The organism is Metabacillus crassostreae (genome assembly GCF_016908395.1).
GTDB lineage: Bacteria > Bacillota > Bacilli > Bacillales > Bacillaceae > Metabacillus > Metabacillus crassostreae.
Window position 1 is genome coordinate 1 of sequence record NZ_JAFBDU010000006.1, and the last position, 115,343, is coordinate 115,343.

At 33.7% G+C, this 115,343-nt stretch carries 116 protein-coding genes, 2 pseudogenes and 1 riboswitch (1 of these 119 running past the window's edge); of the genes and pseudogenes, 78 read left to right on the forward strand and 40 right to left on the reverse strand.

What is annotated here, in order from left to right:
- From JOC75_RS16505 to JOC75_RS16545, 9 genes are all read left to right on the forward strand, one after another.
- Positions 1 to 312, forward strand: a 312-nt coding sequence (locus tag JOC75_RS16505; protein ID WP_204955107.1) for a transposase, incomplete at its 5' end; no start/stop codon positions are given.
- Positions 313 to 639: 327 nt separating this feature from the next.
- A complete protein-coding gene (locus tag JOC75_RS16510; protein ID WP_239589534.1) occupies positions 640 to 1,509 on the forward strand; it encodes a DUF72 domain-containing protein in 870 nt (289 codons plus the stop codon).
- Positions 1,510 to 1,515: 6 nt separating this feature from the next.
- A complete protein-coding gene (locus JOC75_RS16515) occupies positions 1,516 to 2,340 on the forward strand; it encodes a TSUP family transporter (RefSeq protein ID WP_204955109.1) in 825 nt (274 codons plus the stop codon).
- A 223-nt stretch (positions 2,341 to 2,563) separates the two neighbouring features.
- Positions 2,564 to 3,967: a bifunctional metallophosphatase/5'-nucleotidase gene (locus tag JOC75_RS16520; protein ID WP_204955110.1), complete on the forward strand. Its 1,404-nt coding sequence runs from the start codon at positions 2,564 to 2,566 to the stop codon at positions 3,965 to 3,967.
- A gap of 66 nt (positions 3,968 to 4,033) precedes the next feature.
- Positions 4,034 to 4,336, forward strand: a complete 303-nt coding sequence (locus tag JOC75_RS16525) for a YunC family protein (protein ID WP_146948031.1) — start codon at positions 4,034 to 4,036, stop codon at positions 4,334 to 4,336.
- A gap of 120 nt (positions 4,337 to 4,456) precedes the next feature.
- Entirely contained in the window at positions 4,457 to 5,200 is a 744-nt protein-coding gene (yunB, locus tag JOC75_RS16530; protein ID WP_204955111.1) for a sporulation protein YunB, read from the forward strand.
- A 72-nt stretch (positions 5,201 to 5,272) separates the two neighbouring features.
- A riboswitch (Lysine riboswitch) is annotated at positions 5,273 to 5,452 on the forward strand.
- A gap of 191 nt (positions 5,453 to 5,643) precedes the next feature.
- Positions 5,644 to 7,194, forward strand: coding sequence for a Na+/H+ antiporter NhaC family protein (locus tag JOC75_RS16535; protein ID WP_204955112.1), 1,551 nt, complete (start codon positions 5,644 to 5,646; stop codon positions 7,192 to 7,194).
- An 880-nt stretch (positions 7,195 to 8,074) separates the two neighbouring features.
- Positions 8,075 to 9,595, forward strand: a complete 1,521-nt coding sequence (locus tag JOC75_RS16540; RefSeq protein ID WP_204955113.1) for a sodium-dependent transporter — start codon at positions 8,075 to 8,077, stop codon at positions 9,593 to 9,595.
- Positions 9,595 to 9,699: a methionine/alanine import family NSS transporter small subunit gene (locus JOC75_RS16545; protein ID WP_146948038.1), complete on the forward strand. Its 105-nt coding sequence runs from the start codon at positions 9,595 to 9,597 to the stop codon at positions 9,697 to 9,699. Before JOC75_RS16540 ends, JOC75_RS16545 begins: the two co-directional genes overlap by 1 nt.
- A 281-nt stretch (positions 9,700 to 9,980) precedes the next feature.
- On the opposite strand, the pseudogene JOC75_RS16550 reads toward JOC75_RS16545, so the two are convergent.
- Positions 9,981 to 10,871 (reverse strand): annotated as a pseudogene (locus JOC75_RS16550) (M23 family metallopeptidase); the annotation flags it as partial.
- A gap of 478 nt (positions 10,872 to 11,349) precedes the next feature.
- On the opposite strand from JOC75_RS16550, the gene lipA reads away from it, so the two are divergent.
- Positions 11,350 to 12,261, forward strand: a complete 912-nt coding sequence (gene lipA, locus JOC75_RS16555; RefSeq protein WP_275580339.1) for a lipoyl synthase — start codon at positions 11,350 to 11,352, stop codon at positions 12,259 to 12,261.
- A gap of 78 nt (positions 12,262 to 12,339) precedes the next feature.
- On the opposite strand, the gene JOC75_RS16560 is transcribed toward lipA, so the two are convergent.
- Positions 12,340 to 13,026: a YhcN/YlaJ family sporulation lipoprotein gene (locus JOC75_RS16560; RefSeq protein ID WP_204955114.1), complete on the reverse strand. Its 687-nt coding sequence runs from the start codon at positions 13,024 to 13,026 to the stop codon at positions 12,340 to 12,342.
- A gap of 125 nt (positions 13,027 to 13,151) precedes the next feature.
- On the opposite strand from JOC75_RS16560, the gene JOC75_RS16565 reads away from it, so the two are divergent.
- The gene (locus tag JOC75_RS16565; protein WP_204955115.1) at positions 13,152 to 13,427 is read left to right on the forward strand and encodes a YutD family protein; all 276 of its coding nucleotides are present in this window, start codon (positions 13,152 to 13,154) and stop codon (positions 13,425 to 13,427) included.
- 233 nt (positions 13,428 to 13,660) lie between these two features.
- Here JOC75_RS16565 and JOC75_RS16570 read toward each other — a convergent pair whose 3' ends face one another.
- Both JOC75_RS16570 and JOC75_RS16575 read right to left on the reverse strand, forming a co-directional pair.
- Positions 13,661 to 13,948: a cytosolic protein gene (locus tag JOC75_RS16570; protein WP_204955116.1), complete on the reverse strand. Its 288-nt coding sequence runs from the start codon at positions 13,946 to 13,948 to the stop codon at positions 13,661 to 13,663.
- A 53-nt stretch (positions 13,949 to 14,001) separates the two neighbouring features.
- Complete coding sequence (locus JOC75_RS16575) at positions 14,002 to 14,268, reverse strand: DUF3055 domain-containing protein (protein WP_204955117.1); 267 nt, start codon at positions 14,266 to 14,268, stop codon at positions 14,002 to 14,004.
- Between the two features lie 344 nt (positions 14,269 to 14,612).
- On the opposite strand from JOC75_RS16575, the gene JOC75_RS16580 reads away from it, so the two are divergent.
- The 3 genes from JOC75_RS16580 (at position 14,613) to JOC75_RS16590 (ending at position 17,136) form a co-directional block, all read left to right on the forward strand.
- Entirely contained in the window at positions 14,613 to 15,782 is a 1,170-nt protein-coding gene (locus tag JOC75_RS16580; RefSeq protein WP_239589535.1) for an EAL domain-containing protein, read from the forward strand.
- Positions 15,783 to 15,801: 19 nt separating this feature from the next.
- Positions 15,802 to 16,245 carry a HepT-like ribonuclease domain-containing protein gene (locus JOC75_RS16585; protein WP_204955329.1) on the forward strand — a complete coding sequence of 148 codons (444 nt, stop codon included), beginning with the start codon at positions 15,802 to 15,804 and terminating at the stop codon, positions 16,243 to 16,245.
- 120 nt (positions 16,246 to 16,365) lie between these two features.
- Complete coding sequence (locus tag JOC75_RS16590; protein WP_204955119.1) at positions 16,366 to 17,136, forward strand: TIGR01457 family HAD-type hydrolase; 771 nt, start codon at positions 16,366 to 16,368, stop codon at positions 17,134 to 17,136.
- A gap of 140 nt (positions 17,137 to 17,276) precedes the next feature.
- Here the strand turns inward: JOC75_RS16590 and JOC75_RS16595 are convergent, their stop codons facing one another.
- Complete coding sequence (locus JOC75_RS16595; protein ID WP_204955120.1) at positions 17,277 to 17,777, reverse strand: phosphatidylglycerophosphatase A family protein; 501 nt, start codon at positions 17,775 to 17,777, stop codon at positions 17,277 to 17,279.
- A 347-nt stretch (positions 17,778 to 18,124) separates the two neighbouring features.
- On the opposite strand from JOC75_RS16595, the gene yutH reads away from it, so the two are divergent.
- The 5 genes from yutH (at position 18,125) to thrB (ending at position 24,087) form a co-directional block, all read left to right on the forward strand.
- On the forward strand, positions 18,125 to 19,135 hold the full coding sequence (gene yutH / locus JOC75_RS16600; protein WP_204955121.1) for a spore coat putative kinase YutH: 1,011 nt from the start codon (positions 18,125 to 18,127) through the stop codon (positions 19,133 to 19,135).
- Positions 19,136 to 19,377: 242 nt separating this feature from the next.
- Entirely contained in the window at positions 19,378 to 20,349 is a 972-nt protein-coding gene (locus JOC75_RS16605) for a 2-hydroxyacid dehydrogenase (protein ID WP_204955122.1), read from the forward strand.
- A 464-nt stretch (positions 20,350 to 20,813) separates the two neighbouring features.
- Positions 20,814 to 22,112, forward strand: coding sequence for a homoserine dehydrogenase (locus tag JOC75_RS16610; RefSeq protein ID WP_204955123.1), 1,299 nt, complete (start codon positions 20,814 to 20,816; stop codon positions 22,110 to 22,112).
- Positions 22,112 to 23,170, forward strand: coding sequence for a threonine synthase (gene thrC, locus JOC75_RS16615; RefSeq protein WP_146948062.1), 1,059 nt, complete (start codon positions 22,112 to 22,114; stop codon positions 23,168 to 23,170). Before JOC75_RS16610 ends, thrC begins: the two co-directional genes overlap by 1 nt.
- Positions 23,167 to 24,087 (forward strand): homoserine kinase, encoded by a 921-nt coding sequence (thrB, locus tag JOC75_RS16620; RefSeq protein ID WP_204955124.1) that lies wholly within the window; start codon positions 23,167 to 23,169, stop codon positions 24,085 to 24,087. The genes thrC and thrB overlap by 4 nt, the downstream gene beginning before the upstream one ends.
- 85 nt (positions 24,088 to 24,172) lie before the next feature.
- Here the strand turns inward: thrB and JOC75_RS16625 are convergent, their stop codons facing one another.
- Complete coding sequence (locus JOC75_RS16625; protein WP_146948066.1) at positions 24,173 to 24,406, reverse strand: NifU family protein; 234 nt, start codon at positions 24,404 to 24,406, stop codon at positions 24,173 to 24,175.
- Between the two features lie 433 nt (positions 24,407 to 24,839).
- Between JOC75_RS16625 and JOC75_RS16630 the strand changes: the two genes are divergently transcribed.
- Entirely contained in the window at positions 24,840 to 25,166 is a 327-nt protein-coding gene (locus JOC75_RS16630; RefSeq protein ID WP_204955125.1) for a YuzD family protein, read from the forward strand.
- Positions 25,167 to 25,248: 82 nt separating this feature from the next.
- Here the strand turns inward: JOC75_RS16630 and JOC75_RS16635 are convergent, their stop codons facing one another.
- The gene (locus JOC75_RS16635; RefSeq protein ID WP_204955126.1) at positions 25,249 to 26,316 is read right to left on the reverse strand and encodes an NAD(P)/FAD-dependent oxidoreductase; all 1,068 of its coding nucleotides are present in this window, start codon (positions 26,314 to 26,316) and stop codon (positions 25,249 to 25,251) included.
- A gap of 490 nt (positions 26,317 to 26,806) precedes the next feature.
- Here JOC75_RS16635 and JOC75_RS16640 point away from each other — a divergent pair, with 490 nt between their 5' ends.
- The gene (locus JOC75_RS16640; protein WP_204955127.1) at positions 26,807 to 27,043 is read left to right on the forward strand and encodes a YuzB family protein; all 237 of its coding nucleotides are present in this window, start codon (positions 26,807 to 26,809) and stop codon (positions 27,041 to 27,043) included.
- A 76-nt stretch (positions 27,044 to 27,119) separates the two neighbouring features.
- On the opposite strand, the gene JOC75_RS16645 is transcribed toward JOC75_RS16640, so the two are convergent.
- Positions 27,120 to 27,812, reverse strand: coding sequence for a DUF2225 domain-containing protein (locus JOC75_RS16645; protein ID WP_204955128.1), 693 nt, complete (start codon positions 27,810 to 27,812; stop codon positions 27,120 to 27,122).
- Positions 27,813 to 28,047: 235 nt separating this feature from the next.
- On the opposite strand from JOC75_RS16645, the gene dapF reads away from it, so the two are divergent.
- Both dapF and JOC75_RS16655 read left to right on the forward strand, forming a co-directional pair.
- Positions 28,048 to 28,902, forward strand: a complete 855-nt coding sequence (gene dapF, locus JOC75_RS16650; RefSeq protein WP_204955129.1) for a diaminopimelate epimerase — start codon at positions 28,048 to 28,050, stop codon at positions 28,900 to 28,902.
- 98 nt (positions 28,903 to 29,000) lie between these two features.
- The gene (locus JOC75_RS16655; protein ID WP_204955130.1) at positions 29,001 to 29,363 is read left to right on the forward strand and encodes a HesB/IscA family protein; all 363 of its coding nucleotides are present in this window, start codon (positions 29,001 to 29,003) and stop codon (positions 29,361 to 29,363) included.
- Positions 29,364 to 29,417: 54 nt separating this feature from the next.
- On the opposite strand, the gene yumC is transcribed toward JOC75_RS16655, so the two are convergent.
- A complete protein-coding gene (gene yumC / locus JOC75_RS16660) occupies positions 29,418 to 30,410 on the reverse strand; it encodes a ferredoxin--NADP reductase 2 (RefSeq protein WP_204955131.1) in 993 nt (330 codons plus the stop codon).
- Between the two features lie 482 nt (positions 30,411 to 30,892).
- Here yumC and JOC75_RS16665 point away from each other — a divergent pair, with 482 nt between their 5' ends.
- From JOC75_RS16665 to JOC75_RS16680, 4 genes are all read left to right on the forward strand, one after another.
- Positions 30,893 to 32,107, forward strand: coding sequence for an NAD(P)/FAD-dependent oxidoreductase (locus JOC75_RS16665; protein ID WP_146948082.1), 1,215 nt, complete (start codon positions 30,893 to 30,895; stop codon positions 32,105 to 32,107).
- A gap of 270 nt (positions 32,108 to 32,377) precedes the next feature.
- Complete coding sequence (locus JOC75_RS16670; protein ID WP_204955132.1) at positions 32,378 to 32,500, forward strand: YuiA family protein; 123 nt, start codon at positions 32,378 to 32,380, stop codon at positions 32,498 to 32,500.
- A gap of 75 nt (positions 32,501 to 32,575) precedes the next feature.
- Positions 32,576 to 32,896, forward strand: a complete 321-nt coding sequence (locus tag JOC75_RS16675) for a YuiB family protein (protein ID WP_204955133.1) — start codon at positions 32,576 to 32,578, stop codon at positions 32,894 to 32,896.
- A 231-nt stretch (positions 32,897 to 33,127) separates the two neighbouring features.
- Positions 33,128 to 33,853 carry a 3D domain-containing protein gene (locus JOC75_RS16680; protein WP_204955134.1) on the forward strand — a complete coding sequence of 242 codons (726 nt, stop codon included), beginning with the start codon at positions 33,128 to 33,130 and terminating at the stop codon, positions 33,851 to 33,853.
- A gap of 36 nt (positions 33,854 to 33,889) precedes the next feature.
- On the opposite strand, the gene JOC75_RS16685 is transcribed toward JOC75_RS16680, so the two are convergent.
- Positions 33,890 to 34,696, reverse strand: coding sequence for a cobalamin-binding protein (locus tag JOC75_RS16685; RefSeq protein WP_204955135.1), 807 nt, complete (start codon positions 34,694 to 34,696; stop codon positions 33,890 to 33,892).
- Positions 34,697 to 34,709: 13 nt separating this feature from the next.
- Entirely contained in the window at positions 34,710 to 35,189 is a 480-nt protein-coding gene (locus tag JOC75_RS16690) for a divergent PAP2 family protein (RefSeq protein ID WP_146948090.1), read from the reverse strand.
- 303 nt (positions 35,190 to 35,492) lie between these two features.
- Between JOC75_RS16690 and JOC75_RS16695 the strand changes: the two genes are divergently transcribed.
- Together JOC75_RS16695 and JOC75_RS16700 are read left to right on the forward strand one after the other, a co-directional pair.
- Entirely contained in the window at positions 35,493 to 36,995 is a 1,503-nt protein-coding gene (locus JOC75_RS16695) for a leucyl aminopeptidase (RefSeq protein ID WP_204955136.1), read from the forward strand.
- Positions 36,996 to 37,852: 857 nt separating this feature from the next.
- The gene (locus JOC75_RS16700; RefSeq protein WP_204955137.1) at positions 37,853 to 39,187 is read left to right on the forward strand and encodes a Na+/H+ antiporter family protein; all 1,335 of its coding nucleotides are present in this window, start codon (positions 37,853 to 37,855) and stop codon (positions 39,185 to 39,187) included.
- A 349-nt stretch (positions 39,188 to 39,536) separates the two neighbouring features.
- Here the strand turns inward: JOC75_RS16700 and JOC75_RS16705 are convergent, their stop codons facing one another.
- Positions 39,537 to 39,680 carry a hypothetical protein gene (locus JOC75_RS16705; protein WP_204955138.1) on the reverse strand — a complete coding sequence of 48 codons (144 nt, stop codon included), beginning with the start codon at positions 39,678 to 39,680 and terminating at the stop codon, positions 39,537 to 39,539.
- Positions 39,681 to 39,949: 269 nt separating this feature from the next.
- Here JOC75_RS16705 and JOC75_RS16710 point away from each other — a divergent pair, with 269 nt between their 5' ends.
- Positions 39,950 to 40,399, forward strand: coding sequence for a DUF6241 domain-containing protein (locus JOC75_RS16710; RefSeq protein WP_239589538.1), 450 nt, complete (start codon positions 39,950 to 39,952; stop codon positions 40,397 to 40,399).
- 361 nt (positions 40,400 to 40,760) lie between these two features.
- On the opposite strand, the gene JOC75_RS16715 is transcribed toward JOC75_RS16710, so the two are convergent.
- A complete protein-coding gene (locus JOC75_RS16715) occupies positions 40,761 to 41,345 on the reverse strand; it encodes a biotin transporter BioY (protein ID WP_239589539.1) in 585 nt (194 codons plus the stop codon).
- A gap of 112 nt (positions 41,346 to 41,457) precedes the next feature.
- On the opposite strand from JOC75_RS16715, the gene JOC75_RS16720 reads away from it, so the two are divergent.
- Positions 41,458 to 42,057: a sulfite oxidase-like oxidoreductase gene (locus JOC75_RS16720; protein WP_204955139.1), complete on the forward strand. Its 600-nt coding sequence runs from the start codon at positions 41,458 to 41,460 to the stop codon at positions 42,055 to 42,057.
- Between the two features lie 320 nt (positions 42,058 to 42,377).
- On the opposite strand, the gene JOC75_RS16725 is transcribed toward JOC75_RS16720, so the two are convergent.
- The 4 genes from JOC75_RS16725 to JOC75_RS16740 form a co-directional block, all read right to left on the reverse strand.
- Positions 42,378 to 42,551: a YjfB family protein gene (locus tag JOC75_RS16725; protein ID WP_146948100.1), complete on the reverse strand. Its 174-nt coding sequence runs from the start codon at positions 42,549 to 42,551 to the stop codon at positions 42,378 to 42,380.
- Positions 42,552 to 42,722: 171 nt separating this feature from the next.
- The gene (locus JOC75_RS16730; RefSeq protein ID WP_146948102.1) at positions 42,723 to 42,914 is read right to left on the reverse strand and encodes a hypothetical protein; all 192 of its coding nucleotides are present in this window, start codon (positions 42,912 to 42,914) and stop codon (positions 42,723 to 42,725) included.
- 94 nt (positions 42,915 to 43,008) lie between these two features.
- Entirely contained in the window at positions 43,009 to 43,248 is a 240-nt protein-coding gene (locus JOC75_RS16735) for a DUF2164 domain-containing protein (protein ID WP_204955140.1), read from the reverse strand.
- A 79-nt stretch (positions 43,249 to 43,327) separates the two neighbouring features.
- Positions 43,328 to 43,750, reverse strand: coding sequence for an organic hydroperoxide resistance protein (locus JOC75_RS16740; protein WP_204955141.1), 423 nt, complete (start codon positions 43,748 to 43,750; stop codon positions 43,328 to 43,330).
- Between the two features lie 166 nt (positions 43,751 to 43,916).
- On the opposite strand from JOC75_RS16740, the gene JOC75_RS16745 reads away from it, so the two are divergent.
- A complete protein-coding gene (locus JOC75_RS16745) occupies positions 43,917 to 44,345 on the forward strand; it encodes a MarR family winged helix-turn-helix transcriptional regulator (RefSeq protein ID WP_204955142.1) in 429 nt (142 codons plus the stop codon).
- Between the two features lie 115 nt (positions 44,346 to 44,460).
- Here JOC75_RS16745 and ald read toward each other — a convergent pair whose 3' ends face one another.
- Both ald and JOC75_RS16755 read right to left on the reverse strand, forming a co-directional pair.
- Positions 44,461 to 45,594 (reverse strand): alanine dehydrogenase, encoded by a 1,134-nt coding sequence (ald, locus tag JOC75_RS16750; RefSeq protein ID WP_204955143.1) that lies wholly within the window; start codon positions 45,592 to 45,594, stop codon positions 44,461 to 44,463.
- A 125-nt stretch (positions 45,595 to 45,719) separates the two neighbouring features.
- Positions 45,720 to 46,952: a PucR family transcriptional regulator gene (locus JOC75_RS16755; RefSeq protein WP_204955144.1), complete on the reverse strand. Its 1,233-nt coding sequence runs from the start codon at positions 46,950 to 46,952 to the stop codon at positions 45,720 to 45,722.
- A gap of 249 nt (positions 46,953 to 47,201) precedes the next feature.
- On the opposite strand from JOC75_RS16755, the gene JOC75_RS16760 reads away from it, so the two are divergent.
- The 10 genes from JOC75_RS16760 to JOC75_RS16805 all read left to right on the forward strand — a co-directional run bounded on the left by JOC75_RS16760 (position 47,202) and on the right by JOC75_RS16805 (position 55,883).
- Positions 47,202 to 47,954: a (S)-benzoin forming benzil reductase gene (locus tag JOC75_RS16760; protein WP_204955145.1), complete on the forward strand. Its 753-nt coding sequence runs from the start codon at positions 47,202 to 47,204 to the stop codon at positions 47,952 to 47,954.
- A 253-nt stretch (positions 47,955 to 48,207) separates the two neighbouring features.
- Positions 48,208 to 49,533 carry a sensor histidine kinase gene (locus tag JOC75_RS16765; protein ID WP_204955146.1) on the forward strand — a complete coding sequence of 442 codons (1,326 nt, stop codon included), beginning with the start codon at positions 48,208 to 48,210 and terminating at the stop codon, positions 49,531 to 49,533.
- A 216-nt stretch (positions 49,534 to 49,749) separates the two neighbouring features.
- Positions 49,750 to 50,283: an HD domain-containing protein gene (locus JOC75_RS16770; RefSeq protein ID WP_204955147.1), complete on the forward strand. Its 534-nt coding sequence runs from the start codon at positions 49,750 to 49,752 to the stop codon at positions 50,281 to 50,283.
- A gap of 74 nt (positions 50,284 to 50,357) precedes the next feature.
- Positions 50,358 to 50,588: a YuzF family protein gene (locus JOC75_RS16775; RefSeq protein ID WP_204955148.1), complete on the forward strand. Its 231-nt coding sequence runs from the start codon at positions 50,358 to 50,360 to the stop codon at positions 50,586 to 50,588.
- 194 nt (positions 50,589 to 50,782) lie between these two features.
- Complete coding sequence (locus tag JOC75_RS16780) at positions 50,783 to 51,205, forward strand: MerR family transcriptional regulator (RefSeq protein ID WP_204955149.1); 423 nt, start codon at positions 50,783 to 50,785, stop codon at positions 51,203 to 51,205.
- A 63-nt stretch (positions 51,206 to 51,268) separates the two neighbouring features.
- Positions 51,269 to 51,955, forward strand: coding sequence for a zinc metallopeptidase (locus JOC75_RS16785; protein WP_204955150.1), 687 nt, complete (start codon positions 51,269 to 51,271; stop codon positions 51,953 to 51,955).
- 130 nt (positions 51,956 to 52,085) lie between these two features.
- The gene (locus JOC75_RS16790; RefSeq protein ID WP_204955151.1) at positions 52,086 to 53,429 is read left to right on the forward strand and encodes a hemolysin family protein; all 1,344 of its coding nucleotides are present in this window, start codon (positions 52,086 to 52,088) and stop codon (positions 53,427 to 53,429) included.
- A gap of 724 nt (positions 53,430 to 54,153) precedes the next feature.
- Positions 54,154 to 55,269, forward strand: coding sequence for an AI-2E family transporter (locus tag JOC75_RS16795; RefSeq protein WP_204955152.1), 1,116 nt, complete (start codon positions 54,154 to 54,156; stop codon positions 55,267 to 55,269).
- Between the two features lie 66 nt (positions 55,270 to 55,335).
- Entirely contained in the window at positions 55,336 to 55,557 is a 222-nt protein-coding gene (locus JOC75_RS16800) for a spore germination protein (RefSeq protein ID WP_204955153.1), read from the forward strand.
- A 77-nt stretch (positions 55,558 to 55,634) separates the two neighbouring features.
- Positions 55,635 to 55,883, forward strand: coding sequence for a YueH family protein (locus tag JOC75_RS16805; protein ID WP_204955154.1), 249 nt, complete (start codon positions 55,635 to 55,637; stop codon positions 55,881 to 55,883).
- A 103-nt stretch (positions 55,884 to 55,986) separates the two neighbouring features.
- On the opposite strand, the gene hpaB is transcribed toward JOC75_RS16805, so the two are convergent.
- On the reverse strand, positions 55,987 to 57,432 hold the full coding sequence (hpaB, locus tag JOC75_RS16810) for a 4-hydroxyphenylacetate 3-monooxygenase, oxygenase component (protein ID WP_204955155.1): 1,446 nt from the start codon (positions 57,430 to 57,432) through the stop codon (positions 55,987 to 55,989).
- Between the two features lie 551 nt (positions 57,433 to 57,983).
- Here hpaB and JOC75_RS16815 point away from each other — a divergent pair.
- From JOC75_RS16815 to JOC75_RS16850, 8 genes are all read left to right on the forward strand, one after another.
- On the forward strand, positions 57,984 to 59,204 hold the full coding sequence (locus tag JOC75_RS16815) for an EAL and HDOD domain-containing protein (protein WP_204955156.1): 1,221 nt from the start codon (positions 57,984 to 57,986) through the stop codon (positions 59,202 to 59,204).
- A 120-nt stretch (positions 59,205 to 59,324) separates the two neighbouring features.
- The gene (locus JOC75_RS16820) at positions 59,325 to 59,549 is read left to right on the forward strand and encodes a hypothetical protein (protein ID WP_146948134.1); all 225 of its coding nucleotides are present in this window, start codon (positions 59,325 to 59,327) and stop codon (positions 59,547 to 59,549) included.
- 332 nt (positions 59,550 to 59,881) lie between these two features.
- Entirely contained in the window at positions 59,882 to 60,022 is a 141-nt protein-coding gene (locus JOC75_RS24280; protein WP_146948135.1) for a DegQ family regulator, read from the forward strand.
- A 222-nt stretch (positions 60,023 to 60,244) separates the two neighbouring features.
- Complete coding sequence (locus tag JOC75_RS16830; protein WP_204955157.1) at positions 60,245 to 61,201, forward strand: polyprenyl synthetase family protein; 957 nt, start codon at positions 60,245 to 60,247, stop codon at positions 61,199 to 61,201.
- Complete coding sequence (gene comX, locus JOC75_RS16835; RefSeq protein WP_204955158.1) at positions 61,186 to 61,344, forward strand: competence pheromone ComX; 159 nt, start codon at positions 61,186 to 61,188, stop codon at positions 61,342 to 61,344. Before JOC75_RS16830 ends, comX begins: the two co-directional genes overlap by 16 nt.
- 21 nt (positions 61,345 to 61,365) lie before the next feature.
- Positions 61,366 to 63,663, forward strand: coding sequence for a sensor histidine kinase (locus tag JOC75_RS16840; RefSeq protein WP_204955159.1), 2,298 nt, complete (start codon positions 61,366 to 61,368; stop codon positions 63,661 to 63,663).
- A 112-nt stretch (positions 63,664 to 63,775) separates the two neighbouring features.
- Positions 63,776 to 64,417 (forward strand): response regulator transcription factor, encoded by a 642-nt coding sequence (locus tag JOC75_RS16845; RefSeq protein WP_204955160.1) that lies wholly within the window; start codon positions 63,776 to 63,778, stop codon positions 64,415 to 64,417.
- Positions 64,418 to 64,741: 324 nt separating this feature from the next.
- Positions 64,742 to 65,104, forward strand: a complete 363-nt coding sequence (locus tag JOC75_RS16850; protein WP_239589553.1) for a hotdog fold thioesterase — start codon at positions 64,742 to 64,744, stop codon at positions 65,102 to 65,104.
- Positions 65,105 to 65,177: 73 nt separating this feature from the next.
- Here the strand turns inward: JOC75_RS16850 and mnhG are convergent, their stop codons facing one another.
- Genes mnhG through JOC75_RS16885 form a run of 7 tightly spaced genes read right to left on the reverse strand, consistent with a single transcriptional unit; the run spans position 65,178 to position 70,941 of the window.
- The gene (gene mnhG / locus JOC75_RS16855; protein WP_204955162.1) at positions 65,178 to 65,537 is read right to left on the reverse strand and encodes a monovalent cation/H(+) antiporter subunit G; all 360 of its coding nucleotides are present in this window, start codon (positions 65,535 to 65,537) and stop codon (positions 65,178 to 65,180) included.
- Complete coding sequence (locus JOC75_RS16860; RefSeq protein ID WP_146948149.1) at positions 65,521 to 65,805, reverse strand: Na(+)/H(+) antiporter subunit F1; 285 nt, start codon at positions 65,803 to 65,805, stop codon at positions 65,521 to 65,523. Before JOC75_RS16860 ends, mnhG begins: the two co-directional genes overlap by 17 nt.
- Positions 65,805 to 66,281, reverse strand: coding sequence for a Na+/H+ antiporter subunit E (locus JOC75_RS16865; protein ID WP_204955163.1), 477 nt, complete (start codon positions 66,279 to 66,281; stop codon positions 65,805 to 65,807). Before JOC75_RS16865 ends, JOC75_RS16860 begins: the two co-directional genes overlap by 1 nt.
- A gap of 5 nt (positions 66,282 to 66,286) precedes the next feature.
- Positions 66,287 to 67,768: a Na+/H+ antiporter subunit D gene (locus JOC75_RS16870; protein WP_204955164.1), complete on the reverse strand. Its 1,482-nt coding sequence runs from the start codon at positions 67,766 to 67,768 to the stop codon at positions 66,287 to 66,289.
- Positions 67,761 to 68,102 (reverse strand): Na(+)/H(+) antiporter subunit C, encoded by a 342-nt coding sequence (locus tag JOC75_RS16875; protein ID WP_204955165.1) that lies wholly within the window; start codon positions 68,100 to 68,102, stop codon positions 67,761 to 67,763. The genes JOC75_RS16870 and JOC75_RS16875 overlap by 8 nt, the downstream gene beginning before the upstream one ends.
- The gene (locus JOC75_RS16880; protein WP_204955166.1) at positions 68,102 to 68,539 is read right to left on the reverse strand and encodes a Na(+)/H(+) antiporter subunit B; all 438 of its coding nucleotides are present in this window, start codon (positions 68,537 to 68,539) and stop codon (positions 68,102 to 68,104) included. Before JOC75_RS16880 ends, JOC75_RS16875 begins: the two co-directional genes overlap by 1 nt.
- Positions 68,536 to 70,941: a Na+/H+ antiporter subunit A gene (locus JOC75_RS16885; RefSeq protein ID WP_204955167.1), complete on the reverse strand. Its 2,406-nt coding sequence runs from the start codon at positions 70,939 to 70,941 to the stop codon at positions 68,536 to 68,538. Before JOC75_RS16885 ends, JOC75_RS16880 begins: the two co-directional genes overlap by 4 nt.
- A gap of 247 nt (positions 70,942 to 71,188) precedes the next feature.
- Between JOC75_RS16885 and JOC75_RS16890 the strand changes: the two genes are divergently transcribed.
- Positions 71,189 to 71,404 carry a hypothetical protein gene (locus tag JOC75_RS16890; RefSeq protein WP_204955168.1) on the forward strand — a complete coding sequence of 72 codons (216 nt, stop codon included), beginning with the start codon at positions 71,189 to 71,191 and terminating at the stop codon, positions 71,402 to 71,404.
- Between the two features lie 698 nt (positions 71,405 to 72,102).
- Positions 72,103 to 72,660 carry a DUF5366 family protein gene (locus tag JOC75_RS16895; protein WP_204955169.1) on the forward strand — a complete coding sequence of 186 codons (558 nt, stop codon included), beginning with the start codon at positions 72,103 to 72,105 and terminating at the stop codon, positions 72,658 to 72,660.
- Positions 72,661 to 72,779: 119 nt separating this feature from the next.
- Here JOC75_RS16895 and JOC75_RS16900 read toward each other — a convergent pair whose 3' ends face one another.
- Together JOC75_RS16900 and JOC75_RS16905 are read right to left on the reverse strand one after the other, a co-directional pair.
- Entirely contained in the window at positions 72,780 to 73,190 is a 411-nt protein-coding gene (locus JOC75_RS16900; RefSeq protein WP_420828039.1) for a thiol-disulfide oxidoreductase DCC family protein, read from the reverse strand.
- Positions 73,191 to 73,217: 27 nt separating this feature from the next.
- Positions 73,218 to 75,068: a transglycosylase domain-containing protein gene (locus JOC75_RS16905; protein ID WP_204955171.1), complete on the reverse strand. Its 1,851-nt coding sequence runs from the start codon at positions 75,066 to 75,068 to the stop codon at positions 73,218 to 73,220.
- Positions 75,069 to 75,458: 390 nt separating this feature from the next.
- Between JOC75_RS16905 and kapD the strand changes: the two genes are divergently transcribed.
- Positions 75,459 to 76,037, forward strand: a complete 579-nt coding sequence (gene kapD / locus JOC75_RS16910; RefSeq protein WP_204955334.1) for a 3'-5' exonuclease KapD — start codon at positions 75,459 to 75,461, stop codon at positions 76,035 to 76,037.
- 162 nt (positions 76,038 to 76,199) lie between these two features.
- Here kapD and kapB read toward each other — a convergent pair whose 3' ends face one another.
- Positions 76,200 to 76,586, reverse strand: a complete 387-nt coding sequence (gene kapB, locus JOC75_RS16915; RefSeq protein WP_204955172.1) for a kinase-associated lipoprotein KapB — start codon at positions 76,584 to 76,586, stop codon at positions 76,200 to 76,202.
- 254 nt (positions 76,587 to 76,840) lie between these two features.
- Between kapB and JOC75_RS16920 the strand changes: the two genes are divergently transcribed.
- Together JOC75_RS16920 and JOC75_RS16925 are read left to right on the forward strand one after the other, a co-directional pair.
- Positions 76,841 to 77,044: a hypothetical protein gene (locus JOC75_RS16920; RefSeq protein WP_239589540.1), complete on the forward strand. Its 204-nt coding sequence runs from the start codon at positions 76,841 to 76,843 to the stop codon at positions 77,042 to 77,044.
- A gap of 134 nt (positions 77,045 to 77,178) precedes the next feature.
- The gene (locus JOC75_RS16925; protein ID WP_204955173.1) at positions 77,179 to 77,745 is read left to right on the forward strand and encodes a superoxide dismutase family protein; all 567 of its coding nucleotides are present in this window, start codon (positions 77,179 to 77,181) and stop codon (positions 77,743 to 77,745) included.
- A 26-nt stretch (positions 77,746 to 77,771) separates the two neighbouring features.
- On the opposite strand, the gene JOC75_RS16930 is transcribed toward JOC75_RS16925, so the two are convergent.
- Positions 77,772 to 79,109, reverse strand: a complete 1,338-nt coding sequence (locus JOC75_RS16930) for a sensor histidine kinase (protein WP_204955174.1) — start codon at positions 79,107 to 79,109, stop codon at positions 77,772 to 77,774.
- Positions 79,110 to 79,662: 553 nt separating this feature from the next.
- Positions 79,663 to 80,838 (reverse strand): MalY/PatB family protein, encoded by a 1,176-nt coding sequence (locus JOC75_RS16935; protein WP_338036601.1) that lies wholly within the window; start codon positions 80,836 to 80,838, stop codon positions 79,663 to 79,665.
- Between the two features lie 107 nt (positions 80,839 to 80,945).
- Between JOC75_RS16935 and JOC75_RS16940 the strand changes: the two genes are divergently transcribed.
- Positions 80,946 to 81,206 (forward strand): DUF1871 family protein, encoded by a 261-nt coding sequence (locus JOC75_RS16940; RefSeq protein WP_204955175.1) that lies wholly within the window; start codon positions 80,946 to 80,948, stop codon positions 81,204 to 81,206.
- Positions 81,207 to 81,265: 59 nt separating this feature from the next.
- On the opposite strand, the gene JOC75_RS16945 is transcribed toward JOC75_RS16940, so the two are convergent.
- Positions 81,266 to 82,102, reverse strand: a complete 837-nt coding sequence (locus JOC75_RS16945) for an alpha/beta fold hydrolase (protein WP_204955176.1) — start codon at positions 82,100 to 82,102, stop codon at positions 81,266 to 81,268.
- Between the two features lie 346 nt (positions 82,103 to 82,448).
- Between JOC75_RS16945 and JOC75_RS16950 the strand changes: the two genes are divergently transcribed.
- The 5 genes from JOC75_RS16950 (at position 82,449) to yugI (ending at position 87,274) form a co-directional block, all read left to right on the forward strand.
- Positions 82,449 to 82,949, forward strand: a complete 501-nt coding sequence (locus JOC75_RS16950; RefSeq protein ID WP_204955177.1) for an Lrp/AsnC family transcriptional regulator — start codon at positions 82,449 to 82,451, stop codon at positions 82,947 to 82,949.
- Positions 82,946 to 84,115 (forward strand): aminotransferase, encoded by a 1,170-nt coding sequence (locus JOC75_RS16955; protein ID WP_204955178.1) that lies wholly within the window; start codon positions 82,946 to 82,948, stop codon positions 84,113 to 84,115. The genes JOC75_RS16950 and JOC75_RS16955 overlap by 4 nt, the downstream gene beginning before the upstream one ends.
- A 443-nt stretch (positions 84,116 to 84,558) precedes the next feature.
- Positions 84,559 to 85,119, forward strand: a complete 561-nt coding sequence (locus JOC75_RS16960) for an RNA polymerase sigma factor (RefSeq protein WP_204955179.1) — start codon at positions 84,559 to 84,561, stop codon at positions 85,117 to 85,119.
- Positions 85,112 to 86,737 (forward strand): hypothetical protein, encoded by a 1,626-nt coding sequence (locus JOC75_RS16965; protein ID WP_204955180.1) that lies wholly within the window; start codon positions 85,112 to 85,114, stop codon positions 86,735 to 86,737. The genes JOC75_RS16960 and JOC75_RS16965 overlap by 8 nt, the downstream gene beginning before the upstream one ends.
- Before the next feature lie 135 nt (positions 86,738 to 86,872).
- On the forward strand, positions 86,873 to 87,274 hold the full coding sequence (gene yugI / locus JOC75_RS16970; RefSeq protein WP_146948197.1) for a S1 domain-containing post-transcriptional regulator GSP13: 402 nt from the start codon (positions 86,873 to 86,875) through the stop codon (positions 87,272 to 87,274).
- A 476-nt stretch (positions 87,275 to 87,750) separates the two neighbouring features.
- On the opposite strand, the gene JOC75_RS16975 is transcribed toward yugI, so the two are convergent.
- Positions 87,751 to 87,981, reverse strand: a complete 231-nt coding sequence (locus JOC75_RS16975; protein WP_204955181.1) for a DUF378 domain-containing protein — start codon at positions 87,979 to 87,981, stop codon at positions 87,751 to 87,753.
- 142 nt (positions 87,982 to 88,123) lie between these two features.
- Between JOC75_RS16975 and JOC75_RS16980 the strand changes: the two genes are divergently transcribed.
- The 3 genes from JOC75_RS16980 (at position 88,124) to JOC75_RS16990 (ending at position 91,681) form a co-directional block, all read left to right on the forward strand.
- Positions 88,124 to 89,287 carry an iron-containing alcohol dehydrogenase gene (locus JOC75_RS16980; RefSeq protein ID WP_204955182.1) on the forward strand — a complete coding sequence of 388 codons (1,164 nt, stop codon included), beginning with the start codon at positions 88,124 to 88,126 and terminating at the stop codon, positions 89,285 to 89,287.
- A gap of 513 nt (positions 89,288 to 89,800) precedes the next feature.
- The gene (locus tag JOC75_RS16985; RefSeq protein WP_204955183.1) at positions 89,801 to 91,153 is read left to right on the forward strand and encodes a glucose-6-phosphate isomerase; all 1,353 of its coding nucleotides are present in this window, start codon (positions 89,801 to 89,803) and stop codon (positions 91,151 to 91,153) included.
- Between the two features lie 123 nt (positions 91,154 to 91,276).
- Positions 91,277 to 91,681: a YugN-like family protein gene (locus JOC75_RS16990; protein WP_204955184.1), complete on the forward strand. Its 405-nt coding sequence runs from the start codon at positions 91,277 to 91,279 to the stop codon at positions 91,679 to 91,681.
- Here the strand turns inward: JOC75_RS16990 and JOC75_RS16995 are convergent.
- The gene (locus JOC75_RS16995; RefSeq protein ID WP_204955185.1) at positions 91,678 to 92,673 is read right to left on the reverse strand and encodes an ion channel; all 996 of its coding nucleotides are present in this window, start codon (positions 92,671 to 92,673) and stop codon (positions 91,678 to 91,680) included. The genes JOC75_RS16990 and JOC75_RS16995 overlap by 4 nt on opposite strands.
- Positions 92,657 to 92,923, reverse strand: coding sequence for an atypical membrane-integrating protein (Mistic protein) (locus tag JOC75_RS17000; RefSeq protein WP_204955186.1), 267 nt, complete (start codon positions 92,921 to 92,923; stop codon positions 92,657 to 92,659). Before JOC75_RS17000 ends, JOC75_RS16995 begins: the two co-directional genes overlap by 17 nt.
- Before the next feature lie 176 nt (positions 92,924 to 93,099).
- Between JOC75_RS17000 and JOC75_RS17005 the strand changes: the two genes are divergently transcribed.
- The 9 genes from JOC75_RS17005 to JOC75_RS24505 all read left to right on the forward strand — a co-directional run bounded on the left by JOC75_RS17005 (position 93,100) and on the right by JOC75_RS24505 (position 105,959).
- Complete coding sequence (locus tag JOC75_RS17005) at positions 93,100 to 93,783, forward strand: zinc metallopeptidase (protein ID WP_204955187.1); 684 nt, start codon at positions 93,100 to 93,102, stop codon at positions 93,781 to 93,783.
- A 214-nt stretch (positions 93,784 to 93,997) separates the two neighbouring features.
- Positions 93,998 to 95,614 carry a diguanylate cyclase gene (locus tag JOC75_RS17010; RefSeq protein ID WP_204955188.1) on the forward strand — a complete coding sequence of 539 codons (1,617 nt, stop codon included), beginning with the start codon at positions 93,998 to 94,000 and terminating at the stop codon, positions 95,612 to 95,614.
- 2 nt (positions 95,615 to 95,616) lie between these two features.
- The gene (locus JOC75_RS17015; RefSeq protein WP_204955189.1) at positions 95,617 to 96,666 is read left to right on the forward strand and encodes a HEAT repeat domain-containing protein; all 1,050 of its coding nucleotides are present in this window, start codon (positions 95,617 to 95,619) and stop codon (positions 96,664 to 96,666) included.
- Positions 96,638 to 98,065 carry a glycosyltransferase family 2 protein gene (locus JOC75_RS17020; RefSeq protein ID WP_204955190.1) on the forward strand — a complete coding sequence of 476 codons (1,428 nt, stop codon included), beginning with the start codon at positions 96,638 to 96,640 and terminating at the stop codon, positions 98,063 to 98,065. The genes JOC75_RS17015 and JOC75_RS17020 overlap by 29 nt, the downstream gene beginning before the upstream one ends.
- Complete coding sequence (locus JOC75_RS17025; RefSeq protein ID WP_204955191.1) at positions 98,058 to 101,321, forward strand: hypothetical protein; 3,264 nt, start codon at positions 98,058 to 98,060, stop codon at positions 101,319 to 101,321. Before JOC75_RS17020 ends, JOC75_RS17025 begins: the two co-directional genes overlap by 8 nt.
- A gap of 84 nt (positions 101,322 to 101,405) precedes the next feature.
- A complete protein-coding gene (locus tag JOC75_RS17030) occupies positions 101,406 to 101,771 on the forward strand; it encodes a response regulator transcription factor (RefSeq protein ID WP_204955192.1) in 366 nt (121 codons plus the stop codon).
- Entirely contained in the window at positions 101,758 to 104,637 is a 2,880-nt protein-coding gene (locus tag JOC75_RS17035) for an ATP-binding protein (protein WP_204955193.1), read from the forward strand. Before JOC75_RS17030 ends, JOC75_RS17035 begins: the two co-directional genes overlap by 14 nt.
- A 590-nt stretch (positions 104,638 to 105,227) precedes the next feature.
- Positions 105,228 to 105,626 (forward strand): secondary thiamine-phosphate synthase enzyme YjbQ, encoded by a 399-nt coding sequence (locus tag JOC75_RS17040; protein ID WP_204955194.1) that lies wholly within the window; start codon positions 105,228 to 105,230, stop codon positions 105,624 to 105,626.
- Positions 105,627 to 105,713: 87 nt separating this feature from the next.
- Positions 105,714 to 105,959 carry a DUF2651 family protein gene (locus tag JOC75_RS24505; RefSeq protein WP_204955195.1) on the forward strand — a complete coding sequence of 82 codons (246 nt, stop codon included), beginning with the start codon at positions 105,714 to 105,716 and terminating at the stop codon, positions 105,957 to 105,959.
- A 71-nt stretch (positions 105,960 to 106,030) separates the two neighbouring features.
- Here JOC75_RS24505 and JOC75_RS17050 read toward each other — a convergent pair whose 3' ends face one another.
- Both JOC75_RS17050 and JOC75_RS17055 read right to left on the reverse strand, forming a co-directional pair.
- Positions 106,031 to 106,852 carry a protein-glutamine gamma-glutamyltransferase gene (locus JOC75_RS17050; protein WP_204955196.1) on the reverse strand — a complete coding sequence of 274 codons (822 nt, stop codon included), beginning with the start codon at positions 106,850 to 106,852 and terminating at the stop codon, positions 106,031 to 106,033.
- Positions 106,853 to 106,991: 139 nt separating this feature from the next.
- Positions 106,992 to 107,798, reverse strand: a complete 807-nt coding sequence (locus JOC75_RS17055) for an MBL fold metallo-hydrolase (RefSeq protein ID WP_204955197.1) — start codon at positions 107,796 to 107,798, stop codon at positions 106,992 to 106,994.
- A 471-nt stretch (positions 107,799 to 108,269) separates the two neighbouring features.
- On the opposite strand from JOC75_RS17055, the gene JOC75_RS17060 reads away from it, so the two are divergent.
- Complete coding sequence (locus JOC75_RS17060; protein WP_204955198.1) at positions 108,270 to 108,638, forward strand: hypothetical protein; 369 nt, start codon at positions 108,270 to 108,272, stop codon at positions 108,636 to 108,638.
- A 391-nt stretch (positions 108,639 to 109,029) separates the two neighbouring features.
- Here the strand turns inward: JOC75_RS17060 and JOC75_RS17065 are convergent, their stop codons facing one another.
- Together JOC75_RS17065 and JOC75_RS17070 are read right to left on the reverse strand one after the other, a co-directional pair.
- Positions 109,030 to 109,314 (reverse strand): hypothetical protein, encoded by a 285-nt coding sequence (locus JOC75_RS17065; RefSeq protein WP_146948237.1) that lies wholly within the window; start codon positions 109,312 to 109,314, stop codon positions 109,030 to 109,032.
- A complete protein-coding gene (locus tag JOC75_RS17070; protein WP_146948239.1) occupies positions 109,315 to 109,614 on the reverse strand; it encodes a DUF2089 family protein in 300 nt (99 codons plus the stop codon).
- 118 nt (positions 109,615 to 109,732) lie between these two features.
- Here JOC75_RS17070 and JOC75_RS17075 point away from each other — a divergent pair.
- The 4 genes and pseudogenes from JOC75_RS17075 to JOC75_RS17090 all read left to right on the forward strand — a co-directional run.
- A pseudogene (locus JOC75_RS17075) lies at positions 109,733 to 110,023 on the forward strand (transposase); the annotation flags it as partial.
- Between the two features lie 177 nt (positions 110,024 to 110,200).
- Entirely contained in the window at positions 110,201 to 110,662 is a 462-nt protein-coding gene (locus tag JOC75_RS17080) for a MarR family winged helix-turn-helix transcriptional regulator (RefSeq protein ID WP_204955199.1), read from the forward strand.
- 2 nt (positions 110,663 to 110,664) lie between these two features.
- Entirely contained in the window at positions 110,665 to 113,784 is a 3,120-nt protein-coding gene (locus JOC75_RS17085; protein ID WP_204955200.1) for an MMPL family transporter, read from the forward strand.
- A 166-nt stretch (positions 113,785 to 113,950) separates the two neighbouring features.
- On the forward strand, positions 113,951 to 115,343 hold the 5' portion of the coding sequence (locus JOC75_RS17090) for a diguanylate cyclase domain-containing protein (protein ID WP_204955201.1). Its footprint extends 245 nt past the window's final position; 1,393 of the gene's 1,638 nt are visible here — the first part of the coding sequence; its start codon is at positions 113,951 to 113,953; the stop codon falls past the right edge of the window.

A 115,343-nucleotide genomic window follows, 5' to 3' on the forward strand; every position in this document is an offset into this window, starting at 1 on the left:
TGTGCGACTTGCCCATTTTTATCGCAATGTACAGAAAGTAAAGATCATCAAAAAGTGGTGACACGTCATATTTGGCAAGAGTACGTAGAGGAAGCCGATCATTTGCGTCATCATAAAGAGGTAAAGCCAATCTACGCGAAACGTAAAGAAACGATTGAGCGTGTATTCGCAGATGCAAAAGAAAAGCATGGCATGCGTTGGACAACTTTGAGGGGACTTAAAAAATTGTCAATGCAAGCGATGCTTACTTTCGCTGCCATGAATTTGAAGAAGATGGCCAACTGGACTTGGCTAGGTCCCAAAATGGCCTAATAAAGTGGACAGAGAGAGATCTGTCCACGCTCATTTTAGATAATTTATAAAGAAAATCGCAAAAGGGGTTCGGAATGAAACCATTCCGAACCCCTTTTGTCGACGATCTGAAGGGACTGACAAAAATGTCAGTCCCTTTTTTCTATTTTAAACCTATAAATCCTGTCATGTGTGATATCCCTTTTAATCATGTTATAGTAGATTTATTATATTCTATGTGAAGAAATCTTATTGGGGTAAGAATATTGCTTTATTCACCTTGAATGAGGAAATAGCCTATTTATGATAGAAGACGATTGTTTCATACTAGTATAGAGGATGATTTTTTTGTCAACAATTCAAATCGGGTTAACGGGCTGGGGTGATCATGATTCTCTCTACTCAGCTACAACAAATACATCAAAAAAATTACAAGAATACGCTGCGCATTTTCCTACTGTTGAAATAGATGCCAGCTTTTATGCGATTCAGCCAGAACGCAATATTAGAAAATGGCTAAAAGAAACTCCTGAAACTTTCCAATTTATACCAAAAGCATATCAAGGAATGACTGGGCATCTTCATGGAGAGCTTCCTTTTACCACTAAGGAGGAGATGTTCAGTGCATTTATTAAATCTGTAGAGCCTTTAAAAGCTGAGAATAAACTTGCAATGGTATTATTTCAATTTCCACCATGGTTTGACTGTACAAAGGACAATGTTGAATATTTGAAATGGTGTCGAGAACAATTAGGAGACTTAGACGTAGCTCTTGAATTTCGTAACCGATCATGGTTTTCACCTACCTATTACGAAAAAACACTTCAGTTTATGGAAACAGAGGAATGGATACATAGTATTGTCGATGAGCCACAGGCTGGAATGAGATCAATACCAACAGTTCTACACCCTACTGATCCTAATAAAACGCTTGTTAGGCTACATGGGAGAAATGTTCACGGATGGAATAAACCCGCTTCAGGTGAGGATTGGAGAGATGTTAGATATTTGTATCGTTATAATCAAGAAGAGCTTGAGAAGTGGAAGGGAAATCTTGAAACTCTTCGAAAACATTCAAAAAGTATTTATATGCTGTTTAATAATAATTCAGGTGGAGATGCTGCCGCAAATGCAAAAATGATGATCAACATTCTTGATATAACATATGCAGGTTTAGCAGAAAAACAATTAAGCTTGTTTCCTGATGAGGAGAGATAGAATACTGTGGAATGGATTATTTTATTACTAGTTGGAATCGCTGCTGGTACACTTGGCAGTTTAGTTGGTTTAGGTGGAGGTATTATTGTTGTTCCAATGTTAATCTCATTAGGAACATATTTTTCTGGATTTGCAGATGTTTCACCACAGGTTGCAGTTGGTACATCTCTACTTGTCGTTATTTTCACCGGTCTTTCCTCAACCTTAACTTATATGAAATATAAAAAAGTTGATTATAAAAGTGGGTTAATCTTCTTTATTGGAAGCGGTCCTGGTGGAATTTTAGGTGCTTATGTTAATAAGTTTTTTAACACAACAACATTTTCAATTTGGTTCGGACTGTTTATGATTGCTGTATCCATTCTATTAATGATCAAAGAAAAATTACCTAAAATGAAGCAAAAAACCGGTGGGAAAATCAGTCGTCCATATATAAATGATGAAGGTGAGCAAAAAATTTATTCATTTAAACCTGTTCCAGGAATCATAATAGCCTTTGTAGTTGGGTTTATTTCAGGTTTATTTGGAATAGGTGGAGGTGCTCTTATGGTACCTGCCATGATTTTATTGTTTATGTTTCCACCACATATAGCTGTCGCAACTTCTATGTTTATCATCTTTTTATCTGCTACAATTAGTTCAATTACACATATTACATTAGGTAATATCAATTGGTTATATGCCGCAATACTTATACCAGGTGCATGGTTTGGTGGGAGATTTGGAGCGATTATTAACACAAAATTAAAAGGCAAAACAGTTGTAAATCTACTACGAGCTGTACTGATTATTGCTGGTTTAAAGTTAATATATGAAGGTTTCTTAGGCTGATCTTTAATGTATAATGTAGGCTCTTTTTTTGAAAGTTTGTTGCTATGTAATCAAAATATGCAGGAGAACAAGTGTATTTTCGCATATAAGCCTATATTTTATGAAGAAAAAATGCAACAAGACTTAATACAATGCTGATTTCTTCGGAATTTATACGCAACAAAGTTTGCGAAAACAGCCTTAATTTAATATCAAGATAGTCTAAGTTTAAGGAGAGAGACAAATGATAGAAACCATACACCTTTATCATACAAACGATTTGCATAGTCATTTTGAAAATTGGCCTAAAATTGTTCGGTTTTTACAAGATAGAAAGAAGCTTCATGAACTACATAATGAGGAAATGTTACTTGTGGATATTGGTGATCATGCTGATCGATTCCATCCAATTACAGAGGCAACAAAAGGAAAAGCAAATGTTTCGCTGTTAAATCAGCTAGATTATGATGCCGTAACAATTGGAAATAATGAAGGAATCACTTTTGCTCACGAAGATTTAAACGATTTATACCGTGAAGCTGAATTTTCAGTAATCATTTCAAACTTTTATACCGAGCATGGAGAACGTCCTGAATGGGTTATACCCTATGAAATTAAGACACTCAAGAATGGGTATAAGGTAGCTTTTCTAGGAGTAACAGTTTTTTATGAAAAGTTCTATGAGCTTCTTGGCTGGAAGGTGAAGGATCCATTTGAAAGTTTACTAGAAGTGATTCAGGAAATTAAAGGGCAAGCGGATATGATTGTGTTACTCTCACATTTAGGTATAACGGATGATGAACGTATTGCTCGTGATTTTCCTGATATTGATATTATTATTGGTGGACATACACATCACGTTTTACAAAAAGGTATAAAAATAAATTCTACACTAGTAGCAGGTGCAGGAAAATATGGGCAGTATATTGGCTATATTTCAATTGAAATTGATACTTCAAACAAGCAGTTACTAGAGAAAAGAGCAGAACTTTTTTCGACTATAGAATTACATGCTATCTGCAAAGAAACCGCATTATTTCTTGATCACCTATATGATGAAAGTGATCAAATACTTTCTGAAGAAATTGGAGTATTAGATCAAGAGCTTTCAGTAGATTGGTTTAATGATTCACCCTTTCCACACCTTTTAGTAACGGCAATCAGGGAGTGGTGTGGTGGAGAAGTCGCAATGGTTAATTCAGGTATATTACTAGAATCCTTACAAAAGGGACCTGTCACAAGAAAGGACCTTCACCATATTTGTCCTCATCCAATCAATCCTTGTAAAGTCCACTTAAAAGGAGACGTATTAAAAGAGGTTATCCTCCAATCAAGAGATGAAAAAATGGAGCAATTACAGTTAAAAGGATTAGGATTTCGCGGGAAAGTAATGGGGAGAATGGTTTTTGATGGGATTGAAGTAAAAACTGAGGTATTTAGTGATGGAAAGAAACATGTTACTGAGATTTCTATCAAAAATCAACCAATAGATCCAGACCGCTTATATGCAGTTGCTACAATTGATATGTTTACATTAGGTCCACTATATCCAGAGATTAGCCATGCTGAAGAAAAGTTATTTTATATGCCAGAATTATTACGTGATGTTTTAGCATGGAAGCTAAGTACTAACCAAATAAAAAGTTAGACGAATAACTACACAAATTTGTTCATATGTCATAAAGATATATGAAGAAAGGAGTGTAGTTATTAAATGGTTACAATGACACCTGTTACGATTGAAGGAAAACAATTTACTGCGATTACGGTTGCTTTGCCAAAAACAAATTTTATGGCCATTACAACTGATAAAGGATATATCATGTGTGGTGCACTTGATGTTGGACTTTTAAATGAAAAATTGAAAGATCGAGGAATTATTGCTGGTCGGGCAGTAGGTGTGAGAACAATTGAGCAGCTACTAGAAGCTCCACTTGAATCTGTTACCTATGAAGCTGAAAATCGTGGGATAACTGTTGGTACAAAAGGAAAAGATGCTTTACTTAAGATGTTATAAAGGACGATACGGTTATAGTTGGTTCATGTATGTTTAACAATAAATCTAAATAATCTTAGAAAATGATGCGTACATCCCTCCTTACATGCATAAACATAGCTTGTAAAGGAGGGATTAATTTTGGCTAAATTTCGTGGTCGGCGCCCTCGTAGAGGACCTTTGCCTTTTCGATATGTGTTATTGCTAACTTTGGTTATTTTTATTATCTTAACTGCAGGTAGCTTTTGGGTAGTGAATAAAGAAATCAAACCAACCTTGCTTAGAATCGCAAACCTTGAGGCCTCCTCTGTTGCAACAACGATTATTCAGGAGGCAGTAAAAGAAGAAGTCATAAATACAGGTCAAGCAGAGACTTTAGTTTTAACAGACAAGGATAATAGCGGAAATATTAATATGATCACCTTTAACACTAGTACAGTAAATAATGTTCTAAGAAAAGTGACAGATAATATCACAACAAAGCTTGAAGAGATAGAAAAAGAGAATTTTCACAGCACAAAAAAGGGAAGTCAAGAAATGGAGCTAGATCATGGAATTGTTTATTCTATTCCACTTGGTCAAATTACTGACAATGCTATTTTGAGTACATTAGGTCCTGATATTCCGATTCGATTTTATTTAATTGGTGATGTACATACTGATATAAAACAAACAACAAAGGAATATGGAATTAATAGCGCCAATCATCAAGTATCAATATTTGTTGAAGTAACCGTTCAGGTAGTCATTCCTTTTGCAACAGATAAAATCACAATTACAAATACGATTCCGGTTATAGATATTCTTGAGCCTGGTGATGTTCCACAGTACTATAATAATAGTGGAAAAGATACACCTGCTATTGAATTACCAAAAGTTGAATAGTTGTCATGATGTACCTTATTTGATAAACTATTAAATGTTGAAAATCTAATATGACCAAACCACCTTATCTCAAGATGAGGTAGAGGAGCAATAAACATTAGTACAATATGTGAGAATGACAACGATGACCATATTGGAAAGGGTTTATTGCCGAAGTGAATGAATACTAGTCAGGTATCATTTATTGGTATTACTTTTAATAAGAGTAATACTGTCATTATAGTTATTCTATAATGGAGGGCTACTGATCGGGATGGAGGATAACATGACATTATTCAAAAAGAGTAATGATAGTTATTTTCTATCGTTACTCTTTTTGTTGTTCATTTTATTTAAATAAACGATCCCCAAAGAGGACGTTTATATATATTTATATATAAACTAAAACTTTACCACAGCATCAGGATGGCCCTTCTATACTTTTTAGGGAGGCTTCATACATCATGTCAGGAACTATTTTATCTATTGTCCCACCTTTAATTGCTATTATAATGGTCATTTTAACAAGAAGGGTGTTACTTTCTTTAGGTGTGGGAATTGTATCAGCAGCGTTAATTTTAAAGGAATTTTCTATTGTAAAGTCTGGAATGGCAATACTTGACGCTATTAAAGCTATTTTTATTTCAGATGGTGAGTTAAATACATGGAATGTTTATATTATTCTATTTTTACTTATTTTAGGAATGATTACAGCACTTATTTCGATCTCTGGAGGAAGCCGAGCATTTGGTGAATGGGCACAAAAGCGTGTGAAAACTCGTGTAGGTGCACAATTTACAGCAGCTTTACTTGGAATTCTCATTTTTATTGATGATTATTTTAATGCACTTGCAGTAGGACAAGTTAGTCGTCCAATTACTGATCGTCAAAAGGTATCTCGTGCGAAGCTTGCCTATATTATTGATTCAACTTCTGCACCAGTTTGTGTGGTATCACCTATTTCTAGCTGGGGTGCTTACATCATTGCAATGATTGCGACAATCTTAACTACACATGGTGTAACTGAATATTCACCACTTGGTGCGTTCATGACGATGGTTCCGATGAACTATTATGTATTCGCAGCACTTGTACTTGTTTTTGCAGTAGCGTATTTCAATATTAATCTTGGTAGTATGAAGGGTCATGAAGAACGTGCAATGAAAACTGGACAAGTTGTGGATCCAGAAAAAGAAGTGTTAGGTGAAATGACAGAGGATCTACCTTCTAGTGATAAAGGAACAATTAGTAATCTTGTTTGGCCAATTTTAGCGTTAATTATTGGAACTGTTTTATCGATGTTATATACAGGATATTCAGCGATAGAAGATAAAGCTGAAGTAAATATTCTTGCTATTTTTGAAAATACGGATGTGTCTACATCACTTTTATATGGTGGTTTATTTGGTCTTGCTATTACGATTCTTTTATTCTTTTCTAAAGGAATCAAGGGAAGTTATTTTCCTTTAGCTGTCAAAGAGGGTATAAAGTCAATGTTACCAGCCATTTATATCTTAATGTTTGCATGGGTGATTGTTGATTTAATTGGTCAATTAGAGACTGGTGAATATTTAGCTGCAATTGTTGAAAGTTCTGATTTAAACCTTGCATATCTTCCAGTCGTTATGTTTGCATTAGGAGCATTTATGGCTTTTGCAACAGGAACATCATGGGGTACTTTTGGGATCATGCTACCAATTGCTGGAGAAATTACGGCTGCAACAGATATCAATATGTTATTGCCTGCAATGGCAGCGGTTCTTGCTGGTTCTGTTTTAGGTGACCACTGTTCACCTATTTCTGATACGACAATCTTGTCATCAACAGGAGCAGGAAGTCATCATATTGACCATGTCCTAACACAGCTTCCATATGCATTAATAGGTGGAGCTTTTGCTGCAGTTGGATATTTAGCTCTAGGTATTACCGGAAGTAGTTTAGTAGGATTTATTGTTGTTGCTGTTTTATTAGTCGGTTTTATTTTTATCTTTGCAAAAAAATCCAAAGTCGCATAAAAAAATCAGTGTGCAAAAAAGTAGATCTCAATAAAATTTTAGGCGTGAATTCTCATTCGAATTCACGCTTTTATTATTGTTGGTGAATTGAGTCTCTTGTTTAAATCTATTAGAAATGACTGATAGTTTCTTAGTATTTTCTAATGTTGAATTAGAAGATGAAAGAAACAAATAAAAAAGTTCAATGGTTGATGTATTTGAAATACCTCAAAAACTATTTTTAGGTATTAAAGTTAGATGAACTTAGTGGAATGGAGCGGTAGACACTTGACTCCTACGGGAGGTAGAGGAAAGGCTGAGACCCTGCAGCCGAAGGCGAGGAGACTTGAGCTTCCTCCCCGTGGAAAGCAAGTGTCTGGAGCGAAATGAAGCGAACTAGGTTTTACTTTTAACCTATAAAATAAGCAAAAGTATCTAAATTCAAAATGACCAGCTGTATCAATGTTATTACTCATATGTAATTCCTTCATGGTTATTTAAAAAATACAATAAGTTATTTGACTGTTTGCACCTTTAGTGGAACCGATTAGTTTACCCAACTACTATTTTATTATTATAGAAATAATAGTTTCGCTATCGTTAACAAGAAAATCCTCGGAAATATTTAGTTCGTTAATAGGTAAAAGTGGTAGTGAAGTAAGATATTTTGTTGAACTTTACAACAAAAAGGAAAAATAGAACAAAATTTTTTATAATTATTTCCTATTAATAGGAATATTCTGAAATATCATACTAAAATAGTATTTTTTCAAAATTTTATATAGACATAGGCAAAATGTCCATATATACTATGTGTAGATTATAAAAAAATAATCAGAATATTAGATTATTTCTAACTGTTCTATCATTTAAACTGATGAGGTAAAAGGAGGAAAAAAACATGGAAAATCGTCCACAGTGGGGGACAAGGGCAGGCTTTATATTAGCAGCCGTTGGTTCTGCAGTTGGTTTAGGTAATATTTGGAGATTCCCAGCAACAGCATATGAAAATGGAGGAGGAGCATTCTTCATTCCATACTTATTTGCTTTATTAACAGCTGGTATTCCATTACTAGTTATGGAGTTTACAATCGGTCATAAGTACCGCGGATCAGCTCCGATGTCATTAGGTAGATTAAGTAAAGGCTCAGAATGGATTGGTTGGTGGCAGGTTGCCGTAGCATTCGTTATTTCCACTTACTATGCTGTTATTATAGCTTGGGCAATGTCCTACTCAGTCTTTTCGTTTAACCTAAGCTGGGGAGAAGATACAGGCGGCTTCTTAATGGGAGATTACTTAAATCGTATTGACTTAGATGGCGGTGCAATTGGTGATTTCGGAAGTTTAGTTCCTGGAGTATTAATACCATTATTAATTGTTTGGGCTGTTACATTAGGTGTTCTTTTTGCAGGTGTTAAAAAAGGTATCGAAGTTGCAAATAAAATCTTTATTCCAGCATTAGTTATTTTATTTACTATTATCGTAATTAGAGCTTTAACTTTAGATGGAGCAGCAGCAGGTTTGGATGCATTCTTTAAACCTGATTGGAGTAAGATTACTGATGGAAAGGTTTGGGTAGCGGCATACGGTCAGATTTTCTTTAGTTTATCTATTGCTTTTGCTATTATGATTACTTATTCAAGTTACCTACCAAAGAAATCAGATATTACCAACAATGCATTTATCACAGGTTTCAGTAACTCTGCATTTGAATTATTAGCAGGTATTGGAGTATTTAGTGCATTAGGATTTATGGCGGCACAACAAGGTGTTCCTGTTAGTGAAGTTGTTTCTGCAGGAGTAGGATTAGCATTTGTTGTTTTCCCACAAATTATTAATGAATTCCCAGCGTTTAATGAGCTGTTTGGCTTCTTATTCTTCGGATCATTAGTACTTGCTGGTTTATCATCACTTATTTCTATTGTTGAAACATTTGTTGCAGGTGTTCAAGAGAAATTCAAAATTTCACGTGTGAAAGCAGTTATTATTGGTGGAGGAGCTTCAGCATTACTTTCATTAGTTTTTGCAACACAAGGCGGACTATTCTTCCTTGATGCAGCGGATTACTTTATCAATCAATTTGGTGTAGCTTTAGCTGGACTATTTGAGGTAATTGCAATTGCTTGGTTTGCGAAAGAATTGAAGAATCTACAATCACATGCTAATTCAATGTCAGATATTCAACTTGGTACATGGTGGAGAATTTGTTTAGGATTAATTACACCAGTTGTATTAGGATATATGATGTTTGATAACTTACGCACAAACTTAACAACTGAGTATGAAGGATATCCACGTGAGTTCTTATTCAGTTGGGGTTGGACAGTTGCGATTGGCGCAATTTTAGTTGGGGTATTATTTACAATTAAGAAAAGAGCAAATCCAACGACAACATCATCATCTAAGGGGGTATCACAGTAATGAGTGGAAGCGCGATTGCAATGATGGTTATCGGTATGGTTATTATCTGGGGCGGAATGGCAGCAAGTATTACGAATGCTGTGATCAAAGCAAAACAAAAATAATTTTAGGAAGAGGCGGTGAACAACTGCCTCTTCTTTTTATATTTTGGCTCTTAATTGTTGTTTTTTATAGTTCGTCTATCCACTAAACTATTTAGGGTTGATTGGAGTGAAAGGTGCGGAACTCCAGCGGGAGCACCGGGACAGGCGAGATCCCACAGATGCGCCGTGCGCCGAGGAAGCTCACTGCCCGACTCGCGGAAAGCAAGCATCCTGTAGCGGAAATCAACCTAACCTATAACTCTTTATATAGTTTATTAATACAGCCTAAATGTTTAATTTGCTTATTTCTTTTTTTGCCTTTCAGCTCGTTCCCATGATTTTAAATGTGGATAAGGATCAAATGACCATTCTGTTCTTCCATTGTCTTTATAAAGTCCATAATGTAAATGTGGAGGAAACTTACCTGACGTACCAGGAGGACCGTATCCTGAGCTTCCTACAGATCCAATAAGCTGTCCAGGTTCAACGATTTGTCCGGTTTGCAAACCATCAGCAAAACCATTTAAGTGAGCAAAGTAGTGGTAGGTATTATCAATATCACGAATTCCTACTCTCCAACCACCAAATCGATTCCAGCCCTTCATTTCTACTACTCCATAGCAGGTTGATCTTACAGGAACACCATAATTCGCAAAAATATCAGTTCCTTCATGAATTCTTCGACCACCCCAGCCTCTTGCATCACCCCAGGTGTTTTTGTAACTGTAATTATGATTTAAAGGAACAGGAAAAGAATGCTGACCTAAATTTAAAGTCCCATATTTTTTATATAACTTCATATGTCCCAAAATAATCCCTACTGTTTTATCACGCTGATAATAATCCCATAAACCAATTTTTAAATTTTCCATATCAGTTCCATAAGAGCGTAGGTAATTTGCAAATGAATAAAGAACATCTTCGTCATTTGTTAGCTCAGCGTGGTCGTCACCATCACCGTCTTCACCAATTCCCCCAAATAATCCGATGCTTCTTGGATTTTTATCCTCTTTATTTGGGTTTAAAGGACCTGCCCATACCTCAGGCTTAATGAAAATCTCGACTAATCCCTCGGCTTTGGGAATATCTTTTCTTGAATGGCGCACATTTCTTTCATACTGATCCACAGCTGCTAACACATACCAAGGGATATTTGTTATAGCTTCAACCTTTGTATATAAGCTCATTAGCTTTTTTTCGTCTTCTTCCTGATTTGTTTCAGCACCATATGTTAATGATTGTGCTGATAAACTAATCACCATAAAGATGATGACACTGGTTATTGCTTTATGCACAGTAATGAGCTCCTTTCAAACAAAACTTTAGAATTTAGTAGTGCTGTTCGATTTACTATTCTTTTTATAGTTTGGTTCTTGTTAGGAATTTAATTAATAGAAAATGTTAGAAATTACAAAGGACCCTTTCTCTTGTCCCACTTGAGTGCTTATGTTAAAGTGGTAACGTATATGAAAAATGTTCTGATTATCTCTTTTGATATGGCTCTTTTCTGAAAGATTGCTGCTATTTGACCTAATAATTGTCGAAAAACAGTGTTTTTATGTATCAAAGTTAAGGTTCGATGACAATAGACTTGATACAAGGCTGTTTCCCTTTATTCTTATAGTAACAAGCTTATGAAAACTGCCTTCGGGATAAATCTTAGATAATGTAATGGAGTTGAATCAGATGGCGAAAAAAGAAGAATATTTGCGTAAGCCAGAATGGTTGAAAATAAAGTTAAACACAAACGAGAACTATACAGATTTGAAAAAGCTAATGAGGGAAAAGAACCTTAATACTGTATGTGAAGAAGCAAAATGTCCTAATATTCATGAGTGCTGGGCTGTTCGTCGTACAGCCACATTTATGATCTTAGGAGCTGTTTGTACACGTGCTTGTCGCTTCTGCGCTGTTAAAACAGGATTACCAACAGAGCTTGACTTAGCAGAACCAGAACGTGTAGCAGACTCTGTTGCACTTATGAATTTAAAGCATGCTGTTGTTACAGCAGTAGCACGCGATGACTTAAAGGATGGTGGGGCACAGGTATTTGCTGAAACTGTCCGAGCAATCCGTCGTAAAAGTCCATTTACAACAATCGAAGTATTACCATCAGACATGGGTGGAGATTATGATAATTTAAAAATGTTAATGGATGCTAAGCCTGATATCTTGAATCATAATATTGAAACAGTTCGTGAATTAACACCAAGAGTTCGTGCACGTGCTAAATATGATCGATCATTAGAAGTACTTAAACGAGCGAAAGAAATGCAGCCGCAAATTCCAACAAAATCAAGCCTTATGATCGGACTTGGTGAAACTAAGGAACAAATTATTGAAACAATGGATGATTTAAGAGCTAATGATGTTGATATTATGACAATAGGTCAATATCTACAACCAACAAAAAAACATCTTAAAGTTCAAAAATACTATCATCCTGATGAATTTGCAGAATTACGTGAAATTGCTTTAAGCAAAGGGTTTAGCCATTGTGAGGCAGGTCCGTTAGTTCGTTCATCTTATCATGCAGATGAGCAAGTAAACGCTGCTGCTAAACAAAAACAAGCACATGCATAATATGTAGGTGGTAAAAAGGAAGAGGAGTGCTCTTCCTTTTTCCTATTTAGAAACTAAGCTCTAAGCGCTTGGTCTTTTTTATTGCATTTGTTCTTTTTTGTAGCGAGATTTTTCGTATTGATCCTTCATATCGTCATCGATTTCTTCGTTCATCTCTCCGTAGCCTTCACCATTTGGATTTTCTCCTGTATTAAGAGCACGACCTTGTGGAGATTCAAGCATTTTATTAATGGTTTTCGTGATAATTTCATCAATATCACGACTTGTAGAATCGAGTGGACTATATGCTTCAATTTGTTGAATCATATTAGGATTATCTGAAACGTAAACGTGATAGTACCTTGGGATTGCTGATAGGGCAGTCTTTTTTACTTGATCTGCCGTTTCAAAGCGATCTTCTGAATCTGTATTATACGCCACCAGTACTTCCTCATCTGTTACTAAAGTGGCAACATCCTCTACATTTGGAAGCTGAACGGCTAAGCTGCTTATTGTGTTTGCAACTTGTTCACGATCTAGACCTGGTGTTTTAGTATAGGTAACATCTTGAGGAATGCCACTTTTTTGATGTCTTACAAATCCGAAATTAGCATCATTATCGTTAGCATTTGGCATACCTTCTTCATTGTAAAGTTCCGGGCGATCATGTACATTTAATGTATTACCACTTTGATGGAAAAGAGAGTTTTCCTCTTCAGCTCCATACTGACAAGCAGTTAATAATGATAACCCAATTACACCTACTGCTAATTTTGTTTTTATCAATATTAGCACCTCCTCAACCTTATCATTACCAAAGATAAGATAAATTTTCTTAGTAATTGATGGTTGTGATTGATTAGATTATGATAAAGGTAATAGAATAAGGAATATGACGAGGTGAAATAATCATGATAGTTGTTCAAAATCAGAATTTTGAATTGATAAAAGAAGAAAAAGATGGTTTTAATGAAGAAGCCTTCAAAGAAAGATATAGCGATATCCTAAATAAGTATGATTTTATTGTTGGTGATTGGGGATATAGCCAATTAAGACTTAGAGGCTTTTTTGATGACCAAAATCAAAAAGCAACGTATGATACAAAAATTAGTACACTTGACGAATATATTTATGAATATTGTAATTTTGGATGTGCTTATTTTGTGTTAAAGAAGATAAAAAAATAGGGACGTTTCTTTGTCAGATTTTGTAGAATCGCTGATAAATCCTCAGAATCGCTGATAAATTAGGAAAATCGCCGATAAATCCACAGAATCGCCGATAATCTTAAAAATCGAAGTAAAGCTGAAGTTGAAATTGTGGTTTTGCAGTTGGTGTCTTTAAATTTTTAAGTAGAAAAAAGTCTAAACACTTTTTCACAGTGTTTAGACATAACATCTTGAAACTAATTCAAATACATCTATTTAGAAGTATATGGTGGTTCTTCATTTTTATTAGGATCATCATGTGTAGGATGCGCTGGGGCATCATGTCTTTCTAAATTTTGATGAAGAGATTTATTTTCATAGTTAAAAGCACTATAGTATCTTTGACCTTCCTGCCAAGGTGTACTTTTATTGAAAACAGGCTCATTTTTCCCTCTTGGTGATCCATAAGGACCTTCTGGAAGTTGTTCTGGTACTAGAAAATTCCTCATTGTCTCTACATTTGAAAAATCGGTATATGTTTCTTGTTCCTTATCATCCATATCCTTCACCACCTTAAGCATAGGTTTTACAGGAAGGATAATTGACATACATATTAAACGATTTGATATAAAAAATCACGAAGTTCTTCTGCATCTTCTTCATTAAGTTTGTATGCAAATTCTATATATCCTGGCTCTTTCAAGTCATCTTCACCAATAATGGCAAAACGATTTCCTTGAATATCAAGAACAATTTGCTTACCGTAATAGCGGTCACTTTGAATAATTGCTAAATCAAAGCGTTGGTTTTCTCCCATAAAGCTAACAAATCTAGTCTTTGTTTCCACTGTGTCGTCGTATAGAAAAAATCTTTCTGACATACTATCGCTCCTATTATAGATACTATTTTGTCTCATTGGCTTAATCTAATCTCATTTTATCATAAGGAATAATAAAAAATCTTTTCGATGATTTTTTAGACAAATTTCTCAGGAAAAATAAAATTTACCAAGAAATAAGTCGAATGATATAATTTTGTGATAAAATATGAATACGTAAAGGTGAATGCCAGAAGGGTTGAGTACTTATGAATAGTGGATTTTGGAATAAGAATTATAGGAGAGTAAAAAAGTGGAGTAAGCTTTTTTATCCGCAACGTAAGTTAAGATATTATCCTCCTAAATTTGTACTTAGAGACCCCGTGTTTGAAGGAGTATATCATGCAATGAATAGTGGCCAACAGGTTGCTGTTATTGTTATATCTATTTCCAATATCCGCGAATTTTCACAACAGTTCGAACCAAAACAACTTGAAGAATATAAAAACGAAATAAAAATAGGATTCCAACATATCTTTGAGGAGTCATCATATAGTGAAGATTTACTAGTAGTCCATGACTATTATAATGAGGGATTAACAGTATTTTTAAGAATTCATGATGAGAAACAAAGTGTAGTACATATTGAAAATATGCTTAGAATTCTAACCCCGAAACTAGAACGATGGATGTACACGAAGTATCCATATTTTAACCAGACATTTGAAATAGGCTATATGTTTGTTGAAAAAAATGACGGTACAACACAAGACGCACTGTATACAGCTCAGCAGCAGGCTGTAGCTATGGCAGAAAAGCGTATACAATCACGCTATATAGAAACCCTATTAGAAATGCGAGATATCATTCAAAAACGAGAAATCACTTTATTAGCTCAGCCAATTATTGATTTAGCTACAAAGCAGATTAAAGCCTGGGAATTCTTAACAAGAGGTCCAAAAAACACATCACTTGAAAATCCTTTACAGCTCTTTTCTCTTGCTAGACAATCCAACCTAATTTATGACCTTGAATTATTGGTTTTAGAAAAGGCTTTCCAAATGATTGGTCGTGTAGGGTGCTGTGATGATGTGTTTTTGAATTTTACACCTATTACATTAGGAAATAAACGGTTTATTCCAGCGCTTGAAAAGCTTTTAAAACGTTATGAAGACATTTTGCCGAATAAAATGATCTTTGAGGTGACAGAAAGAGATTCTATCGATGGTTTAACATTCTTCCATGATAACATAAAGGAATTGCGTAAGATGGGCTTTAGAATCGCGGTTGATGATACTGGAGCAGGATATTCAAGCTTGCATACTATAAGTGAGATTCTTCCGGATATTATTAAAATTGATCGTTCTGTTATTCAAGATATTGATACAAATACGGTGAAAGAATCAATGCTAAAAGGACTAATCCTAATTGCAAAGGAAACAGGTTCTCTAGTTGTCGCTGAGGGAATAGAAAAGAAAGAAGAAGCTGACGTCCTTATGAGGAATCAAGTTGATTTAGCACAGGGATATTTTTATGCTAAGCCTGGAACATTAGAAAAAGGAAGAGTAGCTTTATAATTAAGGATGGTGATTGAAAGTGTATTTTGTTGATCGGGAAGATATTGAGGCAAAATTGATTTATTTAGAAGATCAGATAAAATTATTTAGAAGTCAACCTTCTTGGGAAAGTTCTATAGAAAAAGCTGCGTTAGAAAGAATTTGTCACATGACAATCGAAACAATTATTGATGTGGGAAATTCGATGATTGACGGCTTCATTATGCGTGATCCTGGTAGCTATGAAGATATAATCGACATCTTATTAGATGAAAAAGTTGTAAATGACTCTGAATCAAAGGGACTAAAAAAACTAATAGCTCTTAGAAAAATACTTGTTCAGGAATATCTTCAAATAAATTATGATGACTTACTAAAGGTTTATTCAGAACAAGGCAATCACTTAACTGAATTTCCTAAAAAAGTCCGTACATACATTGAAAATGAATTAGGTCCTGTATCTGCTTTCAAACCAGTAAATTAATAGTACATGGGATGGTCTTAATAAGGTCATCCTTTTTGTTTATTAAATTATGTTGAAGCTTATGCTGAATTTGAGATGCCAAGAAGCATATAAATAGATCATATAAAAGGAGTGACAACCATGAAAACATATAAAGGTTATTTAATTGATTTGGATGGAACAATGTATCGAGGTAGTGAGCAAATTGAAGCGGCTAGTGAATTTGTTGCATATTTAGAAAAAAATAACTTGCCCTATCTTTTTGTTACCAATAATTCCTCACAAACTCCTCAGCAGGTAGCCGAAAAGTTAAACCGTTTTCAGATTTCAGCAACAAAAGAAAGTGTTTTTACCACGAGTCAGGCAACAGCTAATTATATAAGCGAAGAGAAAAAGAATGCTAACATTTATGTAATTGGAGAAGAGGGCTTAAAACAAGCATTAATCAACAATGGACACCAACTAGTTGATGTTCATCCTGATTATGTTGTCATAGGAATTGATCGGGAAATATCGTATGAAAAATTATCAAAAGCTTGTATTGCAGTACGTAATGGTGCAACGTTTATTTCAACGAATGGAGATATTGCCATTCCAACAGAAAAAGGTTTATTACCTGGTAATGGTGCATTAACATCAGTGATCTCGGTGTCTACAAATACTTCGCCGATCTTTATAGGTAAGCCTGAGCGTATTATCGTTGAACAAGCATTACAGCAACTAGGAGTTGCAAAACAGGATACTGTCATGGTAGGAGATAACTATGCTACAGATATTATGGCGGGGATTAATTGTGGGTTAGACACATTGCTTGTTCACACAGGAGTAACAACTAGAGAGCATCTCATACATTACCCAATACAACCAACTTATACAGTAGATTCTTTAACAGATTATCTTAAACAGCTGTAGAAAGTGAGTTAGGTAGCTTTTGAAGAGGCTCCTGTGCTTTCTAAGCTTATAAACAAAGGGAAAATAATAAGTAATAGCCACTCAAGCTTTTAAGTATGTAGTCATACACATGGGCTTATAGTGGCTATTACTTTTAGTGCTTATTCAACATCTCTAGCACGGTGAGCGAGCCTGCTTGACGCAGCAGCTGCAATCGCACCAACAATATCATCTAGAAACGTATGACATTTACCACCTGATTTATCATTTAAATATTGCAGGATACCAGGCTTTAGTTTATCGATATATCCATAATTTGTGAAACCAATTGAACCATATATATTAACAATGGAGAAAGCTAAAATTTCATCTACCCCGTACAAGCTTTCATCTGTAGCAATGATCGATTGAAGTGGTTCTTCAAGTTGTCCTTTTTCAGCTAATATATCAAATTGAATGCCTGTTATTACGGCATTTTGTACTTCTCTTTTAGTAAGAACGCGATCTACATTCTCAAGACAATCCTCCATTTTTAGATCTGGATGATATTTTTCTTGTAAAAAATACACAAGGTCAGCTATATCTTCAAGCTTCACACCACGTTTGACCATCCAATCTCGTGCTGTTTTTTCGACGATATCCATTTTTTCTTCACTTTTCATTTAAAGTCACCTATCTCTCTTTTTTGCGTATTTATTCATTGTATGACAACTCTTCCACAACTATTCAAAACGAATACAAAATTGGCTAGCTATCCATTTTTCTTTTTTAGCTTCAGGTAATGTAAAAGCTATTCACTGGCTTCTCGAGTTGGTGTATAAATAGTAAGGTCACATACCTCTAATTTTATACAAAAAAATGAAATTGTAATCAGTAAGTGTCTCCTCTTTTTACATATACCCTCTTTACTTCTTCTATAAAACTATAAAACTCCCTGCTTTAATTCATCATAAATAGGTGATCATTTGATTACGATAGAATAAGAACCATTTCTCTGGAGGGGAAAACATTGAAAAAAACAATACATGATGTGTATGGAATAAAAGTAAAGGAGCTTACAAAAGAAGGACAATATGAGACATTTCAATTACATCAATCCCGTTTTTTAATCGTTCCTGCCTCACATATTGATGAAGATGAGCTTTATGAGTTATATCAATTAAGTCAATACATGATAGAAAAAAGAGAACCAAATATCGCAAGCATTGTTTTAACAAAAGAAAATCATCTTTATTTTGAGAAAGATAAAATCAAATATGTCATATTAAAATGTTCACCATATAATCAAGCAAGATTAACTCAGTTAGGTCGTGACTTAGCACGTTTTCACTTAAAGGGTAGAACATATCCTTATCAAGTTTCTAAAACGCAAAGGATTGGGCAGTGGAAATTACTATGGGAAAAACGACTAGATCAATTGGAGAATTTTTGGAGAGGTAAAATACAAAGTCAGCCTTTAACTTCATTTGAAAAGATGTTTGTAGAATCATTTCCTTATTATTTAGGATTAGCAGAAAATGCGATTCAATATTTAGTAGATACTGAATTGGATGAGGAACCACAACCAATTGATTCAGCAACCATTTGTCATCACCGTTTCCATTCAAACACATGGAATGATGTAATGTGTGTAAAATCTCCAATTGATTGGGTTTTTGATCACAGTAGTAGAGATATTGCAGAGTATATGAGATATCTTTATTTTGAAAAGCAAGAAGAGTTCAAATTAAGCGGATATAAGTTTATAGAAGACTATGATCGTACATCACCACTATCTTCTTTCTCATGGAGACTCATTTATAGCAGATTATTATTTCCTATTCATTATTTTGAATGTGTAGAAAGCTACTATTTAGCAGGAGACGACATGAAGCCTGTATTAGAGGACAGGATGGAGGAAATTCTTAAATCTTCTGGTCATTATGAATCCTTTTTACGAAGTTACTCAAGTATGCTCTCTATGAGAACAAAGAGAATTCAATTACCAGCTGTAGATTGGTTAGTGAATATCGGGCATTAACTTTTTGAAGAGGCTGGAAGTTCTAACGTCCAGCCTCTAACTTATCACAACTTGATTTCATAGCTTATGATAAAATAGACTATAAGATTTTATGCTCACTTTTAACGTTAATCCAAGCTTTTAATCACATCTACTGGCATTTTGCTTTAAGAAAGTCTTATAAAGACATGATTACATACATAGTTACCAAGCAACCAAATCCTAAAAGAAAGTATCTTTAATATTGTTGAGGGGTGTGTATATTGACAAAGCCTTATATTTTTATAACTAGAAAATGTTCAGAACAGCAGGTAAAAGACTTATATGAGATCGCAGATGTTGAAATGTGGCCAGAAGAGGAAGTTCCTTGTCCTAGAGAAATATTAGTAGAAAAAGCAAAAAAGGCAGATGGTCTTTTAACAATGCTCTCTGACTCGATTGATCAAGAATTATTAGATGTTGCGACAAACTTAAAAGTTGTTGCAAACTTAGCAGTTGGTTTTGATAATATTGACATTACGTATGCAGAAGCAAAAGGAATTGTCGTTTGTCATACACCAGATATTTTAACTGATACTACAGCAGATTTAACATTTGGTCTGTTACTGTCAACAGCAAGGAGATTGATAGAAGCAGCAGATTATGTGAAAAATAATCAGTGGAAAAGTTGGGGGCCATTACTTTTAGCAGGTCATGATGTACATCATAAAACAATTGGTATTGTTGGTATGGGGAAAATAGGACAAGCCTTAGCAAAGCGTGCTACAGGATTTGAAATGGATATTCTTTATCATAACCGTTCTAGAAATAGTGAAGCTGAAGAGTCATTAGGAGCAAAATATTGTTCCTTAGATGAATTATTACAAGCATCAGACTTTGTTGTATGCCTTACTCCACTAACGAATGACACTAAAGAGCTATTTAATAGGAAATCATTTCAGAAAATGAAATCTACAGCAATTTTTATTAATGCAGGTCGTGGGGCTGTCGTTAATGAGCAAGATTTATACGAAGCTTTAACACATAAAGAAATTGCTGGTGCAGGTTTGGATGTATTTACGAAAGAACCAATTTCAGCAGACCATCCCCTTGTAGGATTACCTAATGTCTTAGCATTACCACATATAGGAAGCGCTAGTGTTGAAACGAGATTGTCGATGATCGAACTGTGTGCTGCAAATATTTATGCAGTCTTAACAGGAATGGAACCTAAGACAAGGGTTAAAGTAAAATAATATTTTCGTACAAAAAAAGGTATGTAGTCTAATCTTTTCTTCGATGAGATTTTTGCTGTCTTCAATAGATTATTTGTTTTTGTCTACTAATTTTAAGAACTAGTGTAATGGAGCGGAAGAGATTAAGACACCTACCGGAATAGAGGAAATGCTAGGACCCCACAGGCATAGCTTCCACCTCTGGCTAATGGAGTGTCTGCAGCGCAATGGAACGAACTTATTTTTCCACCTAATTGCTTTTTATTTGTCGTTTCATTACTTGGTTCCTAGCTACGATTAATTTTATAAAAAGAAATTATTAAATTTAATCCTTAATGCAACAATCATGTAAACGTTTTCTTTTAAAAAACTGAAAATTCACCCTTGTAAAACAGTTATAAGCATTTTATAATGACAAGTATATCATTAGTGTCTTTTAAGAGAGAACAATTGTACTCTATAGATGAACAAAAGGAGTGGGAAGTGTGAAAGCAATTCATGTAGGACTTTTAGGACTTGGAACGGTTGGAAGTGGTGTTGTTAAGATAATCGAAGATCACCAAGATAAATTAATGCATCAAGTTGGTTGTCCAGTGCAAGTAAAGAAGGTTCTTGTTAAAAATATAGAAAAAGATCGCCAAGTTCATATTAGTAAAGAAATGCTTACAACGAACGTTGAGGATGTTATAAATAATCCTGATATAGATGTTGTTATTGAAGTAATGGGTGGAGTGGAAGAAACTCGCCAGCATTTAATTGATGCTCTAAAAGCTAAAAAACATGTAGTAACAGCAAATAAAGATTTAATGGCAGTGTACGGAACAGAATTACTTTCAATTGCTACTGAAAATGGCTGTGATTTATTTTATGAAGCAAGTGTAGCGGGGGGAATCCCAATTCTACGTAGTTTAGTTGATGGTTTAGCATCAGACAGAATTACAAAAATGATGGGAATTGTGAACGGAACAACGAACTTCATACTAACAAAGATGACTAAGCTTGGAAGTGCTTATGATGAAGTATTGAAGGAAGCACAAGATCTTGGTTATGCAGAATCTGATCCTACATCAGATGTAGAAGGATTAGATGCAGCTAGAAAAATGGCGATTCTTGCAAGACTAGGATTTTCTATGCATGTTGATTTAGAAGATGTAAGTGTTAAAGGGATTTCAAGTGTAACAGATGATGATATTAGCTATAGTAAACGTCTTGGATATACAATGAAGCTTATCGGTATTGCACAACGTGAAAATGGCAAGATTGAAGTTGCTGTTGAACCAACACTTTTACCTGAGACTCATCCATTAGCTGCTGTAAATGATGAATTTAATGCAGTTTATGTTTATGGAGAAGCAGTAGGAGAAACTATGTTTTACGGACCAGGTGCAGGAAGTCTTCCTACTGCAACAGCTGTTGTTTCAGATTTAGTAGGAGTAATGAAAAATATGAGATTAGGTGTTAATGGCCGCAGTGCAGTAGCACCACAATTTGAAAAACAATTAAAAAGTCCAGAACATATTTACGCACAGCATTTCTTACGTATAAGTGCGAAAGATCAGGTTGGAGCATTTTCAAATATTACCTCTCTTTTCTCAGAACGAGGAGTAAGCTTTGAGAAAATCCTCCAGCTTCCTATTAAAAATAGTAATCTAGCAGAAATTGTTATTGTGACACATAAAGCATCTCAAAGTGATTTTGAAGAAATTTTACAGCGTTTAAATGATTTGCCTGTTGTTGAAGAAGTGAAAAGTACTTATAGAGTGGAAGGGAACGGTTCGATATGATGTGGAAGGGACTTATTCAGGAGTTCGAGGAATTTTTACCTGTAACAGAAAATACGCCTAGATTAACTTTGCAAGAAGGAAATACACCACTTATTCATTTACCTAAGCTTTCTGAAAAGCTTGGAATTGAATTGTATGTTAAAACAGAAGGTACAAATCCTACAGGCTCTTTTAAAGATCGTGGAATGGTTATGGCCGTTGCTAAAGCTAAAGAAGCTGGCAGCGATACAGTTATTTGTGCGTCAACTGGTAATACTTCAGCAGCAGCAGCAGCTTATGCTGCAAGAGCAAATATGAAGTGTATCGTATTGATTCCAGACGGTAAAATTGCCTTTGGTAAGCTAGCACAAGCCGTTATGTATGGTGCAGAAATTTATGCGATTCAAGGAAACTTTGACCATGCATTAACAATGGTCCGAAATATTAGTGAAAAATTACCGATTACTTTAGTAAACTCTGTTAATCCATATCGTATTGAAGGTCAAAAAACAGCAGCTTTTGAAGTATGTGAGCAGCTTGGAAGTGCACCAGATTATTTAGCTATTCCAGTTGGAAATGCAGGAAATATTACGGCTTACTGGAAAGGCTTTAAAGAATATAACGAGAAGAAGCAAACAGGTTTACCAATTATTCATGGCTTCCAGGCTGAAGGGGCAGCAGCAATTGTTAGAGGTGAGCCGATTGAGAACCCAGAAACAATTGCAACAGCGATTCGTATCGGAAATCCAGCTAGCTGGGAAACGGCTGTAAGAGCTAAAGAAGAGTCTAACGGTAAAATTGATTCTGTTACAGATGAAGAAATTATTGAAGCGTATCAGTTAATTGCTCGTGAAGAGGGAGTATTCGCGGAGCCAGGCTCATGTGCATCAATTGCTGGATTAATTAAACATCGTAAATTAGGGTTAATTAAAGAAGGTAGTAAAGTTGTCGCTGTATTAACTGGAAATGGCTTAAAAGATCCTAACACAGCAATTGATGTTTCTGAAATCAAGCCACTTGTTTTACCTAATGATGAAGAGGTTTTTCTGCAGCAATTGACTGGAGTAGCAGTTCGATGAAAGAAGGAGAGATGTTAAAGATTACAGTGCCAGGTAGTACGGCTAATTTAGGACCAGGTTTCGATTCGATTGGCCTTGCACTTGGTAAATATTTAACTCTTGAAGTCAAGGCAGCCAAACAAATACGTTTCATACCAATGACAGAGGATGTTAAGGATATTCCGACAAATGAGGATAATCTTATTGCTAAAGTTGCTTTAAAAGTTGCATCCATGCATAACAAACCTTTACCAGCGTGTGAGGTAAAGGTTTGGAGCGAAATTCCGATGGCAAGAGGTATTGGAAGTAGTGCAGCAGCTATAATAGCAGGGATTGAATTAGCTAATCAGCTTTGTCAGCTACAATTAACGAACGATGATAAACTAAGAATCTCAAGCCTTGAAGAAGGTCATCCAGATAATGTGGGGGCATCTCTTTACGGAGGGTTGGTAATAGGTCTTCATGAACAGGAACAAACTGAAATAATTTGTGTGAAGAATATCGATGTTGATGCAGTAGTTGTTGTACCAAAATATGAGGTATTCACTAGTGATGCAAGAAATGTATTACCTCAAGTTTTAGAATATAAAACCGCTGTTGAAGCAAGTGCAATAGGTAATATGCTAGTGGCAGGTTTAATGACGAACAATTGGCCACTAGTAGGAAAGATGATGAATAAGGATTTATTTCATCAACCATATCGCTCAACCCTTATTCCTGAAATTAAGTTAGTTCAAGAAAAAATGGCTGAACTTGGTGCATATGGTTCTGCATTAAGTGGAGCTGGTCCAACAGTGATCTGTTTTATTGAAAAAGGAAAAGGCAATACTTTAGCGAAAAAGCTAGCTGCTGATTTCACTGATTGTGATGTAGAACATTTAAGTATTGATCTAGAAGGTTGCAAAGTTGAGCTAACTCAAGAAGTAAAAAGTGTATAAGATAAAAAGGACTGACAATTGTCAGTCCTTTTTCGAATGGCCTTTAAAGTAGAAAAGCACTTTGTTTAAATGCCTGTAGATCTTATTAAAATACCTGTTCTACTTCAATAATACCTGGTACTTCTTCTAATAGTGCACGCTCTATACCAGCTTTTAATGTGATTGTTGAGCTTGGGCAGCTTCCACAAGCACCTAAAAGACGTAGCTTAACAATTCCATCCTCTACATCAACTAATTCACAATCTCCTCCATCGCGAAGTAAGAAGGGACGTAGTTTATCTAGAACTTCTTGAACCTGATCATTAATAGTTGCTTCCATTCAAATCAAACTCCTTTCTTTCCTTAATCATATTATATTTGAAATGTCGCAAAAAATCTAATCGAAAGATTAAAATATATTGCCATTTTATTCCTGTGTATATAAAAAGATTATTCTAAATGCGAAAATTAAAGAATTAACCCTTTGGTACTATATTATCATAAATATCGCTCAAGGTAACGAAAATTGCTCCATTTTGCTTGTGACATACGTTTTACGGAGAAGGAAGCTGTGAATCTCTTCATCTTCTCCTTTGGTATTTGGCTTACCTCTATACTCGAAGGAGTGAAGTTTTAGATTACCTTACCGCTATTAGCCTCAATCTTTGAAGCAGAGTGAAAAGTAGATTTTTTAGAATGATATTTCCATGATAAGAATGGTCATAATTCCATTATTCGAATACAATGGAGAAAAAGAAGTGTAGGTGTGATGGATGAAAACTGTGGAAATTTGCGTGTATGGAGCTGAGATTCTTTGTCCAAGCTGTGTGAATTTGCCGTCAGCTAAAGAAACTTATGAATGGCTAGAGGCAGCGCTTAAAAGGAAGTATAAAGATCAGCACTTTAAAATAGCTTATGTTGACATACATGAGCCCCCGAATGATCCAGAGAAAAAAGAGTTTGCTGAAAAAATTTTAGAAGATGAGTATTTCTATCCTCTTGTTGTGATAGAAGGTAATGTAGTTGGTGAGGGAAGTCCGCGGTTAAAAAGGATATATGAAGAATTTGATAAATATGGTTATGTGAGCACTACACCTTAATTTTCTCAAAAAAAGAGGATAATTATAAAAGGGAGTCAAAATGTCGTCATCCTTTATATAATTATCCTCTTGTCTATTTAGTTTATCCGTTATGATATTTATACATCCAAAGTACACCAGATTTAAGTAGACGTGGTACACGCCCCATTAAAGGTCGATCATTTACAAGCCCGAAGCCTTGTTTTTTACCTAATGACCCTAGAACACCTTTTAATTTAAAAGGTGGGAATGATTCTGGTAGTGGCTGATTATTCCATTTCTTTAGTAAAACCTGAACAATCTGCTCTGCTTGTGCTTCTGCTAATTGTGCACTTGGTGCGTGGGGTAAGCTTGCACAATCACCCAGAACAAATGCATCTTCAAAATTTGGAATAAAATGCTGTGTTGTTAATATAACTCGACCTTGGCTGTCTTTTTCGACAGGTAGATCACGGACAACCTGATTAGGCTGAATACCAGCAGTCCAAACAATTACATCACAATCAAATGGTTGATCATGATTATAGACAACATTCGGTTCAACTTTGGTAATGTTGGCGCCACTAATAATTTCAACACCATGCTCTGTAAACCATTTCTCAACATAACTACTTAATCTTTCAGGGAAGCTAGACAAAATATGTTTACTGCGATCAAATAATTTAATGTTTAGATCTTTGCGGCTTTCTCTAAGCTCACTTGCAAGCTCAACACCACTTAAACCAGCACCAACAATAGCGACAGTAGCATCTGCAGATAAGTTATTTAGCTTTTGATACGTGCTACGAGATTGATCAATTGTTTGAATACTATAAGTAAATTCATCAGCGCCTGGGACATTATGATATTTATCTTCACAACCCAAACCGATAATTAAGTCGTCATAAGGAATGGTATCTTCGTTTTCTAAAACTACTTCCTTTTTTTCGAGATCAACAGAAATAACATTTCCGAATTTTGAATGAAGACGAGGGTGCTCTGGAAAAGAAACTCGAATATGATTGTCAGAAATTGTTCCTGCAGCCAATGCATAGTATTCGGTTTTAAGACAATGATAAGGATTTCTATCAACAAGTGTTATTTGAACATCATCAGGCAGTTGGTTTGGTAAAAGTCTTAAAAGGACACGCATTCCGCCGTACCCGCCGCCAAGAATCACTAGGTTTTTCATATTTGATACTCCTTTTTCCCCACGTTTTTATAAAGTATGAGAGTAGTTATAGCATTAATTAAGTCTTAAGTGGTATGTTAAGGTCGAGAATCAATTACACCATAGGACTAACTGCAAACTTATAATAATTTAATTATAACGAAATTTTTTGGACATGTATCTTATAATTTAGTCATTTTTTTATGAAATATGAAAAAAAGAAAGTGGACTAGATAATAAAAAAATATAACCCTCTCTTATACAAAATACCATAAAAAAGTATATCGAATTTCGTATAAAATCACAACATATTCTTAATAAAACGTTTTCTTTAATAGTAAAATTTTACTTATCTTAAATTAGTAGAACACAATTAACGTTAGATGTAGGTTGAATAGTTATGCTCTATATATTATAAGGTTGAAATTAGTTAAGTATGAAAGGTAATAATAAAGTTTGACGTAATTGCTGATACCTATTAGGATAGAAATTAAATAGAGAGGTGTGAAGAATGAAGCCGATAATTGAATTTTGTATTAGTAATTTGGCAAATGGTTCTCAAGCTGCTTTAGAAATACTTGAGAAAGATCCAAATTTAGATATTATAGAATATGGCTGTCTTAGTTATTGTGGCAAATGCTACAGTTCATTATATGCGTTAGTAAATGGAGAAATTGTTACAGGAGATAATCCAGAAGGTCTAGTTGAAAATATCTATACGTACTTAGAAGAAAACCCTATGTTTTAAATTCCTTACTAAAAGAGCTGATACAGTAGTGAAGATAAGATAATTCACTTTGATCAGCTATTTATATTTGTCCCTTTTAGCCTGACTTTTGCTCGCGCATTTCTGACCAACGATCTTTTGCCATTTGGACAATTCCTTTTTCGACTGTATCTTTTTGTTTTTCAATAACTCTTGAGAAATATCTTGTAGCTTGCACGTGATTGTCGACACGACGGCTAAGCTCTCCAATAATATATAATAGCTTAACCTCAGATAAATGAGTTTCAGAATAGTCACTATTCATATAAGATTTAAGATACTCTTCTAATGCAAGACGCAAAAAACGCTTCTCTTCTGCTATGTTTACTTCTTCTGTTCGGTATAACCATGATAAGCGCAGATATAGTCCAGCTAACGCAATATTCTTTTCTTTTTTTATAGTGGCACAGTAAATGGCTAATTTATAAGAGTTTATTGCAGTTTCTAAAGATCGCTCATCACAATAGAACTTATTGTTCCAGTTTGTAGAGATTTTCTCTTGGATAGCTTCCATAGTCATTGGTGGAAAGTAATTGCTAGATTCCTCAGTGGAAGAAAATCCACATGATGGACAAACATGGACATAATATAGAAGTGGATTTATCTTCGTAGAAATATAAAAAGAACAAAAGTCTGTATCATGTTTATGAGCACGAATGTACCTAGAAAGTACCTTTTTAGTAGTGTATGAAGTTTTACAAATATAACAATCGACTTTCCTGTCATATAAATAGTCAAGGTTCTTTTCCATTCGGATCACTTCCTTTTACCTATAAAAGTCATAATGAATTATACCTATAAGAAAAGTATACCAAATAAATAAGGAAAAGGAACTATTTTCAGGAAGGAAATTGGTCTTAAATTAAAAATAAAAGCTCTCTGTTATAAACAGTGAGCTTTTACTTATATAAAACGGGGGATATTTATATTGTGTTCATATTTCCAACATTTTATACTAATAAAAACGAAGAAATTTGGAGGCAGCAATGAAATCATTTAAATTCACTAAAATGCACGGATTAGGTAATAATTATATATATGTTAATACTTTTGAGGAAAATTTAGACGAAGAAAAATTACCGGATATTGCTGTAAAAGTTTCAAATGTTAATACTGGCATAGGATCTGATGGATTGATCTTAATATGTCCTTCAGATAAGGCTGATGTTAAAATGAGAATTTTCAATAATGATGGATCAGAAGGTAAGAACTGTGGAAATGGATTACGCTGTGTAGCTAAGTATGCCTATGAACATAAGTTAGTGACCGAAACAACATTTAAAATCGAAACGCTGTCAGGATTAGTTGAAGCTAGCTTGGAGATTGAAAATGAAATGGTTAAGCTAATTACGGTTGATATGGGTGAACCTAGACTGTTAAAATCACAAATTCCAATGCTGGGTCAAGCTAATGATAAGGCAATTGATGAGGAAATGGTTTTCAGTGGACATACTTTAAGAGGTACAACAGTATCTATGGGTAACCCACATGTTATTTTTTATGTAGACGATATTAATGAAGCGCCAGTAACAACATTAGGTCCAATTATTGAAAAAGATCGCTGTTTTCCGGAAGGAGTTAATGTGGAGTTCGTTGAGGTTGTTTCAAAAAACGAATTGCACTTTAGAGTTTGGGAAAGAGGCTCAGGTGTCACTCAAGCTTGTGGAACAGGTGCATGTGCAGCAGTTGTATCTTCAGTACTAAATCATCACACTGTACAAGGAGAATTAACAACCGTTCATTTAGCTGGTGGTGATCTTCATATTAATTGGACATCTGAAGGAAATGTACTTATGACAGGTCCAGCAGAGGTTATATGTACAGGAACGTTTTACCTTTAACAATCTAGAAGCTTGGTCGGTTCAAATATTTGAGTGATTGCATACCTTAGATTATAATAAAAGGATAATCCTTTCAGAAAAAGCAAGGAGGTATAAATATGACTGAGATTGTTAGTATATCTGAAGCAGCAGCTTTTCAAATAAAAGATATGATGAAAGAAAGTGAAGAAGAACAGGCTTATCTTCGCGTTGGAGTTAAAGGCGGAGGCTGTAGTGGTCTTTCTTATGGCATGGGCTTTGAACATGAAATAACAGATGAAGATGAAATTTTAGAGCAACATGGTTTAACAATTCTTATAAAAAAAGAGGACGCACCTATTCTCAATGGCACACAAATTGATTATAAGCAATCCATGATGGGTGGAGGATTCACTATCGAAAATCCTAATGCGATCGCTAACTGTGGCTGTGGATCTTCATTTAGAACAGCAGCTAACACTGGGACTCCAGAAGAATGTTAATTTAAAAAACGACTGACAATATTGTCAGTCGTTTTTGGTTAGTTCTATTTTAATTTAGTTAAATAAACTCGTACTGTGCAGTGGTTGAACTTTAGCTTTAGGATCCATATAAGCCTTTGCGTTATTAACTGCTGTTGGAGCTTCTCCAAAGCCACTCGCTATTAGCTTAACTTTTCCATCATATGTACAGATATCTCCTGCAGCGTAGATGCCTTCAATATTTGTTTCCATTTTAGAATTAACAACAATTGAATTTTTCTCAATTTCTAATCCCCAATTTTTAATTGGTCCTAACGATGAGACAAAGCCGTAATTGATAATGAGATCATCGATATCTAATACTTCCTTACGATCTCCTTTAACTTCTTCTAAAACGATTTGCTTTATTGATTCGTCTCCAATCAATTCTGTTGGTACAAAAGGTGTGACAACATTAACCTTGGAGTTCATTAGTAATTCGACACTATGTTCATGTGCTCTGAATTTATCTCTCCGATGAATAAGAGCAACACTTTCTGCAATTGGTTCAAGCATTAATGCCCAATCTACTGCAGAATCTCCTCCACCGCACAGAGCAACACGTTTTCCAGCAAACTTATTTAAATCATCTACAAAATAATGTAGATTAGCATTTTCGTACTTAGTCGCATCCTCAATTTCAAGCTTTCGAGGTTTAAATGCTCCATTACCAGCTGTAATGATTATTGTTTTTGTATAGTGAATTTCACTATTAGTCGTTAACTTAAATACACCATCGGCTTGTTTTTCAACTTCTTCAACTGCTTGTTCTAGGGAAACAGTAGGTGAGAATTGATTCATCTGTTCTTTCAAATTATCCACAAGCTCCTGTGCTCTTACTTTAGGAAAACCCGCTACATCATAAATATACTTTTCTGGATATAGAGCAGATAGCTGACCGCCCAGCTGTGGAAGACTTTCGATGATTTTTACACTTGCCTGCCTCATTCCACCATAAAAAGCAGTAAATAATCCAACAGGTCCTCCACCAATAATGGTGATATCATAAACTTTAGTATCTTCTTTCACATGAGCTCCTCCTTTTATCGTTCGAATGCTTATTAGGGAAATCTTAACATAATACATCGTTACATTACATTTAGTGTGTTCAAAAATCTTAAATGTCTCTAGTTTAAGTGTGATTTTTCTTGGAGAATATTTTATGAAAATCCTTACATTTTGTAGATGTAGTTATAAATTGTAAGTGTTTTATGGCTTTTTAGCAATAAAAGTGGTAGGTATTATACTTCTTTTTCGTGAAAAAACAAACCATGTTGTTAGAAAAAATTACTTGAAAAATGTTCATTATATATATATGATTGGATATAGGTGTAATTATATATATTTATACGTATTTATAAAATTTTTATATTCGTATGCATAGGTAAGTGAATGATTTCACAAAGTTTTATTTCTTTAAATCAAAATAAAAAGTTGTATTTCAGTGGATTATAGATAATAGACATAATTCGAGCATTACAACAACTTTAGAGTAAAGGTGGATGTATTCGTTGAGAAAGCCAAGAATTGTCGTTTTAGGTGCAGGTTATGGTGGATTAATTACAGTTACACGATTACAAAAGCAAGTCGGTGTTGACGAAGCAGAAATTACATTAATAAATAAAAATGACTATCATTATGAAACTACATGGTTACATGAAGCTTCAGCAGGAACTTTACATCATGATAAAGCTCGTTATCAAATTAAAGATATTATTGATAACAGTAGAGTGAATTTTGTTCAAGACACTGTTGTTTCTATTGATAAAGAAGCAAAAAAAGTTGTCATGACAAATGGAGAAGTAGAATATGACTATTTAGTTATTTCTCTAGGTGCTCACCCAGAAACATTTGGTATCCAAGGCTTAAAAGAGTTTGCATTCGGAATTACAAGCATTGATTCTGCTCGCCAACTACGTGAGCATATCGAATACCAATTCGCTACATATAACATGGAAGCGGAGAAGAAAGATGAGCGTTTAACAATTGTTGTTGGTGGCGCTGGCTTTACTGGAATTGAATTCCTTGGAGAATTAGGAAACAGAATTCCAGAGCTTTGTAAAGAGTATGATGTAGATTTTAATAAAGTTCGTATTATCTGTGTGGAAGCAGCACCAACAGCTTTACCAGGCTTTGATCCTGAATTAGTTGACTACGCAGTTAACCATTTACAGAAAAAAGGCGTAGAATTCATGATTGGTACAGCAATTAAGGAATGTATTGAAGAAGGTATCATCGTTGCTAAAGGTGAAGAGCTTGAGACAATTAAAGCTGGTACTGTTGTATGGGCAGCAGGTGTACGTGGTAATAGCGTTGTTGAAGAAGCAGGCTTTGAAAACATGCGTGGTCGTGTAAAAGTTGATGGTTTCTTACGTGCTCCAGGTCATGATGATGTATTTATCATTGGTGATTGTGCATTAATCATTAACGAAGAAATTAACCGTCCATATCCTCCAACAGCTCAAATTGCGATGCAACAAGGTGAGGTATGTGCGAAAAACTTATCTGTAGCAATTCGTGAGCGCGGTGAAATGGCTACATTTACTCCGGATATTAAAGGCTCTGTTGCATCATTAGGAGAACATGATGCAGTTGGTGTTGTATTTGGTAAAAAGTTAGTTGGTACAAAAGCATCATTTATGAAAAAGATGATCGATAACCGTGCATTATTCATGGTTGGTGGACCTTCATTAGTAGTGAAAAAAGGGAAATTTAATATTCTATAAAAAGCAACACTAAAGGACAAGGGCTCATGCTCTTGTCTTTTTTTATAAGCAGTAAATATACCTAATGTAATATGGCTCTTAGGTCTTCTTTTCTACTTAAGAAAAATATGTATTTATATTTTCTAAATAGTAAGAAAATTAAAGAGGAATAAAGTATGATCTGTATGTATTCGCTTACATAAACAATTTTGTCAGAATATCTCCCTTTATAATTGTCAGAATAATTGGTATATTATCTAAAACAATTCATTTTCCAAAGGGGAGACGTTTATGAATACAACAGAGGTTAAAACTAAGGAATGTCCCTATTGTTCTGGTAAAGGGTATTTTCAGCTAATGCTCGGTGGATCTGAAACATGTGGAAGCTGCGAAGGCACAGGTAAGAAGTCATAAAACGTTCACTGACTTTCAATTGACTGTCGTTCAATCGTCCTTTACACTAATAATGGTGTAATGGAGGTGATAGCGATGTTAAGCTTACCTGTTTTATTAATATCAATGCTTTTATTTTTAGTTTTATTTTTTGGAATCGGCTTTTTATTAAATATGCTTTTACGTATGTCATGGATAATGGCAATTATATATCCTATAGTTTGTATTTTTATTATAGATGATGTGAGATTTATACAATATTTCCAAAATCCTGGTGAATCTTTTACTGAACTAGGTAATAAAATAACCTCACTTGCTCTTGCTGACTTATTAATCTTATCTTCTGGCTTAATAGGTGCAATTCTTGCAGGAGTTACAATTAAAATGCTGCGTAAAAGAGGCTATCAAATGTTTTAAACATATACTTAATACAAGCTTCGCATCAAAATATGATGTGAGGCTATTTGCGTTATATAGGGGAATATATTGACGCCAGGAACCCTTATTAACAAGGATTTGAAAAGGTGCAAAAAGTTGTAAAATTACTCCTGCTAAACTCTCAATATATAGTTTTTTTTCATTATTTATGAATACTTTCTTGCAAATTAGGGAACGAATAAATTTGTGAGAGGAGTGGAAAGTAAATATATGATAAGTATAAAGAGAGTAAGTAAAAGAATTATTATGACTTTATTATTTTTAGGTGCATTAACGACTACATTTGAAGCTATATCAGGTGTTAAAGCAAAGGACATTGCAAACTGGTATGGATATGATCAATTAAGTTCAGGATATAATGATAGTGTTAATCAGTCAGAGGAGAAAGATACATTTAAGTTTTTGGGACTTTCTTTCAAATCATTAAGAAGTGAGCCTACTGTTACCAAAGAAATTTCTTCAAGTGTAGAAGCGGTGAATCATGATGTTTCATTGGAGGATGCTTTTGACTGGTCGAAGTTCCCAACAAAAAAAGTTGTCGCAACTGGATATACAGCAGGTGTAGAATCAACAGGTAAAAACCCTGATCACCCAAGTTATGGAATTACATATTCAGGAGTAAAGGTAAAGCGTGATTTATACTCTACTGTTGCTGCAGATCTAGATGTGTTTCCATTAGGAACAATCTTATTTATTCCAGGTTATGGGTATGGTGTTGTAGCAGATAAAGGTGGGGCAATAAAAGGGAATAAATTAGATCTCTTTTATGAAACAGTATCTGAGGTTTACAATGATTGGGGCAAGAAGCATTTAGATGTATATGTTGTCGAGATGGGTGATGGCACAATAACAGAACAAGAATTAGAAAAGCTAAACAATGATGAATCCATGCAGGTATTTAGACAAAAGTATATAAAAGATAAAACAAAAAGCTAATGGATTCATCCATTAGCTTTTTCAATTTCATACTATTTAAAGCAAGAGCTCATTTTCTTGTGGCTGTGGATATAAAGTAGGATGTAATCTAAAAGCAAGCTTTTGAAGTCCATATAGTAGCCTTGGAGAGGGACGACAAAATAATGACTCTTCTAATAGATGAATATGTCCATTTTTTACAGCTTTTAGATCTTGAGCATTCACTCTTTTTAAAACATGTGAAATTTTCATCCTAGACTGTTTAACGCCTACCCATGATAAACAGATATGATCAGGATTTCGGTTAAAAACATCGTCCCAATTCGTTTGAACACTTGCTAATTCTACATCATCAAAAATATTTTTTGCACCAGCTAATTCACTAAGCTCTGTAAGCCAATTTATTTTACCTGGAGTGAAAATAGGATTTGGCCACCATTCGAAGTAAACTGATGGAGGTTGGTCAATAGTCTCAGAAATGGCACGGTATGTATTCAGAGTATGGTTATATTTTTTTAAGACGTCTCTTGTTTCGGCTTCTTTACCAGTTGCTTTTCCTAATAATTCAAGATCACTTGCAATATCGCTGAATGACTGAGGATTAAACACGATATGAGGTATGTTACGAGCTTCTAACTCTTTCACATTTTTCTCCATACCTGGTACGCTTAGAGAAGCTAACACTAAATCTGGCTTATAGGATTCAAGCAGGTCCATATCAATGGATAGATCTGGTCCTAGCTTAGGAAGGTAATTTAATTCTAATGGCCAATCAGAAAAATCATCTAGTGCAATAAGATCGTTCTTTAACCCTAAATAAACAGCAAGCTCTGTATTACTTGGACAAATAGAAATTAGCTTCAAATAATCCCTCCTCTTAAAGTGTAAATAAAAAATGTAATAATAGAGCTAAGCATATCCCAGTTAATCCGCCAAAAAATACTTCAATTGGCTGATGACCTAAGAGCTCTTTTAACTTCTTTTGTTTATCTTTCATTTCTTTATTTGGCCAAACTTTCGCTTCTTCAACAAAAGTATTAAAATCAAGCACCAATTGATTTAATACTGTTGCTTGCTCGCCAGCATGCCTTCTTACTCCTGTAGCATCAAACATTGTAATAATGGCAAAAACTGCTGATATCGCAAAAATTGAAGAATCTAAACCATGATCTAGTGCAACCCCAGTAGCAAGAGCTGTAACCGCTGCTGAATGGGAGCTAGGCATTCCTCCTGTACTTGTTACAAGAGACCAATCCCACTTTCTTGTTGCAATAAATAAAATAGGTACCTTAACAAACTGTGCAAAGAAAATAGCTGCTAATGCTGCAATTAAAGGGAAATTTAGAAATAGTTCCAAAATGAGTGCTCCTTTCAAATGTAAAACAATATTAAAGTGCTTACAATTTTAATTAAAGTTTCTATTTGTTACAATCAAATAGAAAAAGCTAGCTAGAGAACAATTTTGTATGTAGGTTTTAAATTAGTAATCAATAAAATGATTTTTCTCATTATAGCATATCTTCTAATCCAACCCTTAAACAATGAATTTAGTATTATGCATGTTTTTATTGATTATAACCATATACTTAGTAAGTTTTCTAAAGTTTGCTTACAGTGTTAAAATAAACTCAGTTTTTCATTCCATACGGAGGTGTTGTTGTTGTTTCAAGTACATAATCAACTTAATTTAGAAGATCATGAAACACTTGTGATCGGTTTATTTCAACAAAATAATAAATTATCTGGTTACATAGCAGATTTAGATAACCAATTAGATGGTAAGCTTTCAGAGTTAATAAAAGATGGAGACTTATCTGCTAAAAGAAAAGCCATTACTAAAATACATACCCTAGGTAAGCTTCCTGTAAAACGTATTTATATAGTTGGTTTGGGAAAAGAAAAATTATTAGATTTTACATCAGTTAAAGAAGCTTTTGGTAAACTATTCAAAACCGTCCAAGAAATGAAAGTTCATCACCTGACTGTCGCACTAGAAACATTTGTTGCAGAAAATCTTGATCAAAATGAAGCAGCCCACGCATTGGCAGAGGCTTTCGCTTTATCTACTTATCAGATACAAGATTATAAGCAGAAATCAAATGAGCCTGAACATAAAATTGAGACAATCCGTATTGCAGTTGATACAGAAGACAGTGATGAAATCAAATCAAGTCTTGAGGTGGGGTATGCTTTTGGACAAGGAACAAATAGTGCAAGAACCTTAACGAACATGCCACCTAATCTTTTAACGGCTACAGAGCTAGCAGCTTATTCAATTGAATTGGCTAAGAAGTATCAATTTGAATATGAAATTCTTGAAAAAGAGGAAATGGAACGTCTTGGAATGGGGGCTTTATTAGCTGTAAATAAAGGATCAGAAGAGCCACCAAAAATGATCGTTTTGAAATATCAAGGCAAGGATGAATGGACAGACGTTATAGGATTGGTAGGCAAAGGTATTACCTATGATACAGGTGGCTATTCAATCAAGCCAAAAGATGGAATTGTTGGGATGAAAACAGATATGGGTGGAGCAGCATCTGTTCTTGGAGCAATGGAAATTATCGGTGAAATCAAGCCTGAACAAAATGTAGTTGCTGTAATTCCATCGACTGATAATATGATCAGTGGGGGTGCATTTAAGCCTGACGACGTTATTGTGTCATTAAGTGGAAAAACGATTGAAGTGCTTAATACAGATGCTGAAGGACGACTTGCACTTGCAGATGGAGTGACATATGCTAAACACCATGGTGCAAATTATTTAGTAGATGTTGCAACACTAACTGGAGGAGTAATCATTGCCTTAGGAACTGATACAACAGGTGCAATGACTAACAATGAGCCATTATTCGAACAAATTCTTCAAGCATCACATGAATGTGAAGAGCCAGTTTGGCGCTTACCAATATTTGAAAAAGATAAAAAACGCGTTCGTAATAGTAAAATGGCAGATCTAAACAATTCGCCAGGTCGTGAAGGTCATGCAATAATGGCTGGTGCCTTTATCGGAGAATTTGCTGAAGAAACTCCATGGGTACATCTTGATATCGCAGGAACAGCTACAACTTCAAAAGAAACTGACCTAGGTCCATCAGGCGCAACAGGTGTTATGGCTAGAACATTGGCTACATTTGTAGAACGCTTTGAGGTTAATGAATAAGTTATTATTAGAAAGAACCTTCTTTTTATAAGTACTCCTAAACATGAGGAGAACATCTAAAGGTTCAGGGTAAAGTAAATAGCACAAGAAGCTTGAGGAATAATGTTTTTCCTCAAGCTTTTTTGAATTAAATTTAGAATATGTTTCATTTAATTTAAAGCTACTGTTTATCTAATTCAGTCTCTTTTGTAAAGACTATTTTCGTATACTTTGTTGCTTTAAGTATATGAAGTGAACAGGACTGTATAAAGTCCAGTGGCATCTTTTCTTCTTAGAACAGTACATTTTATATGATAAAAACATAGTTACTAACAGGAAATTAGATTATTTTATCAGCAATCCTTTAGAATAGAGCATTTGCAAAAAGATTAGAGGAATAAAAGAAATATTAATCGTTAACAATCTTCATAAAATTTCCCCTTTGTAATTCCGAAAAATAATAAATATTTCTCCACAATAAATTCTTTAATTGTCGAATTGTCGGTTTCCTTGTTTTTGCTTAAAAGTTTGAACTATTAAACCTTTTATATAACTCTAGTGGAATGGAGCGTAAGACACTTGACTCCTGCGGGTGTGGAGGAAAGGTCGAGACCCCGCAGGCGAAGCTGAGGAGGCTCGACTTCCTCCCCGCAGGCGAAGCTGAGGAGGCTCGACTTCCTCCCCGCGGAAAGCAAGTGTCTGAAGCGAAATGCGACGAACCAGATTCTATGTTTAAATTTACAGAGATATTCTATATATTAATTTTTCACAATAATAAAATCCTATTGACATAATAAAAAAAGCTATGTTAAATTATACTCTGTTATTTTATTTCTCTACCATATTAGCAAACTAAAGGATTTTTGGAGGTCATCATCATGAACGCTGTCATCATTGCAGTTTTAGTCATGCTTATTTTAAGCTTATTAAGAATAAATGTTGTCTTTGCACTTGTAATAGGTGCGCTAATTGGAGGACTCACTGGAGGTTTAGATGTTGCAACAACAATCCAAACCTTTACAAATGGTCTTGGTGGTAACGCTACAGTTGCGTTAAGTTATGCATTACTAGGTGCATTTGCCGTTGCATTATCAAAAACAGGGTTACCTGATGCGATTGTGGAAGGTGCGATTAAATTAGTCGGTCGAGAAGGGGAAGCTAGACGCAAAACTCTTTCAAAGGTTTTAATCGTCTTACTAATCCTAACCATTTCAATTTTTTCACAAAATGTAATACCAGTTCATATTGCTTTTATTCCCGTTCTTATTCCGCCATTACTGAAAGTTCTAAACGAGCTACAAGTGGACCGTCGTTTAATTGCAACTGTCATCACATTTGGCTTAATTACCCCATATATGTTTTTACCGGTAGGGTTTGGAGCGATCTTTCATGAAATAATGCAAACAAACATGGAACAAAGTGGTCTTGTTGTCTCATTAGCAGATATTCCAGCAGCAATGTCTATCCCTGCGATTGGAATGGTTCTAGGTTTATTAACAGCCATCTTTATTTCTTATCGTAAGAAAAGAATATATGAAACTCGTGAAGTAGCCGGACAGGAAGCAAGTAATACTTATACAACTAAAAGTCTTGTAATAGCTATTGTAGCGATTATTGTGTCACTTTCCGTTCAACTGTATCTATCACAGCAGCTAGGTGTTGAAGGAATGATTTTTGGGGCATTAGCTGGTGTTGTTGTTGTCTATTTAGGTGGTTCACTAAAGAGAAAAGAAGCAGATGTTATTATGACAAATGGTATGAAAATGATGGCATTTATCGGCTTTGTGATGATTACAGCATCTGGTTTTGCTAGTGTCTTAAAAGAAACAGGACATGTTGAATTGTTAGTTAAGGATGCTGCTAGCTTAATAGGAGGTAATCAAGCAATAGGAGCTTTATTAATGTTGCTTGTTGGATTATTAGTTACAATGGGTATTGGGTCTTCTTTCTCAACAATACCTATTATCACAACAATTTTTGTTCCACTAAGCTTAGAATTGGGCTTAAGTCCAATGGCAACAATTGCGATTGTTGGAACTGCCGCTGCGTTAGGTGACGCTGGTTCACCTGCATCTGATAGTACTTTAGGTCCTACATCTGGTCTAGCCGCTGATGGGAATCATAATCACATTTGGGATACATGTGTACCAACCTTTGTTCATTATAATATCCCACTTATTTTATTTGGATGGATTGCAGCAATAATTTTATAATTAGCTTAACAGAGGTTGGGACATAATTAAAAAAGTCATACAAAAAGACGAATAAATCTAAATTCAGTTAAGCTGATAAAACAAATTCGTTCCATTGCGCTGCAGACATTTCCTTTCCGCGGGGAGGAAGCTAAGCCTCCTCGGCACAAGCGCCTGTGGGGTCTCAGCCTTTCCTCTGCACCCGCAGGAGTCAAATGTCTTCCGCTCCATTCCACTAGTTCTTAAAAATAGTATGCAAAACCAATAAATCTATTGCGGGCAGCAAATAAAAACCCAAAATATTAGGCGAATAATTAATTGAAATATCTCCTAATATTTCGGGTTTATTATAAGCTGGTCCCAGCCTCGTCTATTTCATTCTCTCCAGTAACTCCTCATCATCCCACTCTAGTATTTGATCTACTAAATCGGGATTTTTCTCTATTAATTCCTTCTCTAGCTTTTCTCTATCTTTTATATCTAAAAAGTACTTTTTTAATAATAAAGCTTTCATCTCTACTCACCCTCTTTGTTTACTATACTATCTTTATTGACAAAACTAGAATCAATTATACATTGAATTTTAAAAAATAGTAAAAATATGAAGATAGATTTTTCGACAAAGCTTTCTCTTGTAATCAATGTTTTAAGCATTGTATCATTAACTTATCCTATATTTGGGAGGTGTTTTAACTGATTTGGATCAAAGAACACAAGTTAATCGTTTCTAGTATCGTTATTATATCAATCTTTTTAGGAGTGTTAGGAGTTATATTAGTAGATATGATTGATAATCACCCTGTTTCTTCATCACAAGTAGTTGAGAAGGGTGATGTTGATAATGAAGAAAATAAGGATTCTACTAATGAAACGATTGTAACTGGAAATCCCTTTGGAAAAGGTACATCTACTTTGTCAGAGGAAGATATTCTTAATTATATGCATGGAATGTCTCATCAAAAAGTTATAGCAGAGGAAAAGTGGCTTCACTATGAAATGACAAGTGAACGTATTCAGTACTTGATTAATGAAATTGAAAGCGGAGACTATGAAAACGAAGAAAAATATCTTTCTATCTTAAATAAATGGAAAGAGGGTGATTTTTCTGAAGCTGATAAAGATCATAACATTATATGGAGATTACAGGGTGGAACAGTTGGAGAAGCGACAGGAGTTATGAGTGCTGAACAGGAAGAAAGTTATTTGGAAAAGTATGAAGGTAAGATTCAATAAATAAGAGGCTGGGACATAAGTATTTAAGCTAATGATAAACCCGAAATATTAGGAGATATTTTAATTAATTATTCGCCTAATATTTTGGTTTTTATTTGCTGTCAGCAATAGATTTATTGGTTTTGCATACTATTTTTAAGAACTAGTGGAATGGAGCGGGAGACATTTGACTCCTGCGGGTGCAGAGGAAAGGCTGAGACCCCACAGGCGCGCAGCTTACGAGGGAGGCTTAGCTTCCTCCCCGGCGAATCTTATGTCTGCAGCGCAATGGAACGAACTTGTTTCTTTCAACTTAACTTAATTTAGATTTAATCGTCTTTTGGTATGAATTTTTTAATTATGTCCCAGCCTCTTTATTAATTTATGCAGCTATTCTTTTACTAGTTGCTTTTGTAACGGCAAAATAAATACGAGGGGCAATAGCTGCGCCTAGTATAGTGAAAGCAACATCTTTCACTATAAACCACAACATTACAGCCCATGCGGCACCATATGACATAGGGGCATTCATCCATACATTCAGAGCAAGCCACATATAAGTAGTACCCACTACGTAAATTGTAGTGATTCCAACAAAAGAAGCAGTAAAGAAAGCAGTTGCTTTCTTCTCTTTGCTTAATTCCATCACTTTACCAACTAAAAAGGCAGTAACAATATAAGATAATATAAATCCACCAGTACTTCCAAAAATAACCCCAATACCACCACTAAATTGAGCGAACACAGGAGCTCCAGCGATTCCTACTAAAGCATAGATCGTCATTGACAATGCACCAAGTCGACTACCTAGTAGTAAACCTGCTAAAATACAGAAAAATGGCTGCATTGATAATGGTACACCTGCGACTTCAAGAAAAGGTGCCCAAGAAGTAATATTTGCGCCAACGGCCATTAACGCGGCAAACATTCCAACTAATGAAATATCATATGTACTCAATTTTTTCAAACTAACTCCCCCTAAGATATAATTAATATCTAATGCTAGAATAATCTAGGTGAAAAACTATGTCAACTTAAAATTAAAAAAGGTTAACAAATTGATGGGAGGTATTCTGAATATGTACTTTGGGAAGAAAAGAAACAATAATCAAGAGCCAGGAAGAGTACCACCAAACCAAAACGTCACATCAACATTTCCTGTTCTGCATGCTGGAAATGTGCCTTATTATAAAGACCTCTCAAAATGGAATTTACAGGTATATGGACTTGTTGAAACCCCAAAACTATTTACATTAGAGGAAATTATGTCTCTGCCTCAAAGTAATTTATTAAATGATATTCATTGTGTAACAGGATGGTCAAAGCTTGATACAAACTGGCAAGGTGTTAAAACAAAGGATTTAGCGAAAGAGGTGAAAATTAAAGATAACGCAAAGTTTGTGATTTTACATGCGGAAGAGGGGTGGACAACAAACCTTTCTATTGTTGATTTTCTAAAGGAAACAAGTCTTTTAGCACACTCATTTGCAAATGAGAAGCTCACACCTGAGCATGGCTTTCCACTTCGAGGAGTTTTTCCTCATTTATATTTTTGGAAAAGTGCCAAATGGTTAAGAGGTATTCAATTTACGGAGCAAAATCATCCTGGGTTTTGGGAAAGAAATGGTTATCATATGGAAGGTGATCCATTTAAGGAACAACGTTTTAGTTATGACTGATTATTAAGGATAAATGGGCAAGACGTGGATGTGTTAGTAAAAGTAAGCAGCATTTGTTGTTTTGTCTAGTCTTGCCCAATAAGGTTAATGGTGGTCAAAGTTGTGTAATATTATAACAAAATAACGAAAGAACATTTAGTGTTATTTCGACAGCAATAAAGAAGATTGTAGAATTTTGTTTATTTCTTAACGAGCTTATTACAAAAAACTGACCCAGTTTAACTGAGTCAGTTTTTTGTAATAGTATCAGAAAATATAAATTCTGCACTTAGTTTTATAGCCTAGCATTGGCGTTAGTTGGTCGCCTTTGGCCTTTCTTATTACGCTTTAAGATCTAAAGACTTTCCAAGGCTAGGATGTGGTGCTTCTAACATCTTTAGCATTTGTTCACTTGTTTGTTGTGATGCATCCATTGTTTGTTTTGCTAGAGCAATACTGACACTTTGGCCTAAGGAAGCCTGTTTCAGACCAATAGATAAAGCTGCAATATCCATAGAGTTCACCTCCACTATAAATATCGGCTACATCTTTGAATATGTAACAAGAAAGTGGCTTTTTAGTTTGTTTCAATAGTTATGAGATGTAAAAGCTAAACCCTGGTGCTAATAGATACATGATAAAAAAGAGCAATCCAGAATGGAAAGCTCCTAAAGAGAAGGGTTGTATTAAACTTCTTCTAAAACATTTACTGTTTGTCCACATTGATCTAGTGCTGACTCAACAGATTGTAAAGAGCTTTGGATTCTTTCACGATTAGAATCCTTTTCAACAGTTTGAAGTGCTTGCTGTAATGAATTCTTAGCATTTTCTAAAGCTGAATAAGAATCTTGAACATAACCTCGTGCATTTTTTTTCATTTATTACACCCTCCTTATTATTTCATCTGAATTAGTTTGTGAAGAAACAACAAAAATATGTTCCTTTTACTAAAAAAAAGGAGGGGGATTAATATTACAATGAACGTTTTAGTGAATGTAAGTCATCATCTGTTTGGGTATTACGATTATGTATTAATTTGATCGAGTCTTGAACACCTGCATTATAAAAATATGGACCAAGCTTCTCTATGCAGAATTCAAGAAACGTTTCACTTGCAATATCACCTATTTGCTCGTTTCTTTCTTCATTGAAAAAATACTTTATTTCTTCAATGATCTTCTCTTTATCTTCTTTACCAATTTTGATAAACATTTTTTCACCTCCTAGCAATTTCTCCTAGAATAGCATAAAAAAAGAGGATGATAATAAATATCACGCCTCTTTAGGGTTATTAATATACTTCAGTTTTTAAATTAACATCAATATTGCCGTTTGTTGCTTTTGAATATGGACATACGCCATGTGCGATTTTCACTAATTCCTCAGCTTCTGCTAATTCAACACCTTGAATTGCGACTAATAAAGTGGCTTCAAGCTTAAATCCACCATCAGTATCTTTGCCAATTGATACCTCTGCTGTTACCTTTGATTCGATTTTCTTTCTTGCTTGTCGTGCAACTAAGCCTAGAGCACTATCAAAACAAGCTGCATAACCTGCTGCAAATAGTTGTTCGGGATTTGTAGCTCCTGCATCACCTTTGCCTCCTAAAGCTTTTGGCATAGATAACGCTAAATCTAAAACACCATCACTACTTTGCACTTTACCAATGCGACCACCCTCTGCAGACGCTTTTGCTGTGTATAATAATTCCATACTTATCCCACCTCTTCTAATAATATATTGCTTAAAATTATATTGTGCACAATTTAAATATAAGGCGTTCCATAATAATTGTCAACAATTAGATTGTGAGCAATATAAAATAAATATGGTATGATAATGCTAGCTTTATTGTTAAGTAGAAAGGAAATAGAAGGATATGAAAAATGACATTTTATCTTTAGAAAATCAATTATGTTTTAAACTATATACAGCTGAAAAAGAGATCATGAAAATCTATCGAACTTTACTAGAGGATATTGGGGTAACATATCCACAGTATTTAGCATTGTTGGTTTTGTGGGAGGAACAGGATATTTCAGTGAAAAAATTAGGTGAAAAATTATTTCTAGACTCGGGAACTTTAACACCAATGCTAAAAAGAATGGAAGTAAACGGCTTGATTACCCGTAAAAGATCTTTAGAAGATGAACGCGTAGTGTTAATAGCTCTTACGGAAAAAGGCGAGAGTTTACAGCAGGAAGCTACTTGTATTCCAAAGCAACTTGTAGAAAAGTTAATGTTGAATGAAAGTGACTTGATTTCATTAAATAATATCTTATCAACTCTAGTTGGAAAGCTTCATTAAATCCTAAATAATACTTAGCTTTATATGTGAAATTACACAAAATGCACCACAGTTAGAATTGAGAAGAAAATGATAAAAAAGCAATCCGAAAATGATCCGGATTGCTTTAAATGAATTAATTTAATGAATATTCTTTTTCAATTACATCTCTAACTTCTTTATAGGAATAACCTAGGTCTCTAGCAACAGCTTCGTATGTGATTTCTCCTGCTATTACGTTTACACCTGCTTGTAGTGCTGGGTTATCACTAATTGCTCTGTATGCGCCTTTATTAGCGATTTGAAGGGCATAAGGAACAGTCACATTTGTTAAAGCGATTGTAGATGTGCGAGGAACAGCTCCTGGCATGTTAGCAACAGCGTAGTGTAATACGCCATGCTTTTCATATGTTGGGTTATCATGTGTTGTAATATGATCAACTGTTTCAACGATTCCACCTTGGTCAATCGCAACATCGACAATAACAGATCCTGGGTTCATTGCTTGCACCATTTCCTCTGATACAAGTGTCGGAGCTTTTGCACCAGGAATTAGTACCGCACAAATTAGTAAATCTGCTTCAGCCACTGCATTAGCAATATTCATTGGGTTAGACATAAGAGTTTTAATTTGTGTGCCAAAGATATCATCTAATTGACGTAAGCGGTCTGCACTTAAATCGATAATTGTCACATCAGCACCTAATCCGATTGCCATTTTAGCTGCATTAGTTCCAACTACACCACCGCCAATAATCGTTACTTTACCACGATTAACGCCTGGAACACCTGCAAGTAAAATTCCTTTTCCACCTTTAGGTTTTTCAAGGAATTGTGCACCGATTTGTGCTGCCATTCGACCTGCAACTTCACTCATTGGAGTAAGAAGTGGAAGTGTGCGGTTAGCCGTTACTGTTTCATAGGCAATTGCAGTAACACCGCTATCTTTTAATGCTTTTGCTAGATCAGGCTCTGCTGCTAAATGGAGATATGTGAATAATACAAGGCCTTTTCTAAAGTACTGATACTCAGAAGGAAGAGGTTCTTTAACTTTCATGACCATTTCAGCATCTGCCCACACTTTTGCAGCCTCTTCAATAATTTCTGCGCCAGCAAATACGTAATCTTCATTTTCAAACCCACTGCCTAAGCCAGCATTATGTTCTACTAATACGCGATGACCAGAAGCTACTAATTGAGTTACCCCACCTGGAGTTAACGCAACACGATTTTCATTATTTTTAATTTCTGTAGGAACACCAATAATCATAAAAAACCTTCCCCCTAAAAATCCAAGATTTAAAAATCATCTATTTATTATCGCAAGTATAAATAAAATGAATTGAAAAATCTTTGTTTAAAATAGAGAAAGGTTTTTTAGTTGTTTGTGAAAAATCACAAAGACAAGCGATCAAGCTTTAGATCAAGGTAAATTGTTAGCTTTTGATTCATATTTTTCAAGTTAATTTCAGCAATTTCAGAAATTCTTTTGAGTCGATAATTTAGTGTGTTTACATGAATATTTAACGCCTTTGAAGCATCATGTACATGGCTATCTAGATTTAAGAAAACCTCTAGAGTTTCCACGAGATTTGAACTATGTTGTTTATCATATTCTTTTAGTTTTTGTAAGGAATAATTAACATAATCAGATTGTTTTCTTAGATCATAAAGGATATCAAGATACTGATAGATACCTAGCTCTGAGAAACTAGTTAACTCCTTCGTCTCCAATGGAAACTTCTTTTTTACTGTTAAAACAGCTTCAGCTTCTTTATAGCTTTTTTCGATAAAAGTCGGATTGGTAAAAATACCACCAATACTTGCCATCACATTTTTGAATGAGTAACGTTCATGTAGCTGGCGAAGCATGTGTGTAGTAAATTGTTTGATATCAGTAAGTGGTGAAGCTCCCTTCGAAGATAGCAAAATGACTACCTCGTCAAAGTCAATTGTATGAAAAATAATATTTACCTGCTGTGTTGTTTGTAACATATACGTTAGTTTTTTTTCAGCTGTAGCATTTAATTCATGAGGGAATTTAAACACAACTATGGTAAAAGGGACAGGCAAGCTTAAATTTAATTCTTGAAATCCAGTTGTGATTTCAGCTTCAGAAGATATATGACCAGTAAGCAGCTTCCAGAAGAATTCTTGATTTCTTTCCTCTTTCTTTGTTTTTCTTACTTGTAAATTTAACATTTTGTTTTTTACAGCTTGTGCTGCTTTTTTAAGAAGAAGTAGTTCGTTTTCTTCAAGATGTTTTTCAATTTCCAGTGCCCATATAAAACCTAATACCTCATTATTTTTCCAAATGGAGATGGCAATCCGATTGCCTAGTCCTACTTCATCAATCTGACCAACTCTCACTGGTTCGTCTGTTTTTAATAGCTGTGGAATTGTTCCATCCTTCCATAAACTATTAATCACTTTTTCAGGCACTCGTCTACCAATAATAGTTGAAATTCTTGCTTGATCTGTACAATCATCGTGGGTACTATAAGCTAATAGCCGATGATTTACATCTTCAATGGTAATCGGGCATTGAAGAACCTCACTAATCTTATCTGCTACATCTTCTAATCTTTCAAAATGATATTTAAATGGATCATAAGAAAATTCATTCATCTTATCCCTACTTATTACGCAATTTTTCTATGTTTATTCTGATTTTAGATTAGTATGAAGAAAGCTGTTTGTCAAAGGAACAAATAGTAATTATGTATTACTTGTTTTTGACGACACAATTATGATAAAAATAGAAAGAATTATAAGGTAATTAATGGAAGGTTTGTAATAAAGATCATTGTTGTTTTTAGTGATTTACTAATAGAAGTGAAAGTGATCACTGGCAAAAATTAAAAAGGAGTGCAGTAAATGAATTATTATATTATAACAGGTGCATCAAAAGGATTAGGAGCAGCAATAGTAAAGGAACTAATAGGAAAAGATAATAAGATCTACTATCTATCGAGATCACAAAATATGAAATTAGAGGAATTAGCTGCATCTCAACAAATGGAGCTTATCTTTGAAGAATGTGATTTATCGAACATCGAACAAGCACAAACTGTATTCATGAAAATTTTAGGCAGTATTGACATGCAACATGCCAATAATATTACTTTAATAAATAATGCTGGTATGGTGAATCCAATAAAAAATGTTGGTACGATTGAAAAAGAAGAAATGATATCAAATGTACATCTTAATTTACTCACACCGATGCTTCTTTCAGAAATCTTTATTAAGCATATGAAAAACATACCTGCTCAAGCAGTAATTGCTAACATAACTTCAGGTGCAGCAACCAGACCTATAAGTGGATGGAGTGCATACTGTAGTACAAAAGCAGGATTAAATATGTTCACAAATACAATAGGTGTTGAGCAGGTGAAAGGGCAAGGAAATGTAGTGGCTATAGGGTTCTCACCAGGTATTATGGATACAGACATGCAGGAAACAATCCGTAGTGCAAATCAGGATGATTTTTCCTCAATAGATCAATTTAAAGAGTTTCATGAAAAAGGAATGTTAAGATCTCCAAGCTTTGTTGCCCAGATATTTGTGAAATTATTGTCTAGACCTATAGAAAATGGCAGGATTTATGATGTAAAGGAATTCGTATAATGGATGAGAGAGAAGAATGTTGCATTTTTCTTATTTTGAGTGTCTAGTCCTAGGCACTTTTCTTTGATTACGTTATTTTACATAAATAATGGTGATAATTGTTAAATTTTTATAGATAATTCATAAAAAAAGATTCGCAAATTTTGTCAACTGATGCAATAATAACTTTATAAAGAAAAAAATGTATGTTTATAGTTCTTTACTCTTATAAACTAGTACTATAGTTAAAGTAAGAACTGTCAAAAGGAAAGTGTTGAGGTGGCTGAATATTAAACAATTAAAACAGAAAAGGTTTGTAGTCATCATCTCCGTAACCATATTAATAATTACGGTTCTTTCTTCTCTGAATTTATACATCACTTATTCAAACACAAAAAAAACTATTGAATTAACTATTGCAAGTCAAGCGACGTCCACAGCACATGCTGTATTAAATAATTTTAACACTAGTATATATGAAGAATATCTACAGAACCAAGATTCAATAACCAACCGTCTAAATTTAGAAAAAGAACTAGAAAGAGCCAAAAGTCAAACAGACGCTGTATATGTTTATATTCTAAAAAAAGATAATCAAAATCAACCAATCTTACTAGCGGACGGATTTCCTAGGCTTGATTTAACTACATTAGATGATTGCTGCAAATTTTATAAAATACCTAATAAAGAGTTTACTGAGAAAACTCCATTCACATCAAGAGTTAATGATGGAGATAATGAAACATACATAATGTCTGGTGTTCCTATTAATGGTTCAAAGGGACAAGTCATTGGATCACTTGTCGTAGAAATAGGAGTCGCAAAAGTAAAGCAAATAACGGATGAGGTTCTAAACAATAGTTGGACGTTTTTTCTATTTAGCAGCTGTTTTGTTTTCTTTGCTTTTAGTATATTTATTGCTTTTCAAATTTGGTATAGAAAAGAAGTAACATCACAGGTTGGAGAGGCTGAAGAAACATATCAAGGAGAATTTCAGTCAATGCTGCAAACAATGCGTTCCATTCGCCACGATTTTATCAATCATATTCAAGTTATTCAGGGCTTGCTGAAGATTGGTAGAGAAGATCGTGCATTTGAATATGTTAACTCTTTATCAAAAGAAGTAGAAACAATGGAATTACCGATAAAAATAAAGCATCCAGCTCTCTATATTTTATTACAAACAAAATGGGCAAGAGCTCAAAATGATAAAGTAGACATGCATTTGCTAATTGATGACCATCAATTCTCGAAAATTAAATCAATAGACTTAATAAAGATATTTTCAAATTTAATAGATAATGCATTTGATGCAACCTTCTCACTGCCAGAATTGGATAGATTTATAAGTGTTGAGGCAACAGTAACACCAACTGCTTATATTTTTAAAGTGGAAAATATTGGGCCGACAATTTCAGAAGATCAATTAACGAAGATATTCCAGGTTGGGTTTTCAACAAAAACAGAGAGAAACGGTATTCCAAGAGGAGACGGACTCAGCATAGTAAAACAGGTTGTCAATAAGTATTCCGGGCAAATTTCTGTTCAATCACAAAAAAACACAACATGTTTTATTGTTCAAATTCCTGTTAAATCATAAAGAGGATAACTAAAGGCCCAGAACCTTTACAAGTTATCCTCTTTTTGGTTTTTTTAATATTCTTATGGAAAAATCAATAAATATGTTCCAAATTTTAATTTTCTTCATATATATGAAAAAAGGTCTTTTTCAGATGTTAGATTAAATACCATCTCAGTTGAATAGATGAAATAATTATGTTAGATTGTTCTGAATATCATTAAAAGGAGGATGATCATGCGACGAGTTAAATTGGTGGATGTTTTTACACATCCAATTTCACAAAAATATTTAAATCGTTCTGGTGTGGCCCATGCGATAAGAGTAGCCCAATATGCCGTACAGCTCGCCGTGAAGCATGAGGTTAATCCTGATATTGCGGCAAAGGCGGCACTTCTCCATGATATCGGTCATTACGAATGGTATACAGATGGAGAATGGGACTTTGAGGAATACAAAAAAAATGATATTCATGCTATCAAAGGTGCAGAACGTGCACACCGATTATTAATTCGACTTGGAGAAGATCGACAAAATGCCAAGGAAATAGCTTTAGCGGTCTTGCTTCATACAGATTCATACCTGCCAGATAAAACAATAAAGAAAACATCACTACAGCAAATAATTAGCTCTGCAGATGAAATGGATGAAGAGCCATTTGGTAAACACCATTATCGTAGAATGCCACTTGAAGAAGCTTTACATCATGTCATGCAGTTAGATAAAGAAATTGATCTTCATTTGATGAGTGAATATAGAAAATCTGTATAAATAATTAAAATTGTCGTGACATGAACCTAGCTCCCTTCATATAGTGTAAAGAATTAGAGAAGGGAGACTATAAAATGAATTATTCCAATCAAATGCATGCAGGTCCTGAAATGGTAACATATGTTGAGCCTTATGTATTTCAAACATTACAAACACTAATAGGTAAATTTGCAGTCATTCAAACAGTCAGAGATAGCTTAAGAGGAAAAGTAATGGATGTTAAACCAGACCATATCGTTGTACAGGTGGGAGATTCTACATTTTTTGTTCGTTGTCAGCAAATTGTATCAGTTATGCCTGATTAAAGAAAAGGGCAGATAAACAGGCGTAATCAAATGCCTGTTTTTTTCATATTTACATAGAAAAGTAGAGAATAAGTTTCTGTTCAGTAAGAAGTTCGATTAAGCATACTAAGCTAAAAAGTGTAACGTTTGACTGTATGGTTTGGGCAGTATAAAATGGTCGTATCAATTATACGAGGTGATACGATGGGGTTTTGTTGTTTAAAATAGGCGAGCTAGCGAAAAGGGCAAATGTATCCAAGCGAACAATTGACTATTACACTCAATTAGGTTTATTGCATATAGAGACTACCTCTGCTTCTAATTATCGTTTATACACAGAAAAGGCTATTGATGATATACGTTTTATTGAAGACTGCAAAAAATTGAATATGAGTTTACAAGCAATTAAGGAACGTCTTGAATTAAAACGTTTTAATAAGAAGTCAGCTGAAAACGATGAAGCTTGTTTAAAGCATGCAGATTTGTTAGCTACACATATGAAACAATTAGAATATGAAATTAAAGAGTTAAAACCTATATTTGAACAACTTAGTCAAGATTCACAATTAGAAATTACGAATCGAATCAATCCACAAAGTAAAGCATTAATGCAGTCTATACTATTATTGCTACAATAATAGTAGACAAGAAATATAGTAATTTATAAACCTATGATTTAATACTTAGAGGAGGAATGGAAAGTGTTTTTCCATCCAATGGATTTTTTAATTTTCGCAGCATTAGGACTGTCAATTTGGGCCCAATTTAAGGTGAAGGGGAATTTCAAAAAATGGTCTGAGGTAGCAACATCCTCACAAAAAACTGGTGCTGAGGTTGCGCGTCATATACTTGATCAAAATGGTTTATATCAAGTTAAAGTGGAAGCAGTAAGGGGAACATTAACAGATCACTATGATCCAATTTCTCGAGCTGTGCGATTATCAGAGCCTGTTTACTTTGGGCACTCTATTGCATCAGTTTCTGTTGCTGCCCATGAAGTAGGTCATGCAATACAACATCAAAAATCATATGGAGCATTAGTGTTAAGACATAAATTCTTCCCAATTGTTAATTTGACTTCTGGTATTGCACCTTTTCTTTTAATAGGAGGACTATTGCTAAATCAGCTTAATTTGATTGGACTTGGAATTATTCTTTTTTCTTTTGCGGTAGCTTTTCAGTTAATCACATTGCCTGTTGAGTTTAATGCAAGCTCACGTGCAAAAAAATTAATGGTAGCAGAAGGAATAATCCGTAACAATGAAGAACATGGAGTAAATAAAGTATTGGGTGCAGCTGCCTTAACTTATGTTGCAGGAGCTTTAATGGCTCTATTTGAGTTGATTAAGTTTGTTATGATTTTTATACAAGGCAATTCAGAAGAGTAATACAAGGTTTTATAACCTTTTTAATGTTGAAAATACCATTTTAGTTTTAGTAGGAGGTGACAGGGATTGGCCAGTAAACAGTGTTATATTGAAAGTTTAGTAGAATGACACTGGTGGACCGTCCCTTATTTTGGATATAGTTAACCTGATTATTGTTGCGATTTTAATTGCACTAACCGCATTTTTTGTTGCATCGGAATTTGCGATCGTTAAATTGAGAAGCTCACGGATTGATCAGCTAATAGCAGAAGGAAACAACACTGCATTAGCTGCTAAAAAAGTAACGTCAAATCTGGATGGATATTTATCAGCGTGTCAGCTGGGAATAACAATTACTGCCTTAGGTTTAGGGTGGTTAGGAGAACAAACCTTAGAAGGTCTTTTACATCCGATATTCGAGACATTAAATATAAGTGAATCATTAACAAATGTGTTAACAATTGCGATAGCATTTATTTTGATTACGTATTTACATGTGGTGATAGGTGAATTGGCTCCTAAAACTGTAGCTATTCAGAAGGCTGAATTTATCACACTTTTATTTGCAAGACCTTTGATCTTTTTCTATCGAGTGATGTATCCATTTATTTGGATTTTAAATGGATCTGCAAACTTACTCGTTCGATTGTTTGGAATTACTCCAGTATCAGAGCATGAGTTAGCACATACAGAAGAAGAACTTAGAATCATTCTTTCAGAGAGCTATAAAAGTGGTGAAATTAATCAATCTGAGTTTAAATATGTTAATCGAATCTTTGAATTTGACGATCGAATTGCAAAGGAAATTATGGTGCCACGAACAGAAATCGTAACAACTTCAGTAGAAAAATCTTTCCAGGAAAACTTGGATATCATGAGAAGTGAGAAATTCACACGATATCCGGTAGTAAATGGAGATAAAGATCATATTCTTGGTATGGTTAATATTAAAGAAATTTTCACTGACTTATATTATTTAACTGCAGAGCAACGAAAAAATACGTCAATCCAAAAATACATTCGTCCCATTATTCAGGTAATTGAATCGATTCCTATTCATGATCTTTTAATTAAGATGCAGAAAGAAAGAGTTCATATGGCTATATTAATGGATGAATACGGTGGTACTGCTGGATTGGTAACGGTAGAGGACATTATTGAAGAAATTGTTGGTGATATTCGCGATGAATTTGACCAAGACGAAGTACCAGATATCCAAAAACGTGGAGAAATGCATTATGTAGTTGATGGAAAGGTTCTCATTTATGAAATTAACAATATGTTAAACTTGGATATTGATGATGAAGACATTGACACACTGGGTGGATGGATCCTTACTCAGAATATTGAGAGTAAACAAGGTGATAAGTTAACCTATAATGGTTTTGAGTTCCATATTTTAGATATGGAAGGTCATCTTATTCGCTCTGTTGAGGTAAGTAAAATTGCAGAGCCAGAACACGTGCCTTTACAATTAGTAGAGGTAGAGGAATAAATAAACTCGATAGGAAAGAAGCCAGTTCATATAATGTCTGGCTTCTTTTTTATGGAGGTCTTTTTACGCTTACACTTTAAAGCATTCTCTTTCTAGGTTAGAATAGATTTTAAATGGGAGGAGTTTGTCGTAAATTGTCTAATCGCTGATAAATCTGGGAAATCGCTGATAAATTTTTATAATCGCTGATAAATCGGCAGAATCGACGATAAATGTGAAGTTCTCTCAATAGGCAGCAGGATATCCACCCTGAGATAGCGTATTTCAATCGTTCAGTTTGTTTATTTTGTAGTTTTGCATTCTCTTATTGGTCATTTTGTCTTTTTTGAAGGCTTATAACTATAAGTGTGCTCCTAATTTTCTTAAAAACAAGTTTTATTTATAAAAGACAAGCTAAAAGGTTCCACGAATAGTTTTATAGTGATGTTTTCTTCAAGTTACTTTTACGAAAACAGACTTTAGCTAGTAAATGATTTGTACCTCATTCGTGTTAATATTCGATCGAGGTATTACACCTAAAGTAAATATTTCTCCAAAAGTACGATACATAATGGTAAAAACAGTATAAATATTGTACATTTGTATTAGATTGTAAATAACTGAAACCTTTGAATCGTTTCATTCGTATTATTGTAATCATACATAGTGCTAAAGTAGAAGGTTTTTATAATAAGATCTCAATCAGAGATAGAGATCTTTAGAATTAAATTCAGGAGGAACATGTGTGTTTAAATCAAAAACTCATTTTTGGACTTTACAGATATTACTCGTATTATTAATTGTTTATGTTGGTACAATGGTCTCTTTTTTATTTGAACCAATTATTGTGTTTGCAACAACACTTTTCTTTCCAATTCTAATTGCTGGGATTTTATTTTTTATTTTTAATCCTTTAGTTAGGATATTGGAGAAAAGTAAAGTGCCTAGAACACTTGCAATATTAATTCCGTATATTGTATTCATTGGTGTTGTATCAGCACTTGTTGCGTTTATAGGACCAATTGTTTCACAGCAAATTTCTGATTTAATAAGGAATTTCCCAAGATATGTAGAAGAATTCACAGAGTTTATTATTAGCATGTCTAACAAAGAATGGTTTACTTGGGTAATGGAGCAGCAATATGTTTCTTTAACTCAAATAGAAGAAACATTAACAGGCTATGCAACAAGTCTTCCTGAGAACATTACAACAAGCTTCACAAGAGTTCTTGGTGTTGTTACGAATATTACTTTGACAGCTATTACTGTACCTTTTATTCTTTTTTATATGTTAAAAGACGGTCATAAGCTTCCTTCAACAGCTGTAAAAGTATTGCCAACAGCATATAGAAGTGAAGGATTAAAGATTCTTCAAGATTTATATGAAACATTAGCAGCATATATACAAGGTCAATTAATTGTCTCTTTAGCCGTAGGTTTAGGCTGTTTTATTGGTTATTCTATAATCGGACTCGAATATGCATTAGTTCTAGGAATTGTCGTTGCTGTTGCAAATATCATTCCATATCTAGGACCTTTTATTGGTGCTGCACCAGCTGTTGTGATTGCTTTACTTGATTCACCAACAAAGGCATTACTTGCAGCGTTAGTTGTAACAATTGTTCAACAAATTGATGGGAATTTTCTTTCACCACTTATTATTGGAAAACGACTCAATACACACCCTCTAACAATCATTTTACTATTGATTGGAGCAGGTAGCTTTGGTGGTATTATTGGAATGATCCTGGCTGTCCCTACGTATGCAGTATTAAAGGCTGTCACATTACATATAATTCGATTGATTAAATTACGAAAGAAATATAAAGAAGAGTTGAAAACAGAAAAAGTAGAAGTTTAGGCAGAACTTCTTCTTCCTTAATTCCATATAATGATTTTAGCTTGATAGGAAAAAGGAGGAGAAATGATGCCTGCGTTTGTAGGACCAATTCAATTGAATGCTATAGGCAGAAGCGCAATGTTTACTGTAGGTGATTCTTTTGCTTTATCGCCAAAAAGTCAAAGTCAGTCATCTATTGGCTCTGGTGGAGCAAATACGGGTGATTTTATTGATACCCAGAATGTTTTCAACATAACAAATTTCTATGATGCTGATTTAATTGATCAAAGTGACTTTCTCAATATGTAAAACAAGAAAAAGGACTTTCTCCACGAAGTGTCCTTTTTCTTCGAATTTTTTACCAATGGAAACGAGGATGAAAAAAAGTGAAGATCAGAAAAGCCAATGTACATAGTGAAAATGAATTAATTACAAATGTTTATATTTATGAAAATAAACAGCAGGAGTATAGCCTGATTGCCATCCCCCAATTAGAATGGTCTACTATCATTGCTTATGAAGAGGATAGAAGTGTATTAAAAGATCGATTGTCCAATTCTTTATTAAAAAGAGTCACAAAATCACCAGCGGAAGAATTAATGAACAAAATAGTTCATTGGGTTGGAGAGATGTAATAGCTTAAACCACAGCATTTCTTTATGCTCCAATAGTGCCTATTGTGATACTAATAAGGTTCCCGACCGAAGACCTGTCACGATCTGGGAACCTCTTTCGCTATTAAGACTTGATGTTTAAGAAATTATTCACATGATCGATATAATCATCACGAGGATACCCATTGTATAATTTTGTTGCTAAGCGAACAGGATCACCGAAAAAGTACCGCTCATATTGTGTTTGCCTCGTTCCAAAGCTGCTCATTGTTAAATCCCATACTAATCTCAAAATTTTAGTTTTCGTTACAGCTTCACAAGCTGTTCCTTGATAGTAAAGCTCAAGGTCATTGAACAAGCAAGACTCAAAATCCTCCTGTGATGGAATCGAAACTAACCCACCAGCACCAAGTAATTGTAAAATTTCAACCATACGAGGATATAGCTTTGGGAATATATTGACTGCTACAAATAAGGAATCAGCATGTGGCACCAGAGTACCCCATTCATCTTCAGCAGCTAAAAGCTCAGCACGATCTAATAAAGCCTTCATAGATTCTAAGCCTATAATCATTTCACTAATTTTTTCATGAACATGTTGATATTCTGATAAATTTAATAGCTTCACCATGGATTGTGCAATTCCTAGAATAAATTCTGCTTTTGTTATTTGACGAATAACAACTTGATGTAATGTGTGAGCTGTAAAACTACTACGAGAAAATAACTTCATAGCAATATCTTGGCGATGATAAAAATAAACATTCTCCCATGGGACGAATACATTGTCGAAAATAAGCATTGTATCCATCTCGTGGAACCGAGATGAAAGCGGGTAATTAAAACTAGAATCTCCTTCCCAAAAGGATTCACGACATAAAAACTTTACACCATCTGCATTACTTGGAATACTAACGCAAAATGATTGCTCATCATCATTAAGTTTACCTCCGGAAGGAAACAAGATGATTTCGTCTGTCATACCACCCTGTGTTGCTAAAAGTCTAGCTCCCTTAATATACACACCGTCATTATTTTTCTTTATTATTCTAGCAGCTATAGGTTGAGTAGGTGATTCTTCATAGGTAACGGAACGATTTATTTGAGGATTGATAAAGCTATGTGTGAAGGAGAGATCTTGTTCACGAGCTCTTTCATAAAGGTTTATTAAATTTTGAGTAAACTGTTCATCCTGATCTGATAAGATGCTTGCTGAAGCTGTTAAAGTCATAATAACGGTATTTAAATAATCGGGAGTTCTCCCCATCATTCCAGATGTTTCAAAAGCCCAGGTTTTTATCATATGCCTTCTTGCTTCTAAGTCTTCTTTTGTTTTTGGTTGTAAAAAAGAAAGTCCTACGCGGTTATCTGTTTTAGGAGATTTATAGGTCATTTTGTCAATTAATTCAGGCTTTACTTGTAGATCATATAAGGAGGCCTTTGTGAGTAATGCTCCTTTATAAACAGGGTGTTCACACATATCCTCGGTGATTTTTTGTCCTTTAATCCAAACATTTGGTTTTAATTTTCTCATTCTGGCTAAGTACTGTTCACCATTAATTGCAGGCAATTTAAACAACTCCTTACCAACTGAATACATACCTACTATATGGCTTTTCATAGAAAGTGGTGCAGAGCTTAGATTCCTTGAAAATATTGTATGAAATTGATGAACGAAAGAAAGAGGGATTTTGATAAGCAAAACGGAATAATTTTAAATAATTGGCTACGATGTAATTTAAGAATAGGTGTAAGGAGTAATTTATTTAAAAATATTGGAAACGTTTTCTTTTTGTTTATTTTTATTCACCATGGCAAGAATAATTAATGTGTTTTTATTAGAAAGGTGTGATAAATGATGCATGAAGAGAATTTTTTTAAAGGTATGTTATGGGCATCTTTATTGAGTATTCCATTATGGCTTTCATTTTTGGGATGGCTTAAACTGACCATTAGATTCTTTAATCATTTTTAACATATAATAAATTTAAAAGCCCCCCAATATTAGGTTAATTTCCCTATAAAAGTGAATATATTTCTAATTTTAGTAAATTATTGTGAAATATATAGTAGAATAGGTGAAGGATGAGTATATGATTCATATTTTTGGGGGTCAAATAGATGGAAGTGTTTGTTGCGCGTCAACCGATCTTGAATAGTAATGAAGACGTTATAGCTTATGAGCTTTTATATAGAGGAAGCAATGAAAATGTTTTTCCGAATATTGATGGTGATAGAGCTACTACAGAGGTAATCATTAATAGCTTTTTAAATATTGGGATGCAGGATTTATCTGAGGGGAAGAAGTGCTTTATTAATTTTACAGGAGCACTATTAAAGTCTAAGCTACCTACTTTTTTTAACCCAAGCTCTATTGTTGTTGAAATTTTGGAAAACATTGAGATAAATGAAGAGTTAGTTTTAATATGCAAAGAATTAAAGCAATTGGGATATACCATTGCATTGGATGATTTTAAAGTGCAAGAATCTGCTAAACTTTTGCCTTTGCTTTTAAAATATATCGATATAATAAAAGTGGATTTTATGCAATCATCAAGAAATGAGATCTTGTCAATTGTGAATAAATATCGTTCATTAAACATACAATTATTGGCTGAAAAAGTAGAAACTAGAGATGATTTCATTTTCGCTAAAAAAATTGGCTATACCTTGTTTCAAGGGTACTTTTTTAGTAAGCCAATCATCATTTCTAGTCATGATGTACCAATGTACTTAAAAACGTATTATCATATTTTAGCTGAAATATCTAAGACAGATCCAAATATAGATGTGATATCTTCTAATATCGAGCATGATATTTCTTTATCGTATAAGTTGTTAAAACTCATTAATTCACCTGCATTTCGTCCGATAAATAAGATCAAATCGATTAAACAAGCTATTGTATTATTAGGACTAAATGAGTTAAAAAAGTGGATCTATGTTCTTTCTTTGAAAAATATAAAAAATGTAAAAGACTCAAAAATGGATGAAGTTATTAAAATGTCTTTAGTACGCGCAAAATTATGTGAGCTACTTGCTGTAAAGACTGGTAATAGGCTGTCAGCACCGTATATGCTAACTGGACTTTTTTCTTTAATAGATACATTGCTACATAGAGATTTAAATGATGTATTAAGTGAATTGCCGTTATCAGAAGAAATTCAAGATGCACTTCTTGGCAAAGATAATAACCTCAACAAAGTATTATCGTGGGCATTACAAATCGAACAAGCTAATTGGGAGTTAGAAGGAATAGAATTATCTAAAGAAGAGATTAATAGATATTATGTAACGGCAATAGATTGGGCTACACATTTAATGGAATTTGATGAGAATTGATAACTCTCAATTTGAATGTAAAATAAAAAAGGAATACAGTAAACTTTATAGAATTATTAAAGATAAATAAACTTCCTTGTTCAAACTTCGAGTTGTTAAACTAAAGGAGGTCTTCACTCTATGGGAGGGCAACCAACTTTTTTTGTGTTAGATGATAAAATGGTTGCAGTATTTTCGGTGTTGCAGAATAATTGCGAAGTGAAAATGGAATGCTTATTTTCTAAAACAGGAATTGAGGATTACACCTTAGAGTATTATGGACCTTTAGAACAGAAATCAGAGTTAATCAAATTAGCAGTATCAAAAGCACAAAGTATATTTAATGAAAATGTTTTTTCAGTTTAGGTTAGGTTGAAGAGAGACTAAAACGAAAATGTTTAGTCTCTTTTCTTTTTATTTTGGTTACTTACTTTCATTAAGACCCCTCAAAAAGACAGGTAGATAACGTATCCTTTAAAAGTCATAGTGATTTCCAAATTCTCACATAAAGGCAATTCTTTGTACATCGAAAATATATATTTTGGACTATTGCGTTTCTATTGCGGTATCACGCATTGAGTATTACGAATTATTTTCGGTGAAAATTGTCCTGATATAGCGTAGTATTTAACTATAATCAATTAACATATAAGTTGGCCCTGCATTCGCGCTTACCAACATTTAAGGAGGGTGAAATAGTGGATCAGCAAAAAATTGAAGAAATGACAAAGCTGCTACTACAAATCGAGCAAGAACTAAAAGAAACGAAGCAATCACTTCTATCTATAAATGAGAGTATTGATAAATATGATAAATATGCATTTCTAAATGTATCTTAAAGAACTTAGCTCCTGCTAAGTTTTTTTTTATAAAATTAATAGATTATGACCTTTTTACGTAGTTTTGGTGTCTAGTGCAATCGCTAGACCAAGGGCTTGTGTTTTTCTTAATATTAACATTGACATATATTGGTGAATTAGGTGAAAATATAATAGATTAGTTGTAAGAATATGCTTTTGCTACTAAACTAATTAGTAATATAGTAATATATAGCAAAAGGGGTGGGTGGTATAGAAAATATTGAGTCCAATCGTATTAAAGAAACGATGTTGAATTTAATTACTACTCAGCTACAAAATGATGGACTTAAAAGCTTAATATTTTCTTTCCTTACAAATAAAGAAGAAATGAATTTTGCTAACCTTACTATTTTACATCACCAAATATTTGATAGGAAAGATCCAGAACTTCTGAATTTAGCAGCAGCTGTTGAACTTTTGGTATTATCATTTGATATTTTTGATGATCTAGAAGATTTAGACAATACAGAAGAGCCTTGGATGAAGATTGATCATTCAATAGCCTTGAACGCTGCAACAATATTGTATACGTTAAGTCAGCAAACAGTATTATCACTTTCTTCACCATTTAAGCATCAAATCCTAGCATCGCTTCTAAAATACTCCATACAGGCTATGGAAGGACAACATGACGATTTGGAAGATAACATTTCTTCTGAAGAAGATTGTTTACAAATGATGAAGTTAAAATCAGGATCACTTATTGCTTTAGCATCAGTATGTGGAATGCAATTGGCAGGAGAAAATGACAAATTAGTTGAAGAGTATGCATACCAAATTGGCATTGCTGCACAAACAGATAATGACTTTAGAGATTTATTTAATCCCTTGAAGAATGATATGAAAAATCAAAAAAAATCATTAGCAGTTCTCTACTTACAAAGAAATTATAATGAACACGCAATCGATTTGCTCAAATTTTATCAAAGTGGATTAGACATTAAAGACCAGTTTGGAAGCATAGAAAATTATAAACAAAAGCTTTTAGATTCAGGAGTCATGCAATATCTAAATGTCGTAAAGCAAATTGCTATAAACAGAGCTTCAAGAATGATAGACAATTTAAACATAAATAGTGAACATAAAGAGTTTGTTAAATCAAATTTAATTATTAAAAAACATAATATAGGGAGAGATCATTCATGCAGGAAATCGTAAACTTTTTAATTGAAAATCCAGAAGTACTAGAGAAAGTAGTTAATGGACAAGCTAGCTTACTTGGTGTAGATATTGAGGATGTATTAGGGTTGGTTGAAGGAATTGTTGGCTCTGGAACTTTGAAGAATTATTATTGGATTTAACATAGATGAAAGGTGTTTTTAATGCGTCTTACCTTTAATAAATTTCTCCAGCTAATGGTGGGTATTAGTGTAATATTTGTCTGTTATATTATAGTACTGAACTATAATCATCCATATATAGGAGCTGGAGTTGAAGTTACTGATCAGAAAGAAATGGTTATAGTTGGTATTGAACCAAAGACCTGGGCTGAACAAAAAGGGATTAGAGTCGGGGCGATTGTTGAGGAAATTAACGGTGAGGATCCAATGTTACATAGTCCAGCAGTGGATTATGGAATACTGGAGCAGGTTTATACTTTGAAAATTAACGATGGTAGTGATGTTATGGAATATAGCATCCCTACATCTTTAATTAGTTATCAGAGCTTATTTATCATCATCATTCCGTTAACTGTCCTTGCTCTATGCTTTTTTTGTATTTATTTCGTATATCGATCAAATAAAGTTGCCAACTTAAGATCTGCGCACTTTTTAAATATATTCCTCTTAGTTATTGCGATAGCATATATTAGTGCAAGTGGTTCGTCTAGGGCTGACATTATAAGTCGTTATATTAATCTAACCTTATTCACAATGGTACCAGTTAGTTATCTACATTTTATCTACCAGTACTTTAAGGAATTGGGCAAACCACTATTTAACTTTAACTATATAAAATTTGGATATTCATTAACTATTATTAACCTACTTGCGGAAATAGCACATAATATGTCCATAATTGAATTTACTTATAATAGAATCTTAAATCTTTCATCATTCCTATTAATGCTCATTTTAACATTTGTCCTAAAATTCACAGGCTTGAAGAAAATAAGGTATTCAGAGCAATCATATATTGTGAAAGTTTTAATTGTAACAAATGTACTTGCTTTTACACCTTTTTTATTATTCTATGTATTACCTTATATTATTTTTCAAAAATATGTTTTTTCACCAACCTTTCTTTCAGCATTTTTGCTATTAATCCCATTTTCCTTGGTATATCAGTTTATTGCTACAAAAATCTATGATATAGAGTTTTTACTAGGAAGGCTAAGGTATTACTCATTATTGGCCATTATACCAGCCTTTATTATGGTAGGGATCATGCTGAATTTAAAGGAAAATAATCCATCATTCTATCCAATTCAGTTATCTGTTTATATCTATTTAGCATTGGTTGCAGTATTCTACATCAAAGAAATATTCGACTATCGCTTCAGACTTAAGCGGTTTTCTGAGAAGTATAATTACCAGGATAGTATATTTAAATATACACAAAGTATCCGCAAGGCAAGTACTTTAGAGCAGGTTGTTTCTGAGCTTAAGCAGGTAATTACTGATGTACTTATTGTTAGTAAGGCGTACTTTATAGAAGTGGATAAGGAAAAAAATATCTCAGCTGTTGATCCTAATGCAAAGAATTCAGATTATGGTCCATATGTGAAAGAGATTAAGAAGGTATCGGTTGAAATCGGGAAAATTATTGAAGTTGATAAGGGATTTATTATTAATATTGGAGAAACAGATGATAAGAGCTATGTTCTGCTTTGTGTATCCATATTAAATACACCAATTTTAACTAGAGATGAAATTTCCTGGCTAAAAACATTATCCTTTTATACAAATGTTTCATTGGAAAATTTCCTGAAAATCGATGAACTTATGCAGCATTTGCAAAAGGTTGAAACTGAAGGGCAAAATCCTGGATGGTTAACAAAGCTATTATTCTCTATTGAGGAGAAGCAGCGATCTAATTTAGCAAAAGATCTTCATGATTCAGTTTTGCAGGATTTAGTTTCGTTAAAAAGACAGTGTGAAATGGCTTTATCTGAGGTTGAAGTGGATTCTGATAAATTGAAAAATCAGCTGCAGGAAATGAATAGCAACATGACTAAAATCATCAAAACAACAAGAGAAACTTGTCAGGAATTACGACCACAGTTGCTTTATGATTTAGGCTTAGTGAAAGCTCTTAATAAGCTAGTGACGCAGTACCAAGATACAGTTGATTTTGACATTCGATTAAATACAGGTAATTTCACAATGAATTTGGATATTGATACGCAGCTAAATATTTATCGTATCATCCAAGAGCTTTTAACAAATGCTCAAAAGCATTCAAAGGCATCTAGTGTGTTAATTATTTTAGTATGTATCAAAGATAAAATTGTCCTGCATTATGAAGATAATGGAATTGGCTTTGAATACAATAATATGAATGGTCAATCTGAAAGTATGGGATTGTCAGGTATTAGTGAAAGAGTGAAGGCTCTGAAGGGAACAATTACGATTGAAACCTCAGAAGGAAACGGCTTAAAGATAGATGTTGAAATATAGACTTGGCAGATGCCAGGTCTCTTTTTTAAGATATTCAAATAATGGTTTAATATTAAAAGAAAGTAATCAAGCGATAAACAATATATATAAAGAATGAACAAAGGGTGGAAAAATGATACATATTTTAGTAGTAGATGATCATCCAGCAGTAAGAGAAGGCACAAAGGCAATTTTAGAAGCAGAACCTAGTGTTCAAGTAGAATGCTTGAATCCGCCTTATACAGTTGAAGAGATGAAAAATTTTAATTTTGCTCCTTTTGATGTCATCTTAATGGATTTGAATTTAGGTGAGATTAACGGAATGGAGCTATCTTCAACAATTTTAAGTCTTCATCCGACTAGTAAAGTGATTCTCTATACAGGCTATGATGTGGAAGATTATTTTGAGGAAGCACTTCAATTGGGTATTTTGGGAGCAGTAAGTAAGACAGAGTCAAAGGAAAAGCTATTAGATTATATTAGACATGCCATTAATGGAGAAATTGTTATTCCTTTTCAGTATTTTAAATGTTTACTTAATGAAAGAAAATCAAATCCCATCGAAGCGGAAGGATATGATCAAGTATTTAATGAACGTGAAAAAGCCATTTTACATGAAGTGGAGAAGGGCTTGACTAATCAGGAAATTGCAGATCATCTTCATCTTAGTAAGAGAAGTATTGAATATAGCTTAACGTCTATTTTTACGAAATTAGATGTTAGCAGCCGAACTGAAGCTGTTCTTATTGCAAAAGCAAAAGGAATTATTGAGTAATAGCTACTGTATTTAACGATTTTTGTTAATTTACAAAATATAAACATTTTCTCAACACTGCCATGATGTTCATCATATATGATTGTTTTTATATCCTTTTTTCTGGAAGTAATTCTAGGGAAAACTAGGGGGTTATAATGGACATTATGGCAGTGTTACCTACCTTACTTTTATTATTGATCTATTTTATATTTGTTGTATACGTATTAAGAAGATGAACATAAATGAAGAATATTAAGAGGTTGAGACTTCTTAATGAACATAGTTTTGCAGGTAAATTCCAAGGGAGGAATTATTTTGGATTATAATGTAAAGAATACCTTGATGGAAGCTTTGGGGATAGATATAATTTCGGTTACTTCTGAAGGTGTTGTGGCTACAATGCCAGTAGATCACAGAACACATCAGCCGTTCGGATTATTGCATGGAGGAGCTTCTGTAGCACTTGCAGAAACAGTGGCAAGCATAGGTGCATTTGCTTTGATTGATCAAGAAAGCGAGATCTGTGTGGGACTGGAGATCAATGCCAACCATATTCGTGGGAAAAGGTCTGGTGTAGTAACAGCTCATGCAAACCCAGTACATAGGGGAAAAACAACAATGGTTTGGGAAATTAAAATAGTAGATGAGAATAATGAGTTGATTTGCTTATCACGATGTACAATGGCAGTACTGAAAAAGAAATAACCGTGTTAAACGAAAAAAGTCGTGAATCCCAGATCTGGAATTCACGACTTTTTCTATTCTACTAATAGTTACATTAATTATTACTTTTTACTTTTTGACGAGATTTCTTCAAATCATCCTGCAAGCTACCCTTCCATAATGGAACACCTGTGTTATATGCCGCACGACTAATTAAGTGTCCGGCAACAGGAGCAGTTAGAAAGACGAATACAATACCTAATAGGACTCTAGAATTTACTATGTTATCAACTAGTAGGAAATAAATAAATAACCCTACTAGAACACTAATAACACCTAATGTAGCGCTTTTTGATGCAGCGTGGTTACGTGTATACACATCAGGCAATCGAAGCACACCTATAGCAGCGATTAAACTTAGTAATGCACCCTGGAGAATAAGATAACCAACAATAATTTCACTGATTTCGGTCATTTTCGATAATTTCTCCTTTCTCTAGGTATTTAGAGAAAGCAACTGTTCCAATAAAGGCTAAAATTCCTAACAATAGGATAACCTCAACAAATGCACTTGTATTTAGAACAATCGAGATAATAGCCGTCATGGCAATGAAGTTAATACCAATTGCATCTAATGCAATGACTCTATCAGGTGTAGTTGGTCCCTTAACCAATCTGTAAACAAATAATAAAGTTGATATTGCTACAATCGCAAGAGATAAAGTCATAATAAACATAAACATTAACGGCTCACCTCCTTGATTGCTTTTTCAAATGTATTTTTAATATCAAGCTTTGCTTGTTCCACATCACCTATATCCATGGCATGGATAAAAAGTGTTTTGTTATCTTCTGATACCTCAATAACAAGAGTACCAGGAGTTAACGTGATTAAATTTGCCAAGATGGCAATTTCCCAGTCTTTTTTTAGCTCTGTTTCTAATGAGAAAATTCCTGGCTTCATCGTTAATTTTGGAGATAAAATAACCTTTAAGACTGCAATATTAGATTTGATTAATTCACTAAGAAAAATGAAAATCAGCTTGAATAGTGCAATAACATTGTAGAAATAAAGGCGATGTTCAAAAAATCTCCTTAGTGTGAAAATAATTAATCCCCCAAAGAAAAAGCCTTTGAAAAATGCTAAAGAGGAATAATCATTTGAAAGAAACATCCATATAAACGCTAGAAAAAAGTTCAATAATATTTGAAATGCCATATGCACTACTCCTTCAATACTGCTTGAATATAAATTGTAGGATCAAGCAGAGTATCTGTAGCTTGTGAAATATAAGGTGAAATTGATTCGATTCCAAAACCATATGCAATCGATAATACTAGTAAGATTGCTATTGGAGCAATCATGCCTTTAACCGATTTCTCCTTATATACTTCTTCGTTGGATGGTTCACCCCAGAATCCATTTATAAAGATTTTCATAACTGAATATAAAACGAGCAGGCTCGATAATAAAACAACAAATGAAATTGTAAATTCTTCTGCTTCAAAGCCACCTTGTATGATTTTAAGCTTCCCAATAAATCCACTAAGAGGTGGAATTCCAGCAAGTGATAATGTTGCAATAAAGAACATCCAACCTAGTAGAGGGTGACTAGAGATTAATCCACTAAATTTGCGTAAGTTACTTGTACCTGTGACGGCAATAATTGCACCGACTAAGAAAAATAATGCTCCTTTAATGATCATATCATGAACCAAATAATAGATAGAGCCTTCAACAGCATTTGGTGTATTTGCCGCAATCCCAAATAATATTACACCTACAGCGGTGATGATATTATAAATAATAATTTTCTTAATATCCCAATAGGCGATGGCACCTATCACACCAAAGATAATTGTTAATGCTGCTAACCAAGCTAATATTTGGTGTGTATAAGATGGTTCATGATAAAAAATTAATGTATACACTCTTGTTATAGAGTAAATTCCTACCTTTGTTAATAATGCTCCAAATAATGCAGTAATAACGGCTGGAGGAGCTTGATATGATCCAGGTAACCAGAAGTATAAAGGGAAAATGGCACCCTTTAAACCGAATATCACTAAAAATAAGATCGCGATAACAGTGAGTATACCTGTTTGCCCCATATCGGCAATTTTTACACTTAAATCAGCCATATTAAGTGTTCCTGTTACTGCATATAAATACGCTACAGCAATTACAAATAAAGCAGATGAGATAATGTTAACTAGGATATACTTTACGGATTCTCGAAGTTGAATTTTTGAACTACCTAATACAATCAACATGTAAGAAGACATAAGCATAACTTCAAAGAAAACAAACAAGTTAAAGATATCACCTGTTAAAAACGCTCCAGTCACACCTAAAAGTAAAAATTGCACAACAGGATAAAAATAAAATTTTTCTCTGTCTGGTGTTATGGAAGAGAAGGCAAAAAGTAATGCGGTAAATCCAATAATACTTGTTGTTAACACAAGTAAACTTGCGTACATATCAGCTACAAGCACGATCCCGTAAGGAGCCTCCCAATTTCCTATTGCTAACGATTGTATACCATTTACATGAACTGTGTGGACAACCATTCCAGAAACCACTATTGCCAGAAGAGAAGCAAACGCACTTATTAGCTTTTGTGCTTTTATATTTTTATTAAAAAAGATTAAGATAATCCCTGCTAAGAAAGGGATGACGATTGGCAAGATAATTAAATTATTCATATTGATCATTTCCCCTTAGTTGATCCATATCATCTGTTCCAAGCTCCTGATATGAGCGATAAGCAAGAACTAGGAAAAATGATGTCACTCCAAAGCTTATAACAATTGCTGTTAAGATAAGAGCCTGTGGTAGTGGATCAACATAAACTTTGGCATTTTCTCCTAGTAATGGAGCAGCACCGGTTTTAAGACCGCCCATTGTTAAGATGAGTAAATGAGCTCCATGACTTAATAAACCAGTTCCGATAATAATTCTGAGTAAGCTTCTAGATAGCATTAAGTAAACTGCAGCACTAATCAATATACCAACAACAATAGACATTAATACTTCCATTATTCCTTCTCTCCAATCGTTTGAATAATGGTCATTGTGACACCAATCACGACTAGGTAAACTCCTAAGTCGAATATAACCGCTGTAGCCAATGCCGTTTTCCCGAGTAACGGGATATCTACATAACTAAAGGTTTGTGTAAGGAAAGGTACATTATAGAAAAATGAACCTATTCCAGTAAGAACTGCAATAAGTAAACCAGTTGCAGTCATTTTGATGTAATCAACATTTAAAGTTTTTTCTACAGTTTTCACATCAAAAGCTAGAAGTAACAGCACAAAGGCTGCAGCAGTCATCAACCCACCTATAAATCCACCACCAGGTGTATAATGACCAGAAAAGAAGAGGTGTAACGAGTATATAATAATAATAAACGCTACTACCTTTGTAACTGTTTGAAAAATAACGTCATTTGTTTTTACATCCGTTTTTTTCACCCTTCTTCCCCCTTTCTAACCTTTAAGCGAATCATGCTGTATATTCCTAATCCAGCAATACCTAATACGGCAATTTCAAATAATGTATCAAACCCTCTAAAGTCAACGAGGATGACGTTAACCATATTTTTACCACCAGCAAGCTTATAGCTGTTTTCGATAAAGTAAGTAGAGATTGTTTCTGACACACGTTGACTGTTTGCTGACAAAGCAATCAAGGTCACAATTGCTCCAACACCTAAAGAAATAATTAAATTTGTCAGTTTAAAATTAAGCTTTTTCTCTTTTTTCTTAAATTCTGGTAGGTGATAGAAGCAAAGTAAAAAGAGAGCAACAGAAACTGTCTCAACAAGTAATTGTGTTAAAGCTAAGTCAGGTGCACGAAACACAACGAAGAAGAGAGATAATGAATATCCTACAGAGCCCAGTGCGATAATAGCTGTTAATCTAGATTTTGCAAAAAGAACAGTTATCGTACCAATTACCATAACAACTGCAAGAACTGCTTCATAAATACCAATTGGTGCTGTTCCTTTTAAAGAAAAAGAAAATCCATCAGTCAAAATGAGTGTTGTTCCTAAAATCAGGATAAAGAACGTAAAGATAATCGCTAAATAATCCCGTATAAAACCTGTCATATAAAATCTTGTGATTTTAAAAGTTGATTTGTCTAATGTGTATAATGCAGCATCATAGCCTTTATTTAAAGCAAGTTTTTCAGGAACTAAGTTATAAACACCACGCCATTTTCTTAGGAAGAAATAGCCTAAAACACCTAATGCAATAACTCCTAATGTCATAAATAACTCTATGGAAAAACCATGCCATGCATATATATGAACATGAAAATGATTTTCATCACCTAGTAACCCTGGAATGATTGATGCCATTGCCGGTTCAATAATTGTATAAGCCAGAATGTTAGGGAAGAAGAAGAAAATAATCACAAGTGATGCCAAAATAATCGGTGAAATTAGCATTCCGATTGGGGCCTCATGTGGCTTTTTCTCTAGCTTTTCAGGCTGGTATTTACCGGTAAATGTTTTGAAAACAAGTACCATACTATAAATAAATGTAAATATACTACCAATCCAAGCGATGATCGGGAATAGTAGCCCGAGTGTTTCTAGATTAAAAACATCCATTTCAAGAATACGTATCATGCTAGTAAAAAACATTTCTTTACTTAGGAAGCCGTTAAATGGAGGTAAGCCTGCCATTGAAAAAGCTCCAATAATTGAGATGGTAAATGTAATGGGCATAAAGCTCATTAATCCACCAAGCTTACGGATATCACGTGTACCTGTTTCATGATCAACGATACCTACTACCATAAATAAACTTCCTTTAAAGGTAGCATGGTTAATTAAGTGGAAAACTGCAGCAAGAGTTGCGACAGTGTAAACACTATTGTCAATTGAATCAATTGCTAGTGCTGCCGAGCCTACACCAAGCATTGACATAATCATTCCTAATTGACTGACAGTTGAAAAAGCGAGAATACTTTTTAGGTCTGTCTGCTTAACTGCATTAAATGAACCCCAGAACATTGTGAATATACCAAAAGCAGATACGATCCAAAACCACTCTGGAGTACCAGCAAATACTGGACTAAAGCGAGCAACAATATAGATTCCTGCTTTAACCATTGTAGCTGAATGTAAATAAGCACTAACAGGTGTTGGAGCTTCCATTGCATCAGGAAGCCATATGTAAAATGGAAATTGTGCAGACTTTGTAAATGCACCAAATAAGATAAGAACTAATGCTGGGATAAATAATTCATGCTGTGATATTTCAGGAACCTTTTCAATAATTTCTCTAATACTAAAGGTATTAGTCATCATGTACAACATGATAAATCCACCGAGCATTAATAGTCCACCAAAAATCGTGATGAGCATCGATTTTTGTGCTCCGTACCTAGATTTTTCACGTTTGTACCAATAACCAATTAATAGAAATGAAGAAAGTGATGTGAATTCCCAAAACGTATAAAGAACAATTAAGTTATCTGATAAAACAACGCCTAACATGGCACCCATGAACATTAATAAGTAAACATAAAATGTGTTAAGCTGCTCTTTTTCCTTTGATAGATAATAGATCGAGTACAGAATAACAAGGGCACCGATTCCGGTGATGAGTAAGGCAAATAGCAAGCCCAAACCATCTATGTATGCAGTAAAGTTAATTCCTAGGGAAGGAATCCAATTTGCTGTTTGCTTAATTGTTTCACCATTCATGTTAGAGCTTATGAATTGGGTAAAGTAAGCAAAAAGTAAAACAGGTAAAACTAAAACGAACCACCCTGTATGAATTTTCCGAAAGTATTTATACAGAAATGGAACAAGTATGGCAAATAAAAATGGTGATAAAATTGCCACATGTAGTAATGACATCTTTGAACCTCCTTACAGTTTTGATTAAGTAACATTTCCAAATAATCGTTTTTGATCTGGGGTATAAATAATTAGAAGTGGAACTAGCTCTATTACTTATATAGTATGTTCCAGATTTTGTACTACTATGAAATAATATCAAAAAATGATCATTTCAAGTTCATATGAACATAAAAATGATAACAAATTTCTGCTTACTTGTATATTATTTAACACCTCAGAGCATGATAATTCTTGAGGTGATATTGTGCATATAATGAAGGTTTTTATCGCATGTTGCGTTTTTTTGTCCCTTTTTACGAGTGCATGGCTTGTAAATGAAAAATTAAGAAGAGAATATGTTGAACAAATTGTTTTTGAAGAATCAATTATTGAGTTAACAGATACAGAAACACCTATTGACGAAATAACTGTCTTTGAGAAGTTTAGACCTCGTGAGTATGTTCGTGTGGTTCTTAAATAACCATAAATGTGGTTGCTAAAAACATAAAAAGTTCAGCAAAATATGAAAAGAAGCTAAATCAAAAAAAACCGGGAAAACCCGGTCATCTTACCCTGATATAGAGCTGTTAATTAGTATAAAAAAGATGTGATTTAGCTTTAGACCAATGAAAGAATACTCATGGCTAATACTAAAGAAGATTTTTAAATTTCTTTGTGTAATTCTTCTGATTGCTCATTAAAAAATTGCTCAGCATCTTTATTTTTACGATATTAGATAAAATTAAAAATTCATTTTTCTCATTGTCATAATAATATAAATCATATTTATCGAATGAAATTGAATTTGAGTCATATTCCTCAATCTGTCCTTCATTTTCCTCTGTTTCTGGATATCTGCGGAAATCAATTTGAATATTTTATTATTCATTGTTAATGTCTTTTCAATTGATACTGAATGTTTAATATAAAAATTTACTACATTTTGTAGTTTTTCCTCTTATTTCTCTTAAATTTTTAAACGCTTTTATTTTCTGCATTTTCATACATTTCCCTCCTTGTTATAAGGTAAGCTTCAAAAAAATATATAGTAAAAATATATTTAATCCTTATTATATAAAATATAAAAGCTTAGGGATTTTGTCATATATTTCTTGTCAAATACGATACTCTACTTCATAATGATGAAGAAATTCAATTGTATAGTTAGGGTCGATGAGCATGAAAAATACATATTTCACTAGTTATTTTCCACTTATAACAATTTTGCTTTTTAGTACTTCTTTATCAATAGCAACAGTAATGCTTGCAATTGATTATTTACAACTGCTTGGTATATACGAAGGGATGCTTGAGTTTTTTTCGAACAATGGAATAAAGCTGGCACTATTTATTATTTTTGCATTAATCTACTTTATGATTTTTTCTGCTTTGAAATTAATTGCAAATACAGTTACTGAGCTATCGTTATTGTTTTTTTCTAAGGACGTAGCAGGGGAAAACCTTACAAAGATAAGGGGAGGCTCAATCATTTATGTTATTGGGGGCACTTTGTCTTTACTATCGATACAATACCCAATAATCATTATGGGTCTATTCCTCATTTCGACGCTTGGTTATTTTGTTTATGTCGTTTATAAAATAAGTGCATCACTCACTTCACCTTCTTTAATAGGTTTAGTGCTATTTCATGTATTATTTTGGTTTATCTTTATTCTAGGCACACTTTACATAAGCTTTAGATTATACAATAGTGTAATGGCAAGTTTACCTGTGTAAAGGTAGGAATACTTTAGTTAGTTTTGGTAACTGTAGCCTTTAAAAGTGAAAGTTGAATATAATAGACAAATTAAAAAGCATGATCATTGAGTAAAGTCATTGATCATGCTTTTGAGTTTTTATAGAAATCGTTTTTTGATATCTGGTGAAGGAAGCATACAGTCATTACTTTTTCCAAACCATTTATAACGGTTTTTTGCTATGAGCTGATAGATACCATCTCGAAATGGTTTGGGAATTAACATAAGTGGATATAAAAATAGCCATATTCCACCGAGTTTTTTGCATACCTTTAAGGCGGCTGTAGATTTTGTGTACACTTTACCATCTTCTATCATGACAATGCTGTCGAAATGACTTGTTGGAAGCTTCACTTTGGTAAGAAGGCTTTGCCCAGTTGTGGATTGAAGTGACGTGAATTTAAATAATTCCTTCTTATCAGCACGAATGATAAACTGAACAGTTTTGTTACAAAGATTGCAAACACCATCAAATAAAAGTATAGGTCCTTCTATATCTTTTATCATTATTTTGCCCTCCAGTAAGATTAGATTTATCTATTTCATGATTTCTTTCCATATAAGCATTTGTGGACCATTTGAATAGATCGAACTAACATTACCCTGTTCATCTTTGCCTACCCATACAGCTGCAGTATATTTGTCTGTTAATCCAGCAAACCACAAATCTTTATATTCATTTGATGTACCTGTTTTTCCACCAACATAACTGGAAGAAACATTTGCCTTTTGTCCTGTTCCACTTTTGACAACAGAAGCAAGCAAATCCTTCATTTGGTTATTCGTGGATTCCTTCCAAACTCGGACAGGCTCTTCGTTCCATTGATAAAGAGTTTTACCATTTAAATCTGTTATCTTTGTAATTGCATGGTTTTTATAATATAACCCGTTGTTTGCGAAGGTTGTATATGCATTTGTAAGCTCAAGTGGTGAAACACCGTAATCAAATCCTCCAATTGCAGCAGGAAGCTTATAATCTTCTTTCGTTACTTTACTAAATTGGAAAGGAGTTAAATATGAAAATCCTTTTTCTATACCAATTGAATCAAGCATTCGGACAGCTGCCGTATTGTATGAGTATTTTAATGCTGTTTCTAGTGTAACCATCCCATAGTTTCGTTCACTATAATTTTTCGGACAATATCCATTTTTACAAAACTCACTAGCGTCTATTTTAGAATTTGCTGTTGCTCCTGTAAGATCAATATAAGGCGCATAATCAAGAAGAGGCTTAATTGCAGAACCAGGATGTCGATATGCTTGATATGCTCTGTTAAAATCAAACTTTTCATATTTTTTTCCACCAGATAACGCAATGATCGTATGTGCTTGATGATCAATGACAGCGGCAGCTCCTTGAACTTCATCAAAGGGAAGATGCTTAGAAATCGATTCAGTGAGCTTATGCTGGAGATTTGTGTCTAAAGCAGTATGAATAATTATTCCATTGCTTACTATTTGGTTAACTTTTTCATCGATTTGGTTTTCAATTGTATCTTTGTTTTCTCCATCTTTCGTTCCTTTTAGATAACCTTCTTTTACTGATATTAATTGCTTTAATTCATGATGCACATATGTTACATAATCTGGTTGTGTGTCTGTGCGCTTCTTTATCGATAGCTTAATAGGAAAGTCAATGGCACTTTCCAACTCATCCTTAGAAATGACTCCATTACTATGAAGCATGTTAAGTAATCTTATTTGTCGTTCCTTAGTTGCATCAAAGTTTTTTATTGGATCATACATTGTCGGGTTATTTGGAATAGCACTTATGAATGCAAGTTGTGCTGTGTTTAGTTCTTGGATTTGTTTACTAAAGTAATAGGTAGAAGCTGTTCCAATGCCGTATGTTCCATTACTAAAATAAATTGCATTTAAATAGCCTTCAAGAATTTGTTCTTTCGTGAAGCTCTTTTCTATTTGGTAAGAATATAGAAGCTCACTTAGTTTACGGTTATAGGTTTGTTCATGTGTTAAATACACATTTCTTGCAAGCTGCTGAGTAATTGTACTAGCTCCTTGCTCAACAGATTGTGTTTTTGCATTAATAATTACAGCTCTTATCATTCCTTCAGCATCAAAACCAATATGTTCAAAAAAGCGTTGATCTTCAGATAAGATATATATGGTTTTTACTAGATCAGGAATATCTTCATATTTTGTAAAAATCCGATTTTGTTGTAATGATGTCATTTCTGAGATCAGTCTGCCATCGCGATCAAATATATAACTATTTTGGGCCAATTTCATCGAGTCTATTGGTATTTTCTCATCTAATACAGTACCTAATCCTTTTATAGCTTCTGATTCTTTGCCTGCAGCTAAACCGCATAAAAGGAACACAGGTACCATAAAAAGAACACAAAACCATCCAAATAAATTTCTCATGTTCTTCACATTCTTTCTAAAGTAAATAATTTTCTATTCCTATTGTACTATTTAATTTAAAAATGAAGCAGAAATTTTTTTCATTCATACATGTTACATTTTGGATATAGAGGTAGTTTACCATTTCATCATAGGTTCGTTTGAATGAATACGTTAAAATCTTAGAAATTAAGCCTAATTTATGATTCTGAAGAATATATTTTTAAGAGATAAATGTCGTGTAAAGATAAAAATAGTCAAGGGGTATTTCATTATTTTTTGAATATTTAAGTTCTTTCTCTGGCTACGATGATATAATAATAGAAACAAAATTTTCATCATATTTAGAAGGGAGGGACAGATAAGTTGGCAAATCTAGATCATTTATTGTTTATTGACTTTGAATTCACTATGCCAGAAGGAAAGTCTAATCCAAAAGGGTTTTACCCAGAAATAATTGAAGTAGGAATTGTTTCTGTTGTAAACCAAATAATACAAGACCAATACTCCTCATTTGTTAGACCGAACAACTTCCCAAAACTAACTGAACGTTGTAAAACCTTTCTACAAATCACTCAGGAAAGGATTGATAATGGAATAACCTTTAATGAGCTGATAAAGGTATTAGAGAATTATAATTATACCCAACCTGTCACAGTAATTACTTGGGGTAACATGGATATGAAGGTACTTCGTCAAAATTGTCAGATGAACAATTTAGAGTTTCCTTTCAATGGAAAATATAGAGATTTATCAATGGAGTATAAGAAGTTTTTTGGAGATCGTAATCAAACTGGCTTATGGAAAGCAGTCGAGGATTATGGTAAAAAAGCGACCGGAAAGCATCATTGTGCTTTGGATGATGCAATGACTACTTACAACTTATTTAAATTGGTTGAAGAAGATAAGAGGTACCTGCAAAAGCCTAGCCCACCAACCATAGGTGATAGAATTGACTTATCAAAGGTATTAAAGAACTATGCAACATAAACGTTTTCCAAGATAATACTATACTTGATACATTGCTATTACTTAGAAATATTAGAAACATCAACGTTTTAAAAAAACGTTTTACCTAAAAACCTTACTCAATAACAATATGTATCGACAAACAGTGTCGTATCTATTGTTATTGAGTAAGGTGTAATTATGTTAGCGTGCTGGAAAATAATCTTTTTCTAAATTCTCTATTTTTTTTAAGGATTCCGTTGCCCAAGGAGTAGCTTTTTCTGTAAGCTCAAGCTTACAAGTTGTGATGGCTTCCTTTAATGAATCATGATAATCAGGTATATCCTGTTCAAAAGGCTTTACCATTTGTTTAGGTATATTTGTTTGTTCATTTAAAGCTAATGCTCTTCGTTCGTGAAAGAATTGTACATCTACTTGTTTGGGGTTATGTAAATCACCTTGTTGTGGATGCTTTAAAACAGCTTTAACTTTAACTAAATAATGAGCAGGACGAATATCTGTAACCTCGCCAATATACTTCCCAGTTTTATAGATTCCTGTGACGATATCACCAATTTTTATTTCTTCCATTAAATTCAGCACCTCTTTCCCTTTTCTTTTTTAATGCTGTTATATTAGTTCCTTGTGGTATTGAAGCGAAGGAGGAACGTGCTTGTTGTTTTACCTCGCTGCCCTTGCATAATATACACTCTTATATACTACCATGAGGAACTGTAAAACGTAATGTATGAACGTTTTATGGAATTTTAGATTTAGACCTTTAATAGACTAGTGATTCTGATAAAAACTTGCTATAGTATGTACAAAGAAAGGTCGTGAGTTATTTGGAACTATACATTCCACTTATAGGTTTATTTTTATATTTTCCAGAAGATAAGTCCGAATATTTGCCAGCCGCAATAACGATGGGTGTCTTTACAATCTTGGCTATTTTTGCATTTCGATATATTGTGAAATTATCAAAAAAAGAACAAGGTCAAGTTGATGATCTTATTAAACAAGCTAATGAAAAGAAAGACAGCAAGTGATCAATAGGAGTGTAGACAAAGTATCCTTTAGATCACTTTTAGCTGAGTATAGATAAATTCTTATAATATCCTGCATAAAAACAATTAAATATACAAAAAATACCCTTTAGCCAACATATTAAATGGAGGGTATTATGAAACGTAACTTATTATTGTTATTTCTTATTTCTTTCATCTTAGCAGGCTGTATGGAGAAAGAAATCACAAAAATGGAAGTCGAAATGTTTAATCCTGCTGGTGATTCTCTAGGAACTATTAAAGTTGATGAAGTATCTGAAGGTGTTGAGTTAACTGTTTTACTAGAAGGCCTTCCTCCGGGAGAGCATGGGTTGCATATCCATGAAAAAGGAACATGCAAAGCACCAGATTTTAAAAGTGCTGGAAATCATTTTAATCCTGATGAATCTATGCATGGGTTATTACATCCAGAAGGAGCACATGCTGGAGATCTTCCAAATATAATTGCTGAAGATGGTAAGGTGGATGCTCAATTGCAAGCTCCTCAATTGACTTTAAAAAGTGGGAAGAAGAACTCTCTTTTAAGAGTAGAAGGAACAAGCATTGTGATAACTGAAGGTAAAGATGATGGTATGACACAGCCATCAGGTGATTCAGGAGCTCGTATTGCTTGTGGAGAAATTACTGAAGAAGAAGCAAAAAGAGAAGACAAAAAAGAAGTAACTCCTCCTGAAGAGGAATAAAAAAGCAAAAAAACAGGTTAACTGATTTAACTACCAAGTTGACCTGTTTCTTTTTTATCAAAATGCTGATTAGAAGTTATTAATAGATTTTCCTTAAACAAAGGTAAGGTAACGATTGCACAAGTACCTTTGTTTAGTTCACTATGATATCGAATAGTACCACCATGATTTTTTAGTATCGAATATGTAACAGTTAAACCAAGACCTGTGCCCGTTTCTTTTAACGTATAATAAGGCTCGCCAAGCCTTGCAATTTGATCTTTTGTCATTCCAATTCCATTGTCCGTTATTTTCACAATAATGTTTTCCTCTTTTAAAATTGTTTTTACTGTTACTAAACCTCCAGCTTCAGGAACTGCTTCTATTGAATTTTTCATGATATTTATAAACACCTGTTTTAATTTTGTTTCATCACCAAATACATAAATATGATCATCAATATTATAATCAAATGTTACTGCTTTAAAGTTTGCATATGAAGTTAAAAGTATCGTTAAATCTCTTAATGTATTTGTAAGATGTATTTTTTCTTTCGATATGTAATCCTTACCAGCTAAACTTAAATAATCAGTTATAATAGATTGTGCACGATCAAGCTCTGAAATGACTAGATCCATATATTCTTTCCTCTGAATGATGTTTGTATCTGTTGAATTGCCAATCAGCTGAATAAAGCCTCTTACAACAGTTAAAGGATTTCGAACTTCATGGGCAACACTTGCTGCCAGCTCACTAACTATTGAGAGTTTTTCTGCTTTTACTAGTTCATTTCGCAATAAAGCATTTTCTCTCATATATTCAATCAAATAGATGGCAATCATTAAAATGAAAGTTAATATAATAATAGACACACTGAGAGTTACTAAGTTTACTACTGAAGTATGATAAAAGTTTAAAGCGCTTACAATAGTGAAGCTAGATAATGCAATTACTAATATATAAACCCCGTATAGAAATGATGAAAATAACTTTTGTTTGATTCGCTTTTTATGCCAATTTTTCTTCATTGAGATCGAGTAAATTGAATAAGCTAAAATAAACAATAAGAAATGAAACCATTGGAAGTTAAGGGAATGGATTAAATAAGCAAAGGTTGTTAAAAGTGTTAAAAAGCCTGCTAAATTCCCAGCATATACAAAGCTAATAAAAAGTGGAATTGCTTGAAGGTTAAAGACTATGCCATCAACTATTTCAATCGGCCATATGATACATAATAAAGAAGAAGTGGCAGTACTTATTGTTATAATCACTTTATTTGGCTTAAGTACATGTGAAGGATCTTTACTTAACCAAAATAGATGGTAACTAAAGATAGGGAATAATATAAATGCTACTTGTAAAAAGATATCTTTTATTAAATCCATTCAAAGGTCACCACTTTATAGATTAGTCCCCTAATTATATCACCAGTTTATGCCAAAATCCTCAATTTTTTAATAAAATTTTACAGTAATCGAGCTATTAAAGTGAGATGTTCATTTCAAGCAATTTTTTTAGTGAAGTAAAGGGTATTAATTACTTTTTTAAGAAGTGTCAAATATTCAAAATCAATATATCTGTTAAATACATGAAATAGAAGGCTGGGACATAATTAAAGATGTTATAAAAAAACGAATAAATCTAAATTCAGTTAAGTTGAAAGAAACAAGTTCGTTCCATTGCGCTGCAGACAAAAGATTCACCGTGGAGGAAGCTAAGCCTCTGCACCCGCAGGAGTCAAATGTCTTCCGCTCCATTCACTAGCTCTTAAAAAAAGTATGCAAAATCAAGAAAACTATTGAAGACAGCAAATAAAAACCCGAAAAATTAGGCGAATAATTAATTGAAATATCTCCTAAATATATCGGGTTTATCATTAGCTTAAATACTTATGTCCCAGTCTCGCATAAAAGAATAAAATATACTATTTCAAAACGATTAATATTCTTTAAATGCAGTTACTAGCCTATCTAATCCATCCATTATTGTTGTCCTTGAACACGCAATATTCATTCTTAGAAAGCCTGCTCCATTTTCACCGAATTTAGATCCAGGTTCTAAGGCTAATTTACCTTTCTTTAGTAAAAGGTCTTTAAGTTCATCATCTGTTTTACCTAGTGCTCTTGCGTCTAACCAGATCAAGTAAGTAGATTCAGGTCTCATTACTTTAATATTTGGTAAATGCGTTTTTATGTGTTCTTCAATTGTAATGACATTTCCTTCTAAATATTCTAAAAGTTCATTTAGCCATTTTTCTCCGTACGTATAGGCTGCTTCCATTGCTTCTTGCCCTAGTGTATTGATCATCATAAGACCAAATTTTTGTTTCACTTCATTGTATTTTTTTTTTAGTGAATCGTTAGTGATGAGTGCTACTGAAGCTTGAAGACCTGCTAGATTAAATGTTTTACTAGGTGCAATAAAGGTTATTGTTTGATTGGCTATTTGCTCATTAATGGATGCAATTGGTGTATATTTACTGTTAAATAATAATAAATCAGAGTGAATATCATCAGATAAAATGAGTACATTGTGTTTTACACAAAGATTACCTATTTTCGTTAGTTCTTCTTTACTCCATACTCGACCACTAGGGTTATGTGGATTACATAAAATAAATAATTTTGTTTGGGGATCAGATAACTTTTCCTCTAAATCGGCAAAATTGATATCATAACGAAAATTATTATCTAAATGAAGATGGTTATAAAGAACTTCTCGATTATGTTTTTTAGTAATCTCGAAAAACGGATAATAAACAGGTGATTGAACAACAACTTTGTCTTGTTCAGAAGTGAATGCTTCAATTGCCAAGCTAATGGCAGTAACGATACCTGGGCTATATGTAATGATTTTTGGGTCGATATCCCAACTATGACGATTTTTAACCCACTCTTGAATAGCTTTTTCCATACTTGTGCCAGACATTGTATATCCAAAGATTCCATGATCAACACGTGAATGGAGGACATCAATAATTTCATCAGGAGCTTGAAAGTCCATATCGGCAACCCACATTGGCAGGACTTCATCTACTCCAAAGATGTTTTTTGAAAAATCCCATTTTACAGAGTTAGTGTTTTTACGATTGATTACTTTATCAAAACGATTCACACGAACCACTCCTTTGATTAAAAATTTGCTTGAATCGTCAATTACTACTTCCATCATAAGTGTGTTACAATGGCAGTGCAAAAAATAAGATCATAAAGGTGAAAAAAATGGATGCACAGCACACTAATATTAAATTAATGGAACTATTATTACAGTGGGATCCATTAGGCTATGGTGAAGGAAGCTATGAAACAGAAGTCGTTGATGTGTTGCAAGCAGTTTATGCATATGAAGAGGTTAAGCAGCTTGCTAGAAAAATACAAGCTATCTATGAGTTTTCATTTGAAGAAGTTATTCCTTTACAGATATGTGAAGATCTAGCTGTAAAGCTCTTTACTATAAAAGATAATTCAAGTTGTGAAATATAAGTAGTTATTAAGGAGAAAAAGGCAAGATGTATACTTAATGTTACATTTTGCCTTAAGAATCATTGAGCTTGAAAGATGAAGTTTCCAATTTTGTCTGATACATGCTCTGGTTTTTCCTCTGGAACAAGATGACCAGTATGTTTAAAAGACACAAATGATGAATTAGGTAAATCTTTTTTCAATCTTTCTCCAATTTGTATAGGTACGACTTTATCTTCGTTTCCCCAGATTAGCAAACTTGGCTGTTCAATTAATTTTAGTTCTTCAGCTGGAAGGTCTCCCTCATGATCACGAATCATTCTATTTAATGCCATAAAAATTCGATCATCTGTAAATGGTTCCATATAACCATCCATCATTTCTTGATCAATCAGACTTTGATCATGAACCACATTATTTAAATTTTTTAGAATGCCTTGACTAGCTAGCCAATGCTTAATACATAAATAAAAATAAGGAACATAGGAACCAAATTTAAGGGTGGGGCTAACACCCTTCGTGTAACCTGCACTACATAAAAGAACAACCTTCTCAAATAAATCTGGTCGTTGTTTTGCAGCATTCAATGAAACTTGTCCACCCATGGAATGTCCAACAAGATATGCCTTTGAGATCTGTAAAGCTTGGGTTAGCTCAATGACAACTCTGGCCATATTTGTGTAAGAATGAACAAATTTTGTGGATTTTTCAGTTTTACCAAATGGCGGTAGATCAATAGCTAAAATGGTGAAATCCTTTTCTAATAAAGGAATAATTTTACGAAAGCTGAAGCTAGAGGATAGAAATCCATGAATTAATACAATCACAGGATTTAGACGATCCCGCTCATACACTTCATAATGAACGTTAACACCAAGAATGTTCATTTTACTGCAATAAAAATGACCTTTTTCCATAAACATTCACTCCATTATATATATATAAATTTGTCCTTATGATAAAATGTTGATTTAGTCAAATTAATCTATTTCTTTCATATGCTTTTTATTTTACCAGAGCGAGGTATTTGTAAGGGATATTGAGACTAAAATGAAGTAAGGGATATCAAGGTGGACTTGGTCGTTCGTTCGATAAACATTTAAATTAACATAAACAATGAGGTTAAAAGTTTCTTTTATTTTGACCGAAAAATGTTAATTTACACATGTAAAATCTACCCGTATTTCTTTAAGTGAAACATATGAAAAACGAGTTATTAGGTGTTATAATTATCTGAAGATTTAAAAAGTAGGAGTGTTGGCAATGAAGTTTAGCGAAAAAGAAGTTGAGATATTAGAAATTCTGGAGGACGACTGTCGATTGTCTGCAGATCAAATAGCAAAAATGATTGACTTATCTGAGTCTGAGACAAAAGAAATAATCCGAAATCTTGAAGATCAAAGAATAATTGTTGATTATACAGCACAAGTCAATTGGCGCAAAGTAGATGGCCATGAAGGTGTTAAAGCCATGATTGATGTGAAAGTCCAACCAAAACGTGGCGTAGGCTTTGATGATATTGCTAGCCGTATCTATCGTTTTAAAGAAGTGAAATCTGTTTATTTAATGTCAGGAGCATATGATCTTTCTGTTATTATTGAAGGAAAATCAATGTCAGATATAGCTCACTTTGTTTCTGAAAGGCTTTCAACGCTAGATTCTGTATTATCAACTACAACTCATTTTATCTTAAAGAAATATAAACATGATGGCACTATATTTGAACAAGATGATGAGGATAAGCGGATTGTGGTGTCACCATGATTGAGCCCTCTCATTACATCTCTAAAACAGTAAAGGATTTAAAGCCATCAGGAATTAGAAAGTTTTTTGATTTAGCTGCAAGCATGGAAGGTGTCATTTCATTAGGTGTAGGAGAGCCAGACTTTGTTACACCATGGTCTGTTAGAGAAGCATCTATTCTTTCTCTTGAACAAGGCTTTACGTCTTATACGGCTAATGCTGGTTTATTGGAGCTAAGAGAAGAGATTGCATATTATTTACAAGGAAAAGCAAAAGTCTCTTACAATCCAAAGGAAGAAATATTAGTAACCGTTGGTGCAAGTCAGGCACTTGATGTTGCATTAAGAGCAATTGTAAATCCAGGTGATGAAGTAATAGTAATTGAACCTAGCTTTGTATCTTATTCTTCTTTAATTTCATTAGCGGGTGGTGTCCCAGTTTCAGTACAAACAAGTGGTGAAATGGAGTTTAAACTGCAGCCAGCTGAACTAGAAAAAGCTATTACTGAGAAAACGAAAGCAATTATTTTATGCTCACCAAGTAATCCAACTGGAACAGTACTTGAACATGAAGAGCTTGTAAAAATTGCTGAAATCATTGAGAAGCATGATCTGCTTGTTATATCAGATGAGATTTATGCTGAGTTAACATATGATCATGAGTATTCTAGCTTTGTATCAATTGATGGTATGGCTGAAAGAACGATTCTTGTTTCCGGGTTTTCAAAGGGCTTTGCTATGACAGGCTGGAGATTAGGATATATCGCTGCTCATAAGGATTTTCTAAGTGAAATGTTGAAAATTCATCAATATTCAATGATGTGTGCACCTACTATGGCACAATATGCAGCTATTGAAGCAATGAAAAATGGTCGAGAAGATGTTCTTTATATGAAAAAGAAATACAAACAACGAAGAAATTTAGTTGTAAGTGCTCTTAATGAAATGGATTTAACATGTCATGTACCTGGTGGAGCATTTTATGTATTTCCTTCAATAAAGAAAACAAATCTAACGTCAGAAGAATTTGCTGAGCAGCTTCTTCTAGAAGAAAAGGTAGCTGTTGTACCAGGCAATGTTTTTGGTGATAGTGGTGAAGGCTATATTCGATGTTCTTATGCATCTTCTTTAGAACAGTTACAGGAAGCATTAAGAAGAATGCAAAGATTCGTAGAAAATAAAATTTAAAAAAGCTGACCAATAAAGGTCAGCCAAATATAGAGAAACAAAAGGGGGGGATACTAAAAAGCCTTATGCTTTTATTATTCCCCTTTTTTGCTTGTATAAACATAGCTTCTTGCATAATTTCTTCTTTTATTGATTTTTCTCCTAATGAATAACTACCTCATAGAAATAATGAACATAACCAACGAATTGTGTGATGAACAATTCTCAGACCATACTAATATGAAACAAACTTCAATTAACATTCGTTATATATTTTGAGATGTTTTTCGTAAACTTTGTTGTTTTTATATTCATATTTAGAAAACAGCACTGTATAAAGTCTAGTGGCATCTTTTCTTCTTAACATAGTCATTTTTTATGATAAAAAATTGTTACTAAAAGGAAATTTAGGTTTAGCAACAATCCTTCAGAAAAGAGCCTAAAAAAGAGGAGGGTAGAAAAAAATGAATGAAGAAAACTTAATAAAAAAAGCTAAGCAAGGGAATATTGTCGCATTTCAACAATTAGTAGAATTACATTATCCCACTGTTGAAAGGTTTGCCTATCAATTAGGAAATAAACATGAAGAAATCGAGGATATCACACAAGAAGTATTTATTCGTGTTTATCGATTTCTCGACCAGTTTACAAAGGCAAAGTTTTCAACATGGTTATATAAAATTACACTTAATGTCACAAGAGACTTTGCTAGAAAAAGACAATCAAACATTCGTAAAGTGTTTAAAATACAACAGGATTTTCGCAATGATGATTACCCAGAAATAGAGTCAAAGATCATTAAGAATGAAGAAGATCGGATATTGCACTTATCAATACAAAGATTGGATGAAAAATACCGGATACCAATTGTTTTGTTTTATTTTCATGATAAAAAGTATGATGAAATCTCTGAAATCATGTCAATTAACATTTCGACTGTTAAAACGAGAATCCTGCGTGGAAAAACACAATTAAAAAAAATGATGGAAGAGGTTATAAAGAAGGAAGGTGACATACATGGATGATAAAATATTTGAAGAACGAATGGATAGTTTGAAGAGTTCATATGAAAAATTACAGCCTGTTTCTTCTGTTGATCATATTATTAATAATGTAAAGCAAACGGAGCTTCCAAAGCGGAAAAAAATATTTCCCCTAACATATGTAGCATCTTTTATAGGTGTTTTATTAATAGCTGGAATTTTGGGTACACAGCTAATATCTCAATCCAATAAAAGCAGTGGTGAAAAGTCACCATCAATTGAAAATCAAACCGTTTCAGCAACAGATATAGAAGATTCAATAAATGAAGTCAGAGGCTTGTATGAAAGAAATCTTGATGTACTAAAAGAAAAGCTACAATTTGATGATGTTGAACAATATAGTTTTGTACAAGAAGCTAAGAATACAGTAGAGAGCTTTGAAGAAAGAAAGGAATATTCCTCACGTGCAGAACTTCAAAATTATACAGAAAACGTGAAAAATATCATCTCTTTAAGAGTATCAATGCCTAATGAAGAAATGGAAATTTTAAAAGAAAGAGCAAAAAATGATAAAAAAATAGATGAAACACAACTAATCAGTTATTTAATTAAAATGGAGCTACTCAAGGAACGATTTAACGAAAAATGGTTTAATTTAAGGCAGCTACCAACTGAAGGGAACTTAGTAGAATATGTGGATAAGCTAAATAAACAAGAAGTTGAAAATGGATCTGATGACTATCTAAATCTAATTAAAACTCTTAGAGAAAATGGATATCGTTTTATTTTTATTACAGAAGGTGAAGGTCAAATTGATTTAACAATAGACCATCAAAAAATATTAGATACATTCAAAGATATGCTTAGTAATCAACTAATAGCTTACCTACAATATAAAAAAGAAGTCATTGAACAAGGAACTGTCTTAGGTTTAACTCAAGAACAATTAGCATCCCGTATTATAAAATTAGAGGAGACTATCATTGCCCATCCTAATTTCGAGAAAAATGATGACCTAAAAATGGAATACCAAAAACACCTTTTACATTTTATACAATATAGTGATGAGGAGAGTATGAAGGATTTTGTAAGTGATTATCCAAAATCCTTATCTGCAAAACAAGTGGACGAATTTTTAAATGGAAATGAAAATGATGAGTTTGTTTCTGGTCAAGAAATGAGAGAAAGCATTAGTGCTAAAATATCACCAGAGCTAAAAGCGATTTCAGAAAACAATGTGCAATTACTTCCACTAACAGATTCTTTGGAGGCAGTTTATCAGGAGTATAAAAATACACGTAATGATGAAATTCTTGAAGGACCCTTTTTAGGTACTGAAAGCGCAATAGAAGTCTCAATTGCACGTCTGTATATGTATGCTGTTGAAAATAAAGATTATGAAACAGCTTTTTATCTAACTTACGATGGGGAAGCTTCAGAAAGACCAGATTTAGAACGATTTATAAGTGAAATGGCACAATCGACAACCAATTATCAAGATCTATCAAATAAAGTAATCAAAGTCAGTACAACATATAAGGAAAATGGTAGATTAATCGAGCACACATTTACTACAAAAGATGGAGAATCCATTATATTCAATATGAAACGAAACAATGAATATGAAAAGGTTAGAGTTGAATATACTCCATTTCCATAAAGCGACGTCTTTGATCGTTGCTTTTTTGGTTATACTATATTTGAAAAGATATTTTTGAAAAAAATGAAAAACTGTGATATAATTTTATATTGCGTATAAATAGACATTTAATATAAGAAAATTAGGAGTGTTATTATGACAACAAAGTACGAAATAGGCAGTGTTCATACAGGAAAAGTAACAGGAATTCAACCATACGGAGCGTTTGTTGCACTTGATGAAGAAACTCAAGGATTAGTTCATATTTCTGAAATTACTCACGGTTTCGTAAAAGATGTTAACGAACATTTAAATGTAAATGATGAAGTGCAAGTGAAAGTTCTTTCTATTGATGATAAATCTGGAAAAATCAGTTTATCAATTCGTGCTACTCAAGAAGCACCAGTAGAAGAAAAGAAAGAAGCTGCGCCAAGAAAACCTAAGAAGCGTCAAGCTACAGTGAAAGCTGAAACAGAAACTCCACAAGGCTTCAATACATTAAAAGACAAGTTAGAAGAGTGGATCGAGCAATCTAAGCGTGAAGAAGTAAAGAAATAATCTACTGATGAAAAGAAAAAGGTGATCGCATTGCGCGATCACCTTTTTTCTTTTCTTTTGTTTATTTACATGATGATAATGGCCATTTCAGAGCCTAACCCTCGAGTTATAAGCCACTCAGGAATTTAAGACAAAATACGTCTCCTATTCCTAAGCGTCTTAAGCTTGTCGGGGAACAGGCGCTTCCGCTTTTCATTTGTCTAGCTCCAGGCGCCTTCCGCTTTTCGTATTGTCTAGCTACAGCGCCTAGCCCTCGAGTCATAATCCAAAAAGGAATTGAAGGTAAAGTGCACCTTCTATTCCTTTTCGTCTTAAGCTTGTCGGGGCTAAACAGGCGCTTCCGCTTTTCGTTTGTCTAGCTCCAGGCGCCATCGGCTCGAGTCATAAGTCAAATAGGAATTGAAGGCAAAGAGCGCCTTCTATTCCTATTCGCCTTATGCTTGTCGCCGATAAACGGGCGCCTTCCGCTTTTCGTATTACCTAGCTTCTGGGCGTGGTTCTCTTGCTACTTCTTCAGATGGTTTGAATAGTAATCCTAGGTTGATTAAACCAGCAATTCCAACAAGGCCATAGATGATTCGGGATAGTCCTGATTCTTGGCCACCGAAGATAGCTGCAACTAAATCGAATTGGAAAAATCCGATTAGTCCCCAGTTAATCGCCCCTATTATTGTAAGTACAAGTGCTATACGTTGAATTGCGCTCAATTTTACAACCTCCTTAGTTGATAACTACATTTTTATGATGTGAAGTTAAGTCAAAACTATTCATAGAAAATTTCACTTAAAAGCACTTTTCTTTACAAGTATTATTGAAATCTACATAATCTATAGATGGAGGCGATATAAAATGGAAAACTTTACATACTTTAACCCAACAAAATTAATATTCGGAAAAGACCAAGTAGGACAATTGAAAAATGAGGTACCTAAGTTTGGTGAAAAAGTTCTGATCGTTTATGGTGGTGGCAGTATAAAAAGAAATGGTCTCTATGATCAAGTTATTAACGTTTTAAGAGAAAAAAATCTTCAACTTTTTGAATTAGCTGGAGTTGAGCCAAATCCAAGGTTATCAACTGTTCATCGTGGAGTTCAATTATGTAAAGAAGAGGAAATTGATTTTATTTTAGCAGTTGGTGGAGGAAGTGTAATTGATTGCACAAAAGCTATTGCTGCTGGAGCTAAATATGATGGTGATGCTTGGGACATTGTGACAAAAAAACATATACCAACAGATGCGCTGCCATTTGGAACTGTTTTAACACTTGCTGCTACAGGTTCTGAAATGAATTCTGGCTCTGTTATTACTAATTGGGAAACAAAAGAAAAGTATGGATGGGGTAGTCCACTAACATTCCCTAAATTTTCTATATTAGATCCTGTTAATACATTCACGGTTCCTCAAGATCAAACGGTTTATGGAATGGTTGATATGATGACACATGTTTTTGAACAGTATTTTCATCATACAAAAAATACACCATTACAGGATCGTTTTTGTGAATCCTTATTAAGAACAGTAATTGAAACCGCACCAAAATTAATAGAAGATCTCGAGAATTATGAGCTCCGTGAAACCATTTTGTATTCTGGAACAATCGCGTTAAATGGTCAACTACAGATGGGGTACAGAGGTGATTGGGCAAGTCACAATATTGAGCATGCTGTTTCAGCTGTTTATGACATTCCACATGCTGGTGGTCTAGCCATTATTTTCCCAAATTGGATGAAGCATAATATAGATGAAAATATTTCACGTTTTGTTCAATTAGCGGTTAACGTATTTGATGTTGACACAACTGGAAAAGATGAGAAGACAATTGCTTTAGAAGGAATTGAAAAACTACGAGAATTTTGGAGTAGTATTGGAGCCCCAAGTCGATTGAAAGATTATAATATAAATGATGAAAATATAGATTTAATGGCAGATAAGGCTATGGTGAATGGTCCATTTGGTAATTTTAAAGCTCTTCAAAAAGAAGATGTTGTGGCTATATTAAAAGCTTCACTTTAAATTAGAAGGGACTAGGACATAAGTATTAATGATAAACCCGAATTATTAGGTGATGTTTTAATTAATTCTTCGCCAATAGTTCGGGTATTTATTTGCTTTTGCATACTATTTATAAAAACTAGTGGAATGGAGTGGAAGACGCTAGGGCACCTACGGGAATAGAGGAAAGGGCTGAGACCCACAGGCGTAGCCGCGGAGGCTCAGCTTCCTCCCCGGCGAATGGAGTGTCTGTAGCGCAATGAAACGAACTTATATTTCATCTTAACTGATTAATAAAAAACATTATTAAATATTTAAGAATAATTTAACTATGTCACCTTCTTTTACTTTAGCAGGTAAATTAGAGCGTACTTTATGTGTTTTAGTTCACTATAGTATTATTTAATAAACCTTATTACAAATTAATATAGCGTTTAACGCGTATACATTATCAACTTTGCTTGATTTAAAGGACTAGTTTAGATAAAGTGATAATAGCGATAAGTTCAAGATGAAAATGGAGGGAAATGTAAAATGACACATGTACGTTTTGATTACTCAAATGCATTATCTTTTTTTAGTGAGCATGAAGTTACATACTTGCGCGACTTTGTAAAAGTTGCACATCATTCTATTCACGAACAAACAGGTGCTGGAAGTGACTTCTTAGGATGGGTGGATTTACCGAAAAACTATGATAAAGAAGAGTTCTCACGTATCCAAAAAAGTGCAGCAAAAATTAAATCAGATTCAGAGGTTCTTCTAGTTATCGGAATTGGTGGATCATATTTAGGTGCTCGAGCAGCAATCGAAATGTTAAACCATTCTTTTTATAATTCATTATCAAAAGAGCAAAGACAAGCTCCTCAGGTTATTTTTGTTGGAAACAACATTAGCTCTACATATATGAAAGATCTTCATGATTTATTAGAAGGAAAAGATTTCTCAATCAATGTTATTTCAAAGTCTGGAACAACTACAGAACCAGCGTTAGCTTTCCGTATTTTCCGTAAACTTCTTGAAGAAAAATATGGCAAGTCAGAAGCTAAACAACGTATTTATGCAACAACAGATAAAGCACGTGGAGCTCTAAAAACACTTGCAACAGAAGAAGGCTATGAATCATTTATCATTCCTGACGATGTTGGTGGTCGATTCTCAGTGTTAACAGCAGTAGGATTGCTACCAATTGCAGTTACAGGTGTTGATATTGAGGCAATGATGAATGGAGCTGCTGTGGCTAGCGATGATTTTGGTAAATCTGAATTAGAAGAAAATCCAGCATACCAATATGCAGCTGTTCGAAATGTTCTTTATAATAAAGGGAAAACAATTGAAATGCTTATAAATTATGAGCCAGGACTTCAATATTTCTCTGAATGGTGGAAGCAATTATTTGGAGAAAGTGAAGGTAAAGACCAAAAAGGAATTTATCCTTCATCAGCAAACTTTTCTACAGATCTTCATTCACTAGGTCAATATGTTCAAGAAGGTCGTCGTGATCTATTTGAAACAGTGATTAATGTTGAAAATCCACGTCACGAGTTATTTGTGGAATCAGAAGAAAATGATCTAGATGGCTTAAATTATCTAACTGGTAAATCAGTTGATTTTGTTAATAAAAAGGCATTCCAAGGAACAATGCTTGCACATACTGATGGTGGAGTTCCAAACCTAGTTGTGACTATCCCAGAAATGGATGCTTATACATTCGGATATTTAGCTTATTTCTTTGAAAAAGCTTGTGCAATGAGTGGATATCTATTAGGAGTTAATCCATTTGATCAACCAGGTGTTGAAGCTTATAAAGTAAATATGTTTGCTTTACTAGGTAAACCTGGATTTGAAGAGAAAAAAGCAGAACTTGAAAAACGATTAGAAAAATAATTCTTTAGGGACCAACATCACGATGTGGTCCCTTTAGCTTTTTTACCTGATTTCACTTAAAAACCCCTTTTAAGAATGCATTCTTAGATAATAGGAAAAGCTATAAAAAAGGGGGTATTTTAAGTGATTGAAATTCCGTCAAAAATTGAAAACCAAAGCTTTCAATTATATTTTTTAGAGCAAAAGCTTAAGCCATTAGGCTATGATATTGGTGGAAATTGGGATTATGATCATGGATCATTTGATTATAAGATTGATTCTGAGGTAGGGTACCAATTTTTGAGGGTTCCTTTTGAAGCGGTAGATGGACAGCTTGATTCACATAATACTACAGTTAAAATTGGTAGACCATTTCTATTATCACATAAATATCAAATTGGACTTGATGATCATGTGCACATTGGGAATTTTAGTGCATCCTTTGACCAGTTTCAGGAGCCACAAGATAAGGATGCAACCTTCCCAGAAGAATATATTGATTTAGGGAAGGCGCTTGTAAAGGAGCTTGAAGCTGAATTGATTAATTAATGTGTGAAAACAATCAATGCATCATTATGCTTGATTTGAAAGGAGAGGGGCGGATTAACTTTCGTTTCCTCTCCTCTTTTAATGCCAATTAATATAGATTCATCTTCTAAAAGCTGGTAACTTGCTTCTTTAAACGTTTTACCAATAAATGAATTTGTCACTGGTAGTACTTTGAATATATTTCCACTTGCGGGATTTAGCTCTGAATAAAATTGAGATAAACCATTTTTTGCTAAATAACTACTCATCATAAAATGACTCGTAAGCTTATAAGTTCTAATTACCTCATCTGCACCAGCTCTGTTCGCGTTATTTGATTGCTGTTCTGTTAAAAGCTCAATCACACAGTATAACCCTGGGTTCATGCCTTTTAATGATAAAAGAATGAGGATAGATAGCATATCAGCGTCATGTTCATTCTTATGTTGATCTGCTGTAATAATAGCTGCATCTGCTTTAAGGATATTAGCTTTTTGCAGAGTTTGATCATTTGTAGCGTCACCGCGAATATAAGTAACATTCTCGATCAAGGGTGACTCATTTAGAGAATCATCAATAAGGACAATTTGTTTGTAGGGTTTAACGACCTTAAGAGAATCAATCATTTCACTTGCCTTTTCATTCCACCCAATAATAACCACATGATTAGTTCCTTTGAATGCTACGTTTCCTTCTAAATAATTATGTTGTTTTTTTATAGCTGTAGCAGAAATCGTAGCAAAGTAAGCAGTAACAAAGCTTGCTCCTGCTAAAATCATGATCATGGCAATGCCTCTACCAAGATATGTTTCAGGTACGTAATCTCCAAAGCCAACAGTTGTAACTGTAACTAGAGCCCACCAAATGCCATCAAATGTAGTGGGAAACTCGTTTGGCTCTACTAATGCAATGACCTCTCCAAATGCTAAAATAATTAAAAGTACAAAAAGAGTTATTCGGAAATAGATTGGCCAACGCAACCACTGTGTGATTATTTTATTTGTTTTTGCCACTAGTCTCATCCTTTTTAGTTGGTAAAAATGATAATACTTCTTTTACAATTGTATTAATTTTGGATGTTACTTCTTCCTTCCCGTAAACTTCAATAGCTTTCTCGATGGTTATTATTGTTTCTTCAGAAAAATCAATAATAGCTTTATCTTCTTCAGATTCATTATAAAATCCAATAAAAGAATCTAGACCTTCATTCATTTTATCAATCGCTTCACTTAATAATTTTTTTTCGTCTTCATTTACCTTCAATGTACTCACCACTTTCAAAGGTGAAATATATTCTTGCTTTAGTAGTATGTACAGTTCCTAGATAACCTTGCAAAAAAGCACAAATTGTAATAAGAAAATGTTTTTTATGCTAGAAATCATGATATTGTCCAAACTAAATATAATCAGTAAAACAGTTTTCAGGAGGGAAGCGTCAAATGTTTTTTCATCCATTAGATTTTTTAATTATCATTGCATTTGGATTATCACTATGGGCTCAGTTTAAGGTAAAAGGGAACTTTCAAAAGTTTTCAAAAATAAAGGCGTCATCCGAAATGACAGGTGCAGAAATTGCAAGAAAATTATTAGATCGTAATGGTTTATATAATGTATCAGTGGAAAATGTTAGAGGAGCACTTACAGATCATTATGATCCAATTAAGAAGGCTGTTAGGTTATCTGATTCTGTATATCCTAGTAATTCAATTGCAGCAATTTCTGTTGCAGCTCATGAAGTTGGGCATGCTATTCAGCACAGTGAATCTTATGGTGCCCTTGTCGTTAGGCATAAGATGTTTCCAATCGTGAATTTCACCTCAGGAATTGCGCCGTTTCTTTTAATTGGAGGTTTCCTATTAGGGAGCTTGAATTTATTAGGCTTAGGAATAGTCTTTTTTTCGGCTGTAGTTGTTTTTCAACTGATTACACTTCCTGTTGAATTTAATGCAAGCAACAGAGCACGGTCTTTAATGGTTTCTGAAGGAATGATCGTGAATACGGAGGAAAATGGAGTGAAAAAAGTACTTAATGCAGCAGCGCTTACTTATGTCGCAGCAGCTTTGCTTTCACTTCTTCAGCTACTTAAATTTATAGCGATCTTTTCGCAGGGCAATCGTGAGTAGAAGATATCTTTTAAAAAAATTCTTGTAACATATTAACGACTTGTTATGAAAGTACAAAATAAATTATAATTTACTTTTATGGAAAATAAACACATTTAAAGGATGAAATATGTCGTAATTTGTCTTAAAATATGTTAATAATAGTTATAAAGAAAGAGAACGTTTAGTAGAACAGAGATATTTTATATAAATTTGTTTATGGTAGGAGAAGCCAATGAATAAATATTTGCAAACTTTAGTGAAAAATGTACGAAAACAACTGGAAACTTGGTTAAATGAACATCAAATTATCCAACACAGTGAATTATATCGATTTTTGCATTCAATATCGGGAACAGCATCTACAATTGGTTTTACAGTGGCTGGTGAGACGGCACAAAAATTAATGGATCAATTAAAAGAGTTTGAGGAGAAAGAGTGGACGAAAGAAGAACTACAATCATTTTTATTTCCACTTATCTCGATTTTTTACTATGAAGAATTTTCAAATCTAGATGAAGTTATGGAGAAACAAGCAGAGATTGAAGACCAAAAACTGATCTTACTAATTGATGATGATACAGCATTGCTCATGTATCTTAAGGATCAATTAGAAATGAACGGATGGGTTGTCATTGCGGTGGCTGATTCAGAAAGAGCCATTAACTCTTATTATGATCTAAATCCAGATTGTGTCATCATTGACATTCATATGAAGGACCGAAATGGACTAGATGTATTACTGCAATTAAAGGATCAAATGAACCAGCAATTTATCCCGACTATTATGATTAGTGTAGATAAATCTAAGGAAATGAGAATAAAAAGCTATAAATTAGGTGCTGACGATTATATAGAAAAACCATTAGAAATGGATGAGTTTATTGTACGAATCAATCGACAGCTTGAAAGAAAACAAGCGATCGATGAAGTAATGTTAATCGACGAATTAACTAGAGTATATAATAGGAAATACTTGTCTCAAACTTATGAACGATTAATTAGTCATTTAAAAAGACAATACGAGACTTTTAGTATTGCTATGTTAGATTTAGATCATTTTAAACAAGTTAATGATTTTTATGGACATATTATCGGTGATAAGGTTTTAGCTACATTCGCAGAAATCATCAGGAATGAATTAAGAATTAATGATATTATTATACGCTTTGGTGGCGAAGAATTTATTGTTCTACTTCCTGATACAAAAGCAAAAGAAGCAAAGGTTGTATTGGATCGTGTTCTTAAGGAATTTTCTAACCATTCTTTTACTTCAAATAAAGGAGAAGAATTTTCTTGTACATTTTCAGGTGGCATTCATGAAATCCATCTCGATCAGTTAGATATGAAGAAAAATATTGAAATGGCTGATAGTGCGTTATATGAAGCAAAAGTTGCTGGAAGAGCACAGATGAAAATAGTACCAGTTAATAATGTACACTATCATAAAAAAACTATCCACATCGGTATTATTGATGATGATCCGATAATCCGTACAATGCTGGAAGACTTAATCAATAAAAGTAAATATACCGAAGCATTTACCTTGGATATTCGGTGCTTTAAGGATGGAATGGAGTTTTTTGAATCTAGCTGGCATGAGCAAAATAATGAGCCTTATTTAATCATTTTAGATGGTATGATGCCAAGAATGGACGGATTAGAAGTACTACAAAAACTTAGAGAATCTCGTTTTCAGGAGCGTATTACGGTCATGATGCTTACTTCTCGAAAAAGTGAACAAGACATTTCAAGAGCGTTGCAGCTTGGAGCTGATGATTATATTACTAAGCCTTTCAAATTAATGGAACTTGAAACAAGGCTTGGCCATCTAATAAAAAGGATGAAGTGAGTATGATTGAAGTTGGCATTGTATATTTATTCATTTTTTTCTTAGTGCTATTTTTCATTTTGTTATGTTTGTTTATTTATTTAATGATTGAAAAATATATGAATAATGAATCAAGGAAAAAAATCAATGAATTAAAAGAAACATATCGATTAGATATGTTTCATTTTTTACAAACTGGAAAAGACGATGATCTAAGTCCAGAAGGTAGCCCCGAGAAGTTTATTGCTTTCTTAGAGCTTCTTAGAGAATACGCAAATGTGTTAGATAGTATGGAAATCAAACAGAAAATAAGTAAATATGCTAAGAAACATTTCACAAATCACGTAAAAAAGGAACTGAAAAAAAGGCGTTGGAGTTTAAGGATGAATGCTTTATATATGATAGAGGATTTCCATATGGAGCACCTGAAGGATTCTCTACATGAATTATATGGTAGAAACAACCTTACAATTGCTGAGAAATCTCAAATACTAAGGATATTTGCAAAATTTAATGACAGTAAATTGACAAGTTATATGCAAAAACTGGATCCGAGATTATCGGATTTTTCCATTTTGTCCATTTTATCTATTATGAATGAAGAAACATTTGAAATTTTAGTAGGGGATTTTGTGAATTTAGATAAAAGAACTCAATTTATGGTTGTTGAGACAATTGGAAAAGAACAACTGATACAGTATCATCCATTATTGGCTAAACTTCTAGAAAATAATGAAGAGGAAATGAGGATTAGAGCTCTAAAAGCATATTCAAATATGGGGGCTCCTATCGATAAAACTCAATTAGCAGAGTTTTTTACGTTTGAAAGCTGGCAAGTAAGGATGATGGCAGCGAAAGTTGTGGGTAAACAGAAGTTAACTAGTTATATAGATAAACTAATAGAACTGTTATCTGATCAAGAATATGTTGTACGAGCTGAAGCAGCAAAAGCAATTATCCAATTCAAGGATGGAATTGATATTCTCAAACAAGTGATTGACGAGACAGAAGATGACTTTGCAAGAGACATGGCTCTAGAATGGCATGAGAAGAAAAGAGTTGATTATTATTAACTGGTCTGGAATTTTAGTTTTTGTGAACTGGTTTGTATTCATTTATATGCTAACGATCGTCATTGTTTATGGATTTATGCTATTTATATCATTATTGCAGATTAGAAGAAGATATGAGCTAGATAATGTTGAGCCTTATGAAGAGCTTCTGCAATCAGAATACACAAAGCCAGTATCCATCTTAGTTCCAGCTTACAATGAATCTGTCGGGATTTATGGAACAATTCGTTCACTAATAAGTATCGAATATCCGGAATATGAAATAATCATTATTAATGATGGCTCTAAAGATGATACTCTTGAAAAGCTAATATCGAAATTTAACTTAGTAAAAGTAAATAGAGTTATTCGTAAACAGCTTGATACAAAAGAGATTAAGGGAGTCTATCAATCTAAGATTTATCCAAATCTAATCGTTTTAGATAAAGAAAACGGTGGTAAAGCTGATGCTCTTAATGCTGGAATAAATCTTTCGAAATATCCCTATTTCTGCTCGTTAGACGGGGATTCGATTATTGAACGAAATGCTTTTTTAAAAGTCTTGAAACCGATTATTGAATCAGATGATGAAGTAATTGCTTCTGGAGGTAGTGTCAGAATTGCAAATGGCTGTGATATTCAAAATGGAGATTTAATCAGTGTTGGTTTATCGAATAAACCAATTGTTGTGATGCAGGTTATCGAATATTTACGTGCATTTTTAACAGGACGTATTGGATTAAGTAAGAATAATTTACTCCTAATTGTATCAGGTGCTTTTGGGGTTTTTTCAAAAAAGTGGGTAATTGAAGCAGGAGGATATGCTCATACAGTAGGTGAAGATATGGAGTTAGTTGTTAGACTCCACCGGTTAAATAAAGAAAAAAAGCAAAATAAAAAAATCGTCTATGTACCTGATCCTGTTTGTTGGACAGAAGCACCTGAGGATTTAAAGTTTCTTCGCAGACAAAGGAAAAGATGGCATAAAGGATTATTTGATAGTCTCTGGAAACATAAAAAACTAATGTTTAATCCTAAGTATGGCTCAATTGGATTGTTTTCAATGCCATATTTCTTTTTTATTGAATTTCTTGGACCACTTATTGAGTTGATTGGTTATATTTCACTCGTTGTTTCTATTTTCGCAGGAAAGATTTATTTTGAATATGCAATTATGTTCTTCCTTCTTTCATTAATCTATGGATCGATCTACTCGATGGCTGCAGTGCTACTTGAAGAATGGAGTATGGAAAGATATCCAAAGGTTAAGCATTTTACGATTTTGTTTTTGGTTTCATTAACAGAAACCTTCTGGTATCGCCCATTAACTGTCATTTGGCGAGTAGAAGGGATGGTTGAAATGTTACTAGGAAAAAAAGGCTGGGGAGAAATGGTTAGGAAAGGTGTGTCAAATGACTAAGAAAAAGATTCTGTTGGCAGTTTCTGTTTTAGGGCTGTTCATTTTGTTTACTTCTCCGTTATGGACATGGCAAATAAAAAAGACTGAAAATATGAATGTTTTGATTGTTGATAAAACAGTACCTGATCAAACATTTCGTGAACATAAGGGCTTAATTTGGTTATTAAATACTTTGAAAATAAAAAAAGAAAATAATGAAAAATATGATGTAGTAAAAGATTATGTAGGCTTTGTGCCTTCTGATCAACCTCCTGAATTTCAAGTTAGAGAGTTCCCAGAAAATCTATCAGCATACGATGTTATCTATGTTGCAGATGGGTATGGTGTTTATAAGGATGAATATTTAGGGGAAAACGAAGAAGGAAACCGTTCAGAGCTTTTATATGGTGGCATAAAGCAAGAAGAAGTAAATGCAATAAATACTTCTTTAATTGAAAACAATCAAACATTAATAGCAGAATTTAATACATTTGGTTCTCCTACAGAGCCTGAAGCAAGAGATAGCTTTTATCATTTATTAAATTTAGATTGGTCAGGCTGGATGGGACGAATTTTCACTGATCTTAACAACAAAGAAGTTCCGACATGGGTGAAAGATAATTATGAAAAACAATATGGAGAGAAATATAGTTTTTCAGGTACAGGATTAATCTTTGCAAGTGAAGATGATGAGGTTCTCGTGTTTACAGAAGAAGATTTAATAAGTGAGTTTATTTCATTTCAATATACAGAAAATGGACAAGAGCATTTCGAAATGAACGATCAAATTCAGTATAATTATTGGTTCGATATTGTCGAAGCAAGAGATCAAGAGGAAGTGCAAGCAACTTTCGAACTCTCTTTGTCTGAAAGCGCAGAAAAAAAGCTGTCTACCTATAATATACCTTTAAAGTTTCCTGCTGTTATTCATCATCAAGATCATTTATATGATACGTATTACTTTGCAGGAGACTTTGTTGATCATGATAAAATTCCGAGTATTCATCAAATCTCGGGTTTAACATGGTGGCAAAAAATGTTTTCTTTTAATCAAAAGGGAAGAACAGATACATTCTTTTGGAAAGCGTATGTACCAATGATGGAGAAAATATTAACAGACAAACAAAACAGTACTTCAAAGACAGAGTTAACTCATGTAGAGCCTGAGATTTTGACCAGAGAAGGAATGAAATTAATAGGATCAACAAATGACAAGTATCTTCAGATATATAAAGATGGAGCTTGGGAGGATATACTCATTAAAGGTGTCAATATGGGGATTGCAAAACCAGGAACATTCCCTGGTGAGACAGGTATTACAAAGGAAGAATATGCACGATGGTTTGAACAAATTAGTGAGATGAATGCAAATGGATTGAGGGTTTATACGATACATCCTCCAGCATTCTATCAAGCACTTTATGAGCATAATCTAAATCGTGAGGATCCTCTTTATTTATTTCATGGTGTGTGGGTAAATGAAGATGTATTCTTTAATGAAAAATTAGGGTCTACAGCATTTGATCCTGCAATAACAAATGATTTTAAAGAAGAAATCCAACGTACTATTGACATTATCCATGGAAATGCAGATATTCCCGAGAGACAAGGTCATGCTAGTGGAAAATACCAGCATGATCTATCACCTTATTTATTAGGATGGATTATTGGGGTAGAGTGGGATCCTAATACTGTCTTACGAACAAATGATAAGCATTCAGATATAAAAAGCTATGATGGTCATTACTTTATGGCTGAAAATGTATCTCCATTTGAAGCCTGGCTAGCAGAGATGATGGATTTCACGGCGAAATATGAAGCAGATCAGTATAAGTGGCAACATCCAATGAGTTTCACTAACTGGGTAACAACGGATTTGCTTGAACACCCTTCAGAGCCGAGTGAAGAAGAAGATATGGTATCGATAGATCCAAATAAGATAAAAGCAAAAGATACGTTCTATGCTGGAACTTTTGCATCTTATCATATTTATCCTTATTACCCAGATTTTTTAAATTATGAAGAAAAATATATAAATTATGAAGATCATAGAGGACAAAAAAATAACTATGCCGGCTATTTGAATGATATGGAAAATAGTCATAATATGCCTTTATTAGTAGCTGAGTTTGGTATCCCTGCCTCAAGAGGACTGACACATGAGAATGTACATGGACTAGATCAAGGTCATAACTCTGAAAAAGAGCAAGCTGAGTATATTGTGAGACTATATGAAGATATTGTGGAAGAAAACTTGGCAGGTGGTATGGTTTTCTCTTGGCAAGACGAATGGTTTAAACGAACATGGAATACGATGGATTATGATAATCCTGATAAAAGACCTTTTTGGGATAATATTCAAACAAATGAGCAGCATTTTGGTTTGCTTAGTTTTGATCCAGACAAAAAAGAGACTCAGCTACAAATAGATGGAGAAGATTCAGATTGGAAGGCAAGAAAATCTGAACCTAGCTATAAAGCGGAAAATAATCCGATAGAAAATGTCTACCTATCAAGTGATAGTAGAGGGTTATTTGTGCGAATCGATTATAATGAAAAGCTTTGGAACAAAGATGATTACAACACCTATCTATTACTCAATACAATAGGAAATCAAGGACAAACGACCATTCCAGAAGTTGATGGGTTCGAGGAAGAAGGAATTGATTTTCTTGTTGAGTTAAAGGGTGAAGATGAATCACGAGTGGTAATAGATAGCTACTATGACACGTATTATTATCACTATGGTCATATTTTGGAAATGATTGAGAAAAAACCATATGCTAATCAAAAAAATAATGGTATATATCATCGAATTCACTTAACTTTAAACAAAGAGCTGACGATAAATAAAGAAGAAGGACAAGTTACAATCCCTTTCTCTTCCTATGAAACAGGAAAGTTACAATATGGAATCGGCAACCCAGAAAAAGAAAATTCTAATACTCTTTCTGATTTTTATATTAAGGATGGAACATTAGAGCTTCGATTACCTTGGCTATTATTAAATGTTAAAGATCCTAGCCAAAATGAAATTATGGGTGATATTTGGTCAGAAAAAGGGCTGGATAGCAAACAGATCATTGATTTATTGAATGTAAAGGTAGTTTTAACAAACAAGCAACAAGAAGTTTTACAAACAGCACCTGAAACAAAAGGCGAATGGTTAAATTATAAATTGGAGAAATGGGATTTACCAGTTTCTCACGAGAGACTAAAGAAGTCTTATTATGAATTACAAAAAGCCTATGAAGGTGAAAAAGTAGATAGTGAATGACAATAATAATAGCGCTCAGACTAATGATGATGAAATAAAAGTCTGAGTGTTTTTTCAAAAGCACAGTAGGAAAGGAGTTTGAAAATGCCCAAAATATTACTTGCAGAAGATGAAGAAGTGCTTCGTATGCTTGTCGTTGATACTCTGGAAGATGAGGGATATTCAATAGATGAAGCTGCTGATGGGGAAGAGGCATATAACTTAATTAAACAGAACTCATACGATTTAATACTATTAGATTATATGATGCCGGTATACACTGGGCTTGAGCTTATTGAAATGATTCGTGAAGATCAAAATTCAACAAAAATTATGATGTTAAGTGCAAAAAGCCAATCGTCAGATCAACAGAAAGTATTAGATGCTGGAGCGAATTATTTCATGTCAAAACCATTTAGTCCGATTCAGCTAGTAGAAAGAATTGAGGAGATTTTAGGTGAATCTGAATAAATATCTCAAAACTAGTTTAGCAAAGCAATTTAGTTTATTAACAGCAATGATCATTATTGCATTTAGCTGTTTAATTCTATCACTACTGATTTTTCAAAATAAGTTAACTCTTGACTTTCATGATAAAAATGAACAGCTAGAAACGAAGCTGAATTTAGCTTCAGATCTGGATTATGCCTTTAATTTAGCTGTATCAGAAATGAGAGCACATTTTGCATATGAAGCCGATTCATATTATGAAAATGTAAAAAAACAAGAGGAAAAAATTGAAGATAAGATGGTTCTTTTACAAAAATACTCAGAGAATGAAGAGGATATCTTATTTTTACAAGAAGTTCAACGTTTTCATAGCTACTATTTTGAAGATGTAATGCCTAGGACTAAAGCACTTTTTGATGAGGGGAAAAAGGATGAAGTTAGAGCTATAGCAACAGAGAATGCTTCTGATCGAATTAGAGCCTATCAATCAAGTTTAAAGCAATATACCGAAAGCCTTCAACAAGCAGTAGAAGATAATTACTTACAGTTGGAAAAAAATATCCTCTACAGTCAAGTTGCCTTTGCAGCTACGCTTTTCCTGTTAATAATCGCGATGGTTATTTTCACAAGAATGATGTTAGTGAGGATTGGGAAACCATTAAGAACCCTTACACAAGCAGCAGGGCAAATTGCTGATGGAGAAACTGTCATTTTTACGGATAAAATCAACCGACAGGATGAATTAGGTCTTTTATCGATTGCATTTGAAAAAATGACGAAAAGTATTCAAGATAAGGAACAGGACTTAAGTGCACAAAATGAGGAGCTACTTGCTCAACAGGATGAACTTCAAGCCCAGCAATCAGAGCTTGAAGAAGCACTGGAAATGACACAAAAGCGTGAACTTGATTTAAAGCTTCGTAATGATTTAGTAGAAGGGTTATCAAATTCATTAGATAAACAAGCTGTATTAATGAGTATTGTTAAAACGATGTGTGATGTGATTAATGCTGACAAAGGAATTGTTGTCTTGCTTGATAAAGGGCATGATCATGCATATTTCGGTATTTCTAAGCAAGAGTCACAACAGTTTATCCAAAACCTAAAATCTGGATTAATTACAAAAGTTATATTGACAAAAAAACCTTACACAATAAAAAGAGACAGCAATGTAGATGAACTTGCTTATCATACTACTAAGTCTTATTGTTTTGATATGTATATACCTGTTCTATCTTCATCTGGAAGTGTTGAAGCTATTATGATGTATTCACGTTTTTCAGATCCGTTTGATGAAATAGAGCTAGATGAATACGAAGCTCTAAGTAAGCAGGTGGCCATTTCTTTAGAAAAGATCAAAATCTTTGAACAATCAGAAGAAGAGAGATTATTAGTTCAAGATATATTTGATAATATAAAAGAGGGCATTCAGCTTGTTGATACAAAGGGATCTGTTATTCAAATTAATAAAAAGCTGTCTGATATGATTCAATCTGATTCAGACTCAATCATACAAAGCTCTTATGAAGAATGGTTTAAAACATTATCTGCTACAGTTGAGAATAAACATGATCTTAAGAAGTTTTTTGATCGTGTTCTAGTTGATGGTAAATTTGATGATCCGTCATTTGTTTATCATAAACAAAGTCCAACTAAAAGGGTTGTACAGGTGTATTGTGAGCCTTTAACTAGAAAAGGTGATACATTTGGCACAGTTATCGTTCACAGAGATATAACGAAGGAATATGAAGTAGATTTAATGAAATCTGAGTTTGTTAGCACAGTTAGTCATGAATTAAGAACTCCACTAGCAAGTGTGCTTGGATTTACAGAGTTAATGCTTAACAAAGAACTAAAGCCAGAAAGACAAAAGAAATATTTGACTACCATCTATCAAGAAGCTAAGAGATTAACAGCACTTATTAATGATTTCTTAGATGTTCAACGAATGGAAGCTGGCAAACAGACTTATGATAAACGTTATGATGATATTTTACCGCTTCTTACATCAATTATTGAGACAAACCAAATAAACAGCCCTAGTCATACAATACATGTTGACTCAAGAACCAGTAATACAATGGTTTTAGGTGATAAAGATAAGATCGGGCAAGTGTTTAATAACTTAATAAATAATGCGATTAAGTATTCGCCTGATGGTGGAAATGTTTATGTGGACATATTTGAGGAAGGTCCTAATCTGAAAATAGCCATTAAGGATGAAGGCCTTGGAATTCCTGCTGATGCTATTGAAAAGCTATTCACAAAATTTTACAGAGTGGATAACACAGATCGCCGAAGAATTGGTGGTACCGGCTTAGGTTTAGCTATTGTGAAAGAAATTATGAAAGCACATGATGGAGAGATTTCTGTCCAATCAGAGCCGAAGGAAGGTAGTACATTTACTGTAAGTTTTCCAATTGTAATTGGTACACATAATCCATCTGAGAATTCAAATCAAGAGAATGATGATACGAAAGTAAATGTGATTATTGTTGAGGATGATAGTAGCCTTGCTCAGCTTTTACAAACAGAATTAGAAGAAAGTAACTTTCATGTAAAGGTTTTTAACAACGGAGAAACTGCATTAAATGCAATAAAAAGTGATAAGCCAGATGCAATTGTTCTAGATATTATGCTCGAGGAAAAAGGAATAAATGGTTGGGATATTATTAAAGAATTAAAAGAAATCGAAACTTTACAATCTATACCAATCTTTATATCTTCGGCATTAGATGAAAAAGAAAAAGGGCTTGCGCTAGGTGCTAATGAATATTTAGTAAAACCATATCAGCCGAGTAAGTTATCTAAGCTGATTCTCCAAACATTGCTTAAAAAGGATTGGAGCGGACAAATTCTTGTTCCGAGTGAAAGTTATGATGATTAATTGTAATTAGGTTAGCAAAATAATGATTTCACTTAGATGTGCAAACAATTAAAGTGTACTTACACCTTATGAATTCACAATTATCATTTATAACCACATAAAAAACGGTGTTGATTTTGAAAATATCAACATCGTTTTTTATTAAGGCTGTTCGCAAATTTTGTTGCTTTTAATATTCGAAGAAAACAGCAAGTATTAAGTCTAATGCATCTTTTCATCATAAGATGGTAGTTTTATAAGCGAAAATACACTGTTTCTACTTCTATTTTGATTACATAGCAACAATCTTCCAGTGTGAGATTCCACAGGCGCTGTGCGCCGAGGAAGCTAACCGCCCGCCCGCGGAAAGCGAGCATCCTGGAGCGAAAGTCAACCAACACAAAACTCGTTATAAAGCTGCCAAGCTATAGAACCTAAGAAGATTGATATTTATTATTAAGCCGTATTTGAAATAACACTTTAGACAGAGTATACAATACTGACCTTTACTTTATCATTTTTAAATGATTTAAAATCATTTTGTTATGTTTACAAGGTGACTGATAACGGTAATATATAAGGTATAAGTAATCGGAGAGGTGGTTGGTTAAATGATAAAAAAGCATTCTATAAACACGAATATGCGAGATGAAATGATTGATATAACACATCATGTACAAGAGTTTGTTACAAAAGAAAATGTTCAGGAAGGTGCGGTAATTGTTTATTGTCCACATACAACTGCTGGGATAACCATTAATGAAAATGCAGATCCTGATGTTAAAAGTGATATGCTAAGAAGATTTGATGAAATCTATCCATGGAATGTTGTGAAAGATATGCATGCTGAAGGTAACACTGCTTCACATATGAAGGCAAGTACGGTAGGTGCTTCACAAACAGTCATTGTTTCAAATGGCAAACTTTTGTTAGGGGTTTGGCAAGGAATTTATTTCTGTGAATTTGATGGACCCCGAGTGAGAGATTTTTATCTTAAATCTTTAAACTAATGATTTTGAATTATTCTTACTTTTGATTTACTTTGTTTATGGTAAAATGAGTAAAAATAATTAGAACCAGTTCCTTTGAGGTGATGTATGGAATTTTTACTTATTCTTATCATATTTCCGGCTTTGATTTTGCTGCTTTCAATTTTTGGATATATGTTTACAAAAAAAAGTTATGTAACACCAGCTATCATTTTTGTCGTATTTTCTTTTTTAATGCTAATCTTTTTCAATGAGACGTTTTTTATATGGGTTATCGCCTATACTGTATTGTCGATCATTATGACATGTATCATTATTTTATTTCAAAAACTATATGCTAGAAAAAAACATTAAAAGAAACGAAAACACAGCTATGAAATAACTAGCTGTGTTTCTCGTACTTAGTTTAAGTTGTAAGAATCGTGTCACAGTGTTAAGCAGTTACATCCTATTTTTCCAACTATAGAATTTGTGGTGATGAAATTTAGCTCGTTATTTCGTGAATAATCACGAGAAAATTGATATAGGTATTTGTCATCAATTCGTGTTACTTGAGATAATAAATGAGCAGATTCAGTTGCGTAAGAAGCTCTTCTTTTATTTAAAGCCTCTATTATTCCTTCTGCGGTTTTAATACCGATGCCATGACCAAAAAATAAATCATTTCCTAAATCGATTGCGTTTTCTCCTTGCCAATGAGGAGTATCCGGATTAAATTGTGGATTATCAAAATATAAGCAATCACCAGGTAAGTAATCATTACCTCGATTAGTATAGATAGGTAAATCCTCATCTGATTGCCAGTCTCGTAAATACAAACCTTGATATAATCGATCAAATTGTTCTTTTTCGATTGAATGCAATACAGCTGAATAAAAGATAATAACCATAGCTGTAGCACATTCAAATCCATATAATCTACCATTTTCATAAATATCATTAATGGCCATTGACGGGCTTACCCCTGACTTAAGTTTAAAGCCGCCTTGAGGAGTTAAGTGCCAAAAATCCCCATTGCAATGAGCTCTTGCAAATGTCGTGAATTTTGCTTTACTTGCATAAAGGTTTCTTGCTGATTTTATTATGGCTAAACGAAGCTGCAAAACAAATTGGAAATGTTCATTATTTAAAAACGAGTATTTGTTGTTATACCTACTCATTTTTGCTATCATTTCATTTTGTTCTGAGGAAAGGGAAGATGATGTTAATTGATTTTCATTCTGAAGTTGATTTCCAATGATGATCATATTTACCCTCCAAAATATTAGTCATTATACAGTGTATGGCTAATATTGAAGAAGTAGAAACATGAATTTAAAAGAACTTACTTTCAAAAATTTAAAAGGGGTCAGAATAAGTAACTGGTGTCTGACCCCTAGACATTTATTACTTACGATTTTGAGGAATTTCTTTTTCATCAAAAGTTTCAGTGAGATTTTTAAGATCTGTTAACAGTTCATCATCTGCCATAGGAAGTCCATGTCCACATACAGCAATAGTTGGATTCAATGCTGCAAGTTTTTTGACTGAAGCTGAAGCTGCATGCCAATCTGTCGTGAAATAAGCAGGGGGACCATGCATTTCCTGTTTTTGCGTTAGTACATCATATAAGGATTCCTGTTCAACAGTTGTAAAAGCATCACCAACTACAAGTGCAGAATCACTGTCTCTAAACAGTGAGATATGCCCTGGTGTGTGACCAGGAGTATGAATAAATCTCCAGTCAGGTAAAGTTGGGACGATCCCATCTTCTTTAAGTAATTTCAGATGAGAGCTAATATCTATACTATGCCTTGGAAACATAGGAGACATTTTTGCTACTAAGCCTTCCACTTCAGGATTTGGAGGTGGATAATCAGATTTACCTGTTAAAAATGGTGCTTCTAATGGGTGAGCATATACTGGCACATTCCACTGTTCTAATAAATCATGAATGGCTCCAATATGATCAAAATGTCCATGTGTTAGAACAATACTAGTTGCTTTACAATCATCTCCGAATCTTTTTCTTGCCTCTTTAATAATTATGTCTGCTGATCCTGGCATTCCAGCATCAATTAAGACAAATTCATTTGTTTCCTTCGGATTACCGATAAAACAAATATTTACAATTTGTACAGACAAACAAAATACATCAGGAAGAACTTCAATTCCCATTCCACTCGTTATTGATGTCATAGGCATTTTTTCCATAATCAACCTCCAATTTATCGAATTACCTTGATAGTATCTCTTATTTACAACAGGAGTATGATGAGGTTTTTGGTTTAAATAGTACCCGAAAGGTTTTAACAATAATTTAGATATTTTATAATAGTGATGTATTAGAAATTCTAGCATTATGCGTGGGGAGAGTTATTACATGTACATCGTCCATTCAACCTTCCATGTACCCTTGGAAAAAGTAGAAGAAGTTATAACCATATATCAAACTAGATCAAAGCTAGTAGATCAGTATGAGGGCTTTCAATCATTTCACTATTGCAAAATGAAGTGAAAAAAAGGAGAACTAACTGTTCAAATCATTTGGAATACTAAAAAAGACTATTTAAATTGGGTGACAAGTGATGCATACAAAAAGGTTCATGAGTTAGAAAAGAATTACCCTGATCAGGAACTTGCTGCAATAAAGCCGATTGTGCAACGTTTTGAAGTGGTTGCAGAATGAAACAGGTGGATGTTGTAAAAGTAATTGAAGAGGTAGTGGAAGGTATATATAAAGCCTATCCTATGCTTGAGGAAAAGTACGGAAAGCTTGGAAGAGAAAAATGTGTAGTGGATAATTATCATCATTTTAAACATTTAGATACATCTTATACATTAAAAGAAACAAAGATCTTCACAGACTATGCGATTTGGCTAAATAATATTTTAACATCCCGTGGAATGAAGGAAGAACATCTTATTGATAACTTTGAGCGAATCCATGCATCTTTACAAAATTTTGATGATAAAGAAGCTAGCAGCTATAGAGAATATCTAGCTTCGGCAATAAGTGAATTACATAATGAAAAGATAAGAAAGGTAAATTAATGACAAGGATTTATGCGGAAGAGATAAACAATCTAAATAACCGATTGTTTATCTTTGAAAACAGAAGCTGCTACTATTGAATAAGTAGTTCCGATCAAATGGTGAAATCCTAAAATAACCAAAAAATAGTCTATGATTAGCTCTGTAAATTACAGTCCTAATAGCAAACAAAAACGCTAGGGTAATATATGTGATACCCAAGCGTTTTTTTAGATTGTCTTGTTCAACTAACGCACCAGTTAGCAACTATTCTTATTGAACACTTCCTATAGTTGAGTATTGATTCGGCAACTCCTACATAGTTAACTCTCATAATCGTTCAATATATAATTAAATAAATGCTGCTCGTAATTCGTTTTATACTAAACTCTGACAATTGATTTTTTAACCGTTAAAGATTCTTCAACTCAATCTGTACTAATTCTTTATTTCGTTTCTTTTTTAAATATTCTCTACCATTAATCCAAATGCTACACAGAATTGCAAGTCCACCAATAGCTACTAGTATCAGTTTAACTACACTAAAATCATCATATTTATTAGGTATCCAATAGACCATATAAATCAGATACAGAAAAGGAACTATTGCACCCCATAAAGCTCTTTTTCTTCTTGATAGTAAAAATTGAATTACTAAAACGACAATGGCAATTAACCATCCATAAACTTGTTCCATTTATTTATCATCCTTTTCAGATTTATACTTTTCAATAATAACTTTTGCGACATCAAGGCTTACCCTTTCATCAATGACTAGATTTTTAATCATATTGATAAATTCAACATCTTCCTTCTTACTGTTTAATTCCACTTTCTCAATCAACTTATCAAGCTTTGCTCTAACTGTTGGATAAGAAACCTCATAAATTTTAGCAACCTCTTTAAGTGAACCAGAATTCAGTATAAATTTCCTGATGAATTCAACTGATTCCTTATCTAATGAAAGAATCCAATCAGGAACTTCTTCTCTATTCATACCACACCACCAACTTTCTATATAAATAATATTAAATTATTATTTAATTTAATTCAATAAAAAGTTAATTTTATTTATTTTTCGTAAAATAATAGCCTGCTATATAATCTGTAATTAAGATATTGAAAAGTGTTAAATATGCCCATTTAGAGAGGGATGTTATAAAGATGGTGCTAAAAGGAAACCTACAACGTAACAATAAAATTAGATGAACATCAGAACTTTCAGGAAGACATTTACTTCAGAGAAAAGTCAAAGGAACGATATAAAATAGAGGCTAAAAATAGCGAATTAAAACACAGACACCGGTAGGAAGTTGCTTCATCCACGGGTCTAATTGGTATGTAGTTACAAGGTGCCATGGCCATAATCACTGTAAATCTAAAGAGATCTAAAGCTCCAAGGATAAGAATACACAACTGGCCCAGTCTTCCAAAAACATGGAAGACTGGGGTCTGAAAAATATCCTTTCTAAAAATTAATTTTATGAATACGATTATTTATTGACAGGAAGTTCATATCGTTTTATAGTTAAACACGTTAATAGTTAAAGTGTTTAAGTATTATAAGGTAGGTGGTATCTAACATGTTAGATAAACATATAGAAGAATTGATTAACCGATATCTTGTTGTATCCTTTGCGGTTACCAAAAAAGGTGAAAACCTTGTTAAAGATAGTATTGGAGAATTTATTACAAATGACCAGCATTATACATTAAGGTACATACACAATGTTGGTACATGTACCTCAACTGAGCTTTCAGAGGAATTTAATGTAAAGCGAAGTGCGATTACAGCTATTATTAATCGTTTAACAGAAAAGGAATTAATAAAACGAACTCGCGATGAAAATGATCGGCGTGTGATTTATTTAACTTTAACAGAAAAAGGTACTGAGCTTTATGTAAAAACAGAGGAAAAGATTCGTAAATTAGTAGAATCAATTATTACGAGTTTTGATGAAAGTGAGATTACTTCTTTTATTGAAACGTATGAAAAGTTAAATTCCTTATTAGACAATTTAAAAGAATGTAAATTGGAGGAGTAGAAGTGAATACAATTATTAAGGGTAAATGGTTTGTCATCCTTGGTTGGATTGCAGTTGTTGTTGGATTGTTTTTTATAGCACCTAACATGGCTGACTTAGTACGTGATAAAGGGCAAATAAGTGTACCAGATGGATACTCATCCTCTTTAGCTGATGAAATATTAGCTGAAGTTCAAGCTGATGAAAGTGTAGGCGATATAACACAGGCTGCACTCGTTTTCCATAATGACGATAAGTTAACGAATCAAGAAATAAAAGAAGCAGAAAAAGCTATTGGGTTATTAGAAGATAATAAAGAGCTTGATGTAACAGAAATATTAACCCATTTTAATGAGGAAAGCTTAAAAGAACAGCTTGTTTCAGAAGATGGAAAAACCATTTTAGCTTCAATTTCTATTAATAGAAATGATCGAGAAGCAAAAGAAATATCAGCACTTTTATATGATACTATCGAAGAAATTAATGTTGAGCATTACTATACAAGCGGTTGGATGATTGATCAAGATGTTATGACAAGCTCGCAAGAAGGATTAAAGAAAACTGAAGGCATAACAGTTGTCTTTATACTAGCAGTATTGTTACTTGTTTTTAGATCACTAATTGCCCCTATTATTCCATTAATTACAGTGGGTATTACGTATTTAGCATCACAGTCAATCGTTTCTATATTGGTTGATACTTTGAATTTTCCAATTTCTAACTTCACGCAAATATTTTTGGTGGCTGTGTTATTTGGAATTGGTACTGATTACTGTATTTTATTATTAAGCCGCTTTAAAGAAGAACTTTCACATCGTGAGAGTGTAACTGAAGCTATTGTTGAAACATACAGAAATGCCGGTAGAACTGTGTTCTTCAGTGGATTAGCGGTGTTAATAGGTTTTGCTGCTATTGGTTTCTCACAATTTAAATTATACCAATCAGCTTCAGCAGTAGCAGTCGGTGTAGCTGTTTTATTAATTGCCCTATTTACGGTTGTTCCTTTCTTTATGGCAGTATTAGGTCATAAAATATTCTGGCCATCAAAGGGTAAATTAGAACATAAGGATAGTAAGATTTGGGAAGTGGCAGGTCGTTTTTCAATAGCACGACCAATTATAGCGCTCCTAATTGTTGCAGCAATCTCAACTCCATTTCTTCTTTTATATGATGGAAAGTTATCGTATAACTCTTTAGAGGAAATTGGTGGAGATGTTAATTCAATTAAAGCCTTTAATGCAATATCAGATAGCTTTGGACCAGGTGAATCTATGCCAACTGAAATCGTCATTAAAAATGATGAAGAAATGGATTCAACTGAGTATATAGCATTAGCAGAAGACATTAGTAAAGAGCTGGAAAAGGTTGATTTAGTAGATTCTGTTCGATCTGTTACTAGACCAACTGGTGAAGTAATTGAAGACTTTTATGTATCAAAACAAGCAGAAAGTCTAGAAGAAGGACTTGGAGAAGGTAATGATGGGATTGTCCAAATTAGCGATGGTCTTGCTGAAGCTGAATCAGAATTATCAAAATCTAGTCCACAGTTAAAAGAAGCGACAAATGGAATTAATGAATTAATCAACGGCACAAGTGATATTAATTCAGGAATGAGTGAAATACAAACAAATTTGGTGAAAATTGAGCAAGGCATTCGTCAAGGCTCTGCAGGCTCAACAGAAATCAAAAATCGTTTAGCAGAAGCGAAAGCTGGTGCTGAAGAAATGTTAGCAGGAAGTAATCAATTACTTGCTGGCTATGAAGATGCCGTGACAAAGATCGGTTTTCTTAATGGGGAATATGAGGAAGTTAAATTAGGTATAACTGGACTTTTAAAAACTCTAAATAATTTAAGTAGTGATTTTACTGCACTAGAAAATGAATACGAAGGTATTGCTCAAAATGGAAACTACGAAAAGATTAAAGGTACAGTCCAAGAAGTTATAGTTAATCAACTATCTGGTTTTGCTAAGGGATTAGAAGAGATAAATTCAAATCTAAGTGGACTTACACAACGCGTTGGTTTTGCAAATACTCAATTCACAGAATTAATCAAAGGGCAGAAGGAATTTTCCGAAGGGTTAGGACAGCTAATAGCTGGAATTGAGCAACAGCAAGCTGGATTAGACCAGTTAGCAAATGGTCAGGGTCAAATTGTTGGAAGTATTCCGCAGTTAACAAATGGTCTATCAGGTGTAACAGAGGGGCAAAAACAATTGCTTGCTGGCTTTGGTGATCTTGATGGTCAAATGTCTCAATTAACAAATGGATTAGCAGATAGTGTTGATGGATTAAATCAAGTATCTGAGGGGTTAGGTTCAGCACAGGACTATTTAGCTGACTTATCTAAAACATCAGATTCTGCTGGTTTTTATTTGCCAGAAGATGTGTTAGAAAGTGAAGATTTTGCGCAGGCATTGGATGGCTATTTATCTGATGATCGTAAAGTTATGACACTTAATGTCATTTTCGAAGCAAATCCGTACTCTAATGAAGCAATTAATCAAATAGACGAGATTAATTCAGCAATAGAACGTGCGACAAAAGATACAAAGCTTGAAAATGCAAAGGTTGCAATTGGTGGTATTACGAGTGTGAATGCTGATTTAAATACAATGTCAAATAATGATTACTCACGTACAGTTGTATTAATGCTTGTTGGGATATCTATTATTCTAATATTCTTGTTCCGTTCAATTATTATGCCATTGTACCTGATAGGTTCATTAATTTTAACCTACTACACAGCTATGGGGATTAATGAAGTGATATTTGTAAATATCTTAGGATATTCAGGTATAAGCTGGGCAGTTCCATTCTTCGCATTTGTTATTTTAGTGGCACTCGGTGTAGACTACAGTATTTTCTTGATGGATCGCTTTAATGAATATAAAGATTTGTCTGTAGGAGAAGCAATGCTACTATCAATGAAGAAAATGGGTACAGTTATCATCTCGGCTGCAGTAATTTTAGGTGGTACCTTTGCAGCAATGATTCCTTCTGGAATGTTATCGCTTATACAAATTGCGTCAATAATATTAACCGGATTAATATTATATGCGTTAATAGTATTACCATTATTTGTGCCAGTTATGGTCAAAACATTTGGAGCTGCCAATTGGTGGCCATTCAAAAGAGCATAGATAAACAAGTTAAAACAGTTGATTTCATGATGAAATCAACTGTTTTTTTATTTTGTATATCCAATATTTTGTCGTGCAAACTTTTAGGAAAAGCGATATGATAAAAAAGTAAGTTCTATAAATCGACAAAATATGCATGTTCACCGGATAATAAGGAGTAGGTACAATGTCACGCATTAATTTACGTACTTTTTTTGCTATTTCTTTTTTGTGTTTTATTGTGTTATTAACTGCTTCTTTAACTATTGTTCTTTCTATGAAGTCAAGTAATGAAATTAAAGATGAAATTGGAGATTCCACTTCGAATATTGCTTATCAAATGTCTGATAAGCTAGATTTTTTTATGTGGTCCCGCTACAGTGAGATTGAAATGTTAAGTCAATTAAATTTATTTAAAGAAGATCAGAATAATAATGATAAAAAAATCTTAATTAATTCGTTACAAGAAAGTATTCCCGTATTTTCATGGGTAGGTTTAACAGATGCTAATGGCAATATTGTGGTTTCAACAGATGATATATTAACAGGTGCAAATATAGCAGAAAGACCTGTTTTTAAAGAAGCGACAAAGCAGCCTTTTATAGGTGATGTTCATGAAGCAGTTTTACTTGCAGAGTTATTACCCAACCCAAGTGGAGTTCCTTTAGAATTTGTTGATATAAGCTTCCCTATTTTTAATCAGAACGGTGACTTTAAAGGTGTTTTAGCTACCCACCTTAGCTGGGAGTGGTCAAGGGAAATAGAGAACTCAATTATAAAGCCATATCAAAAAAACTTAGATAACTCAAAGCAAATGGAAGTTTTTATTGTTAGTTCAAGTGATCAAACAATATTGTTGGGGCCAGAAAAAATGTTAGGGAAAACACTAGCTCCTAACATACTAAAAAGAGAATATGCTCTAAATAACAGCTGGGAAATTAAAAAATGGTCAGATGGGAAGGAATATTTAACCGGATATTCGATTGGAGACGGTTATTCAAATTATCCAGGATTAGATTGGACAATCATCGTGAGAATTCCTGTTGAACAGGCTTTTACCTCTGTGGAAAATTTGCAAAATTATACAATACTAATTGGGATTATAGCAGCGGTAATTTTCGCTATATTAGGATGGTTTCTCGCTAGTAAAATTTCTACACCCTTAAATGAAATCTCCAAAGCAGCTAATCAGTTAAAAGAAGGGAATAAGGTAGATATTCCGCATTTTAAAAGAATAAAAGATTTACATGTGTTATCGGTATCTTTAAGAGAGATGGTTGCAACAATAACCGAAACAAAATCCGAATTAGGTCAAATGAAGAGACTAGCACATAAAGATTCTCTTACAGGACTGCCAAATCGAATTGCTCTTTACTCATATATTGATAAAAAATTGGAAAGTGAAGCAGATGAGAAATATCTCTTTTTATTTTTAGATCTTGATGGTTTTAAAGATGTGAACGATACGTTTGGACACCAAGCAGGAGATCAGCTACTTAAAGTTGTTGCTAATCGTTTACAACAAATAGCAGAAGAAGCTGACTTTGTTGGTAGACTTGGAGGAGATGAATTTATAATAA

Bases quoted from the DNA above. Each gene is read 5' to 3' on its own strand.
- JOC75_RS16525 (WP_146948031.1), top strand. From the start codon at position 4,034: ATGGTTACAATGACACCTGTTACGATTGAAGGAAAACAATTTACTGCG.
- JOC75_RS16575 (WP_204955117.1), bottom strand. From the start codon at position 14,268: ATGTCAGAAAGATTTTTTCTATACGACGACACAGTGGAAACAAAGACT.
- JOC75_RS16820 (WP_146948134.1), top strand. From the start codon at position 59,325: ATGGGAGGGCAACCAACTTTTTTTGTGTTAGATGATAAAATGGTTGCA.
- JOC75_RS16535 (WP_204955112.1), top strand. From the start codon at position 5,644: ATGTCAGGAACTATTTTATCTATTGTCCCACCTTTAATTGCTATTATA.
- ald (WP_204955143.1), bottom strand. From the start codon at position 45,594: ATGATTATTGGTGTTCCTACAGAAATTAAAAATAATGAAAATCGTGTT.
- JOC75_RS24505 (WP_204955195.1), top strand. From the start codon at position 105,714: ATGGAATTTTTACTTATTCTTATCATATTTCCGGCTTTGATTTTGCTG.
- mnhG (WP_204955162.1), bottom strand. From the start codon at position 65,537: ATGACCGAAATCAGTGAAATTATTGTTGGTTATCTTATTCTCCAGGGT.
- JOC75_RS16710 (WP_239589538.1), top strand. From the start codon at position 39,950: ATGATTGATAATCACCCTGTTTCTTCATCACAAGTAGTTGAGAAGGGT.
- lipA (WP_275580339.1), top strand. From the start codon at position 11,350: ATGGAGTTGAATCAGATGGCGAAAAAAGAAGAATATTTGCGTAAGCCA.
- comX (WP_204955158.1), top strand. From the start codon at position 61,186: ATGCAGGAAATCGTAAACTTTTTAATTGAAAATCCAGAAGTACTAGAG.
- JOC75_RS16800 (WP_204955153.1), top strand. From the start codon at position 55,336: ATGCCTGCGTTTGTAGGACCAATTCAATTGAATGCTATAGGCAGAAGC.
- JOC75_RS16775 (WP_204955148.1), top strand. From the start codon at position 50,358: ATGAATTATTCCAATCAAATGCATGCAGGTCCTGAAATGGTAACATAT.
- JOC75_RS17015 (WP_204955189.1), top strand. From the start codon at position 95,617: ATGATTGAAGTTGGCATTGTATATTTATTCATTTTTTTCTTAGTGCTA.
- JOC75_RS17025 (WP_204955191.1), top strand. From the start codon at position 98,058: ATGACTAAGAAAAAGATTCTGTTGGCAGTTTCTGTTTTAGGGCTGTTC.
- JOC75_RS16720 (WP_204955139.1), top strand. From the start codon at position 41,458: ATGTACTTTGGGAAGAAAAGAAACAATAATCAAGAGCCAGGAAGAGTA.
- JOC75_RS16580 (WP_239589535.1), top strand. From the start codon at position 14,613: ATGAATAGTGGCCAACAGGTTGCTGTTATTGTTATATCTATTTCCAAT.
- JOC75_RS16840 (WP_204955159.1), top strand. From the start codon at position 61,366: ATGCGTCTTACCTTTAATAAATTTCTCCAGCTAATGGTGGGTATTAGT.
- JOC75_RS17060 (WP_204955198.1), top strand. From the start codon at position 108,270: ATGAAACAGGTGGATGTTGTAAAAGTAATTGAAGAGGTAGTGGAAGGT.
- JOC75_RS16700 (WP_204955137.1), top strand. From the start codon at position 37,853: ATGAACGCTGTCATCATTGCAGTTTTAGTCATGCTTATTTTAAGCTTA.
- JOC75_RS16930 (WP_204955174.1), bottom strand. From the start codon at position 79,109: ATGGATTTAATAAAAGATATCTTTTTACAAGTAGCATTTATATTATTC.
- JOC75_RS17030 (WP_204955192.1), top strand. From the start codon at position 101,406: ATGCCCAAAATATTACTTGCAGAAGATGAAGAAGTGCTTCGTATGCTT.
- thrC (WP_146948062.1), top strand. From the start codon at position 22,112: ATGTGGAAGGGACTTATTCAGGAGTTCGAGGAATTTTTACCTGTAACA.
- JOC75_RS16545 (WP_146948038.1), top strand. From the start codon at position 9,595: ATGAGTGGAAGCGCGATTGCAATGATGGTTATCGGTATGGTTATTATC.
- JOC75_RS16670 (WP_204955132.1), top strand. From the start codon at position 32,378: ATGAATACAACAGAGGTTAAAACTAAGGAATGTCCCTATTGTTCTGGT.
- JOC75_RS16950 (WP_204955177.1), top strand. From the start codon at position 82,449: ATGAAGTTTAGCGAAAAAGAAGTTGAGATATTAGAAATTCTGGAGGAC.
- JOC75_RS16770 (WP_204955147.1), top strand. From the start codon at position 49,750: ATGCGACGAGTTAAATTGGTGGATGTTTTTACACATCCAATTTCACAA.
- JOC75_RS16645 (WP_204955128.1), bottom strand. From the start codon at position 27,812: ATGGAAAAGAACCTTGACTATTTATATGACAGGAAAGTCGATTGTTAT.
- JOC75_RS16680 (WP_204955134.1), top strand. From the start codon at position 33,128: ATGATAAGTATAAAGAGAGTAAGTAAAAGAATTATTATGACTTTATTA.
- JOC75_RS16725 (WP_146948100.1), bottom strand. From the start codon at position 42,551: ATGGATATTGCAGCTTTATCTATTGGTCTGAAACAGGCTTCCTTAGGC.
- JOC75_RS16570 (WP_204955116.1), bottom strand. From the start codon at position 13,948: ATGGATGATAAGGAACAAGAAACATATACCGATTTTTCAAATGTAGAG.
- JOC75_RS16850 (WP_239589553.1), top strand. From the start codon at position 64,742: ATGGAAGCTTTGGGGATAGATATAATTTCGGTTACTTCTGAAGGTGTT.
- JOC75_RS16735 (WP_204955140.1), bottom strand. From the start codon at position 43,248: ATGTTTATCAAAATTGGTAAAGAAGATAAAGAGAAGATCATTGAAGAA.
- JOC75_RS16940 (WP_204955175.1), top strand. From the start codon at position 80,946: ATGGATGCACAGCACACTAATATTAAATTAATGGAACTATTATTACAG.
- JOC75_RS16875 (WP_204955165.1), bottom strand. From the start codon at position 68,102: ATGGAAGTATTAATGTCTATTGTTGTTGGTATATTGATTAGTGCTGCA.
- JOC75_RS16860 (WP_146948149.1), bottom strand. From the start codon at position 65,805: ATGTTTATGTTTATTATGACTTTATCTCTTGCGATTGTAGCAATATCA.
- JOC75_RS16965 (WP_204955180.1), top strand. From the start codon at position 85,112: ATGGATGATAAAATATTTGAAGAACGAATGGATAGTTTGAAGAGTTCA.
- JOC75_RS16980 (WP_204955182.1), top strand. From the start codon at position 88,124: ATGGAAAACTTTACATACTTTAACCCAACAAAATTAATATTCGGAAAA.
- dapF (WP_204955129.1), top strand. From the start codon at position 28,048: ATGAAATCATTTAAATTCACTAAAATGCACGGATTAGGTAATAATTAT.
- JOC75_RS16960 (WP_204955179.1), top strand. From the start codon at position 84,559: ATGAATGAAGAAAACTTAATAAAAAAAGCTAAGCAAGGGAATATTGTC.
- JOC75_RS16755 (WP_204955144.1), bottom strand. From the start codon at position 46,952: ATGAATGAATTTTCTTATGATCCATTTAAATATCATTTTGAAAGATTA.
- JOC75_RS16730 (WP_146948102.1), bottom strand. From the start codon at position 42,914: ATGAAAAAAAATGCACGAGGTTATGTTCAAGATTCTTATTCAGCTTTA.
- JOC75_RS16815 (WP_204955156.1), top strand. From the start codon at position 57,984: ATGGAAGTGTTTGTTGCGCGTCAACCGATCTTGAATAGTAATGAAGAC.
- JOC75_RS16845 (WP_204955160.1), top strand. From the start codon at position 63,776: ATGATACATATTTTAGTAGTAGATGATCATCCAGCAGTAAGAGAAGGC.
- JOC75_RS16520 (WP_204955110.1), top strand. From the start codon at position 2,564: ATGATAGAAACCATACACCTTTATCATACAAACGATTTGCATAGTCAT.
- JOC75_RS17040 (WP_204955194.1), top strand. From the start codon at position 105,228: ATGATAAAAAAGCATTCTATAAACACGAATATGCGAGATGAAATGATT.
- JOC75_RS16745 (WP_204955142.1), top strand. From the start codon at position 43,917: ATGAAAAATGACATTTTATCTTTAGAAAATCAATTATGTTTTAAACTA.
- JOC75_RS17080 (WP_204955199.1), top strand. From the start codon at position 110,201: ATGTTAGATAAACATATAGAAGAATTGATTAACCGATATCTTGTTGTA.
- JOC75_RS16870 (WP_204955164.1), bottom strand. From the start codon at position 67,768: ATGAATAATTTAATTATCTTGCCAATCGTCATCCCTTTCTTAGCAGGG.
- JOC75_RS16635 (WP_204955126.1), bottom strand. From the start codon at position 26,316: ATGAAAAACCTAGTGATTCTTGGCGGCGGGTACGGCGGAATGCGTGTC.
- JOC75_RS16925 (WP_204955173.1), top strand. From the start codon at position 77,179: ATGAAACGTAACTTATTATTGTTATTTCTTATTTCTTTCATCTTAGCA.
- JOC75_RS16630 (WP_204955125.1), top strand. From the start codon at position 24,840: ATGAAAACTGTGGAAATTTGCGTGTATGGAGCTGAGATTCTTTGTCCA.
- JOC75_RS16885 (WP_204955167.1), bottom strand. From the start codon at position 70,941: ATGTCATTACTACATGTGGCAATTTTATCACCATTTTTATTTGCCATA.
- JOC75_RS17065 (WP_146948237.1), bottom strand. From the start codon at position 109,314: ATGGAACAAGTTTATGGATGGTTAATTGCCATTGTCGTTTTAGTAATT.
- JOC75_RS16655 (WP_204955130.1), top strand. From the start codon at position 29,001: ATGACTGAGATTGTTAGTATATCTGAAGCAGCAGCTTTTCAAATAAAA.
- JOC75_RS17050 (WP_204955196.1), bottom strand. From the start codon at position 106,852: ATGATCATCATTGGAAATCAACTTCAGAATGAAAATCAATTAACATCA.
- JOC75_RS16905 (WP_204955171.1), bottom strand. From the start codon at position 75,068: ATGAGAAATTTATTTGGATGGTTTTGTGTTCTTTTTATGGTACCTGTG.
- JOC75_RS17005 (WP_204955187.1), top strand. From the start codon at position 93,100: ATGTTTTTTCATCCATTAGATTTTTTAATTATCATTGCATTTGGATTA.
- JOC75_RS16760 (WP_204955145.1), top strand. From the start codon at position 47,202: ATGAATTATTATATTATAACAGGTGCATCAAAAGGATTAGGAGCAGCA.
- JOC75_RS16955 (WP_204955178.1), top strand. From the start codon at position 82,946: ATGATTGAGCCCTCTCATTACATCTCTAAAACAGTAAAGGATTTAAAG.
- JOC75_RS16705 (WP_204955138.1), bottom strand. From the start codon at position 39,680: ATGAAAGCTTTATTATTAAAAAAGTACTTTTTAGATATAAAAGATAGA.
- JOC75_RS16675 (WP_204955133.1), top strand. From the start codon at position 32,576: ATGTTAAGCTTACCTGTTTTATTAATATCAATGCTTTTATTTTTAGTT.
- JOC75_RS16565 (WP_204955115.1), top strand. From the start codon at position 13,152: ATGATAGTTGTTCAAAATCAGAATTTTGAATTGATAAAAGAAGAAAAA.
- JOC75_RS16640 (WP_204955127.1), top strand. From the start codon at position 26,807: ATGAAGCCGATAATTGAATTTTGTATTAGTAATTTGGCAAATGGTTCT.
- JOC75_RS16865 (WP_204955163.1), bottom strand. From the start codon at position 66,281: ATGGCATTTCAAATATTATTGAACTTTTTTCTAGCGTTTATATGGATG.
- JOC75_RS16740 (WP_204955141.1), bottom strand. From the start codon at position 43,750: ATGGAATTATTATACACAGCAAAAGCGTCTGCAGAGGGTGGTCGCATT.
- JOC75_RS16625 (WP_146948066.1), bottom strand. From the start codon at position 24,406: ATGGAAGCAACTATTAATGATCAGGTTCAAGAAGTTCTAGATAAACTA.
- JOC75_RS16945 (WP_204955176.1), bottom strand. From the start codon at position 82,102: ATGGAAAAAGGTCATTTTTATTGCAGTAAAATGAACATTCTTGGTGTT.
- JOC75_RS17055 (WP_204955197.1), bottom strand. From the start codon at position 107,798: ATGGAAAAAATGCCTATGACATCAATAACGAGTGGAATGGGAATTGAA.
- JOC75_RS16895 (WP_204955169.1), top strand. From the start codon at position 72,103: ATGAAAAATACATATTTCACTAGTTATTTTCCACTTATAACAATTTTG.
- JOC75_RS16540 (WP_204955113.1), top strand. From the start codon at position 8,075: ATGGAAAATCGTCCACAGTGGGGGACAAGGGCAGGCTTTATATTAGCA.
- JOC75_RS16595 (WP_204955120.1), bottom strand. From the start codon at position 17,777: ATGAAAAGTGAAGAAAAAATGGATATCGTCGAAAAAACAGCACGAGAT.
- JOC75_RS16985 (WP_204955183.1), top strand. From the start codon at position 89,801: ATGACACATGTACGTTTTGATTACTCAAATGCATTATCTTTTTTTAGT.
- yugI (WP_146948197.1), top strand. From the start codon at position 86,873: ATGACAACAAAGTACGAAATAGGCAGTGTTCATACAGGAAAAGTAACA.
- kapB (WP_204955172.1), bottom strand. From the start codon at position 76,586: ATGGAAGAAATAAAAATTGGTGATATCGTCACAGGAATCTATAAAACT.
- kapD (WP_204955334.1), top strand. From the start codon at position 75,459: ATGCCAGAAGGAAAGTCTAATCCAAAAGGGTTTTACCCAGAAATAATT.
- JOC75_RS17010 (WP_204955188.1), top strand. From the start codon at position 93,998: ATGAATAAATATTTGCAAACTTTAGTGAAAAATGTACGAAAACAACTG.
- JOC75_RS17020 (WP_204955190.1), top strand. From the start codon at position 96,638: ATGAGAAGAAAAGAGTTGATTATTATTAACTGGTCTGGAATTTTAGTT.
- JOC75_RS17070 (WP_146948239.1), bottom strand. From the start codon at position 109,614: ATGAATAGAGAAGAAGTTCCTGATTGGATTCTTTCATTAGATAAGGAA.
- JOC75_RS16590 (WP_204955119.1), top strand. From the start codon at position 16,366: ATGAAAACATATAAAGGTTATTTAATTGATTTGGATGGAACAATGTAT.
- thrB (WP_204955124.1), top strand. From the start codon at position 23,167: ATGAAAGAAGGAGAGATGTTAAAGATTACAGTGCCAGGTAGTACGGCT.